The sequence below is a fragment of the Paenarthrobacter sp. 10L420 genome, assembly GCF_056395385.1.
In genome coordinates this window covers 1-90,690 of the sequence record NZ_JBFTJK010000018.1, presented here as the reverse complement: position 1 = coordinate 90,690, position 90,690 = coordinate 1, and the positions used below count along the sequence as shown (strand labels likewise).

93 protein-coding genes are annotated in these 90,690 nt (G+C 61.4%); 53 read left to right on the top strand and 40 right to left on the bottom strand.

The features are described from left to right. Positions 1–539: 539 nt before the first annotated feature. Positions 540–1,463: a hypothetical protein gene (locus tag AC1DD5_RS21090; RefSeq protein WP_477522686.1), complete on the bottom strand. Its 924-nt coding sequence runs from the start codon at positions 1,461–1,463 to the stop codon at positions 540–542. 435 nt (positions 1,464–1,898) lie between these two features. Between AC1DD5_RS21090 and AC1DD5_RS21085 the strand changes: the two genes are divergently transcribed. The 18 genes from AC1DD5_RS21085 to AC1DD5_RS21000 all read left to right on the top strand — a co-directional run bounded on the left by AC1DD5_RS21085 (position 1,899) and on the right by AC1DD5_RS21000 (position 16,048). Next, positions 1,899–2,087 (top strand): hypothetical protein, encoded by a 189-nt coding sequence (locus AC1DD5_RS21085; RefSeq protein WP_477522685.1) that lies wholly within the window; start codon positions 1,899–1,901, stop codon positions 2,085–2,087. Next, positions 2,024–2,680 carry a zeta toxin family protein gene (locus AC1DD5_RS21080; RefSeq protein WP_477522687.1) on the top strand — a complete coding sequence of 219 codons (657 nt, stop codon included), beginning with the start codon at positions 2,024–2,026 and terminating at the stop codon, positions 2,678–2,680. Before AC1DD5_RS21085 ends, AC1DD5_RS21080 begins: the two co-directional genes overlap by 64 nt. Continuing rightward, positions 2,670–3,839 (top strand): hypothetical protein, encoded by a 1,170-nt coding sequence (locus AC1DD5_RS21075; protein ID WP_477522684.1) that lies wholly within the window; start codon positions 2,670–2,672, stop codon positions 3,837–3,839. The genes AC1DD5_RS21080 and AC1DD5_RS21075 overlap by 11 nt, the downstream gene beginning before the upstream one ends. Positions 3,840–4,368: 529 nt before the next feature. Then, the gene (locus AC1DD5_RS21070) at positions 4,369–4,644 is read left to right on the top strand and encodes a hypothetical protein (RefSeq protein ID WP_477522683.1); all 276 of its coding nucleotides are present in this window, start codon (positions 4,369–4,371) and stop codon (positions 4,642–4,644) included. 630 nt (positions 4,645–5,274) lie between these two features. Next, positions 5,275–6,279 (top strand): daptide biosynthesis RiPP recognition protein, encoded by a 1,005-nt coding sequence (gene mpaB, locus AC1DD5_RS21065; RefSeq protein WP_477522682.1) that lies wholly within the window; start codon positions 5,275–5,277, stop codon positions 6,277–6,279. Next, complete coding sequence (gene mpaD, locus AC1DD5_RS21060; protein ID WP_477522681.1) at positions 6,276–7,556, top strand: daptide-type RiPP biosynthesis aminotransferase; 1,281 nt, start codon at positions 6,276–6,278, stop codon at positions 7,554–7,556. The genes mpaB and mpaD overlap by 4 nt, the downstream gene beginning before the upstream one ends. After that, entirely contained in the window at positions 7,553–8,767 is a 1,215-nt protein-coding gene (gene mpaC, locus AC1DD5_RS21055; protein WP_477522680.1) for a daptide-type RiPP biosynthesis dehydogenase, read from the top strand. Before mpaD ends, mpaC begins: the two co-directional genes overlap by 4 nt. A 4-nt stretch (positions 8,768–8,771) precedes the next feature. After that, the gene (locus AC1DD5_RS21050) at positions 8,772–8,915 is read left to right on the top strand and encodes a daptide-type RiPP (RefSeq protein ID WP_477522679.1); all 144 of its coding nucleotides are present in this window, start codon (positions 8,772–8,774) and stop codon (positions 8,913–8,915) included. A gap of 48 nt (positions 8,916–8,963) precedes the next feature. Further along, positions 8,964–9,089, top strand: coding sequence for a daptide-type RiPP (locus tag AC1DD5_RS21045; RefSeq protein WP_263422335.1), 126 nt, complete (start codon positions 8,964–8,966; stop codon positions 9,087–9,089). Positions 9,090–9,148: 59 nt separating this feature from the next. Continuing rightward, positions 9,149–9,286 carry a daptide-type RiPP gene (locus AC1DD5_RS21040; RefSeq protein ID WP_477522678.1) on the top strand — a complete coding sequence of 46 codons (138 nt, stop codon included), beginning with the start codon at positions 9,149–9,151 and terminating at the stop codon, positions 9,284–9,286. A gap of 82 nt (positions 9,287–9,368) precedes the next feature. Beyond that, positions 9,369–10,187 (top strand): daptide-type RiPP biosynthesis methyltransferase, encoded by an 819-nt coding sequence (gene mpaM / locus AC1DD5_RS21035; RefSeq protein ID WP_477522677.1) that lies wholly within the window; start codon positions 9,369–9,371, stop codon positions 10,185–10,187. Next, positions 10,184–11,416, top strand: a complete 1,233-nt coding sequence (locus AC1DD5_RS21030; RefSeq protein ID WP_477522676.1) for a YcaO-like family protein — start codon at positions 10,184–10,186, stop codon at positions 11,414–11,416. Before mpaM ends, AC1DD5_RS21030 begins: the two co-directional genes overlap by 4 nt. 11 nt (positions 11,417–11,427) lie before the next feature. Further along, complete coding sequence (gene mpaP, locus AC1DD5_RS21025) at positions 11,428–13,095, top strand: daptide biosynthesis intramembrane metalloprotease (RefSeq protein ID WP_477522675.1); 1,668 nt, start codon at positions 11,428–11,430, stop codon at positions 13,093–13,095. Further along, the gene (locus AC1DD5_RS21020) at positions 13,092–13,802 is read left to right on the top strand and encodes an ATP-binding cassette domain-containing protein (RefSeq protein WP_477522674.1); all 711 of its coding nucleotides are present in this window, start codon (positions 13,092–13,094) and stop codon (positions 13,800–13,802) included. Before mpaP ends, AC1DD5_RS21020 begins: the two co-directional genes overlap by 4 nt. Further along, on the top strand, positions 13,799–14,548 hold the full coding sequence (locus AC1DD5_RS21015) for a hypothetical protein (protein WP_477522673.1): 750 nt from the start codon (positions 13,799–13,801) through the stop codon (positions 14,546–14,548). Before AC1DD5_RS21020 ends, AC1DD5_RS21015 begins: the two co-directional genes overlap by 4 nt. Next, positions 14,549–15,238 carry a hypothetical protein gene (locus AC1DD5_RS21010; protein WP_442003239.1) on the top strand — a complete coding sequence of 230 codons (690 nt, stop codon included), beginning with the start codon at positions 14,549–14,551 and terminating at the stop codon, positions 15,236–15,238. Between the two features lie 28 nt (positions 15,239–15,266). Continuing rightward, positions 15,267–15,452, top strand: a complete 186-nt coding sequence (locus AC1DD5_RS21005) for a hypothetical protein (protein WP_442003238.1) — start codon at positions 15,267–15,269, stop codon at positions 15,450–15,452. Beyond that, positions 15,449–16,048, top strand: a complete 600-nt coding sequence (locus tag AC1DD5_RS21000; RefSeq protein ID WP_442003237.1) for an NUDIX hydrolase — start codon at positions 15,449–15,451, stop codon at positions 16,046–16,048. Before AC1DD5_RS21005 ends, AC1DD5_RS21000 begins: the two co-directional genes overlap by 4 nt. Positions 16,049–16,056: 8 nt before the next feature. On the opposite strand, the gene ggt is transcribed toward AC1DD5_RS21000, so the two are convergent. Together ggt and AC1DD5_RS20990 are read right to left on the bottom strand one after the other, a co-directional pair. Then, a complete protein-coding gene (ggt, locus tag AC1DD5_RS20995) occupies positions 16,057–17,898 on the bottom strand; it encodes a gamma-glutamyltransferase (protein ID WP_477522672.1) in 1,842 nt (613 codons plus the stop codon). A 138-nt stretch (positions 17,899–18,036) separates the two neighbouring features. Further along, the gene (locus AC1DD5_RS20990; RefSeq protein ID WP_477522671.1) at positions 18,037–19,029 is read right to left on the bottom strand and encodes a LacI family DNA-binding transcriptional regulator; all 993 of its coding nucleotides are present in this window, start codon (positions 19,027–19,029) and stop codon (positions 18,037–18,039) included. 169 nt (positions 19,030–19,198) lie between these two features. On the opposite strand from AC1DD5_RS20990, the gene AC1DD5_RS20985 reads away from it, so the two are divergent. From AC1DD5_RS20985 to AC1DD5_RS20965, 5 genes are all read left to right on the top strand, one after another. Continuing rightward, on the top strand, positions 19,199–20,500 hold the full coding sequence (locus AC1DD5_RS20985) for a sugar ABC transporter substrate-binding protein (protein ID WP_477522670.1): 1,302 nt from the start codon (positions 19,199–19,201) through the stop codon (positions 20,498–20,500). A 53-nt stretch (positions 20,501–20,553) separates the two neighbouring features. After that, complete coding sequence (locus AC1DD5_RS20980; RefSeq protein WP_442003233.1) at positions 20,554–21,447, top strand: carbohydrate ABC transporter permease; 894 nt, start codon at positions 20,554–20,556, stop codon at positions 21,445–21,447. Then, positions 21,444–22,304 (top strand): carbohydrate ABC transporter permease, encoded by an 861-nt coding sequence (locus AC1DD5_RS20975; RefSeq protein WP_477522669.1) that lies wholly within the window; start codon positions 21,444–21,446, stop codon positions 22,302–22,304. Before AC1DD5_RS20980 ends, AC1DD5_RS20975 begins: the two co-directional genes overlap by 4 nt. A 63-nt stretch (positions 22,305–22,367) precedes the next feature. Beyond that, positions 22,368–23,276 carry a nucleoside hydrolase gene (locus AC1DD5_RS20970; protein WP_477522668.1) on the top strand — a complete coding sequence of 303 codons (909 nt, stop codon included), beginning with the start codon at positions 22,368–22,370 and terminating at the stop codon, positions 23,274–23,276. Positions 23,277–23,611: 335 nt separating this feature from the next. Further along, positions 23,612–24,115, top strand: coding sequence for a hypothetical protein (locus AC1DD5_RS20965; protein WP_477522667.1), 504 nt, complete (start codon positions 23,612–23,614; stop codon positions 24,113–24,115). Positions 24,116–24,166: 51 nt separating this feature from the next. Here the strand turns inward: AC1DD5_RS20965 and AC1DD5_RS20960 are convergent, their stop codons facing one another. The 6 genes from AC1DD5_RS20960 to AC1DD5_RS20935 all read right to left on the bottom strand — a co-directional run bounded on the left by AC1DD5_RS20960 (position 24,167) and on the right by AC1DD5_RS20935 (position 31,006). Then, the gene (locus AC1DD5_RS20960; RefSeq protein WP_477522666.1) at positions 24,167–25,321 is read right to left on the bottom strand and encodes a glycerate kinase; all 1,155 of its coding nucleotides are present in this window, start codon (positions 25,319–25,321) and stop codon (positions 24,167–24,169) included. Between the two features lies 1 nt (position 25,322). Then, the gene (dctA, locus tag AC1DD5_RS20955) at positions 25,323–26,777 is read right to left on the bottom strand and encodes a C4-dicarboxylate transporter DctA (RefSeq protein WP_477522665.1); all 1,455 of its coding nucleotides are present in this window, start codon (positions 26,775–26,777) and stop codon (positions 25,323–25,325) included. A 93-nt stretch (positions 26,778–26,870) separates the two neighbouring features. After that, a complete protein-coding gene (locus AC1DD5_RS20950; protein WP_477522664.1) occupies positions 26,871–27,968 on the bottom strand; it encodes a tartrate dehydrogenase in 1,098 nt (365 codons plus the stop codon). 132 nt (positions 27,969–28,100) lie between these two features. Beyond that, the gene (locus AC1DD5_RS20945; RefSeq protein WP_477518933.1) at positions 28,101–28,991 is read right to left on the bottom strand and encodes a LysR family transcriptional regulator; all 891 of its coding nucleotides are present in this window, start codon (positions 28,989–28,991) and stop codon (positions 28,101–28,103) included. Positions 28,992–29,071: 80 nt separating this feature from the next. Next, the gene (locus AC1DD5_RS20940; RefSeq protein WP_442016127.1) at positions 29,072–29,974 is read right to left on the bottom strand and encodes a diacylglycerol kinase catalytic domain-containing protein; all 903 of its coding nucleotides are present in this window, start codon (positions 29,972–29,974) and stop codon (positions 29,072–29,074) included. Between the two features lie 9 nt (positions 29,975–29,983). Then, on the bottom strand, positions 29,984–31,006 hold the full coding sequence (locus AC1DD5_RS20935) for an SPFH domain-containing protein (RefSeq protein WP_442016128.1): 1,023 nt from the start codon (positions 31,004–31,006) through the stop codon (positions 29,984–29,986). Positions 31,007–31,111: 105 nt separating this feature from the next. Between AC1DD5_RS20935 and AC1DD5_RS20930 the strand changes: the two genes are divergently transcribed. Beyond that, on the top strand, positions 31,112–31,846 hold the full coding sequence (locus AC1DD5_RS20930) for an NUDIX hydrolase (protein ID WP_442003223.1): 735 nt from the start codon (positions 31,112–31,114) through the stop codon (positions 31,844–31,846). Positions 31,847–31,930: 84 nt separating this feature from the next. On the opposite strand, the gene AC1DD5_RS20925 is transcribed toward AC1DD5_RS20930, so the two are convergent. The 4 genes from AC1DD5_RS20925 to AC1DD5_RS20910 form a co-directional block, all read right to left on the bottom strand. Next, positions 31,931–32,512 carry an AAA family ATPase gene (locus AC1DD5_RS20925; protein ID WP_442003222.1) on the bottom strand — a complete coding sequence of 194 codons (582 nt, stop codon included), beginning with the start codon at positions 32,510–32,512 and terminating at the stop codon, positions 31,931–31,933. Between the two features lie 87 nt (positions 32,513–32,599). Further along, a complete protein-coding gene (locus AC1DD5_RS20920) occupies positions 32,600–33,472 on the bottom strand; it encodes an enoyl-CoA hydratase/isomerase family protein (protein WP_442003221.1) in 873 nt (290 codons plus the stop codon). After that, a complete protein-coding gene (locus AC1DD5_RS20915) occupies positions 33,469–34,698 on the bottom strand; it encodes a CaiB/BaiF CoA transferase family protein (protein WP_442003220.1) in 1,230 nt (409 codons plus the stop codon). The genes AC1DD5_RS20920 and AC1DD5_RS20915 overlap by 4 nt, the downstream gene beginning before the upstream one ends. A 57-nt stretch (positions 34,699–34,755) precedes the next feature. After that, positions 34,756–36,135, bottom strand: a complete 1,380-nt coding sequence (locus tag AC1DD5_RS20910; protein ID WP_477522663.1) for an SLC13 family permease — start codon at positions 36,133–36,135, stop codon at positions 34,756–34,758. A gap of 111 nt (positions 36,136–36,246) precedes the next feature. On the opposite strand from AC1DD5_RS20910, the gene AC1DD5_RS20905 reads away from it, so the two are divergent. From AC1DD5_RS20905 to AC1DD5_RS20865, 9 genes are all read left to right on the top strand, one after another. Then, on the top strand, positions 36,247–37,011 hold the full coding sequence (locus tag AC1DD5_RS20905) for an IclR family transcriptional regulator (RefSeq protein WP_477522662.1): 765 nt from the start codon (positions 36,247–36,249) through the stop codon (positions 37,009–37,011). Positions 37,012–37,240: 229 nt separating this feature from the next. Further along, positions 37,241–37,399: a hypothetical protein gene (locus AC1DD5_RS20900; RefSeq protein WP_216926527.1), complete on the top strand. Its 159-nt coding sequence runs from the start codon at positions 37,241–37,243 to the stop codon at positions 37,397–37,399. 569 nt (positions 37,400–37,968) lie between these two features. Beyond that, on the top strand, positions 37,969–38,454 hold the full coding sequence (locus tag AC1DD5_RS20895) for a hypothetical protein (protein WP_477522661.1): 486 nt from the start codon (positions 37,969–37,971) through the stop codon (positions 38,452–38,454). Further along, positions 38,451–39,680, top strand: coding sequence for an Nramp family divalent metal transporter (locus AC1DD5_RS20890; RefSeq protein WP_477522660.1), 1,230 nt, complete (start codon positions 38,451–38,453; stop codon positions 39,678–39,680). Before AC1DD5_RS20895 ends, AC1DD5_RS20890 begins: the two co-directional genes overlap by 4 nt. Then, on the top strand, positions 39,677–40,105 hold the full coding sequence (locus tag AC1DD5_RS20885; RefSeq protein ID WP_477522659.1) for a hypothetical protein: 429 nt from the start codon (positions 39,677–39,679) through the stop codon (positions 40,103–40,105). Before AC1DD5_RS20890 ends, AC1DD5_RS20885 begins: the two co-directional genes overlap by 4 nt. Continuing rightward, on the top strand, positions 40,092–40,427 hold the full coding sequence (locus AC1DD5_RS20880; protein ID WP_477522658.1) for a PRC-barrel domain-containing protein: 336 nt from the start codon (positions 40,092–40,094) through the stop codon (positions 40,425–40,427). Before AC1DD5_RS20885 ends, AC1DD5_RS20880 begins: the two co-directional genes overlap by 14 nt. A 126-nt stretch (positions 40,428–40,553) precedes the next feature. Beyond that, entirely contained in the window at positions 40,554–40,925 is a 372-nt protein-coding gene (locus AC1DD5_RS20875) for a hypothetical protein (protein ID WP_477522657.1), read from the top strand. Between the two features lie 130 nt (positions 40,926–41,055). Beyond that, a complete protein-coding gene (locus AC1DD5_RS20870) occupies positions 41,056–41,541 on the top strand; it encodes an SRPBCC family protein (protein WP_477522656.1) in 486 nt (161 codons plus the stop codon). Between the two features lie 95 nt (positions 41,542–41,636). Further along, complete coding sequence (locus AC1DD5_RS20865) at positions 41,637–43,166, top strand: CYTH and CHAD domain-containing protein (RefSeq protein ID WP_477522655.1); 1,530 nt, start codon at positions 41,637–41,639, stop codon at positions 43,164–43,166. Positions 43,167–43,172: 6 nt separating this feature from the next. Here AC1DD5_RS20865 and AC1DD5_RS20860 read toward each other — a convergent pair whose 3' ends face one another. Then, positions 43,173–44,009: an alpha/beta fold hydrolase gene (locus AC1DD5_RS20860; protein ID WP_477522654.1), complete on the bottom strand. Its 837-nt coding sequence runs from the start codon at positions 44,007–44,009 to the stop codon at positions 43,173–43,175. 180 nt (positions 44,010–44,189) lie between these two features. On the opposite strand from AC1DD5_RS20860, the gene AC1DD5_RS20855 reads away from it, so the two are divergent. From AC1DD5_RS20855 to AC1DD5_RS20840, 4 genes are all read left to right on the top strand, one after another. Continuing rightward, on the top strand, positions 44,190–45,242 hold the full coding sequence (locus tag AC1DD5_RS20855) for an AvrD family protein (RefSeq protein ID WP_477522653.1): 1,053 nt from the start codon (positions 44,190–44,192) through the stop codon (positions 45,240–45,242). Next, a complete protein-coding gene (locus AC1DD5_RS20850) occupies positions 45,239–46,213 on the top strand; it encodes a beta-ketoacyl-ACP synthase III (RefSeq protein WP_477522652.1) in 975 nt (324 codons plus the stop codon). The genes AC1DD5_RS20855 and AC1DD5_RS20850 overlap by 4 nt, the downstream gene beginning before the upstream one ends. A gap of 89 nt (positions 46,214–46,302) precedes the next feature. Then, complete coding sequence (locus tag AC1DD5_RS20845) at positions 46,303–46,569, top strand: acyl carrier protein (protein ID WP_477522651.1); 267 nt, start codon at positions 46,303–46,305, stop codon at positions 46,567–46,569. Positions 46,570–46,577: 8 nt separating this feature from the next. After that, a complete protein-coding gene (locus AC1DD5_RS20840; RefSeq protein WP_442003205.1) occupies positions 46,578–47,189 on the top strand; it encodes a flavodoxin family protein in 612 nt (203 codons plus the stop codon). A gap of 92 nt (positions 47,190–47,281) precedes the next feature. Here AC1DD5_RS20840 and AC1DD5_RS20835 read toward each other — a convergent pair whose 3' ends face one another. The 3 genes from AC1DD5_RS20835 to AC1DD5_RS20825 all read right to left on the bottom strand — a co-directional run bounded on the left by AC1DD5_RS20835 (position 47,282) and on the right by AC1DD5_RS20825 (position 49,156). Next, positions 47,282–47,998: a thioesterase II family protein gene (locus AC1DD5_RS20835; RefSeq protein WP_477522650.1), complete on the bottom strand. Its 717-nt coding sequence runs from the start codon at positions 47,996–47,998 to the stop codon at positions 47,282–47,284. A 15-nt stretch (positions 47,999–48,013) separates the two neighbouring features. After that, the gene (locus AC1DD5_RS20830; protein WP_431116661.1) at positions 48,014–48,421 is read right to left on the bottom strand and encodes a winged helix-turn-helix transcriptional regulator; all 408 of its coding nucleotides are present in this window, start codon (positions 48,419–48,421) and stop codon (positions 48,014–48,016) included. 84 nt (positions 48,422–48,505) lie between these two features. Beyond that, a complete protein-coding gene (locus AC1DD5_RS20825; RefSeq protein WP_477522649.1) occupies positions 48,506–49,156 on the bottom strand; it encodes an HAD family hydrolase in 651 nt (216 codons plus the stop codon). Positions 49,157–49,293: 137 nt separating this feature from the next. Here AC1DD5_RS20825 and AC1DD5_RS20820 point away from each other — a divergent pair, with 137 nt between their 5' ends. The 5 genes from AC1DD5_RS20820 to AC1DD5_RS20800 all read left to right on the top strand — a co-directional run bounded on the left by AC1DD5_RS20820 (position 49,294) and on the right by AC1DD5_RS20800 (position 55,470). After that, complete coding sequence (locus tag AC1DD5_RS20820) at positions 49,294–49,971, top strand: FMN-dependent NADH-azoreductase (RefSeq protein ID WP_477513829.1); 678 nt, start codon at positions 49,294–49,296, stop codon at positions 49,969–49,971. A 9-nt stretch (positions 49,972–49,980) separates the two neighbouring features. Next, entirely contained in the window at positions 49,981–50,685 is a 705-nt protein-coding gene (locus tag AC1DD5_RS20815; RefSeq protein WP_431116658.1) for an AAA family ATPase, read from the top strand. Positions 50,686–50,791: 106 nt separating this feature from the next. Further along, positions 50,792–51,694 (top strand): helix-turn-helix transcriptional regulator, encoded by a 903-nt coding sequence (locus tag AC1DD5_RS20810; RefSeq protein ID WP_477522648.1) that lies wholly within the window; start codon positions 50,792–50,794, stop codon positions 51,692–51,694. Positions 51,695–51,766: 72 nt separating this feature from the next. After that, positions 51,767–53,500, top strand: a complete 1,734-nt coding sequence (locus AC1DD5_RS20805; protein WP_477522647.1) for an ABC transporter ATP-binding protein — start codon at positions 51,767–51,769, stop codon at positions 53,498–53,500. Then, positions 53,497–55,470: an ABC transporter ATP-binding protein gene (locus AC1DD5_RS20800; RefSeq protein WP_477522646.1), complete on the top strand. Its 1,974-nt coding sequence runs from the start codon at positions 53,497–53,499 to the stop codon at positions 55,468–55,470. The genes AC1DD5_RS20805 and AC1DD5_RS20800 overlap by 4 nt, the downstream gene beginning before the upstream one ends. Before the next feature lie 28 nt (positions 55,471–55,498). Here AC1DD5_RS20800 and AC1DD5_RS20795 read toward each other — a convergent pair whose 3' ends face one another. Together AC1DD5_RS20795 and AC1DD5_RS20790 are read right to left on the bottom strand one after the other, a co-directional pair. Then, complete coding sequence (locus AC1DD5_RS20795) at positions 55,499–56,071, bottom strand: MOSC domain-containing protein (RefSeq protein WP_477522645.1); 573 nt, start codon at positions 56,069–56,071, stop codon at positions 55,499–55,501. Between the two features lie 56 nt (positions 56,072–56,127). Next, positions 56,128–56,607, bottom strand: coding sequence for an NUDIX hydrolase (locus AC1DD5_RS20790; protein ID WP_477518991.1), 480 nt, complete (start codon positions 56,605–56,607; stop codon positions 56,128–56,130). A 367-nt stretch (positions 56,608–56,974) separates the two neighbouring features. Between AC1DD5_RS20790 and AC1DD5_RS20785 the strand changes: the two genes are divergently transcribed. Next, on the top strand, positions 56,975–58,219 hold the full coding sequence (locus AC1DD5_RS20785; RefSeq protein ID WP_477522644.1) for a hypothetical protein: 1,245 nt from the start codon (positions 56,975–56,977) through the stop codon (positions 58,217–58,219). A gap of 84 nt (positions 58,220–58,303) precedes the next feature. Here the strand turns inward: AC1DD5_RS20785 and AC1DD5_RS20780 are convergent, their stop codons facing one another. The 6 genes from AC1DD5_RS20780 to AC1DD5_RS20755 all read right to left on the bottom strand — a co-directional run bounded on the left by AC1DD5_RS20780 (position 58,304) and on the right by AC1DD5_RS20755 (position 64,600). After that, complete coding sequence (locus AC1DD5_RS20780) at positions 58,304–58,480, bottom strand: hypothetical protein (protein WP_442003195.1); 177 nt, start codon at positions 58,478–58,480, stop codon at positions 58,304–58,306. A 7-nt stretch (positions 58,481–58,487) separates the two neighbouring features. Next, on the bottom strand, positions 58,488–59,603 hold the full coding sequence (locus tag AC1DD5_RS20775; RefSeq protein ID WP_477522643.1) for a glycosyltransferase family 2 protein: 1,116 nt from the start codon (positions 59,601–59,603) through the stop codon (positions 58,488–58,490). Between the two features lie 196 nt (positions 59,604–59,799). Then, positions 59,800–59,970, bottom strand: coding sequence for a hypothetical protein (locus AC1DD5_RS20770; protein WP_216926503.1), 171 nt, complete (start codon positions 59,968–59,970; stop codon positions 59,800–59,802). 180 nt (positions 59,971–60,150) lie between these two features. After that, entirely contained in the window at positions 60,151–60,981 is an 831-nt protein-coding gene (locus AC1DD5_RS20765; RefSeq protein ID WP_477522642.1) for an oxidoreductase, read from the bottom strand. 91 nt (positions 60,982–61,072) lie between these two features. Then, positions 61,073–61,804: an SRPBCC family protein gene (locus AC1DD5_RS20760; RefSeq protein ID WP_477522641.1), complete on the bottom strand. Its 732-nt coding sequence runs from the start codon at positions 61,802–61,804 to the stop codon at positions 61,073–61,075. A gap of 123 nt (positions 61,805–61,927) precedes the next feature. Next, positions 61,928–64,600 (bottom strand): exo-rhamnogalacturonan lyase family protein, encoded by a 2,673-nt coding sequence (locus tag AC1DD5_RS20755; RefSeq protein WP_477522640.1) that lies wholly within the window; start codon positions 64,598–64,600, stop codon positions 61,928–61,930. A 148-nt stretch (positions 64,601–64,748) separates the two neighbouring features. Between AC1DD5_RS20755 and AC1DD5_RS20750 the strand changes: the two genes are divergently transcribed. The 3 genes from AC1DD5_RS20750 (at position 64,749) to AC1DD5_RS20740 (ending at position 66,297) form a co-directional block, all read left to right on the top strand. Beyond that, entirely contained in the window at positions 64,749–65,096 is a 348-nt protein-coding gene (locus AC1DD5_RS20750) for an ArsR/SmtB family transcription factor (RefSeq protein WP_477522639.1), read from the top strand. Positions 65,097–65,109: 13 nt separating this feature from the next. Continuing rightward, positions 65,110–65,607, top strand: coding sequence for an SRPBCC family protein (locus tag AC1DD5_RS20745; protein WP_477522638.1), 498 nt, complete (start codon positions 65,110–65,112; stop codon positions 65,605–65,607). Positions 65,608–65,709: 102 nt separating this feature from the next. Continuing rightward, the gene (locus AC1DD5_RS20740; protein WP_442016159.1) at positions 65,710–66,297 is read left to right on the top strand and encodes an adenylate kinase; all 588 of its coding nucleotides are present in this window, start codon (positions 65,710–65,712) and stop codon (positions 66,295–66,297) included. Between the two features lie 39 nt (positions 66,298–66,336). Here the strand turns inward: AC1DD5_RS20740 and AC1DD5_RS20735 are convergent, their stop codons facing one another. Further along, positions 66,337–67,398: a glutathione S-transferase family protein gene (locus AC1DD5_RS20735; RefSeq protein ID WP_477522637.1), complete on the bottom strand. Its 1,062-nt coding sequence runs from the start codon at positions 67,396–67,398 to the stop codon at positions 66,337–66,339. 186 nt (positions 67,399–67,584) lie between these two features. Between AC1DD5_RS20735 and AC1DD5_RS20730 the strand changes: the two genes are divergently transcribed. After that, positions 67,585–69,882, top strand: a complete 2,298-nt coding sequence (locus AC1DD5_RS20730; protein ID WP_477513811.1) for a SulP family inorganic anion transporter — start codon at positions 67,585–67,587, stop codon at positions 69,880–69,882. 164 nt (positions 69,883–70,046) lie between these two features. Here AC1DD5_RS20730 and AC1DD5_RS20725 read toward each other — a convergent pair whose 3' ends face one another. Beyond that, positions 70,047–70,397 (bottom strand): VOC family protein, encoded by a 351-nt coding sequence (locus tag AC1DD5_RS20725; protein ID WP_477513810.1) that lies wholly within the window; start codon positions 70,395–70,397, stop codon positions 70,047–70,049. 137 nt (positions 70,398–70,534) lie between these two features. On the opposite strand from AC1DD5_RS20725, the gene AC1DD5_RS20720 reads away from it, so the two are divergent. Next, positions 70,535–71,131 (top strand): DnaJ family domain-containing protein, encoded by a 597-nt coding sequence (locus AC1DD5_RS20720; protein ID WP_477513809.1) that lies wholly within the window; start codon positions 70,535–70,537, stop codon positions 71,129–71,131. Positions 71,132–71,215: 84 nt separating this feature from the next. Here AC1DD5_RS20720 and AC1DD5_RS20715 read toward each other — a convergent pair whose 3' ends face one another. The 7 genes from AC1DD5_RS20715 to AC1DD5_RS20685 form a co-directional block, all read right to left on the bottom strand. Next, positions 71,216–72,538 carry an ammonium transporter gene (locus AC1DD5_RS20715; protein WP_477513808.1) on the bottom strand — a complete coding sequence of 441 codons (1,323 nt, stop codon included), beginning with the start codon at positions 72,536–72,538 and terminating at the stop codon, positions 71,216–71,218. Positions 72,539–72,712: 174 nt separating this feature from the next. After that, complete coding sequence (locus AC1DD5_RS20710; RefSeq protein WP_477522636.1) at positions 72,713–73,987, bottom strand: MFS transporter; 1,275 nt, start codon at positions 73,985–73,987, stop codon at positions 72,713–72,715. Positions 73,988–74,120: 133 nt separating this feature from the next. Beyond that, positions 74,121–74,852 (bottom strand): glutamine amidotransferase, encoded by a 732-nt coding sequence (locus tag AC1DD5_RS20705; protein WP_477522635.1) that lies wholly within the window; start codon positions 74,850–74,852, stop codon positions 74,121–74,123. A gap of 99 nt (positions 74,853–74,951) precedes the next feature. Continuing rightward, positions 74,952–77,132, bottom strand: coding sequence for a transglycosylase domain-containing protein (locus AC1DD5_RS20700; RefSeq protein WP_477522634.1), 2,181 nt, complete (start codon positions 77,130–77,132; stop codon positions 74,952–74,954). A 105-nt stretch (positions 77,133–77,237) separates the two neighbouring features. Continuing rightward, a complete protein-coding gene (locus AC1DD5_RS20695) occupies positions 77,238–77,711 on the bottom strand; it encodes a sensor histidine kinase (protein WP_477522633.1) in 474 nt (157 codons plus the stop codon). Between the two features lie 373 nt (positions 77,712–78,084). Then, the gene (locus AC1DD5_RS20690) at positions 78,085–78,669 is read right to left on the bottom strand and encodes a DinB family protein (protein WP_477522632.1); all 585 of its coding nucleotides are present in this window, start codon (positions 78,667–78,669) and stop codon (positions 78,085–78,087) included. 121 nt (positions 78,670–78,790) lie between these two features. After that, positions 78,791–79,150, bottom strand: coding sequence for a VOC family protein (locus AC1DD5_RS20685; protein WP_477522631.1), 360 nt, complete (start codon positions 79,148–79,150; stop codon positions 78,791–78,793). Between the two features lie 70 nt (positions 79,151–79,220). On the opposite strand from AC1DD5_RS20685, the gene AC1DD5_RS20680 reads away from it, so the two are divergent. After that, positions 79,221–79,541, top strand: coding sequence for an MmcQ/YjbR family DNA-binding protein (locus AC1DD5_RS20680; RefSeq protein ID WP_477518976.1), 321 nt, complete (start codon positions 79,221–79,223; stop codon positions 79,539–79,541). 85 nt (positions 79,542–79,626) lie between these two features. After that, positions 79,627–79,923, top strand: coding sequence for a hypothetical protein (locus AC1DD5_RS20675; RefSeq protein ID WP_477522630.1), 297 nt, complete (start codon positions 79,627–79,629; stop codon positions 79,921–79,923). Between the two features lie 93 nt (positions 79,924–80,016). Here AC1DD5_RS20675 and AC1DD5_RS20670 read toward each other — a convergent pair whose 3' ends face one another. Genes AC1DD5_RS20670 through AC1DD5_RS20655 form a run of 4 tightly spaced genes read right to left on the bottom strand, consistent with a single transcriptional unit; the run spans position 80,017 to position 85,138 of the window. Then, the gene (locus AC1DD5_RS20670) at positions 80,017–80,829 is read right to left on the bottom strand and encodes a bifunctional allantoicase/(S)-ureidoglycine aminohydrolase (protein WP_224088899.1); all 813 of its coding nucleotides are present in this window, start codon (positions 80,827–80,829) and stop codon (positions 80,017–80,019) included. A 14-nt stretch (positions 80,830–80,843) separates the two neighbouring features. Beyond that, on the bottom strand, positions 80,844–82,106 hold the full coding sequence (locus AC1DD5_RS20665; protein ID WP_477522629.1) for a DUF6986 family protein: 1,263 nt from the start codon (positions 82,104–82,106) through the stop codon (positions 80,844–80,846). A 1-nt stretch (position 82,107) separates the two neighbouring features. After that, entirely contained in the window at positions 82,108–83,721 is a 1,614-nt protein-coding gene (gene aceB, locus AC1DD5_RS20660) for a malate synthase A (RefSeq protein ID WP_477518979.1), read from the bottom strand. Between the two features lie 16 nt (positions 83,722–83,737). Next, the gene (locus tag AC1DD5_RS20655) at positions 83,738–85,138 is read right to left on the bottom strand and encodes an NAD-dependent malic enzyme (RefSeq protein ID WP_442016173.1); all 1,401 of its coding nucleotides are present in this window, start codon (positions 85,136–85,138) and stop codon (positions 83,738–83,740) included. Between the two features lie 221 nt (positions 85,139–85,359). On the opposite strand from AC1DD5_RS20655, the gene AC1DD5_RS20650 reads away from it, so the two are divergent. Next, positions 85,360–86,115, top strand: coding sequence for an IclR family transcriptional regulator (locus AC1DD5_RS20650; RefSeq protein ID WP_224088895.1), 756 nt, complete (start codon positions 85,360–85,362; stop codon positions 86,113–86,115). 160 nt (positions 86,116–86,275) lie between these two features. Here AC1DD5_RS20650 and AC1DD5_RS20645 read toward each other — a convergent pair whose 3' ends face one another. Together AC1DD5_RS20645 and pucL are read right to left on the bottom strand one after the other, a co-directional pair. After that, on the bottom strand, positions 86,276–87,784 hold the full coding sequence (locus AC1DD5_RS20645; RefSeq protein ID WP_477522628.1) for a nucleobase:cation symporter-2 family protein: 1,509 nt from the start codon (positions 87,782–87,784) through the stop codon (positions 86,276–86,278). Positions 87,785–87,957: 173 nt separating this feature from the next. Then, on the bottom strand, positions 87,958–88,872 hold the full coding sequence (pucL, locus tag AC1DD5_RS20640) for a factor-independent urate hydroxylase (protein ID WP_477522627.1): 915 nt from the start codon (positions 88,870–88,872) through the stop codon (positions 87,958–87,960). Between the two features lie 370 nt (positions 88,873–89,242). Here pucL and AC1DD5_RS20635 point away from each other — a divergent pair, with 370 nt between their 5' ends. Continuing rightward, the gene (locus tag AC1DD5_RS20635) at positions 89,243–89,419 is read left to right on the top strand and encodes a hypothetical protein (protein WP_014922716.1); all 177 of its coding nucleotides are present in this window, start codon (positions 89,243–89,245) and stop codon (positions 89,417–89,419) included. 164 nt (positions 89,420–89,583) lie between these two features. After that, positions 89,584–90,513 (top strand): type IV toxin-antitoxin system AbiEi family antitoxin domain-containing protein, encoded by a 930-nt coding sequence (locus tag AC1DD5_RS20630; protein WP_477522626.1) that lies wholly within the window; start codon positions 89,584–89,586, stop codon positions 90,511–90,513. The last annotated feature ends 177 nt before the right edge of the window (positions 90,514–90,690 follow it).

Genomic DNA, 90,690 nt, shown 5'->3' with positions numbered 1-90,690 from the left:
TGGCAGCGTCAGCTGCGACCCCGGTAGGCTCGTTCAAGGCTCGTGGTCCTGTTCCAGGTTGAATGCTTAGACACACTCATCCCAGCAGGGCCACGGGCCCTCTTGTCTTCAACGACACGAACTCACTTCCCCACCAACCACGAAGAGCCTGTTCGATGCCAACAGGCGCCAGCGTTCCACAGACCGGCGCCCGGTCGCGCAGCCGAGCCGGCAGAGACCCCAGGATGGTAGCCTCTTGCCCACATGGGTACAACAGAAGCTTTATCCTTCGGGCTTTTCCTGCACATATGATGGACGACAGGAATCAGCTGACCGCCTGCACACACTAACCAGGTCAGGTCATCAGGCGGGCGAACCTCACCCAACACAACCCGCGGATGTGTGCAGGCTCCTGAGACGTCCTTACGCCTCTGGCAGTCTCGCTGTACGCGCAGTCACGTTTAACGCGCAGAGTCGCGCATAGTCTTTGGTTTTATTGGACAAGAACAAGAACGGCGATGTACTCGTCTCAGCCGAGCAAACTGGCCCCAAGGGAAGAGTCATTTTTGCCTTTTCCAGATCCATGATACTTCCCCGCCTTCGACGTATTCCTTTTCTTCAATTGCCATAAGCTCGTCTTCCGTCCAAGTCCCCCTTCGTTTAATCCATTTCAGCGGAAAAGCAGCGTTGGAAAGTCTGTGCAGCGTGTGCACACGTGGGAAACTGACGAATCCAGACTTTTCGTGAATTGCATCAACTATTTCAAGTTCATATGGCTCGGGTACCTCATTGACATGAGAAGCCTCGTTGACCCAGTAAATTCCGTCATATTCTTTCCAGTATTCAATGGCCGCCACAGGAACATTTATCTTCAGAACGTTCCGATGAGGAGCCGGGCTCTTCTGCCGCCGCTTTCGGATACCCAGCTGCCGCTTGTAGTCGACAACCAAATAATCAATATAGGCGAGATAGAGGACGGCGCGGTTGCGCTGGAACTTCCTGACATGCGCCAACGGCTGCGAAGCACCAGCGTCGTCGTAACTAACTTCAGTCGTGAGCTCGTGCCCCGACTTCGTGCTACTAGAAACCTGAAAAGACTCACTAAAAGAGGTCTTCATGGTTTCTTTGAGCTGGGTGATAAGTCCGGATGAGAGCTTTCCCACTGGATTGGCAGAAGCTTCGCCCCGGATCTCGGCGGACAGTGAACGCAGCATCTCGTTGTCTTGAGCTGTCTGCTCGATAGTGGTCTCCAGATCGAGTATCTCCAACGTGCGCTTGTACGTGAATTTTGCGCCAGAGCCTGCTGGCGCATCTAGGCCGGCAAGCCGTTCTCCGTGTTTTGGCTTCTCATTCAGCTGCCGCTCCTTGAGAACGAAATGCCATCGCACGACGCTAAATTTGTTCTTGCGTTCATCGCTTTGAACCCAATTTTTTTCGGTAGTGAGGTCCGCCCAAAACGGGACGGTTATGTATGCTGGCTGCACTGTTCCTCCGAAAGTTCACCGCCAAGAACACCCTCTTTGGCCCGATCTTAGACCCCCCATCGACAATCGTCCTGTACGCAAGCGTGTCGAAAAGACCGGCGATTAGCGCGAGGACACCGGGCGGCCGTCTCCTTAACCGCTCCTGGCAAGGTTCTTTTAGGCTTTGGACCCCTCCGAGGTGGTCTCAGTATGTAGCCGACGAGGCCTGAAAGACCCGGACCATGTTCGTAACCTTGCCCTTGGCCTATTCTGTAAAGGGTGACGACCGAAGACCGGACAGCGGCCCACCGCGCCAGCTTAGAGCGCCTGGGCGCAGACGGGGGGCTACTAAGTGCCCAGAGCAAGACAGCCGCGCAGAATCCCGATTGGTTCAATATCTGCCGAGGCGAACCACGCCTGGACCGCCGGCGGCTGCACAACGAGATCCTGGCATGCTTGATTGAGTCACGCCCCGAGGTTCGCCGCGACAGGAGGGCGATTGTCCTTGCCAGCACTCCGGGCGCCCGCAAGTCCACCGCACAGGCCGCCCTCATCCCGGCGACTCGGACGCAGCTCGATCACTGGCTACCGATCCACGCGGACGACTTCAAGGACCAGCTGCTGCAACAGGGCCGCGAGGACTGAAGCTACGACAGTTACTTGGTACGGGACGCGGTGCGAGCTCTCGAAGCGGCGGGGAGAAGTTCTACTCGCGCGAACGGGCCGCCCTGGTCCACAGGGAGTTATCCATCCTCGCCAAGAAGGCCCGCAACGAGACGCTGGAGTCAGGGATGAACGTCATCATCGACGGCACCCTAGGCAGCGGGAAGCAGGCCCGGATTCTGTTGGACCGCCTCCAGACGGCTGTCTACGACGTCCTGGTTGCCGACGTCGAGACAACGCAGAAAGTGAGAGAAACCCGCACACTGGGACGGTGGGAAAGCGGCTACCTCGCCGAAAACGGAATGGCCACCAGCACCGACACTGCGCTGGGTGGGCGCTGGGTCCCACAGTCCTTCCCGGCATCACTGTTCAACGGGCCGAACGACATCGAATCCGTTTGCGCAGTCCGATGCGTTAGCGACTACCAAGTCGACCGTGTAGCCGACAAGGACCGTGCCAAGCCTGGCGGTCCACTAGTTGATCATGAGACTCTGGAAGCCGTCCGTGCTACCACCACGACGTGGACTACGCACCGTAGAAGCAGTCAACAAGGGAACAAGGGTTTTGGGCGATAACAACACGGGCCAAAGGGTCGGAGAGGGCGAGTCACACCAGAGTAAGCCGCATCTGGGGTGGGTAATCGGGATCGGCGTCGCAGGAGTTGCCCTGACGGCCTTTCCCTTGGCTACAGCGGGAGAGGCCGTGGCGAGCGTCTGGCAGTCCATCGGAGTCAACGTGGGTACGGCCCTGTTGCTGGCGGCACTCCTGGTCTACATCGAGCCCCGCTTCAAGACTCGCATCGCAAAGGCAGCGGCCGAAAGCGCAGATGCGAAGTATGAAACCCGTGTTGAAGCGCTAACAGAACGCGTGGACGATTTGCAGGCAAACACGAGAGAACTTTTTGAACGATACAGCGCAATGGAGGATGAAGCCGTAAACGATATGGTTGCGCGACCAAGCTTTCATACGGTTTCGTCAGCTTTGGTTGAAGCGAACAAATCTCATGCGATCGACCGAGTTCTGGGTGTGGCCATCCCGGCATCGGGAGGCATTCCTGAAGTCCTCATTGGGTTCCGATACATGAGGCCTACGGTAGCCCGCCCCGGCGATCACTCGCGCGACTTCCTCGACGTTACACCTGCAGTGTTGGTGGAGCCCCCAAATGGGCACTTCTGGCCATTCGAGGAACACTGGAGGGCGACCGAGAGCGCAGATCAAGTTGGTGCCCGTCTCATGAAAGAACTTCAGGCTGCCGGGTTGAAGGATGTTGAGACGAAGGTGGAGTGGAAAAGCACAATTGATAGGTTGGGCGTGGCATTGGACGTGGCCTTCGATTCCAAGCGAAGCAACGGTAAGTTGATCGGCCACATCATTGAGATGGGCCCGGGAGAGTGGTTCCTCACGAGTTCTGGTATCGAGCATCGAGAGCAAGGCCTTGTCGTGGACGTGAAACAGTTCCCTCCAATGTGGGATGGGGTTCTGAGCGTGGCCGGCGCTGCTTTGTCCGGCAGCTCCGCAGAGGATATCCAGGCGCACCTTAAGGGACTGGACGAATCGCCTGAGTGGGCAGACAACGATGAATGGAAATACATCTTGGGCCGAGCGCGCACGGTCTTCCCAAGGTTCAACAGGAAAGATGCAAGACTTCCCCCAGCCTGGGCTTCCACGGTTCCCCCAGCACAGCCCGAAGCTAAGCGGCCAGCACCACCAGCTCCACCTGTAATCGGGCGATGAGTATTTTTGATGTCGGTTGTCCCAAGACGGCATAACCGCGCTTTCGGTAGGTAACTCTCGATTAAGGAAGTACCCGTGATGCTGCGCTATCCGGTCTCTTCCAATGCTTTCGGCGTCGGGGTGCTCCCACGTGTGGCGCGCTTGTGGAACGCAGCTTCTTCTCCGGCTCGCTGAGGCCAGCTGAGCGCAATTCATCGGCGGTCCAGCCCGACGCAAGCGCCGCGTGCTAGCGGCGTGTGTCTTCGTCTTCGGCAAAGGACATCGCGCGCGTCGGCCACCTTCTGCCTCGATTTGACCAGTTCACGCACGGAGTCCATGCGGTTACTGAGCCGCTGCTGCAACTCGTGTTCAATCTTCTCCGGAGAGGAAGACGCCCAGGCGAGTCCCAGTGTTGCGCCGGCAGTGGTTACGGTTGCGGCCAGCCAACGGGGGCGGCGCGGTGTCCATGGCGTAGGCGCCGATTGCACTGGAGGCCAGCCCGGCGGCAAGTCCCTGGGAGGGCCCCGCCAATCAGGAGCGGCAGAAAGCTGTGAACCACAAGCACGGTAAGGCAACCGGCGATGGCCAGCGGGAGCGCGGCGATCGAGACTGGGCGGCACCCGTGGTGGTTGGAAAGACTGCCCAAGACGAGCGGGGCGAAGTAGGCGACCGCGACCAAGGAGAACTGATCGTCGGTCAGAGCGTCGGCATTCCGGTAAGTGTCGTAAAGGGGAACTGCTGCGGCGCCGCCGGCGAACACGGGTACAACGAGTCGGTGGCCGCGACAGAGGCGCGCACTTTTCCCCTTTGCCGTGGCGATACGTGAGCGCGTGTTCGTCATGTTTTCCTGCATCTCACCGATCCAGGCGGACGCCGGGAGTGAACGGGTGGTCGCCGTTTTCAAGCGTGGCTATGTGTGGCGGGGAAGTCAGGATCGCGGGCGGTTGTCCATTCCAACAACACTACGACGGCAGTCACTTCGGAAGGAGTCTCTGTCAGTACCAACTACTGGCAGGGCCTCCCGCAGAAGTAAAAACCAAGTTCGGCTTGTGTGATGACCATTTGGAACCCGGCCTGATGAGTTACGGAACATTGCCTCCACTGACGACTTCCACAACTCACCATTCCGGGCGAGCGGAATCACGTACGGTACGCGGACGTAGATCTGTTCCGTCGTGGTAGACGGAGCTAACAAGACCCACGCCGCAACTGTGCGTGTGGAACCAATTGAGAGGATGACACCATGCGCGACAAGCCGACTGGCTGGACCGGTGGCCAGCACATGATCGGGCATTGATTCCACCACCTAGACCACCTCTCCCCACCACCTAGATAGCGCCACGCAGCACCTATCTTTGGGGCTTTCCACCACCTAGTTTCAAATTCCTCCACCATGGCACCCACTCCGGCCCATAGCTTCGTCTCAAGAACGAAGGAACTATTGGGGGTTGGGGAATTGACGTTTAGTCAGCAGCAGACGATTGCCGCAGCAGTGGATCAGTGGATTACCGGCATGCCAGGGCGCATCGCAGGCCGCGTTATTTTCGTGGAGAATCCTGAGCACATCGACTACGCGAAGACGCTCATTACTGAGGGCTCGGTCATCCTTGCTCTCAACGGGGACAAAGACGACGAAGCCATCACAACAGTTTCCGGCTCGTTCGACGCCGCCGGGGAAGAACTCCTGGTCGACGGCACACTCAGCCTGGAAATCCAGGACTACGTGGCCATTCCTTTCGTCAATCTGGTGGGCGTAACAGTGGTCAGGATGGCCACGAGCGAGGACTGGCAGGCCTTCTTCGACGATGTCGAAGAAGCCCGGCGTTCGGGACATTTCGTCCGGCAGCTGACTGAAGTGAATGCTGTTCTGTCCGAGCGGGCGTTGCTCGCAGGGATCGAACACAAGGACATCTCACTGGCAAGGCTTCACATCATGTCGGATGGAAGAATACTCAGCGGCCCATATGGAGCAGAGATTGGCCGGGTCGGCAATGCGATTGAAGACCTGCGCGCAAAGGCACTGGACCCCGGATCAGCCATGGCCAACTGCAGCGTTGACATAGAGGCCCTCACAGCCAACCCCTGGATTCCGCGCTACCTTGCCGCCTTGGATGCATGGAAGTTCATCCCGCGCGAAGCCCGTGAGACCACCAGCTTTGTGGGTTTCGGAGCCAGCCTTTTCAGTGCAGCATCGGGAGTCCCTTCGGCTTCCGCTCCTTTTATCGTCCAAAGAGCAGGGGAGTACACGCTGCTGGACACCAAGTCGGGTCGCGTCTTCAAGATTGGGGTTGATGCCGCCACCATCATCGAAGCCGTCTCCAACTTCCGGGATGTGAGCGCTGCTGCCACGGCCATAGCGCCAGCCCTCAACGTCTCAGACGCCGTAGCCACAGGATCTGTGACGGCAGTCCTGAATCAGTTCGAGCAGCTCGGCATTGACCTCATCGGCACAAACCGATGACTGCACCCCTAAAACCTCGGACGCAGCTCCCGCTCTGGGTCCCGCTGGTAAACCAGCATGATTTCGAAACAGCAAGCTACACAGCGGTGAGTGCCGAAGGCGTCCACGTCACCTTCGAAGACGGACGACGGCGGCTCTGCGCGAAGAGCGGCCTATGGAACGCGAACCTCGGCTACGGCAACGCACGGATTGCCGAGTCAATAGCCAAAGAACTCGAAACAGCGTCCTACCTCCCGCTCTTCCGGACCGCGCACAGTAGGGCTATCGAGGCCACGAAAGCCCTCCTTGAATTGCCCCGTCATCAATTCGAGCGAGTCCTCTTCTCCACTTCCGGAGGTGCCGCCAACGACGCCGTCATGAAGCTCGCCCGCCACTACTTCGTCCTGGACAAACAACCCGAACGCAAACTCGTCGTCGGGTTAATCGGGAGCTACCACGGGCTCACGTACGGAAGCCAGGCACTCAGCGGCGACGAGCTCGGCCAAGCCGTCTATGGCGTGGACAGGCGCAACATCCGGCATGTCCGGTTCGACGACGGCGGCGCCGAGCTGGCTCATCTAATGCAACGGGAGGGGCATCGCATCGCGGCGGTCATCGTAGAGCCCGTCCTTGGTTCGGGGGCCGAAGCCGTACCGGTCGCTTTCGTGACCGCACTCCTCAAGCACCGGGAGGAGCATGGGTTCCTTGTTGTGGCTGACGAAGTCGCCACCGGATTCGGCCGTATTAAAGGGTGGTTTGCTTCAGATGAGTGGCGGGAAGCCCCGGACGTCATTGTTACTTCCAAGGGACTGACCAACGGCACCAGCGCATGCGCCGCCCTTCTTATCGGCCAGCGCGTAACCCAGCTTTTCGATAAGAACGAGGCCGTCTTTGTCCACGGCGAAACCCAGGCCGGAACACCAGCAACCTGCGCTGCCATTCTCAGCACGATCTCCGAGATGACGAGGCTGGATCACACCACCCTGACCCAGCGGGTCTCAGAGGGCGTCAACAAGCTCATTGCCAAACTCCAGGGCGTTCCAGGGGTCGGCGAGTCCTCAGGACGCAGCTGTATGAGGGGCATCCTGCTGCGAGCCAAAAGTGGATCACTCCTTTCTCCGAACGGTGTCCTCGCCATCGTGCGGCGGATCCATCAGGCCGGAGCCATCGTGCAGCCTGGGCCAGGCCGGATCCAACTCCTGCCAGCACTGACTTATACCCAGGAGGACTTCGAGGAACTGCACGCGGCCATCGTCCACGGGCTGGCAAAAGCAGAACGCGACGGAGTTTTCGCATGATCGCGGATCGCACGTGGAACACGCGTTGCGTCGTCCTCGATCCAGGGATGGCACCCAGATACATTGGCGGGCTTACCCGCGGCCGAACCGGACTCGTGCTGGACAACAACCTCGTTACACAGAGAGACGCCCTCTTGGCCGGAGACCTAAAGGGCGCGCCAACGATAAACCTAAAAGCTGGCCCCGTCACCGTCGAGACCCTGAGGCTTGTGGGCAGCTTCATTCGCAAGCACGGACTTCAGAGCGTTGTGGGCCTTGGCGGCGGTTCGGTGATGGACGCCGTAAAGCTGGCGGCGCTGTTCACCGCGGACCCGAGCCTCACGATTTTCGTCGAACGTCATGCCAAGCGCTCGGGTCTCGTCGTTCTACCTCCGGTCGCTTATCCAAATGAGCGTCCCCGAACCGTCCTCCTGCCGTCAACCGTGGGGACCGGTGCTGAAGTCAGCGCTGTAGCGTGCCTGGACACCGCCGTCGGGCGCCGTTTGATCGCCTCACGTCACCTGCCAGGCGACGTGGCAGTACTCGACGCTGGCAACCTCGCCACCCTGCCGCGGCAGCTGCTTTTCGAAGGGCTGCTGGAGGCGTTCCTCCGGGTGGCCGGCACCATGACTGGCAGCGGCTCCAACATTTTCGACGACGACAGTTACTCACTTTTGGCGCGGATCGTCAGGCTGGGGAACCGAGTGACCCGTGAAGACGGGCCCGAGCTGAGACTGAAGGCGGCCCACCTCAGCATGGAGACACACACCGGCTGGGCCCTGGTAGCTCGGGACCCTTACGGAGCGAAGCACTGGTATCTCGCCAACGAACTTGCCTATGTCACTGGAGTCCGAAAGATGACCGCCACAGCGTCGGTGATCGGTCCCATCTGGGAGGAGATCGCCAATGGAACCGCAGCCTGGGGTGACCGTAGTCGCCTGCTGAAGCTCTGGTCCGTGGTTATGGACGCGGATCCTTCACTGGACCCCAACCCCGCCAAGGGCATCAACCAATTGATGTGGCGGTGGGGCATCGCACGCCTGGACGCCATTAGCGAGAAGGCGTTGATGAAGACGACCGCCGCCGCTCTCCGGAACTGGGGTGGCGGGTTGCCGATGCTGCGGAGCCTTGATGGCGTGCAGCTCCAGTACGTCCTCTCCAAGGCAGCGCTGGAACAACAAATCTTGCCAGGCCCAGTGGGCGAGCTACGAGCGGTAAGGGAAAGGGGGTGAGTACATGAGCAGCACTCTTGCACCCAGGACTTTGGACCTCCACGTCCAGGAACTGGATAGCATCGACGTCCCTGACGACTGGAGCGAACGCATCCACGGCATCACCGTTGGCCTCGCATTGATCGGGATCGCCGTCAGCATCACCTGAGGGGCTCGCGCAGGCCTTCCAACTTGCAACGAAGGGAGGTGAACGCAAATGCAGAAACAGCTCAACATCTCCATCCAGGAGATCGAATCGCTGGACACCCCGGACTTCAACAACTGGTTCATCGGAGTATCCCAGGGAGTTGCCATCGGCATTATCGCCGTCAGCATCACCTAACCCGTCCGGGAACGGACAGGCCGAACAACAGCACGAACTACAAGAGAAAGGAGAACGCAATGATCGCACACTCGAACCTTCAGCTGACCATCGAAGAACTGGAGAACCTCGACACCCCGGACGATACCCCGTGGTACATGCGCGTTGGTGACGTCATCATCATCGCCGGCATCGTCATCGGAATCGCCGCCACCTAGCTGGTGCACGCGGGTGGCGCGACGCTTCGCCGCCGCCCGCGTGGATCCCCGACTCCTACCAACTCCCGGAGAACACGAGCTGATGAATATCCCGCCCGACAAATCTGCCGATGCCATCCTGCGCGTCCTTGGCTACTTGGATCCTCCCGAGGATCTGTACAGCGTTGCAGGCTCCCGTCTTTACGATCAGATCACCGCTGATGACCTCACCGAACTGCCCGAGATCCTGGCTGCAGCACGCAAAACCACCGGGCCCATTCTTGAATTGGCTGCGGGATCAGGGCGGATCACCCGGCCACTCCTTGCCCTGGGACGTCCGCTGACCGCCGTCGACTCCTCGCCGGAAATGCTCGCGATGCTCGCGGAAAGGATCGACACCAAAGCCTTTAATCCCCGCGAAGTGCCGGTGGAGTTGCTCGAGGCGGACATGTCCCGATTTGACATCGATGGCGGCTTCGGTTGCGTCGTTCTCGGCGCCAGTTCCATCACGCTCCTGGACCCCCAAGACAGGAGGGAGTTGTTCCGCCGCGTCCGTGACTGCTTGATGCCCGACGGACGCTTCTTGTTGACGGTACTGAACGCCGACAGTCACCAGGCATCGGAAGGACACGACGGCGGAACGACAGTTTCGGCGCTGGGCGAGGACGCATTCCTCATCACCGTGGAAAGCCGTGATCCGGTCAACGGGGCCCGGCACGTAACTATGATCCACGTTGGCTTCGATGAAGGCGGTACGTACCGATCCTCCGCGTATTCAAGCGACATCGCGTTCGTCAGTAACAGCCTCATCGAGGAAGAAGTGCTGGCAGAAGGCCTAACCATCCTCGAGCGTCGGCCGGTCCGCATCGCCACGCAGGTGCCTGGCCTGAATGACGTCGAGCTGTGGGTGTGTGGCAGATGAGCATCGATCCTGTACTTACCCTTGATCCGTCGCTGGGTCTGGTGTCCTCCGCGACGGTCTATCTGCCCAACGATGTAGGGCTCTGGCGAACCGTTGCGTCCCTCGCAAATGGGCGGCCCGACGGGAAGGGGTTCGCGACCGCCGTCGGAGCTTTTGACGTGAAGAAGAGATCCTCCATGACGCGGGGCGCAGGCGAGGCCGTAGAGCGTTTCGCGTTGGCGCCCATGGCAGCGGACGCTGAACACCTTCTTGCTGCGAGGGACGCAATCGACAAACGCATCGATTTTGTTAGCGCGGGCTTGGGACGCGCCTCCGCCCTCGCCTTCAACTTCCCGTGGTACCGGGCAACGGACTTGCTGACGGGCCAGGAATCACACGTACCGGCTCCTGTGCTGGACTACGCCGCTGGTGGATCCACGCATCCGGATCCATGGAACGGGTTCTTTGATCCATCGCCGAATGGCGCAGCGTCCGGTCCGTCAGAACACTTCGCGCGAGCATCCGGCATCGGTGAAGTCATAGAACGGGATGCCTTCCTTTCTGCCTGGCGCCAAAGGGTTCCCCTCCACGAGTTCGTGGCTGGGTCGATGCCGGCAGATGTGCTCCACGCCCCAGGCACACGGGGTTTGCTTCTGCTTCTGGAGGCTGCACGCAAAGCTGACATCGCCCCAACGCTGGCCTTCATCCCACAGGGTAAAAGTCCCTTGCATATTGCGGTCTGCATCATCGCTGGCGACACCGGGCACGGCCACTTCGGTGCTGTTGGACTCAAGGCGGCCGCCGACCCCGTCGCCGCTCTGAAGGGAGCCCTGCAGGAAGGCCTGCAGATTCGCGAACTCTTCTTGTCACGGACGCCATCGGCAGTTCAATTACCGGAGGTGGTAGACGACGAATCCCGCGCGGACTTCTGGACCACCGGGCAAGCCCTGGCTGAATTACTTTTGTGGGTTCGAACCTTCAGGCCTGCCCACTTTCCGCAGGTCAAATCCATTCCGAACGTCGACGTCCTGGTGAAGTTTTTGGCGGGGCGAGACATTCGATCACACTGGGTCAGCCTCACCCACCGCCTCCCAGCGGCAATTCAGGAACTCGGGTGGGTAGCGGGCAAGGCGATTTGTCCCGGTGCTGTTCCGCTGACGATGGATGAAACCAAAGGACTGGTCCAGATGCCGTCCGGTTCGGTCTGTGACCCCTCCGGTATGTCCCTAACACCGCACCCGCTGATATGAGAAAGCTCGCCATGCTCGGATCGTCCAAGACCCCGACACCCGTTCAGTGGCCGGTTCAGCTGGCGCCAGCGGCCTCCATTGATCAACCGTTAGCGGACGGCGGCCCCTGGATTGTTGCCACAAACAGTGTTCCAAAAGCCCGGGTTTCAGCAGATGTGGCCGCCGTCCTCAGAGCAGTTGATGGTGAGAGAAACCCCGCCCAGATTGCCCATCTTTTGGGGTTGCCGTGGACGGCTGCCGACGTCATGGGGATCGTTCGGCAGTTGGCGCACACTGGCATTTTCGACGGCGGCACGAACCAGCAGAGGGACCGGCGGGTTCAATTCCGGCCACCCTTGACGGTGCAGTTCACCTTGTTCAATCCGGCGCCGCTGCTACTGCGATTCCGACCTTTGGTCGCTGCCTTTGCGCGGCCGATAGCCGCACTGCCCCTTGCCCTGGTTCTCATAGGCAGCATGGTGGGCGCCCTGACGGCTGGCCCAAGTATGTGGCGGGTCTTGGCGACGCCGCTGCCACTTGAGGTATATCTGTACGTTGCTCTTGCGATGTTTGCCTCCACGTTGCTTCATGAATTCGGCCACGGAATGGCTCTCAGCTACTTTGGCGGCACCCCTCGGCGAATCGGCATCATGCTGTTCTACCTGTCCCCTGCCTTCTTCTGCGACGTAACCGATGGCTGGCGGCTGAGCTCACGAAAACAGCGGGTGGTGATCGCCCTCGCCGGGCCCCTGGTCCATCTTGGTCTGGGGAGCATCGCGCTGGCGGTGCAGACTTTACTTCCGGCGTCCTCGGTGAAGGACGCGGCCCTGCTCTACGGCATCATTTGTTGGGCTGTCGCCATTTTGAATCTCTTCCCGTTCATCAAGCTGGACGGCTACGTTGCCTTGATGTCGGCTGTGGACGTCCCCCACCTCCGCCAGAAATCCCTTAGGGCGCTGGCCGACGTCGTTGGCTCCCGGGTTCTAGGGGCGCGGGCCACTTTTCGCGGTAATGGCTTGCTCCCGTGGTTCGGACTGGCGAGCTTCATCGCAGGCGTCGGGTTCATGATTATTGGCTTTCAACGCATTGTGCCGATCTTCCTGCAGCTCGGATACATAGGGCACATGGTGGTGTTCGCCATCCTCTGCTTGCTCATGGTGGTGGCTGGCAGGAGTGTGGTTCGGTTTTTCCGCGGGGCTGCGGAAAACGGCAGCCCACTGTGGAGGCGTGCCCTCGCCACGCTCGTGGGCGCTCTTGCCACTGGAGCGCTTCTCACTGTGATCCCCGTGAGTCCCGTGACCGTAGCGGGCTACACCTATATGAATGGCCAGTTGCTCATCGTGACGCCCGACGGTTCCAGCGATGGCGCGCTGAAACCGGGCGACAGCGTCACCTTGCAGTCACAGGGAATGGTCATCCACGAAAACCTGGGCCACGCCACGATTGGGGAGCACCCGCCGTCGTCATCCACTGCATCTGTAGACACCATCGTTCCCTTAGCGCTCGCAGGCACCACCCTGCCCGTGTTGGCCTACGTAGGTCAGGTGGAAGACAGCACATCGCTCCCTGCTTCGGGGCGGGCGGAAGTAACCAGCCGAAGCCAAACAACTTTGTGGGAGTGGCTCTGGCAAGCCGTTTCACATTCCCCGTTATGGCCCGGACCACCCGAAGGCGACGACTCCACGAGGGGGCACTCATGACAATCCACGCCAGCTTCGAGGGATTCACCAAGAGAAGGGGCAAACGATTGACCGTCGAGGATCTGACGTTCGATGTGCCTGCAGGGCGGGTTGTGGGACTCATTGGACCCAACGGTGCTGGAAAGAGTACGGCACTCGGAGGGCTGACAGGTTTGGTGGAGGCGACGTCGGGCCGGGCAACCGTGTTCGGAACCGCCTACCGCTCCCTAAAGAGGCCTGCCGCTCACGTTGGAGTGAACTTGGACGGGATGGAGGTGGAACCCGGATTGACAGGGCGACGTCACCTTCAGATCTGCCAGTTGGCAGCACGCGTGGATCGGGAAAATGTTGAACGGGTCCTGGAAATCGTGGACCTTGCGGCCCACGCGGACAGAAAAGTTCGGGACTACTCGCTGGGGATGAAACAACGGCTAGGTATTGCATCTGCCATCATCGGAAACCCTCGGCTACTTGTCCTGGACGAGCCCGCGAACGGTCTGGACCCGGAGGGGATCCAGTGGCTTCGCGCTTTTCTCCGCAGGTTCGCTGAGTCCGGCGGGAGTGCCCTGGTCTCAAGCCACCAGTTGATGGAGCTCGAACAAATTGCGCACGACGTCGTCATCCTGAAACAACGGACATTGTTCCAAGGGACCCTCGAGGAAGCGAAGGCCCTTGGTGGTGGAAGCCTTGAATCCGCCTATTTCAAGATCCTCGCGGATGCCCAATGATGGGGCATTCGAACGCCAACTGGGCCGGTGGACTACGAGCAGAGCTACTCAGGTACTTCAGCGGATATTCCGTTCTGGGCATCGTGGCCTTCAGTGCCTTGGTGCCCTGGTTCGTGGCGAACTTCCTGGGCTGGCCAGACAATGCGGATCAGCTTTCCGCGGCGGGCAACATTCAAGCGTTTTGGGCTTTGACCGCCACTATTGCGATCGTGGCTACCTTTGCCGGGAGCTACCTGGTCACCCGTGAGTCGTACTACGGGACGCTCCGACGCAGCCTAGTGATGTCGGGACTAATACACCTTGTGGCAGCCAAATACGCGGCGGCGCTCGTGGTCGGCCTGATCACTCTGGCGGCCGGGATCGTGGCTTGGGGAGCCAGTGCCGCCTTCTCGTTGACACCGGAAGTGCGCGGGGAGCTCCTCAGCCCCGAGTCTTGGCGAGCCCTGCCCGGCGTCGTGGTTGCGTCCGCTGTTGGTTCCCTGTGGGGTTGCTCGCTCGGCTGGATCATTCAGCACTACTACGCGACGACGATCGTCACCATGCTTATTCCGCTCGCCGTTGAACTGCCCATCTTGGCAAACGATCCGGAAATAGGGCGTTGGCTGCCCTCCGGTGCGTTGGCAGGCATTGCTTCTCTTCCATTTGAGGGCCTTCTTGAACCATGCCCAGCGTTCCTGGTCTCGCTGGCGTGGCTCCTCGCAGCGAGTGCCGGCGCGGTTGCTGTGCTCAAGAGAAAGGAGTTCTAAATGGTGTCCGCACTTCTTGCGGATCTTCGCCGCCCATGGCTGTGGAAGGGTTCAGGGATAGCCTCCCTGCTGGTGATCGGGCTCCTGGCTGCGCTCCTGGTGACCGCCAGCCTCGAATCCACCGCGGCACTTCCAGGTCTTGAAGGAGTTCTTCGAGGGGCAGGCTTATCGCTCATGCTCACGAGTGCGGGTGTGATGGGCTCTTGTTCCTTCACCGCGGACTTCCGGGCTGGGTGTCTTACACGCAGGGTTCTGTTGTTTCAAAGGAACCCGGCGTTCATTGCAAGAGCACTGACAACAGCTCTGGCGGCAATCCTGGGCGGCGTGACGGTAGGCATCTGCTTCGGTCTTGCCGGGGGAATAGTCGCTGAAGGATGGCAGCTCAGCCCACAGGTAGTGCTAGCTTTCGCTGGAATGGCAGCGATGGGGTCACTCTGGGGATTCGCCATTGGTTCCCTCCTTCGCAATCACCTTGTGAGCCTCTTCGCGGTTCCCCTCAGTTTGGTTGCGCCGCAGATCCTGTCCCTGGGCAATGCCGAGACGTACCTATTCCCATTCCAAGCTGCCGACTGGGCGAATCAAGCGGCAGTCCACATACCGGCGTCGGAGTCTTTCTTCGGGGCCGTTGCTTGGCTGTTAATCGTCTTGGGGGCAGCCTGCGCCGTGTTCTCCAAGCGTGACTTGGCCTGACAACTACCACTCAATCAAGGAACTCATTGTGAATCGTAAACCGATGGTATGGCTGCTTCTCGCCCTCGTCATGGCCGCCTACGCCACCTACATTTTCCTCTCAAGCGGCAGCGAATCTGTCTGGTCCCTCATTTCCGGAATCATCATCGCAGCAGCTTCGTTGGTGATGGTGTGGAGATTCTGCCGGGAACTCAAGACCAACCGCCAAGAGTGAACAATTCCGACGAATTGTGGCGAAAGCTCTGGACTACGCGTGCTTACAAAGGCTTTGTCACCATCAATCAAGACACGTACTTGGAAGCTGACGGCTCAGTCTCAACCTGGGACGTTATCGCAACCCCGGACTCGGCGGCGGTTCTCGCCTTCACAGAGGGCGGAACCGATGTGGTGCTGTTTGAGCAGTTCCGCGTCGGGCCGGGAAAGACCTTGCTGGAACTGCCCGGGGGATACCTGAATGAGAACGAAACTCCGGTAGATGGCGCCCAACGGGAGTTGGCCGAGGAAACAGGCTATAGATCGTCATCCGTCTACTACGCAGGATCCGAATGGTGGTCCGCCAACTCATCCCGTCGGAAGCATTTAGTCATTGCAGCAGAAGCCCGCCTCGACAGCGACCCATCGTGGGACGCTTCCGAGGCGGGCTTCGTGCGATTACTGCCCAGCGATGAACTGATGGACTTCCTGCTGAGCGGTGAGCTGACAGACGCGGGACTCGCCTGCCGCGGACTCATGAAGTTCGCTGCCAGCACCCAAGAGAGCCAACCGTTGGAGAAATTGCAGCAAACAGTCCGAGGCCTGTTTCCGGGCTAATACATCAATCACGGCCCGCTACTTGGTTTCAAAACCATGGCCGATCCACCTCCACGACGAGTCGGCTCAGCTGCAGCCGTGAGCTTTCCGCCTTCGCCGATCTCAATTGCCGTAGCCGCACCTATTTCGGCTGCCGAGGTGAAAGCATCACCAGCCGGGACCAGATCATGGCCGAACGATTCCAGCGCGGGACCGTAAGCATCAATGAACGCTGGCTCGGAACTTACGGTGGGCCCGTTTCGAGGGGCAGCACGCGGAGCGGCGATAGCCTCGGAGATATCCATCCCCAGGTCAACGCGGTTGAGGATGGTCTGCAACACGGTGGTGATGATGGTGGATCCGCCCGGGGAGCCGAGGGCCAGGAACGGGTTGCCGTCTTGCAGGATGATGGTGGGCGACATCGAAGAACGGGGACGCTTGCCTGGCTGGATCCTGTTGGGATCAGTCGCCTTATATTCGGCGCTGAAGTCAGTCAACTCATTGTTCAACAGGAAGCCGCGGCCTGGGACGACGATCCCGGATCCACCCGTCTGCTCAATGGTCAAGGTGTACTCCACCACGTTTCCCCACTTGTCGGCGACCGTCAGGTTGGTGGTGGAAATGTTCTCGGTGTCCGTCTCGTCGGCGAGCGATGCGGCCCCGGCCGGGCACGCGCCGTCGTACGTTGTTATGTCACCTGGGGCGACCGGCTTGGTAGCCGCCACGGTGGGATCAATCTCGCAAGCGCGTTCCTTGCCGAAAACCTCATCGGTGAGGACATCGGTGGGAACGTCAACGAATTTCGGGTCACCCACATACGCGCCACGGTCGGCGAATGCCAACGAGCTGGCCTCGAAGTAGTGGTGCAGTGCGTCCACCGGCTGCATGTCCTTCAGATCGAAGTTTTCAAGAATGTTCAGCGACTCGCCAACCGTGGTGCCGCCGCTACTGGATGGCGCCATTCCGTAGACGTCGTAACCGCGGTAGTTCACGTGTGTCGGTTCCTGGTCAACTGCTTCGTACGCAGCCAGATCGGCAGTGGTCATGAACCCTGATGGAACGGGCAGATCAGTCTCGCCCGATTTCGGCGGCGCTTTTACTGCGGAGACAATTTCCTCTGCCAGCGGACCCGTGTAGAAAGCGCTGGTGCCTTGCTTCGCCAGCAGGCGGTAGGTCTCGGCCAGCTCGGGGTTCTTGAAGATACTCCCGACGGCGGGAGCGTCACCGCCGGGGAGGAACAGGTCCTGAGTGGAAGTGAAGGTGTTGAAACGGAACTTGTTATCGAGGGTCTGGTTTCGGAAAGTATCGTCCACCACGAAACCGCGGTTGGCTACCTTGATGGCGGGCTTAAGTGCCTCGCCCAAGTCCAAAGTCCCCCAGCGCTCAAGTGCGCGTTCCCAAGTTGCCGGGGTGCCGGGGACGCCGACAGAGACGCCGCTCGTTGGCAGCTCGGGCCGCTTCGTCGTAAAGAGATAGGGCTTGCCTGTGGCGGGATCGATGAACGCATCGTTCGGCATGGTTGCCGGCGCCGTTTCGCGGCCATCGATGGTGCTGACTTTCTTGGTCTTGGCGTCGTAGAACACGAAGTAGCCGCCGCCTCCAATGCCGGCGCTATACGGTTCTGTGACACCCAGAGTGGCAGCGGCGGCGACAGCTGCGTCGGCCGCGTTACCACCTTTGCGGAGTACTTCGATGGCGGCTGCTGAAGCTTCCGGATCGACTGTGCTCACGGCGCCGCCGTACCCGGTGGCAGTAGGGTTTTTGTCGGTTTCGCGAGGGTCGGCGAAGGCAGGATTCGCCACGGCTCCGCTTGTCACGCTCAGGGCCAGGGCTGCGGTGACCGCAGCCAATTGGCGTCTCACATGTGTCATGGTTCTCCCAGATTTTTCCCAGACGATGATGTGGTTGGACGGTCCGGCCACCCTACTTCGGGACATTGGGGAGATTCAACGGGTTGTTTTCGCCGCCAAAAGCTGGCATGGGGCTCAGCCTCTGAACGGCTCAGTTTGTCAGGCGCGGGACGATTTGCGAACGATAAGCTCGAAGTCAAAGAGTTCGTTGACGATTGTCTTGTCCCCGTCGGCGTCGTCGTTCCCGTCGACCAGGATCTCAACGGCGCGGTTCGCTATGGACTGCGTTGGCTGCCGAATGGAGGATAGAGGAGGCACGGAGAATTCGGAGGCGGCAGTCCCATCGACGCCGATCACGGCAAGTTCGTTCGGAACATTGAGACCAAGTGTGTAGGCAGCGAACAAAACACCGTGGGCTTGTTCATCCGTTGTCGCGTAAATGGACCGTGGGGCATCGGAAGTTCTGAGCCACTCCAAGGCAACCTCGGCTGCTCCAGCCCTGGAGATCGGTGACGCCCGTCGGGAAACAGTCACTGATGTGCCGGAAACGGCTCGCTCGAAACCAGAGGCATGCTGCCTGGTGCCCACGGAGTCGACTGGCCCGTTCAGCAGACCGATGCTCTGGTAGCCCTCTTCAAGCAAATGACGCGTGGCCACATAGGCGGCTTGCTCGTAGTCGATGGTCAGGGATGATGCATGTTGTCCAGCCGACAGTGGGTGGAGTGCAACAACAGGTAGACCCGCAGCGTTTATCGGTTTTAGATCAGGCTCGTCCAGTAGCGAAACAAGGATGATGGAGTCCACCTTCCTTTCGATGAACGACTCCATGAGACGGCGTTCCTGCTCCTCCACCGTTGCGGAATCCCCAATCAACAGCAGGTGGCCGCGGTCTGCGGCAGCAACTTCTACTGCCCTCGCCAGTTCGGCAAAGAATGGGTTGGCGATGTCCGGGACGATGAGGCCAATGGACCTGGTCTTGCCTGCGCTCAATGCACGGGCCAAAGCGTTTGGCTTGTAGTCCAGTTCCTTGGCAGCCTTGAGCACGCGTTCACGGGCAGCCGCGGAAACTGCGCGGGGGCCGTTGTTGAACACGTAACTGACAACAGCGTTTGACGTTCCTGCCAGTTTTGCCACGTCTCTGGCTGTCGGCATGGGCTTCTCCTGATGTGCTAACGGTCTAACCGGGTAGATCTGTTGATCATAACTGCTGGGGCTGATGATTCAATACTTCGGAAATCTCTTGTCAAAGCTATTTCCTCCGCGTAGTCTAACCGGTTAGATGCTCGTTTCGCATCCGACTCAATCTCCAGAAAGGCTTCCCGTGAAGCACAATCTCCTTGCAGCCACGTCGCTGCTTGCGGCCGGAGCAATCTTCCTGTCCGGCTGCTCCACGAGCTCCCAGAACTCGCCTTCTGCACTAGGAAGTGAAGGCTCCGGAACTGGCACAGTAAATCTTCTTGGTCCTGAAGATCCGGCCACTTTCGCCCCGGTCATTGCCGCTTTCCAAGCTAAGAATCCGGACATTTCCATCAAGTATTCGCAGGTGCCGTTCGACCAACTCAACCCAACGCTCCAGCAGCGGCTTGGAGCCAAGGACGACACAGTAGATGTCTATACAGTCGATCAGCCGAGGCTGTCACAGTTGGCTGCTCAAGGTTTCCTTGAGGACCTGAGCAGCCTGAAAGAGCCCGCCAAAGCCGCTGCTCCGGACGCACAGTTCAGTGTGAACCTTTACGATGACAAGCTTTGGGCGCTGCCCATCTGGAACTCCACCCAAATGCTGTTCTTCAATAAGAAGGCGCTGGACTCCGCAGGGGTAAAGCACCCGTCGGTTGATCCCTCCCAGCGAATGACGTGGGAACAGATTGTTGCCGACGCCAAGAAGGTCCAGGCGGCGGGAACGCAATACGGCCTGCTCCTTGAACAAGTGGAGGCGTACTATCAGCTGCAGCCTCTGGCGGAGTCCGCTGGCGGAGGTTCAGGCATCACTGGCGACAAGATGTTGACCACGGACATCGAAAACGCGGGCTGGGAAAAGGCCATGCAGTGGTATGCGGATACGTTCGCGTCGGGACTCTCTCCCCGGGGCGTTGGCGGTTTCCAGACCAGCCCGGTCTTCACGTCCGGCAATGTGGCGTACTTTGTTGGGGGCCCTTGGGATGTTGGCGGGTTCGCCAAGACGGACATCGATTGGGGAGTGGCGCCCATGCCGTACTTCGAGGGCGGAAGTCAGGTAACGCCAACAGGCTCGTGGTCATGGGGCATCAATCCAGCATCCAAGAACAAGGCGGCCGCAAAGAAGTTCCTGGAGTTTGCATCCCTGGACCCGGCAGGAAACCTGGCCACCACCGAAGCGACCACCATCATCCCGGCCAACAGCGCTGCAACGGCCCAGTATCTGCCCAAGCTCGAAGCGTTGGGCGGTGACCACAGCAAGGGGCTGGCCAAGTTGATCGAACACGAAAACACTCAGACGGCAAAACCGCGCCCGGTCAGCGTGGGCTATATCCAGTTCGAAGAAATCATGGGCAAGGCCTTCGCTGATATCCGAAACGGGACTCCAGTCAACGAGCGACTGAAGCAGGCATCCCAGCAGATCACCGACGCTTGGAAGCGGCTCTAGCCATGTCCCCCTCGCAAACAACCAATCGTCCACCTGCAACGCAGCATCGAACCGTGGCGGTGCCTCCGGTTCGTCGCAGGAGGCGTGCATCATTGGTGGCAGTGGCGGCGGCGTTCCTCGCTCCTGCTTTGATCAGCCTGATAGTGCTTCGTCTTGCACCCGCGGCTGTGGCCCTGTGGGAGAGCCTGTTCCGTGAAAGCTTCCTGCGTGGTGGAACAGTGTTTGTGGGCTTTGAGAACTACGGGGACCTCTTTGGCAATGCAGACTTCAACAACGCCCTGCTGGTGACGCTGGTCTTTTCGGCAATCGTGAACCCTCTCCAGATTGCTGTGTCGTTCCTGCTTGCTGTTCTCTATACCCGGAAGGCTGCCGGCGCGAAGGTTTGGCGCTCCCTGGTGGTCCTTCCCATAGCAGTCCCGCCTGCAGTTTCGGCGGTCGTATGGAGCGTCATCTATCGGCCCGACGGCCTGGGTAATTCATTCCTTGACCTTCTGGGACTTCCGGCGCAGCCGTTCCTGACCTCGCCGCAGCAGTCGCTCGCTTCCATCATGGTGCTCCTGAGCTGGATCGGCGTCGGCTATTGGATGCTGTTCCTGATCGCCGGTATCAACGATGTCCCCAACGAGCTCTACGAGGCCGCGTCCATCGATGGAGCCTCGGCCTGGCGGAAGCTCTGGTCCGTCACGTTTCCCTTGGTCCGTCGACCTCTTGCCTTCGTCCTGGTTGCCGACACCGTTTCCAACTTCCTGATCTTCGCGCCCGTCCAAATACTCACCAAAGGCGGTCCGTCAGGTTCCAGCAACCTGCTCATGTATGACATCTACACCCGGGCTTACACCCTCGGGGACCTAAGTAAAGCCCAAGCGGAAGTGATCATTCTCGTGATACTGACCCTCGCCGTCGTTGCCTTGCAATTCCGGCTGCTTCGGAGCTCTGATGCGGCATGAGTACGGTCGCCGCGGCCAAAGCATCAGGACGCCGGACCCTGGGCTACATCGCGCTGAGTGTCCTGGGCGCCTGTGTTGGACTGTTGTTCCTGATCCCGCTCTGGTGGACGTTCGTTAATTCGCTGCGACCCGGTGGCGATACCTTCCGGTTCCTGAACCCGTTGCAATGGGAAACGTTCTTCACCGTGACGCCGAGCCTGGACAACTATGCCGAGCTGCTACGGAGCAACCTGGGGCTGGCCATGCTGAACTCGATATTCGTCAGCGCGGCCACCGTGGTGATCGGCCTCGTGATTTGTTCCATGGCAGCTTTCGCCCTTGCCGCCATCCCGTTTCGTGGAAGCGGCGCCGCCTTCGTGGTGGTGGTTGTGAGCTTCCTGATCCCGTTCGACGCGATCGCCATCCCCTTGGCGGACCTCTTTCGTGACTGGAACCTGCAGAATACATATGCCGGGCTGATCCTTCCCGGTTTGGGAAACGGCATGGCGATATTCCTGTTACGCACGTTCTTCCTGGCCATCCCCAAGGACCTCGTGGAGGCAGGCCGCCTGGACGGTTTGGGTTGGTGGGGGATCTTCCGGCGGATCTATCTGCCGCTGTCCGTTCCGTCCCTCATTGGCGCTGGACTGACGCTCTTCCTGTTCCAATGGCAGTCCTACGTTTGGCCGTTGCTCAATGGCACGGACGAGCAGCACATTCTCGGTCCCATCGCCCTGTCCAATCTCCAAGGCCAATTCAACGTGGACTACGGCGTGATGTTCGCTGGATCCATAGTCCTTACGGTGATTCCGCTCGCCATCATCATTGGGTTCCAGCGCTATTTCATCCAGTCCGTGACAACCACCGGGCTCAAGTAACTCCCCATCAACCACCTCGGCACGGCACACCCCTGTCCGAAGCAAACTGCAGAAGGAACAACCATGGGTGCTCAGCACCGCATCATTCTTGACACTGACATTGGATCCGACGTCGACGACGCACTGGCTTTGGCCCTGATCTTTGGCTCACCCGAGGCTGAACTCCTTGGCGTTACCACGGTGTACGGGGACACTCTGCTGCGGGCTCGGCTCGCAAAGCGGTTCGGCAAACTGTCGGGCCGTGATATCGCCGTGTATCAGGGAATTGCCAGCCCGAAGTCAGGCCGTGAAGTGTGGTGGCCCGGTCACGAAGGTTCCTTGCATGACGGACTCCCGCGGGAAAGCATCGAGTCCGAGGACGCCGTGGCGTATTTGGTGCGGGAAGTCGCCAACAATCCGGGACAGATCGACCTCATAGCGATTGGACCCCTGACGAACATCGCAGCGGCCCTTGAAACTGATCCAACGTTCGAGCGCAATGTTCGGCATTTGTGGATCATGGGCGGAGCGTTCGGCACGGGCCAAACCGAGCACAATTTCCGCAGTGATGACCAAGCAGCGCGGACCGTTTTCGCTTCCGCCCTCAACATCACCGTCACCGGCCTTGAAGTAACGCGCCAAGTGGAGATGCGCCGGGACCAGCTCGAACTGATCGCTGCGGCCGGCCCGCTAGGGGAAGCGCTCGACGCCGATATCCGGCAGTGGTGGGCATTCTGGAACGAGGAATGGAATGTTCCCCACGACCCCATCACGGTCCTGACGCTGCTTCGACCGGAACTTTTCGAAGTGTCCGGACCCGGTACGGTCTCGATCACGTGCGACGGCGACTCGACTGGCCTGAGCACGTTCACCCCGGATTCCGAGGGCCGGGTTCGGCGCGTTACCAGCATCGACGCCCAAGCAGTCGCGAACGAAATCAGCACCAGGATCGTCAAAGCAGGCAGGCTGCTGCATAACGTGGAAACTCCCTGAGCCTGACCATGCCGTCACTGCTGGGCGGGGCGCGTGCTTCCTTCAGCAGTGACGGGGATTGGCCGGTAGCCGGGGCTAGACTGCTGTCACCACGATCAGCCCGCTCGCCTCACGGCTCGGGCTGATTTTCTTCAGAAGGCCGCAACGTGTGGTTTTTCTATTCGATGGAGAGTAATCTCTCGCCCGATGCCCCTTTTCGCTGGCATCGGCCAGGCGGTCTCGGGGAATGGCCGCTGTTAGGGACTTGTCCCGTGAGCGCAGGCACTTGGTCTCCTTCCACAACCCATGGATGGTGCCGCGGAATACACTCGCTCCGCTCGAAATCGAGGAACCCCATGAAAATCAAAAACGCGCTCAGGCTTGCGCCGGTTGCAGTTCTGGTCGCTGCCATGCTTTACCCCACCGTGCCGGCGGCAGCCGCCTTGCAATTACCCATATCCCTTTCAGCAGGGGAGGGTTGTTCGTTTGCGCTGCTGCTTGAAGGATCTGGCGGCATCATCCAAACAAGAGAATTCAAGGACGAAGAAGGCAACGTGGTGCGACTCCTCGAAGCCGGCAAGGGCGTCCTCCTGACTTACACCAACCTGGATACCGGGAAGTCTGTCACGATCCGGACTGACGGTTCGGTAGCCAGCACGCGGGTCAATGCCGATGGGACGCTCACGGTCACGGCAACTGGCCATAACGGGCTGATTTTGTTTCAGACGGACATTCCTGCGGGGCCTACGACAACGCATTACATCGGAAAATTGGTCTACGACATCGATCCTGTTACGGGCGTTTTCACTCTTGTGAGTAGTTCAGGCCAGCAGCGGGACATCTGCGAAGAACTGGCGTAGCGGCGGAATGGCTGGCCCGGTTTCCGGGCCAGCTGCGGCGCACGCGGGCCTCTAAGCGCCAACAGCCTCCAGCACATTTTCGCCAATCTCCCTGCCGATCTGTTGAAGCAACTCCGCTGAAAGCAAAGGGTCTTTCGAGGAGTCCAGCGAGGTGTACTCAGCCAGTGCATAAACGCGGGACAAGGACATCTCGGCCCAGCGCTCCTGCGGCAGCAGCGAGCGGCCGGCGACAGCGATGATGGGCCGGGTGCCGGAACGGCGGGCGACGGCGGCTGGCAGCTTCCCGGCCAGGGTCTGCTCGTCGATGCTGCCCTCGCCGGTGATCACAAGATCGCAGTTCTCCTTGCGGGTGTCGAAGTCCAGAAGGTCCAGGAAGTAGTCGGCGCCTGAAACCTGGCGGGCACCCAGCATGAGGCAGGCGAAGCCGATACCGCCGGCGCTGCCCGCGCCTGGCGATTCAGCTAAGCCGGTGTCCGCAAACCCCGCGTCGGCGAGCACCGAGACGAAGTGCGTCAGACCGGCGTCGAGCGTTGAAACATCGGCGGGGGAGCAGCCTTTCTGCGGCCCGAAAACCGCGGGCGCGCCGTCGGCACCGCACAGCGGGTTGTGGACGTCGCTCGCGAGGATGAGTTCCACATTCGCCAGTTCCGGCACCAACGAGCCGGACACCGAGTGCACCTGAGAGAGCGAGCGCCCGTTGCCTGGCAGCGAGAGACCGGACACATCCAGGAACCGGAGGCCCAACGCGGTGAGCATCCCCATTCCACCATCGGTGCTGGAACTGCCGCCGAGCGCCAGCACCAAACGCACCGGCCGGAGGCCCAAAGCAAACAGCACAGCTTCGCCGAAACCGCGGCTTGAGGACTCCATCGGCGCCAAGTCACCTTGAGGCAGGACGGCCAATCCGCACGTGTTCGCGACCTCCACAACTGCCGTGGCGCCGTCGAACGCTATGTCTGCCTGGACGGGATGGCCCGTGGGACCGGTGACGGTGCAGTTGTAGCGGCCGAAGCCGGAGGCGACGGCGGCATCGACGCTGCCGTCACCTCCGTCCGCGAGTGGAAGGAGTTCGCAGCCAAGCGCCCCGACAGGACTGGCGGCACGGAGTCCGGCAGCCAGGGCTTCCGCAACCTCGCCGGCGGTGAGACTGCCTTTGAATTTGTCGGGGGCGATGAGCACCGTCTTCGGGGCGATGGAGTTGTGCATGTCAGAGGGATTTCGAGTAGACGGGGCGCCGGTCGACGGAGGCAGCTGGTCCAGAAGGCACGACGGCGGCTGAATCCTTGGGTGCCTCGGCCGGCTCTGTCTCCTCCTCCACAGGGGCGACGATCGCATTATCCACGGGCATCGGTTCCACGGTCTCGCCGGCAAAGACGCGGCGGACTCGGTCGGTGTCCAGTGTGCGGTCCCAGCGGGCGATGACCAGAGTGGCCACGGCGTTGCCGGTGAAGTTCACCAGGGCGCGGCACTCCGACATGAACTTGTCGATGCCGAAGATCAGCATGATTCCGGCCGCGGGGATGGTACCGAGCGTAGTGAGCGTGGCAGTGAGGGCAATGAAACCGCCACCGGCAACGCCTGCTGCACCCTTTGACGTCAGGAGCATCACCGCGAGCAGGCCGAGCTGCTGGCCAATGGTCAGCTCAGTGTTGGTTGCCTGTGCGATGTACAGGGCAGCGAGCGAAAGGTAGATAGCGGCGCCGTCCAGGTTGAAGCTGTAACCGGTAGGCACCACCAGGCCAACGGTCTCCTTTTTCACGCCGGCATGTTCCAGCTTGCGCATCAGGCCAGGCAGGGCAGGCTCAGCCGTGGAGGTGCCCAGAATGAGCATGTATTCCTCCTTAAGGTGCCGGATCATGGTGAAGATGTTCAGCCGCAGCATGGCCATGATGGAGCCGAGCACCACAATCACGAACAGGATGGAGGTGCCGTAGAAGAGGGCAATCAATCCGCCCATGCTGGTCAGCGACGAAACACCGTACTTGCCAACAGCGAAGGCCATGGCACCGAAAGCACCCAGCGGAGCGGCCTTCATGATGAAGCCGAGGATCTTGAACATCACGCCGGTCAGCCGTTGGACGCCGTCCAGCACCGGTGCGCCAACTTTGCCCATGGCGTTCAGGGCGATGCCGAACACCACAGCAATGAAGATGATTTGCAGGATGTCGCCCTCAACGAACGGGCCCGCGATGCTGTTGGGAATGATGTGGGTTATGAACTGCCACCACTCCTGGTGCTGCCCGGCGTCGATCAGTTTCGCGGCGGACTCGGAGGTCTTGATGCTGCTGGCATCCGCATTGACGCCGTCTCCTAGCCGGAAAACATTGATGGCCACCAAGCCGAACACCATGGCGCAGATGGTGCCGATCTGGAAGTAGGTGAGGGCCTTCAGGCCAGTCATTCCCACCTTCTTGAGATCGGCCACGCTGGCGATACCACCCACGATGGTTAGGAACACGATGGGGCCGATGAGCATCTTCATTGCGTTCACGAACGTGGTGCCGATGGGTTCCATGGCGATGCCCGCGGTCGGAGCGAGCCAGCCCAGGAGGATGCCGACCAAGATCGCGGTGAGCACCCAAAAGTACAACTGCCGATACCAGCGGGTCTTGCGTGGCATGTTCTTATCTGCTGGCGATGCGCCGGCGGTGATGTGTTCCATGATTCCTACCTCGTTGTGGAATGTCTCTGGAGAAGCTGAAGGGGAGGTTCGACGGCGGCCGGCTGACCGCCGTCGAACGTTTACTCTGTTGGGTTAGACTGCCGCGAGAGTGTGGGTGAGGGCAGAGATGATGGCCTCGGTGACGTCGTCCGTGGTGGCCTCGCCGCCAACGTCCCGGGTCAGGTGGCCGGAACCGGTTGCCTGCTCGATCGCTGCTTCGACGCGGCGGGCCTCCTCGTGGAGGCCGAATTGGTCCAGCATGAGTGCCGCGCTGGCGATCGCACCAATCGGGTTGCTGATGCCTTGACCGGCGATATCCGGTGCGGAACCGTGAACCGGCTCGAACATGGACGGGAAGCGGCGCTCCGGGTTCAGATTTGCGCTCGCGGCCAGGCCGAGGCTGCCGGCCAGCGCGGAGCCGAGGTCCGAGAGGATGTCGGCGTTCAGGTTGGAGGCAACTACCACGGACAGGTCCTCGGGCTTGAGAATGAACTTGGCGCTCATGGCGTCAACCAACACGCTCTCTGTCTGCACGTCAGGGTAGTCCAAGGCGACGCGCTGGAAGGTTTCGTCCCAGAGGACCATGCCATACTGCTGGGCGTTGGACTTGGTGACGGAGGAAACCTTCTTGACCGTGCGGGTCCGGGCCAGGTCGAACGCGAAACGCATGATGCGCTCGCAGCCCTTTTCCGTGAAAAGCGCGGTCTGCAAAGCGACTTCGTTGCCGGGACCGCGGCCGCTCAGGTTGCGGCCGCCAAGACCGGCGTATTCGCCTTCGCTGTTTTCGCGGACAACGATCCAGTCGAGTTCGATGTTGTCCGCTTTGCGAAGCGGGGACTGGATGCCTGGAAGGAACTTGACCGGGCGGATGTTGGCCCACTGGTCGAAGTTCTGCGTGATGTTCAGGCGCAGGCCCCAGAGGCTGATGTGGTCCGGGACGTTCTCCCAGCCGACGGCTCCGAAGTAGATGGCGTCGAAATCCTTGAGGGCGTCCAGGCCTTTGGGGTCCATCATCTGCCCCGTCTCCTTGTAGTAGCCGCAACCCCAAGGGAACTCGGTCCATTCGAAGGCGAACTTGCCGTTGGAGTTCTCAGCCAAAGCATCCAACACGCGGCGTCCGGCGGAAACGACTTCCTTGCCCACACCATCTGCGGGAATCGATGCGATGCTGAATTTCTGGGTGGCGCTCATGCGGACCTCCTCGTTGAGTTATTAGCAGTGGGCCTGTTAGCAGGGTCACACTGTTCTTCCTCTTCAAGTAGACGGTTCAGCGCCTATTGGCGTCCAAGACTTAGTTTCGATACGGCTGATAGGTAGTGCCTATCAGTTTCCGCCGTAACTGCTTGCCACGTCCAAGAACGCTCTGGCAGCAGGCGTGAGATTTTCCTTCCGGCTCAGCACAGCGACATCCAGATAATTGACTGGCTCGATCAACAGCGTCCTCAGGCCCGCCTTATGCGCCGTGGGTGCCCATGACGACGGCATCACAGCGTGACCGACCCCTGCCAGAACCAACGGAAGGATGGACGTCCTGTGGGCGACTTCCACCACGATCTCCACTTCCACGCCGTGCGCCAAAGCGTCGTCCACCATCCAGCGCATGAGTGACCCACGCTGGCTGACGATGAGGCGATGATTGCCGAGGTCCTCGCGTTGGATGGCTGTGTCCTTCGGCGCGAACGTGTCCGCTTGTGGGTTGACGATCAAGATCAGGGGTTGGCGCTCAAGCTCCAGGACTTCGACGCCAGGCACCTTGATTTTGGTAGGCGAGCCCGCCAAGCCGATCTCGCTGCTGCCGCTGCGGACGGACTCGATCACTTCTTCCGGCGTGAAAGCGGCGCCCACGTTGAGTCGGACCCACGGATGGAGCTTGGTGAAAGCGGCGATCATGGAGGTTAAAGGTTCGATGCCGGGAGAGGGCATCGTGATGATGTCCAGTCGGCCGCTGCGCATTCCCCTCAAAGACTGGACGGCAGATTGGGCCGCATCGAGATCCCTCATCACCAGGCGAGCCGGGCCCACGAGTTCCTTGCCGGCTTCGCTCAGGACTGCGCGCCTGCCAATCCGATGGAACAGGGGAACGCCGAGCTCTTTCTCAAGGCTCGCAATGGTTTGGGACAGTGACGGTTGGGCGATCAGAAGATGCTCGGCCGCGCGGTTGAAACCGTCGTGATCCACGACGGCGAGGAAGTACTTGAGCTTTCGCGTGTCCACGGTGTGGGGTCCTTTGGGTATAGGGAGGTTTCAGAGGCATCGATAGTTTATGCCTATCAATTCCCTTGTCAGCCGGAGATTCAGGCAACCAGCCGCAAGGGTCGCTGCCCCAGTTGAACGATGATTTCCTGCCCCCACGAGGCGGTCAGCCGATCATCCTCCATGCCATCGCCGAACACCACCAGCTGGTCCGAGGCCACTGTGATCCGAAGGACCTCGCCGGCTTCGAGCAGACCTTCAGTCAAGGAGGCTCCGGTGACGGGGGAGGGCCATGCCTCGCGAACGAACCAGGCCAGCCGGGGGTCTGTGGGTGCGGGCAGTGCCCGTCCGCCCCGTTCCAAGGCGATCGAGGCGCACCATCCGGTAGCGCCGGTGCCTGTGGAAACGATAAGGCCCGACGACGAGTGCCGCTCGGTTTGCCCGACCGCATTCGTGAAGCTCGGCGCAGTGATTGAGTACTTCGCTGATTGGTGCGAAGCGTGCCCGATGAAAACTTCATTCAGCGCAGAAAGCTGCTGGCCGTCGTCGAGCGTTGCTGTCACGGTGGTGAGGTTCTGGCAGTGAAGCCGTGCAATATCTCCCGAACCCAGCAACGTAGCTGCGGCCGACGGTGTGTGCCGGACAAGGATGCCGGGATTGGCGCCGGGCTCAGGATCGATTCCGATGACCGGTTGCCCTTTCAGGTACTTGGCTACGTTCGCCACCAGACCGTCCTGCCCCACCACGGCAATGATGTCCTCGCTTGTGAGCAGGAATCGGCTCAGGTCAGCTCGTTCCACTTCGGCCTGCCGCCATTCGGCAGGGACTGCTGCCCGGACCGTCGCGAGGGCGGCGGTGAGGCGATCGTGCCGGTCCTGAACATCCTGGATGGTCCGGCCGCGGGTGCGAAGGAAGAATTCGGCTTGGCCGCGGGTGGCGTGCCGGTCCAGGAGCTCCTGGAGTTCGGTCCGTCGGTGGACGAAAACGACGCGTGGGGTTGCCATGACCTGTCCCTACTTGGCTTCCGGCGTGACGATCGCGGTCGGTTCCTTGAACAGGCCGGCAAGCGCTCCACTCAGCAGGTCCGGAGTGATGGTCAGGTTCCCGATGTTTGGAAGGGATCCAGCTGCGTCCTTGAGTGCCAGGGCCAGCAGGGTAGCCTGCTCCATTCCGCGGTAAACCTCCATGGTGGCAGCTTCGCGGGCTGCGGCTGCTTCACCTACCAGTCGGATCTGGTTGGCTTCGGCGGCCGCGCCGATTCCCTTTCGTTCCGCGGATCCTTGGGCCTCGATGAGTCCGGCGGCCGCCTTCTCTTCGGCACTGCGACGTGCGTTGGCTCCTTCCTGTGCCACCAGGTTTTCACGCCGCACTGCGAGTTCGATCTGACTCGCCATCTCGTTCTCGGAAATCGTACGTTCACGCTCGACGGCGACTGCCCGCCTCTCGTACACGGCCCGGTCCGCTTCGGCCTGGAGCCGTTCACGCACTGGGGTCTGCAACGCGCGTTCGACGTCGGACTCGGGCCGCACCGCGAGGACCTGGACACCGAGGATTTCGATACCCGTGGACTGGAGCCTGGCGTCGGCCCGCAGGGCATCGGTAAGGACCATCCGTAGTTGGCTGACTCCGCGTTCGAGTGCTTCGGCGAGCGTGGTGGCGGCGATTTGGTCGATCGCGTGGCTCTGGCAGAGCTGGCCGATGATCGTGGACACCTGCTCCCGGCCCGTTGCCGGTGCGGATCCGGCTGTTTGCAGGCCGAAGTCGAGGCGCGTGGAAACGGCGACAGGATCGATGAAGCGGTAGGTCACATTGGCCTGCACGCTCACGTCTTGGTGGTCGCGGGTGATGGCGTGGAACAGCGTGGGCAGTTCCTGATCGTCAACGGGAACTTCGCTCAGTACGGAGTTCGCGGGCCGGAACCAGAATGCCTGCCCCACTCCTTGGTGCTTCACCGTGCCCTTCTGCAGGTGAACGACGTAGCCAGTGGGGCTCCCAAGGAAGTGGTTGATCCAGGGGTAGCGCTTGATGGTGGCCATGATGCTCTCCTTTTCGTTTCTTTATCGTCAATTTGACGATATTAAAACAGTACGGCTGGCCTGGGATTATTGTCAAGGTGACGATTAAGTCTCTACGATTGCTTCATGCCTGAATCCCATGCGGCGCCCGTGCGCTTTCCGGTGACCGTCGACGTCGTCGCCCTAACCGTTCGCGACGGCGGGCTGAACGTCCTGCTCATTACCCGCCTGATCGAGCCGTTTCAGGGCAAGCTCGCCCTGCCGGGCGGTTTCGTACTCGCCGGCGAAGAACTGCTCGAGGCGGCGAGCCGGGAGCTCGCGGAGGAGACCGGCGTCGAGCATCTCCCCGGACACCTGGAGCAATTGGGGAGTTACGGCCCGAAGGGGCGCGACCCCCGGGGCGACGTCCTCACCGTTGCCCACCTGTTGCTGGCGCCGGACTTTCCGGTTCTCGCGGCCGGCAGCGATGCGGAGCAGGCTGGCTGGTACCCGGTGAAACAGGTTCTGGACGGCAGCGTCCAGCTGGCGTTCGACCACGCGAGAATCCTCGACGACGCCTTGGAACGCGCCAAGTCCAAGCTTGAATACTCACCCTTGGCCGCAGCCTTCTGCGGCGAGGAATTCACTATCGCCCATCTCCGGGCCGTGTACGAAGCCGTGTGGGGAACCCGCCTGGACCCGCGCAACTTCCACCGAAAAGCTACAGGGACTCCTGGCTTCCTTGAGGACACTGGCCGCATGACAACGGGCGACGCCGGCCGCCCGGCCGCGCTGTTCCGTCTCGCCCCGGAAGCGCGCCAGACGCCGGGCCACCCCACCAAGGCCGTCCTGAACCCGCCCCTGATGCGCCCACGCGACTAATCGCCGGCCCGAGATTCAAAAGTAGCTGGCAGTAGTGGTTGCTCCCAGCGTTCAGAACAACCACTACTGCCAGCCAGTTGGGGTTTAAACGCGGACCGGTTCCTTCGCGGCGAGCACCCGGTTCAGCTTGGCGAACACGTCGTCGGGCGTTCCGTTGGCGTCAACCCCGAGGAAGTCGGCGAACTCCGGGAGCGAGCGGTACGCAGCCCGGAAAGCTTCCAGATCCGCTAGCTCTTCGTGGTCCGTGCCCCGCGCCATGACCCGTTCATGAGCACGGCGTGGGTCAACGTCCAAGTGGACTATGAGGTCCGGACCGGGGAGCTTTTCCATCAGCCAGGGGAGCAGCCGGCCCCGGCCCAAACCAGCAGCGCGGCGCAGTGCGAGTTGGCAGTACAGATGCCTGTCCATGACCACCAGACCGCTGAAGTTCCGGGCTCGTGCATGTGAAACAAGGACGTTGCCCAGGCGGATGCACGTCTCAATAAAATCGGCACCGCGTGTCGGTAACTTCCACCCGAACCGCTCCGAAAGGAGCGACATCCTTCGGCGTGCGGCGTGATTGCTGAGGAGCAGCGCGTTCCGCCCCTCAGCGCGAGCCGAATCCACCAAGGCGCGGGCCGCGGTCGTCTTTCCTGAACCGTCTATTCCTGTCAGAACAATGAGCATGGGGCCTCCCGTCGTCTCTATTCCAACGGAGGAAAGGCCGGTCTTGTCCCTGATCGAGGCATAGATCACGTCCCGGGCAAGCCCTGCTCACCCAAGAGGCCGCCACTTAAACCGGGGTTGCTCACGGTTCAGGAAGGCGCTGATGCCGATCTCCATGTCAGGACTGTCAGGCATCGCGGACCAGGCGGCAGCCCACTCCTGATCAATGTCAGGCTGTCCCGAGTCCGAAGCATCCGCAGCCTCCAGGTCCACCAGCCGCTTCATGGAATGCACCGAGAAACGCGAGCGGCTCCGCAGGGAACCAAGAAGCGCCTCGCACTGTTGCTCAAAGGATTCGGAAGGAACGACGTCGGCCACCAAACCCAGCGCTTGGGCTTGCGTTGCGCTAAATGTTTGCCCAGTAAGGAGGATGTATTTGGCGTTGGCGTGCCCCACCAAGCGGACCAGCCGTTCAATGCCCGGGCGGGGGTAGATGATGCCGATTTTGGCCGGGGTCAGTCCGAAGACGGCGAGCTCGCTGGCAATGATGAAGTCGCAGGCCGAGGCGATTTGCCACCCTCCGCCCATGCAGGCTCCGTCAACCAAGGCTACGGTCGGTTTGGAAAGCGATGCAATGGCGTGATCGGCCAGGCTGAGGTGGTCAACCACCGAACCGTCCGCCTGGGGATCCAACAGCACGGACGAGAGTTCGCTGATGGAAGCCCCTGCGCAGAAGGTGTCGCCCGCACCGCGCAGAGCCACCACAGCGATTTCGGGATCGGCTTCGAGCCGGGGCATCAGCTCCTGGATTTCCAGGCACATGGCCTTGGTGAGGGCATTGCGTTGCGCAGGGTTGCAGATTTCCACGGTCGCTATGCCACCAGCCACCGAAACCGCCATGCGGCCCACAAGGCCCACAACGCCCACAACGCCCTCATGCGAAACAGGGGAAACAGACGAAGCCTGGGAAACTGTGCTCATCGCAGGACTCCAATCTGTGCCGAAACCGACGCCGGCCCGCAGAGAACGCGACCCTCCCGCCCAAGCCGGGTGACGTCGTCGTGCGTCATTCCCAGTTCCATGAGTACTTCGGTGGTGTGTTCGCCGAGCAGCGGCGGGGGCGACACGATCTCGCTGGCCTCGCCGTCCAAGCTCAGTGGCCCGCGCAGGAGTGGAAGCTCAGAGCCATCCCGCCGCTGGGTGTGCTGGACAAGACCCAGAGCGGCAACCTGCTCGGAAGCCAGCGCCTGTACGTAGTCGTAGATGGGACCGCAGGGGATACCCGCCTGGCTGATCAAGGACACCCATTCGGCAGCTGGTTTGCCCGCCAAGGCAGCTTCGATGAGTTCGGTAAGCAGCTGCCTGTTGGCTGATCGGTCTGCACCAGTGATGAAGCGGGGATCCTCTACAGCCAAGGGAATGCCTAACAAGCCACAGAATTCCTTCCACTGTTTGTCGCTGCCCACTGCGATGTTGATGGGTTCGGTGGCGGTGGCGAACTTGCCGTAAGGGGCGATGACTGGGTGGTTGTTCCCTTGTGGCGTGGGCGCTTCGCCGAGGCTGAGCGCCTTCTGTCCTTGAAAAGCAGACAGGTTCAACGCGGTTTCCAAAAGTGAAGTGGACACCCTGCTGGCGTTCACACCATTGCGGGCCCCGAGCAGCGCTGCGAGGATCCCAAACGCGCACACCATTCCGGAGGTGATATCCACGATCGGTATCCCAACCCGGTATGTTTCGCCGGCACCGGACCCCGTGACCGACATCAGTCCGGACATTCCCTGGATGACCTGATCCAGTCCGGCGTCGTCCTTAAGAGGCCCAGTGTTGCCGAACCCGGTGACGGATCCGACGACGAGCCCGGGATTGAGTTCGTCCAATCGTGAAGAGGCGAACCCCATTTTCTCAAGGGTGCCGGGTTTGAAGTTCTCCACCAGGACGTCGGCCTCGGCGATCAGCGTGGAGAGGATGTCGCGTCCCTCGGCTGAGTAGAAATCGACGCATACAGAGGATTTGTTCCGGTTCACAGAATCGAAGTAGAGGCTGTGGCCATCTTGGAACGGGGGCCATTGGCGGGCGGTATCGCCCCCATTGATGCTTTCTACCTTGATGATCCGGGCACCCATATCGGCCAGGAGTGCGGTGCAGTAGGGTCCCGCGAGGGCTCGGCTAAGATCGACCACGGTGATTCCGCGGAGTGGTTTGAGCATGGTGGGCACCTTTCGTGCATAGGAGACTTGAGTGCATAGAAGAGTGTGAAAAGGAAGCTAGAGGCTGGACGGAACCACCAGCGCACCGACCAGCAGCAGGGGCCCGACCACCACCATGGACAGCCCCCAACGGGTGAGGAGCCTGGTGATGCGGGGCCGCTCATCTGCATCGACCGTGGCCACGAAGGTGGCGCCGACGGTCGAGAACGGCGAGACGTCAACGATCGAGGAACACACACCCAGCGCAGCGATGACAGCCCACCCAGCGATGTCTCCGGAAGCCACGAGTGGCAGTGCCAGGGGAACCAATGCAGCCAGCATTCCGGTGGTGGAAGCGAACGCGGAGATGAGTCCGCCGATCCCGCAGATCACCAGCGCGGCCAGCAGGGGAGTCCCGACGGCGCCCGCTGCTTCGCCGAGCATTGCGACCGCTCCCATGGTCTGAAGGACTCCGACGAACGTGATGATCCCGCCCACCAGCAACACTGTGGACCAGTCGATCTTCGATACAGCCGATTTCCCGGACTGCGGATCGCAGAGGGTGAGGACTGAGGCGAACGCGAAGCAGAGAACGCCGATGTCCGGATTTGAGCCCAGGACCGACATGAGGATGACGGTGACAACCAGCCCGGCCATGCACAGCACAGTGATGGCCTGGTTGCGGTTGAGCTTTGAGGCCGACGCCGGTACTTCCGCCGCCACCGCCGGGTCAAGGACCTGGACGGCTGTTTGCTTGCCCCGCGCAATGTTGCCTTCGCGCTCAAAGGGGTGCGACGGCGTCGGGCGGTTAGCGCTGAAGGATGGCAGCTGGGTGCCGAAACCGTCAGCAGTACGCGTGTTGAGTAGCTTGAACCCGCCGAACATGACATAAGCGGCTGCCAGCAACAGGAGATTGGTTCCCAAGGCGACGCTGAAGAGGACCAGGGGATCAAGGTCGATTCCCGCTGCCCGGGCTGTGCCGTACGTGACAATGCCGTACAGGCTGGTTGGCGCGAAGCCACCTGCGCTCAGGCCGGAGCCAATGGCGATCCCCATCAGCATGCGGTCAATGCCATAACGCTTGGCAAGTGGCATGCCAATGGGGGCCATCACCAAGCCTGCCAAGGGGGAGCCCATGGCCGAGATGCCGATAGTGAGCGCGAAAAATGCGATGGGCAGAAAGAAGGCTCGGTCACCCACTTTGGTGATGGCCATCTCGATGATGCGGTCGATGGTTCCGTTGGCCTGGGCGATCGAGAAGAAATACGTGACACCTACCAGCAGGACGAGGATCCCGATGGGGAAGCCCGCCACCACTTTGTCGATGGTCATCCCTGCCATCCAAACGCCAACGCCGGCAGCCGCTGCAAACATGAGCACGCCAATGTGCACTTTGCGCAGGGTGGCCAGGACGAAGACGCCCACAAAGATGGCGAGGGCAGTTATTTGTTGTTCCAAGACCGTTCTCCAATCAAACATCGTCGGTTCACTGGATGAACCAATGGTTCATTCTGGGAAATCGCCTGTACCGTAGGGCATAAGAAAGTGAGTGGTCAAGGGGGAGTGCGAATGAGTACCCAGAGTGTGGTCACGGCAATACGGGTTCTAGAAGCCGTGTCGGACAACCAGCCGGCAGGGCTATCGGAGCTGAGCCGTGAGGTGGACGTCCCGAAGGCTACGGTCCTTCGCATGCTGAGGACCCTGGCGGAATTGGGATGGGTGGCACAGTCTGAAGCCCAGGCGGGAAAGTGGGTCCTGACCAACCATGCCTTTGCTGTGGCCAGCCGTGGCAGCAGCGGATCCGTCATCCGCGACGCCGCCATGGGCCCTCTGAACGCATTGCAGTTGGACACCACGGAGACTGTCCACCTCGCAGTCCCGGACCGAGGGTACATGCTGATCATCGAACGCCTCGACACGCCGCATGTCCTCAGGGCTTTCCTTCCCCTGGGGTCCCGGCTGCCGATGCACGCGTCCTCCACCGGGATTGCCTACTTGTCCGCCGCTGAGGACGAAATCGTCGATGAATATCTGGCCACACCCCTTGAAGCCCTAACACCGCAAACCGTCGTTGACCCGGCGCAACTCCGGGCCATGATCGGGGAAACCCGCGTGCGCGGATACTCCATTAATGAACAGGGCCTCAGTACGGGAATCACCTCAATCGGGGTTCCTTTGCTGGGACCAGGCGGCGTGGCCGCAGGATCAATCTCCATCTCCGGGCCTTCAAGCAGGATCGTGCCTGCCAAGTATCAGGAGTACGGCGAGGCCGCTGCGGGTACTGCGCGGGAGATCAGCCAGGCACTCGGAGCCTTTTCGGCGAAGAGGTACTAAGTTTCCTGTCGAAATACTTCGCCGGGACAGAGCGCGCGCCTATCATGATGCTGTGCACGTGCTTCGGAGGGCAGCGGTTCTGTTTGAACTGTTGTCATTTGGGGTAAGTACGGAATAAGGAGATCATTTCTCCGTTCGGTGCCCGTTGCTTTGGGGTGGAGCTCCAATTGGAGTCCCAGCGGACGCCTTCCTAACTGGACAAATTTGTTTGAAGGGATGCGTAGCTTAGATGAACACACTATTGGTGATTGCCGGCGTCATTGCGATCGTGCTGCTGCTTGTTGGCGGTTTTAACCAGGCCCTGAGTTTCCTGCTGTGGGTAGGAATTATCTTGCTGGTCTTGGCCCTTATTGGCTGGGTTCTTGGCCGGGGCCGGTCGCGCGTATGACAACTGATCCAACCGAAGTTGCCGGCTTCAGCCAGGTACACGATGGGATCACGACACCAGGTCATCCGATCCCCCGTGATCTTGGGGCACCCGCCTCCAACGATCAGGTACCTGTTGGCGACGCATCCGGGGAAGGTTCGGAAGATGCCGCCGATGCTGGAGGGAATGAATCAGCGAATCCACCCGGGCCGGCAGAAGAAAAGGATGAGCGGACCGCAGATGATCGCGGTTTGACTACCGAAACCAATCCTTCGGATTGACATGGGTTTTGCGGTCGCGGGCAGGGTAGGAATCCCCGCCCCGACCGCGCCCTTGGCCACCCAGAAAGTAGTAATACCTGGGTTTCCCGTTTTATCGATTGGGGAAGAAATGCGAATCGGTTCAATTATTGGGCTGTTCGTAGTTGTGTGGCTCGTCATTGGAGCAATAGCGGCCGGTCAACGCGGCTATTACAACGCCCCACCCGCGCAGTGTTCGCAGTTTGCGACCATCGCCCTGAATATTGTGGCCGGGCCCCTTAATTACACGGGGATGGATCCACAAGCCGGCTGCCAGATTCCGCAGCCATCGTGAGCTCGAATGGCAGGCGCCTTGCGTCGATTCTCCTGACTCTGGCGGTACTCGCCGGGGTGCTGACCGCGTGCTCGCAGCGGCCTTCCCCCGACGCGCTTAAGGGACCAGCGAAGGACGTGTTTTCCGCCGTCCAAGCCGCCACCCTGGCTGTGGACCTCAGGATCAAGGACAGCACGACGGCGGCTGCCGGGTCCACTGCGGCAGATGACATGCTGGGCGAGGTCCAGTCGGCTGCCGATGAAGTTGAAGGTTTCACAGCCCCCACTGAGGAGGAAAAGTCGCTTCGGGATGACATGCTGGCCTCCTTCGCCACGATTTCGCGCGCGTTGCTCCATGCCCGTGATGCGTTGACTGCCCCGAGCGGCGGCCCTGAACAGGGGCAATCGGGATCAGGCGCGCACGGCCTGCCAGAAGTCCTGGGTGAGTTGCGCAGTGCCACCGATCAGCTCAAAGCCCTCATGACCAAGGCCGGCATCCAGTGAAGCGGCTCCTCGGTGTTGCCCTGGGCATCCTGACGGCGATCGGGGGCTTTGTTGACATCGGGGATTTGGTGACCAATGCCGTAGTAGGTTCACGCTTTGGGCTTTCCCTGGCGTGGGTGGTGGTGGTCGGCGTCGTCGGAATCTGCCTCTTTGCCAACATGTCAGGACGAGTGGCAGCCGTCTCAGGCAGGGCAACCTTCGAGGTCATTCGTGAGCGCATGGGGCCGCGTGCCGGGCTGGCCAACCTTGCCGCTTCCTTCCTGATCAACCTGATGACGGTCACCGCCGAGATCGGCGGCATCGCCTTGTCCCTGCAGTTGGCCAGCGGCGTGGCTTACCTGCTTTGGGTCCCCGTTGCGTTGCTGGCCGTGTGGCTGGTGATTTGGCGCGTGAAGTTCAAGATCATGGAAAACGTTGCCGGGCTCGTGGGACTTTCCTTGGTCGTCTTTGCTGTGGCGCTTTTCCTGCTCAAGCCCGATTGGGGTGTCCTGGCCAGCCAGGCGTTCGCACCGTCGGTCCCACAGGAGGAGGGCTCAGGGGTCTATTGGTACTTCGCCATCGCACTGTTCGGGGCTGCCATGACACCCTATGAGGTCTTCTTCTTCTCCTCGGGCGCTGTGGAGGAAAGGTGGAAGGTCAAGGATCTGCTCCAAGCCCGGATGAATGTCCTGCTTGGTTTCCCACTGGGCGGGTTCCTTTCCGTGGCAATCGCCGCTTGCGCCGCCGTCGTCCTCCTGCCTGCGGGGATCAGCGTCACTACGCTTTCGCAAGTGGCGTTGCCCGTCGCTCAGGGGGGAGGCCAGTTAGCGCTGGCTGTGCTGATCTTGGGCGTTGTGGCCGCTACATTCGGGGCGGCTCTGGAAACGACGCTTTCAAGCGGCTACACGTTGGCGCAGTTCTTTGGTTGGTCGTGGGGAAAGTTCCGCCGCCCGGCTCAGGCAGCCAGGTTCCATATCTCCATGATCGTGGTCCTTCTGGCAGGTGCCGCAGTCCTCGCCACTGGTGTAGATCCCATCCTGGTGACGGAGTATTCGGTGGTGTTCTCCGCGATCGCCCTTCCGCTCACCTATCTACCGATCCTGATTGTCGCGAACGATCCCCAATATATGGGCGAGCACGTTAACAACAGGGCAGTGAATATTGCCGGAATGGTGTATTTGGTGATCATCCTGGCTGCATCCTTGGCGGCCATTCCGCTCATGATTGTTACAGGAGCAGGCGCATGAGTGCCGCCAAGCGCAAGAGGATCCAGCCGAGGGAAATCAGGCCTGCGCCGCGCCCGGCCGGGTTGGTCCTGGACGCCCAGCTCCACCTGCTGGACCGGCAGGTGTTGGACGTCGACGGCGTACCTGTCACCACCGTGGACGACCTCGAGTTGAGCGGTCCCGCGGCGGACGAGCCCATCCCGGAAGGCGCAGAACCGCCCACTATTACTGCACTGCTAACAGGCGCAATACTGGGCACGCGGATCTTCGGCGGCAGGCCGCCGTCGAACAGGTTGATTCGTATTCCATGGGATGCGGTTTCCGGCGTGGACACTGTTATTACGGTTGGAGTGCGTTCTGACTCGCTCGAAGCATCATGGGTGGAGCGGTGGCTTCGGGACCGTGTCATCGGCCGGATTCCGGGAGGTAGACATGATCCTGAATGACGTGTTGGGAACGAGGGTAGTGGACAGCAACGGTGAGCTGCTGGGGCAAATCTCGGACGCCCGCTTCGCACTGGACGCGACGCCAACCCAGCTACTGAGCCGAGCCCGTTTGGTGGGCATCATCATCAGTCCGCGCACCGCGACATCATTCCTTGGATTTGAGCGGCAAGGGATGACGCAGCCCTGGCCGGTGGCGCAGTTCATGCGTTGGTGGCACAGGGGATCGTTCCTGGTGTTGTGGGAGGACATAGCGATGATGGGTTCACAGGAGGTGGTGTTGCGTCCGGACTTCGTGGCTTACGAATCCGGGCTGCCACGATAGCGCCTCGAGCACCAAATTGCTAAGTTTGCTGACTAATTTCTTCAAAGCATGGACACGTCGCCAACCGTCCTTATAGGTTCGAAGTGTTCCATTAACACGTTCCACCGCATGGAAAGGACAGGTCACATGGACAAGCAGAACGCCACGCCTGAAGAGGAAGCGGGGGGCTACGGCACCCCTACAGCAGAGCAGGAAGCGGGGGGATCGCAAGCGCAGCCTCGCGTGGAAGAGGATCTCAGCGAAGCCGGCTTGAGCGAGGACAGCCCTAATGGCGAAACATACGTAACCGGTGCCCCAAATCTCAGCCACCTGGATCCTGAGGACTCAGACAGCGCCGGCGAACCGGGGGCAGGCCGCTTTGGCGGCATCGACGAACAGTCCCAGGCCGAGCAGAATCTGGACCAGCCTGCTGACTCACTGGCCGATGGCAGTGGCAATGATCTGCCACGGGACCAGTCACCCAAGGACGACGACGAAGAGGATTTCGACGCAGGTTAGGCCGTAACCCCGGCGCGCCCCATAAGACAGGCGCGCCAACGGTTATGCAGCCAGCCGGCTGGCGCGCCGCCGGCATTACCCAACTCAAAAGAGTCCGTACAAGAAGAGAACATTGAAGGAGCGACAACCCATGGCTACCGTCAATAAATCAATTGAAGTAGATGTACCCGTGTCCGTGGCCTACAACCAGTGGACGCAGTTCGAGACTTTTCCCGAGTTCATGAACGGGGTGGAGTCCGTGCAGCAGATCGATGATACGGCGCTCCACTTCGCAACGAACGTGGGTGGCGTGAAGCGCGAATACAACGCCCAAATCATTGAGCAGGTGCCTGATTCCCTGGTCAGCTGGGCGAGCGTGGACGGCCCGCGCAATGCGGGAACGGTGACCTTTGAACCGTTGGATGCCGGGCATACCCGCGTCAACGTGGAGATCGACTGGGAGCCGGACACCCTCGCCGAAAAGGCCGGCTCGGCAGTGGGAGTGGACAGTTTGCGCGTGGGCGCAGATCTGGACAAGTTTAAGAAGTTCATCGAGGCCCAAGGGCACGAAACCGGAGCCTGGCGCGGCACAGTAACCGGTGGCGATGTGGACGAAGGCGGAGGAGCATTGGTTTAACGGCTTCCGGTTAAGCCTCTTACCCTGGAGGTCGGCCAGCGAACGGGCCGGCCTCCACGGGTGCCACGAAGAAAAAGCTCCAGCAAGGAGAAGTGATGGCCACGTCCAGCAACGTAGAGGAAGAACGGAAGTTCGACGTCGATCCTTCCACGCCGCTTCCCACACTTGAAAAGATCGACGGCGTGGCCCGGGTGGGAGAGCCAGCCACCCATAGCCTGGAAGCGGTCTACTTCGACACCAGCAATCTCGCGCTCGCGGCCCGCGGAATCACGTTGCGGCGGCGCACCGGAGGTCCCGACGCCGGCTGGCACCTCAAGCTTCCCCACAGCCCAGGACGTCGCACCGAGATCCACGCGCCCCTGGGCCAAGCCGATACCGTGCCGGTGGAACTGATGGATCGGGTGCTTGCGTACACGCGCGGACACGCGGTCATTGCAGTTGCCACCCTCAACACCGAGCGCACCAGCTACCCCCTCTACCAGGACGACGGCGGCCGGGTGGCGGAATTCGTGGACGACCACGTGCGGGCACATGTTTCACTGGGTGATCCCAATGAACAACAGTGGCGCGAATGGGAAGTGGAACTCAACGGTAGTGGGCACACGGACGATGCTGACGACATCCTGGATGCCGTCGCAGCCCGGCTCACCGAGGCCGGGGCGAGCCTCAGCGAACGCACCTCCAAACTGGCAACAGCTTTGGGAGATTCCTGGCCGCGTGCCAAGGGGACCGGCCGCGAGGTCCCCAGCCGAAAGGGTCCGGCCGTTGTGCCTGTGCTGAACTACCTCGACGCCCAGGTGGCCAAGTTGCTCCTGCAGGACGCGCATGTGCGAATGAACCGTAACGATTCCGTCCATGAGATGCGCTCGTTGACCCGGCGGATCCGCTCGGTACTCCATAGTTACCGAAAGCTTTTCAAGGGTTCCCCGGTTCAGGAACTTGAGCTCGAGCTGAAATCGTTGGCCAAGACGCTTGGACGCTACCGGGACGTGGAGGTCCTCCATGAGCGGCTCCGAAAGGATGCGGAGGAACTGCCGATGAAGCTGGTTTTGGGTTCTCTTCACGCTGAGCTGGATGAGCGGATGAAGGTTCGGGCGGACACGGCGATGGCAGCCATCAGGACACGGCTCAACAGCCCCCGCTATTTCAGGCTCCTGGATGGGCTCGAAGCCTTCCTGGACTCTCCCGCCATTGCGCCGAAAGGAACCGGGCCTGCACGCAAGACCACAGTGAAACTCGTCAACAAAACGGCCAAACGCCTCGCCAAGCGCCACGACGCAGCGGTGGGTGCCGCCGTCGGGCCTTCACGTGACACGGCGTTTCACAATGTGCGCAAGACGGCCAAGAAGCTGCGCTTCGCTGCAGCCACCGCTGAAAGTGTCCACGGGAAGCGCGCCGCAAAGCTCGCTGACGCTGCCCATGATGTCCAGACCATTTTGGGTGAACATCAGGACAGCGCCATGGCCCGTGCCGAGCTTTTGAAGCTGGGGTCTGCCTCCGGTGCCGGTAGCAGCGCTTTCACCTACGGCCTGCTCCATGCCGCAGAACGCGCAAAGGCCGACGCCGCGCAGCGGGAGTACCTGCGCAGTAGCCGGAAAGCCCGGAAGCTCCGCCTCAAAAAGTAGGGAGCGCTACTTCTTGAGGAAGGTCAGCAAGGCTTCGTTGACCTCGGCGCCGTGCGTCCACAACAGACCGTGGGGTGCGCCCTCGATCTCCTGGTACTCGGCACTGGGCAGTGCATTCTTGAAGCGGCGCGCCGTGACGTCGATGGGGAGGATGTTGTCCGCGGTGCCGTGAACAATCAAAGCGGGAACATCGATCTTGGGGATGTCTGCACGGAAGTCGGTCAGCCAAGTGGGCTGCGCGGCTGCGGAAGCAAAGGCACCCGACTGGCTGGCAAGGTTCCAGCTGGCGTCCAGGGATTCCTGGCTGAGGCGCTCTGTCCCCAGGAAGGTTTCGGTGTTGTAGAAGTTCTTGAAGAACTCGGTAAAGAAGGCGTAGCGGTCGGCCTTGGCAGCCTCATACAACCCACTGAAGACGTCCTGCGGAAGGCCGTCCGGGTTGTCGTCGGTTTTCAGCATGAACGGCTCCAACGAACCGAGGAAGACGGCCTTCGCCACCCGGGCCGAACCGTAGGTGCTGACGTAGCGTGCAACCTCTCCCGTTCCCATGGAGAAGCCAACCAGCACGGCATCGTTCAGGTCCAGCGTTTCCAGGAGGGTCCTCAGGTCTGCGGCGAAGGTGTCGTAGTCATAGCCCACCGTGGGTTTGCTGGACTTGCCGAAGCCTCGGCGGTCGTAGGTAATGACGCGGTAGCCGGCGTCCAGGAGGGCAGCAGTTTGCTTCTCCCAGGATGAACCGTCCAGCGGATACCCGTGGATAAGGACCACTGGCTGGCCCGTCCCGTGGTCCTCATAATAAAGCTCAATCTCGGTGCTGTTTTCGTTTCCGACGGTGATGTAAGCCAAAACTGAAGTCCCTTCTTAGCGGTTCTGGGTGGAACAGGTCCAGCCTACTGTCCAGACATACAGAGACACGCCCACAGCGGTGAGGGTGGTGTTCCCACCACCACCATCCACGGACACTGGTTGCCGGCGGCTGCGCGATGGATTCTGGGATCACCGCCGATGACGATCCTAGGAATACCCATGCCACTTGCCCTACGCTCCAGCACCCGGAGTTACGCCTCCATCGACGAACTCCTGGGCGATGGTCGCGGTCGGTTCTTCAGCCACGGCTACAAGACCACCAATCCGAGGCTGCGGGAACTCCGCGTGAACCATACGGTCTCCGAATCCGCGCTCACGGCCCGCGCCGCTCTTGGCGTTGAAGGTACGTGGTCCCTCAAGGGGAACTCCGAGCAAACCCCGCACCTTGGCACTACGGATGTCCTTGTTTTGGCTGCCAGGATGGCAGAGGCTTTGCTGGCCAGCCGCTATTCACCCGAACTGTTGCCTGCTGCCTACCTGGCGTTGGTGACCATCTCGGGTGGCAGTGAGCCTGTGGAAGGTACGCTGGGCGATCTCGAATGCCGGGCGACGCTGCAGGACCTGGGACACGCTTCGGTCCTTCGCTGCTCAGTTGCGTCCATGACCGCCGTGCTGGAAGTAGCCCATGAGCACGCCGAGCTCGGGCTCGCGTCCGTCCAATCGCCGTCCGAGGAAGCTTTGGTGGGTGACGCCGGCACGCGCCTCTACGGTGGGCTGTGGGCAGAACGGCAGGTTTCGCTGCTGGATGTCGTCCTGGAACCGAGTGAAGGAGACGCCGGTGAAGGAACGGCCCGCGCCCAGCTCTCATTCCGCCAGCAGTCCTCACTGTCCCGACGCTTGGATGACCGCCGCGGGCTGGAGGCCGCCTACCCGCAGGCGCTGTCCGCCGTCGAGTACTTCGTTGCCTCGCTGCAGCTGGGACAGGTTCTCCTGTACCGGCTCGATTCCATGAAGCGCGCGGACAGCAACACCTTGTGGATGCGCAAAACCCGCATCACACTCAACGGCTCCTGCCCGAAGAATGGGGGCGGGCAGGGGACCGGCCTTGCCGTGGGGCTCCACAAGAGCCGGTTGATCGAAAAGGACGGCGGATGGTGGCGCTGCGCCGACGTCGTAGGAACGTTCGACGGCGGCGAAGTAGTTTGCAGCGTTGCCCACCAACTGCCGTCCCAGGTTGCGGCAGCAAGTGCTTCCGTGGGGGATGAGAGATGAGTGCAGCATCTGCCGTAGTCCGGGGATTGGGCGGAGCACTGCCCAGGAAGGTGGTCACCAACGAGGACCTGTCTGCTGTCATGGACACCTCGGACGAATGGATCAGGCGCAGGACAGGCATCGCCGAACGCCGCCACTCTGACGAAACGGAAAGCACCAGCGTCCTGGCCACCACGGCCGGGCGGCGCGCCTTGGCCAGTGCCGGCGTCGATTCGGCTGGGCTCTTGATTGTGGCGACCTCGACGCCGGACAAGGTCTGCCCGGCCACTGCACCCAAGGTGGCGGCGAACCTGGGGTTGAAGGGCATCGCTGCATTCGATGTGTCCGCGGTTTGCTCCGGATTTGTCTACGCCTTGACTACCGCCACGTGGGCCATCTGTTCAGGATCCGTGGACTCGGCACTGGTCATCGGGGCGGACACCTTCACCCGCCTGCTCGATCCGACGGACCGGACCACGTCGGTGATCTTCGGGGACGGAGCGGGCGCGGCTTATCTGTCGGCTGGAACAGCAGACGAACCTGGGGCCATCAAGGCTTCAACGCTGCACTCCGATGGCAAGGGCGAAACCCTTATCCATGTGCCGGAAAGTCCGGGTTCATTCTTTGAGATGCAGGGCAAAGAGGTTTTCACGCAGGCAGTCGCGGCGATGTCCGGTTCTGTGGAAACAGTGCTCGCAAGCGCTGATTGGGTTGCCGACGACGTGGATTCCTTGATTGCACACCAAGCGAACCTTCGGATTCTGAACGCCGTTGCTTCGGTGACCGGCATTCCGGAATCCAGGGCCGAGGTCCACCTGGACAGGGTGGGCAATACCTCAGCCGCATCCATCCCGTTGGCCATGACCGACGCCGGAACCAAAGGCCACAGGAGCCCCGGGGACAAGGTGGTCCTGACTGCCTTTGGCGGAGGAACCACCTGGGGAGCCATTGCCATGACCTGGCCATCGATCTCGGTTGTCGACCCGCACTAGGGTCGGACACCGATTCCTGCAGGCCGGGGTGCCATGCAGGACCACTGTGGCGCCGGCTAACCCGGGCCACCTGTAAAAGGGGGAAACAAATGGAAATTACAGCTATGGACGTCGTAGGGGCGATAGGGTCCACCATGGACGAGCTCGGCCACATGGGACCGGACGACTCGTTCGCTGACCTTGACATCGATTCACTGTCACTTGTTGAAGCCGCCGTGATCCTTAGCAACAAGTTCGGTGTTCGCGTGGATGAATTCGAGCTGGCAGCGCCCGCGCCGCAGCCAGCATGCTCACGGAAAAGCTGGCCATGCAGCCCGCCATCTAGCCACACCACCACAAGAAGACGCAAACAGTAAGGACACCCATGCCCACTCCGGCGATTGCAGTTGTTTATTATTCAGGCTCGGGCCACACCAAGGTCCTGGCAGACGCAGTGGTTTCCGCTGCCGCCGCCACCGGAGCCACAACGGCCCTCCTGCGCGTGGATGAGCTGACCCAGGAATCCTGGGACTTCATCGACCAGGCAGACGCCATAATTTTCGGCGCCCCCACCTACATGGGCACCGCACCATCGGCCTTCCATGCGTTCGCCGAGAAGACCGCAGGCCGCTGGGCCGTGCAGAAATGGCACAACAAGTTGGGTGCCGGCTTTACCAATGCCGCCTGCAAAGCCGGTGACAAGAATTCCACCCTGGACTACTTCTCCACTTTCGCAGCCCAGCACGGTATGAACTGGATCAACCTGGGCCTGCTCCCGGGATGGAAGAGCACCAAGGGCACAGAAAACGATCTCAACCGCTTTGGCTACTTCAACGGTGCCGCCGCCCAGACATTCTCGGACGTTGGTGTCGAAGGCGTTCACCCTGCAGACATCGCTACTGCAGGGCACTTGGGGCGGCGGGTTGCGGAGATGGCCGCTATCTTCGCCGCTGGCAAGGAAGCGCTGGACCGCGAACTCGTGAGCGCGGGAGTTTAGGGCCTCCTGGTTTCAGGGCCACGGAAAAAGCCTGGCGACGCCCATATCCGGGCGTCGCCAGGCTTTTTCCATGTCGCCGAATAGTTTGTGCGTCACAACGCGGCATGCGTGTCACAAGCGGCCTCGGCGGACAGGGTGGCTGCCACGATCGCCCGGACCTTCGGGTTGCCTACATGGAACAGATGGCCCCCGGCCGCGACATCGATCAATCGTGGCTTCTGCGCGCACCAGTCCGCCCAGCGCAGTGACTCTGAAGCCGTAACCACGGGATCATCAGAGCTGTAGAGGACCGTGGCTGGCACCTCTAACTGGCGCGCGGGCAGCCTGCCGGGATAGCTCTCCAACAATGCCAGATCCTCAAGCAGTACCTCCCGGGCCCGCTCGGACAGGGCGGTCGTGCTGAGCACGAGCTCGGCCAGGGCCGCCACGGACTGTGCCCGTCCGGACGGCGAAGTCCCGGACTGTCCTGTCCCGGACCGGGAGCCGGAAGCGGCTGCCGCGGCAGCACCGGCGTCGTACCTTCCCGACGGCGGACGCGCGGCTGCGAGGAACACGTGCACCACCCGCCCGGTTTCCTGAAGCCTAAGGGCAGCCTCGAAGGCGAGCACGGCGCCCATGCTGTGGCCATAGAGCGCCAACTGCCCGGACTGTGAGCTTGCGATTCTTTCGGCGATAGCGGCCGCGGCACCGCCAACGGAACGGAAATTCCTGCCGCGGTATCCGAGCTTGGTGACGTGCATGCCGTCAAAACGCCAGCCCGCAAAACTGGCTGTGGTTCCGCCGGCGTGGTGCAGGCAAAACAGGTGCATGCCGGCGTCCTGGCGCTAGTTGAAAGCGAGTCGGTGGCGGTCGTGTTCCATGCGGGACGCGGCGACGTCGTCCATGTGTTCCTCGGCCCACTCCTTCATCTCGAAGATGATCCGCAGGAGGGAATGTCCGCGCGGAGTGAGCTCGTAGTCAGTTCGCACGGGGACGGAGACGGTCACATGCCGTAAGACCAACCCGTCCCGTTCAAGCGAGCGGAGGGTAGAGGTCAACATTTTCTGGCTTGCGCCGGGTATCCGTTTGCGGAGGTCGCTGTGCCGCTGCTGCCCGTCCTCCAGTGCCAGCATCACCAAGGTGACCCACTTGCTGCTGATGGCCTCAAGCAGTTGGCGTGCCGGGCAGAGATCCAAGGAAGCGTTGTAGTGCTTCTGGGCGTTCATGCGTTTCTGTTCAGCCGTGAGAGTCATTTCCCCAATACTTTCCTCATCAAATGGACTGCTCGCCACAGTTTACTTGGGGGTTGTTACAGGTGGGGAAACGGCGACTCAACCCTAAACTGCCGCCGGGGTGACCAGCAGCGATTCTCCGGCCAATGCCATGAAAGGAAGATCCGAACTGTGATCCCCATAGGCGAAGCTGCCTGACAGGTCCACCGAGAATTGGGCGGCGTGCGCTGCCACGGCCCGGGCCTTGGCGTCGGCCACCAGGGCTTCCTCGATGTCGCCGGTGTAGATGCCATTCGAAGTAGCAGGGAACGTGCACAGCAGCTCGAGGTGGGACCACCGCCGTCGAACACGTACCAAAGCAGGCTCGAACGACGCCGTGACGGCCACAATGCGCCGCCCCGCCGCGGTGTGCTTGTCCAGGAGGGTGGTCACGGGTTCCAGGAAGGACCAGCCGTCCGGTGATGCGGCTTGGAAATCTGCCCAGCGCTCGCCGAGTTCCTGGACTTCGCTCACGCTGCGGCCCCGCCACCAGCTGAAGTACCGGGAGTTCGTCACGGATCTTGGTACGCGGTTCCTGGCTGCCGCAGTCAGGCCCCCAAGGAAGTGCTCCGCTTCGGCTTTGCGGGAGTGGCCGGCGTCGAAGCGAAGGAACTCGAAGATGGTGTTGTACGCGGTGACCGTCGATGTCGGTGTAGGCGGCCTGCAAGGGGTTTCCGGATTCTTCCACAGGAAGAATCCTAGGGACCGCTCCGGCAAGTGGAAGCCTTCCAGGGGAGGGCACTTTGAGGTGCCCTAGGCACAAAAAAGTGCGTTCTTACGCGCTGACGCGATGTCCGTGAGGATCGAATACGGGGCACAAAACGTCCCCGCAGCAAAGCCTCGAAAGGAAGCCCATGCCTACCATCCTTCACATCAACGCCTCTCCGCGCTACGCCAACAGCGACTCCCTGCGGTTGGCCCGGCACTTCATCGACTCCGTCCAGGCTGCCGGTCCGGAGAGCTTTGAGCTGGAGACCCTGAACTTGTTCGACGACGGTGCGTTGCCCGTTTTCGGTCGGATCGCGGCTGCGGCCAAGATGGCTGTCTTCACCGGACAGGACCAGACGCCGGAGCAGGTTGCCGCTTGGGAATCCGCCCGCGCTGTCTTCGATCAGTTCGCTGCAGCCGACGCATACGTCTTCAACATCCCCATGTGGAACTCGGGCGTCCCCTACGTGCTGAAGCAGTGGATCGACATCATCACCCAGCCCGGCTGGAGCTTCGGCTTTGACCCGGAGCAGGGCTACCGCGGCCTCATGGAAGGCAAGCAGGCCCTCGCGATCCACACCAGCGGTGTCTACGCGCCGGGTGTTCCGGCCGCTTTCGGCTCCGACTTCAGCAGCACCTTCTTCGCTGACTGGCTGAACTTTGTGGGCATCGAGGATGCAACTCACGTCCGCTTCGCCCCCACCGTCCTCAATGGCGACGTCGATGGCACCCGCAAGGTTGCAGAAGCGGACTTGAGCGACGCCGCAATCGAGTTCGCCGGCAAGCTCAGCGCGGCGGGTACCCTCCAGCTCGTCAACGACTAGGAGCTCCCTGTGCGCATCGGCATTTCGGGTACCTATTCCTCGGGCAAGACGTTTACGTCCATGGCCTTGTCCCACTACACCGGGTTGCCCCGCACCAAGGCCAGGACCATGCGGGAGATCCTGCCCGAGGCCGCCCCTGGCAAGACCCTCGAGGAATGCACTGCCGCGGAGCTCATCCAGATGATCGTGACCCGCCATGTGGAGCGTGCCGTGTATGAGGACAAGCTCTCGGCCGGTTTCATTTCGGACGGTTCATCGCTGCAGGAATGGATCTACGGGTCCGTGCGGGTTTCCCTCGGGCTGAACCCCAGCGCCTCAGCACATCTGGCGGCGGGGGAAAGCGTGGAGAAGACTCCGGAACTCGCATTCTTCGAAGAGGTGATGACCAGCCTGGGCAACAGCTTCAAGAGGCACGTCAAGAACTCCTTCGATGTGTTCGTGCACCTGAAGAACGAGCTTCCGCTCTCTGCTGATGGACACCGTCCGGTCAACGATCAGTTCCGGAACATGTCCGATGAGATCCTGCAGCACACCATGGACGAGTTGGGCATCCCCTTCCATGTTGTGTCCGGTTCCGTGGAGGAGCGTCTGGTCCGGATTGCTTCCCTGTTCAACCTGGAGCCGCGCATGAGTCCCCAGGACGCCACACGCCTGGCAGCCGAGGAATACGCGCAGCTGGACGTGCGCTCCGAACGGGAGCGGGTCCTGCAGTAACCAGGAAACATCCGTTTGGATCCTGCTCACCGGTTCGTCCGGCCATCCGCTGTGCCGTAGCTGCCCAGCGGGTGGCCGGACGCTCGTCTTTTTACTGGAGACCCCCTTGCCTAACGACCAGCCTGTTTCCCATCAAGCCCGCTCCAACCACGCCCGCCTTGGCGAGTTCTTCCGCACCCGCCGTGAGCAGACCCGTCCTCAGGATGTCGGGTTACCAGTCAGCCCGCGACGCCGGACTCCCGGACTCAGGCGCGAAGAGGTGGCTGTCCTGGCCAATGTTGGGGTCTCCTGGTACACGTGGTTGGAACAGGGACGGGCCATTGGTGCCTCGGAGGAAATCCTCGATGCCATTTCGAACGCACTGCGGCTTAGCCCTGAGGACCGGACATATGTCCGGCGGCTTGCGTCCGGGCGCCGTTCAGGTCCGTCCGGCAATACGGTCAGCACGGCTGGCGGTCAGACTTTGGGACAGGCCGCCGGTCACAACTTCGACGTCGACGACTCCCAGCTCGCTCTGCTGCAGCAACTGGTGGATGCCATGGCGAATCCCAGCTACATCGCTGACCCTTTCTGGACCGTAGTGGCCATGAATTCCGCGGCCGCAGAAACGTTCGATACCCGTCTGGGTGAAAGCTGCCTCCAACGCTTCTTCACGGATCCGGAGCTCGCCAGGCCCCACGTGCACAAGGAGATGATGGCCCGCTCCATGGTGGCGCAGTTCCGGGCGCAATCAGCCAACTTCCCGGACGATCACCGTTTCGATGCCATGGCACGCGGCCTATGCCAGGTTTCGGAAGCCTTCCGGGAATTATGGCAGCGGCAAGTGGTTGGCGATTCGTACCACGTGGATGTTGTTTATGATCACCCCGAGGTAGGCCGCCTCAGCTTCGCTCCCATCGTGCTGGGTGTCCCGCAGTTCCGGGCCCTCCGTCTTTTCACTTACCTACCCAAAAGCGGAACCGGAACGCAGGCTGCCCTGCAAGGTTTGAACAGGAAAGCAGTGGTCTGAGAATCCCTCTAGTTGCCCACAGCAACCAGACGTAAACTAGCCTTCGGTTCACTACGTTGGTTCGGAGTCCCCATGCTTTGGAAGGTTCTTGTTCGGTTCCTGAAGCCGCACCAGCGGTTGCTGATTGCCGTCGTCGTATTTCAATTGGCGCAGTCCATCGCGTCGCTTTACCTGCCTACACTCAACGCCGACATCATCGATAACGGCGTTGCTACCGGCGATACCGATTACATCCTGCGCATGGGTGGTCTCATGTTGCTGATCACGCTGTTGCAGATCGCGTGTGCGGTGGTGGCCGTGTACTTTGGCGCGAAGGCAGCCATGGGAATGGGCCGCGACCTGCGGGACGCCGTCTTTGCAAGGGTGGGGGAGTTCTCGGAGCAGGAAGTCACCAAGTTCGGGGCGCCGTCCTTGATCACGCGGTCCACCAACGATGTCCAGCAGGTTCAGCAACTGGTCCTCATGTCCTGCACGCTTATGGTTGCCGCGCCCATGCTGAGCATTGGCGGCGTGATCATGGCAGTTCGACAGGACGCTCAACTGTCCTGGCTGATTGCGGTGTGCGTGCCTGTATTGCTGGTGGCCGTTGGGTTGATCGTGACCCGGATGGTGCCGCTGTTCCGCAAAATGCAGGTTCGGATCGACGCCGTCAACCGCGTTCTCCGCGAGCAACTCACCGGCATCCGCGTGGTCCGCGCTTTCGTGCGGGAAGACATGGAGACCTCCCGGTTTGGCAAGGCGAACGACGACGTCACTGACGTCGCGCTGCGGGCCGGCCGTTTGATGGCGCTCATGTTCCCTGTGGTCATGTTGGTGATGAACATTTCCAGTGTGGCGGTGATCTGGTTCGGCTCGTTCCGGATCGAAGACGGTTCCATGCAGGTAGGCACGCTGATCGCCTTCCTCAGCTACCTCATGCAGATCCTCATGTCCGTCATGATGGCCACTTTCATGGCCGTGATGATCCCGCGCGCGTCCGTTTCTGCGGACAGGATCGGGCAGGTGCTGGAGACCGCCTCAAGTGTCCAGCCGCCGTCGAACCCTGTTACTGGCGGTATCCGCCGCGGCGAACTGGAAATGCGCGACGTCGGATTCGCCTACCCGGGTGCCGAGCAGCCGGTACTCAGCGGTGTCACCTTCACCGCCCTGGCCGGCCAGACCACGGCAATCATTGGCAGCACGGGCGCCGGGAAGACCACGTTGGTGAACCTGATGCCGCGGCTGTTCGACGCCACTGCGGGAGCAGTCCGGATGGACGGCGTGGACATTCGGGATCTGCATCCGGACCTGTTGTGGGGGCACATCGGCCTGGTGCCGCAACGGCCGTATCTCTTCTCGGGCACCGTCCGCAGCAACCTCCAATACGGCAAACCCGACGCCAGCGACGACGAACTGTGGCAGGCCCTTTCAGTGGCCCAGGCGCGGGACTTTGTTGAAGAGATGGAAGGTGGACTGGATGCGCCCATCTCGCAGGGCGGCACCAACGTTTCCGGCGGGCAACGGCAACGCCTGGCCATTGCCCGCGCACTCGTGAAACAGCCGGAGCTCTACATTTTCGACGACTCGTTCTCCTCGCTGGATACCGCCACGGACGCCCGCCTCCGGCAGGCCCTCAAACACCACACCAATGGCGCCACGCTGGTGATCATCGCCCAGCGCGTGTCCAGCATTGCGGACGCGGACCAGATATTAGTGCTCGACGACGGCAGGATCGTTGGGCAGGGAACCCACGATGAGCTGTTGGAGACGTCCGAAACGTACAGGGAAATCGTGTCTTCCCAGCTGGCAGCGGAGGAGGCGGCATGAGCGCCATGACAGCAGGTCAACGGGGGCCACAGCGGCCACCCATGGGGCCCCGAGGTGGCGGTCCGTTCGGTGGCATGAACATTCCGGCGGAGAAAGCTTCCAACTTTGGTGCCTCGGCCCGGCGGCTGCTGGGCACTTTGCGGCCTGAGCGGTTCTGGCTGACGCTGGTCCTGGTATTCGCTGTGATCAGCGTCACCTTGTCCGTCATCGGGCCCAGGCTGCTGGGCGAAGGAACCAACCTCATCTTCGCCGGCGTGGTGTCCAAACAACTGCCCGCAGGGGTTTCCAAAGCCCAAGTGATCGCAGGCCTTCGCGCCTCCGGCGAGAACAACAAAGCCGACATGCTGAACGCCATGAACCTGACACCCGGCATCGGAATCGACTTCGGTGCGCTGTCATCCGTGCTGCTCTGGGTGCTGGCGCTGTACGTCCTGGCCTCAGCGTTCGGTTGGATGCAGGCGTACGTGCTCAACGGCGTCGTGCAGCGGACCGTGTATCGGCTCCGCGAGCGGATCGAAGCGAAAATCCATCGGCTTCCGCTTCGCTATTTCGACTCCATTCAGCGTGGTGAGCTACTCAGCCGGGTAACCAACGACGTCGACAACATCTCCCAAAGCCTGCAGCAATCCATCAGCCAGGTCGTGTCCTCGCTGCTGACCGTACTGGGCGTGCTGGTGATGATGTTCCTGCTCTCGCCGCTGCTCGCCATCATCGCGTTGGTGACCATCCCGCTTACCCTGGGGACCACGGTGGTGATTGCCAAGCGCTCGCAGAAACTGTTCGTCGCGCAATGGAAAAACACCGGAGAGCTCAACGGGCAGATTGAGGAAACGTACACCGGTCACGCACTCGTGAAGGTGTTCGGCCGGCAAAACGAAGTCCAGGCGAAGTTCCGCGCCAAGAACAGCGAGCTGTACCAAGCAAGCTTCGGGGCACAATTCGTGAGTGGCCTGATCATGCCGGCCATGACGTTCATCGGAAACCTGGTGTACGTGGGCATCGCCGTGGTGGGCGGCCTGCAAGTGGCCTCTGGTGCAATGCAGTTGGGTGACGTGCAGGCCTTCATTCAATACTCACGGCAATTCACCATGCCGTTGGCGCAGCTGGGATCCATGGCCAATATGTTGCAGTCGGGCGTTGCCTCGGCGGAACGGGTGTTCGACCTGCTGGATGAGGAAGAAGAATCGGCCGAACCTGCTCCTGTTCCGCGGTCCGGTCCATCGCGTGGGCGGCTCGTGTTCGAGAATGTGTCCTTCCGGTACCTGCCCGACAAGCCACTCATCACGGACCTCAGCCTGGTGGCCGAACCAGGTCAGAGCATAGCCATTGTTGGGCCGACAGGGGCCGGCAAGACAACGCTGGTGAACCTCATGATGCGCTTCTACGAACTGGATGCTGGGCGCATAACCCTCGACGGCGTGGACATCGCCTCCATGTCCCGGCAGGAACTGCGCTCGCGGATGGGGATGGTTCTCCAGGATACGTGGCTGTTCGGCGGCACTATCCGTGACAACATCGCCTATGGTCGGCCCACGGCTTCCGAGCCGGAGATCCTTGAGGCTGCGCAGGCCACCTACGTGGACAGGTTCGTTCGCTCCCTTCCCGAGGGCTACGACACAGTGCTCGACGACGAAGGCGGCAACGTCTCCGCAGGCGAGAAGCAGCTGCTCACCATTGCCCGCGCCTTCTTGTCCCGTCCATCGGTCCTGATCCTCGATGAAGCCACCAGCTCGGTGGATACGCGTACCGAGGTTCTGGTGCAGAAAGCCATGAACGCACTGCGCTCGGACCGCACCAGCTTCGTCATCGCGCACAGACTCTCCACCATCCGCGACGCCGATCTCATCCTGGTCATGGAATCCGGGCAGATCGTGGAACAGGGGACACACGCTGAGCTGCTTGCTTCGGGCGGGGCGTACTCACGGCTCTATGAGGCGCAGTTTGCGGCGCCAGCGGCTGAAGAGGTGTGAGCCTTCGGTGGTCAGGAAGCCACGGGGATTAAGGAAGCCGCGAGGGCCGCAGCGCCGTTGCCTCGCCGGCCCTGGCTGGATCCAAGGGCACAGGACTCACCAACACAGCCGGACCTCTGTGGAGTAGTCCCCCAGAGATCACCTGGCAGCGAACCCCACCCCTGCCGCGCATCGCCTTGTGGGCGCCCGGTGCCAGCATCTGGTCCATCCACGCGCAAGGGTGTGCGGGCCTTCCTGCCTTCAGCCGCACGAAGTCGCTGCCAGATTCCAGAATGAACTCATGGCCCAGCAAGGGAGCCAGTTCGGCTCCGCGAAGCACAACGTTTCGCCGCGTTACCAACGGATCGAAGGGCCCGGCGCCCAGTTCGGAGGCAATCGACTCGAGGGATTCCACCGCGAACACGGTCACTGCGGCGTCCATGTGGGCGGCCTTGCCGAAGAACCTGTCACCCACAATGCCCTTGCCCGCCACGAGCTCGGCCTCCTCAGCGTCCGTCGTCGGAACATCCGCGGCGCCTTCGCGGGCGCGGCCAAAATAGGCGTGCGCCGGCGACACCAAAAGGTGAAGCAGCTCGACGTCGTACCTGTACTCAACGGTCATCATTCAACGCTAACGCTTCGGGGCTTCGAAGGGCAGCGCCCTAAGGGCGAGAGGCTCTAGAGGCCTTTCGCGACAAGGTGCCGGGCCAGAGCGTCCACAATTGGCAGTTGCCCTTTGACGAGCTTGGTCCTGGCTGTTGCTTCTCCAAACCACCGTGCGTCGTCTATTTCCGGAAATTCCTTGATGGAGCCCGATCCCTTAGGCCATTCCATAGGAAAGGTGTTGCTGACGATCTCATCGGGCTGGAAGGAGTCTGCTTCTGCTGCGAAGGCGGTGATGAGTTTGCCGGAGGGCTGTTTGAAAACCCCCAACAACTCGTAGTCAGCCGGTGGCGGCGGAGTCCCAATTTCCTCGATAAATTCGCGTCGGGCGGCAACCAAAGGGTCTTCGTCCTCAAGGAATTCGCCCTTGGGAATTGACCAGGCGTGTTCGTCCTTGTGCGCCCAGAAAGGTCCACCCATGTGGGCAATCCAAAGTTCCAGCTCTCCCGTGGAACCGTGCCGGTAGAGCAGGATTCCCGCGCTGCGAATCGTGATGTGACCTCCCGGCGTCATGAATTGAATGCGAAATGAACGGGCTAAGCCAAGATTACTCCCGGCCAGGCGGCCGTTATCCAATTGATGGCATATCCCGGATTTTGGTTCTTCAATTCGCTTCCTAAGGACCCATGTCTACTTGATAATCGAGGAACTGCACGTTCCTGGTGGGGGTGGAATGTTGTTGCGGTCTCCGGTTTTTGCCGGGGACGAGTCTGGGCGCATCAATGGAGGCATGGCTATGGCATGGTCAGTAGGGCTCATTCCGCATGGGCGAAGAAAAGCAGCAGGTTTGGCCGTCGTGCTGGCGGTGGGTTTATCAATGCTCACTGGAACAGGCCCATCACACGCAGCCGATACAACCCCCATGGCTGAGAACCCTGGCCCTGTGGGCAGCTTTGCCTGGAAGGGTTTCAACTGGCAGAAGCGTTTCTGGGGTGGGGCCCCGATGTACAACGCCAGCTGGGACGCAAACAACGTCAGCAACCCCGACGTCAACGGGTACGTCAAACTGTCCATCACCAACCCGACCGGCTCGGCTCCCAAGGGCGCGGAGTTCCAATCCACACGGGAGGGTTTCGGCTACGGAACGTACAGCACCACCGTGGAAAAGGACGTTAGCGCGCTCCAGAAGGAAGTGGTCTGGGGTTGCCTCTTCACCTATGACCCCGCGGCCGAACCTGGGTACACGGAGATCGACCTCTGTGAGGCGTCCGCTTGGGGAGGCGGGGCTGCTTATGGCCAGAACTGGCCTGTTACTCAGGGCCACGGCTATTGGTTTGATGCCACACTGCCTCCTGGGCAGGGCAACAATACGGTCACCTTCGATGTCACCAATGCTCCGATCCTGACCCACAGGATGGTCTGGGAGCCAGGCAAGCTCACCTTCGAGACGTTTGCCGGGGAGGGCTACGGAGGAACGCTGCTGAAGCGGACGGTCCTGCAAGGCTCCACAGTTCCAGTTCCGGCCAACGAGCAGATCCACTTCAACCTGTGGGTTACCGGGGGCGGTGGGGGTGATGCAGCCCATGTTGCACCTGAATCCGTCACCATTCGTGATTTCTCGTTTGTTCCGGGCATCCCGTTGACAGCCCCAATACCTACTATCTCCGGAACGGCGGCAGTTGGATCAACGCTGACTGCCAATCCAGGCCCCTGGACCGCCGGAACTGCATTGACTTATCAGTGGTACAGGAACGGAACGGCAATCGCTGGCGCAACAACCGCCACCCGGGCCCCTGCGGCTGCGGATCAGGGCGCCACGTTGACCGTGCGGGTTACGGGCACCAAGGCCGGTTATGCCACGACTACCAAGGAATCGGTGCCCACGGCTGCCGTGGTGGCCGGTACACTGCTTGCACCCACTCCCACCGTCACGGGGACGCTCACCGTTGGCTCCACGCTGACGGCCAATCCGGGGACGTGGACCTCAGGAACTACGCTGACGTACCAGTGGTACCGCTCCGGTGTGGCGATCGCGGGGGCAACAGCCAAGACCTATGTCCTGGTGGGCGCGGACCAAGCAGACACCATGCGAGTTCGGGTTACCGGAACGAAGGCCGGGTACAGCACCGTATCCAAGTATTCGGCTGATACGGCGCTTGTTAGTTAACGAACGGCGGGGTTAAAACAACAAACCCGCGGTTGTGTCGCGCTGGGGGCGTGATCCGACACAACTGCGGGTTTGCTGGGCTTGCTAGTTTTTCTGCGCGCGGACCGGGACGATCCTCTTGATGGCCAGGCCAAGGGCCAGCATGGCGAAGGCGGCCAGTGCGAACCAGAAGAGGTCCCCGGCGCCGGTCATGGCAAGAGTGCCGGAGCCGGCTCCTCCTGCAATTGCTGCGCCTACGGATCCTGCTGGGTTGTTGTACATGAGTCGTTTACCAAACTTTCTTTCTGTTGAGTGCGGCGTCCAGGTAGGCCTTGGCGTGGACTGCCTGGAGGAAAACGTCGATGACGGTTTCGTACATGGTTGCGGCAAGCAACATGTACCTCCAGCCCCGGAAACGCAGAGTTACTATGCGTTCCAGGACGAAGATGCAGGTGACGGCGAGCCAGAATGGGTGGAGGTTCAGTCCCATTCCGCTGGTCAGGGCAAAGACGATGGATCCGAGGTAGGCCAGGGTTACCAGGACGCCAAGCATGGAGAGGAACTGCCGTCCCCAATAGGCCCTGGTCACTTTGGTCCACCCGTACTGCACGCAGTTCTCCACGGCTCCGCGCTTCCACCGGAGCCGCTGCGCCCAAAGTTCCCGCCACGTCGGCATGACTTCGGTGACCAGCGTGCAGTTTGACGGTGAAGCTATGCGGTATCCGAGGGTGAGGAGAGCAAAGGACAATTCGTTGTCTTCGGTCAGCACCGAGGTATCGTAGACGCCGCCCTCGCCGTTTCCAGGAGGAAGCGTGCCGTTCAACCGTGCTGCGACGACGTCCCCGAGGGTCTTAATGCGGAATAACGCGGCAGTCCCGGTGACTACCAGGCACCTGCCGTGGAGGCGCTTTACATCCCGGGCGTACCGGGCATACTCATTTCGCTGCAGGTGTCCGACGAACCCGCCTCCCGGCCCACCGCTGAACACTCCACCCACCGCCCCCAACAGTTCGTCCTTGAGGAGGTTGTTCGTGGCATTCTCGATGAAGTCCGGGGCAAGCTGCGAATCGGCGTCCTGGACCAGAACCAGGTCTTCGGGATCGGCTCCGGGAAGAAGCTGCCCCAGAGCGAAGTTCAGGGCGCCGGCCTTCTTATCCCTGTTGCCAACAGTGCGGAGGACTTCGACGCCCTGGGCCAGGGCGAGTTCTTCAGTATCGTCGGTGCAGTTATCGGCCACCACGATCACACGATCCGGGCGTTTGGTCTGGTTGTTCAGGGAGATGAGGGTTTCGGTAATGCCGGCGGATTCGTTGTGTGCCGGGACCAGAACCGTGACCACACCACCAGGGGCACGGTGGGATCCCCGTGGTGCAGCAGTTGTCTCTGAAATGACGGCCCGATGCATCGGGGATTCCTCCGTTCGAACTCGAAGTGGTGTTTCACTTAGAGTTTCAACGGAAACGCAAGAAACCTGTCCACAAAGCATCAAGGAAGTCTCAAGGTTTGATCAGGAGTTCCCTGATGGCGTCACGATTCAGAAAACGTGAGAGGACGACGCCGGGAGGTTCCGGCGTCGTCCTCTTGTGGTGAGTTTGAGCTGCTTAGCGGCTCAGGCTAACGGTGAAGGTTTTCGGTCCGCTGAGCGTTACTGCAATGCCGCAGTTTTCGGCAGCGGCACGTGGGGAAAGATCCCGGATGGCCGCGTCGATGGTGTGGTCGATCGCCGACTTGTCCCAGATTTTCAGCGTGATGGAGTCAGTATGTGTCGTCATTGTCAGTACTTTCACTCAGGCCGTTAACAGCCCCAAGCTTCTTCGCAGGGGCCGCATCCTCGTCGGTGAGGATTGCTGATTCAGCTTGTATGGGAAGCGAGTTCCCTCATTCATGGTTCATGCTGCCCACCGCGATTGACAAGCTCATCCGGTCAAGTGTGACCGATTACACGTTGGAAGTTACTCCGTGTAACCCGTGCTGAGGCTCTGCTCGCGCCAACGATCCACTTCGGCTCGCTGGGCCTCTTCCACCGCACCGTAGGCGTAGACGGCGTCGGCACCCAACAGCAGGAATGCGGGTGTCTCGGCTGCTTCGACGGCGGCGATGATCACATCTGCTGCTTTGTCCGGGTCGCCCTGCTGCGTGCCGTGGACCGTGTCGTGTTCCTTGCGGCGCTTGCCAGCCGTCTCGGCGTAATCCTTAATTGCCTGAGCCGATTGGGTGAGCGAACGCCCTGCAAAGTCGGTCCGGAACCCACCCGGTTCCACCACTGTCACCGAGATTCCCAGAGGCTTCAGTTCCTTCTGCAGCGAGCCGGACAGGCCCTCAAGTGCAGCCTTCGACGCTGAGTAATAGCCGGAACCGGGCGGGCAGATCCGGGCGCCGATGGAGGAAATATTCACTATTGCACCTGATCGGCGGGAGCGCATTCCAGGCAGGACGGCCTTGATCATGGCGACCGGGCCAAAAACGTTGGTGTCGAACAGCGCCCGGACGTCGCCGTCATCGCCTTCTTCAATGGCTGCGCGGTAACCGTAACCGGCATTGTTGACCAGCACGTCCACCGCGCCAAACCGGTCCTCGGCCTGTTGCACGGCGGCTTCTACCTGAGACTGTTCGGTGACATCCAGCGCCACGGCCAGGGCCGTCGTCGGGAACTCGGTGGTCAGCTCCTGCAGTTTGGAGACATCGCGGGCGGTGACGACGGCGTTATCGCCTCGTGCAAGCACGGCTTGGGCCAGCGCGCGGCCGAGTCCGGTGGAGCAGCCTGTGATGAGCCAGGTAGTCATGACGTTCCTTTCATAGGTGGACCACTCAGGCGTGCCGCCCGGATCGTGGTGATCCGGGCGGCACTTGGTTGTTTGTTTCGTGCGGTGGCTGCTACCGCTGGCCGGGCAGCCCACCCATCGGTGGGATGTAGCCCGGGCCGAAACCCTCGTCGTCCTTCCGTTCCGCGGCGCTGCGTGTATCGCTGTCCGCTGTCTCGTCGGAATCGCCATCCAGATCTGCCAGGCCGTTGGTCTGATCGAAGGCGTGCGTAATGGGGTCTACGATCGGGACGTCGCCGGGCTTATCAGTGCCGGCCTCGGTTGCGGCCGCTGTTGTGCCCCCGGTTGCTGCGCTGGTGCTGGCGGCTGCGCCGGTTGTCGTAGTGTCCGTCGTCCCCGTGGTGCCCATATCAGCATCCCGTTGGGGTGTCTTCTTCTCGATGTACTCCTTGAACTTCTTCAAGTCCGACTCTGCCTGCCTTTCAACCACATGCAGTTTGTCGCCGAGGAATTCAAGGACGCCGTGAGGCTCGTATTCGAGTGACAGATGCAAGGACGTCTGGCTCGGGCCAGCTTCCTTGAAGTCCACCCACCCGGCATTCTTGGCACCTTCCACCGCGGCCCATGCCACGGCCCGGTCCATGTCCTGCTGAACGATCTTCGCTTCCCAGCGGCGATGGACGCCAGCGATTTCGGCCACCCATTCCAGACGGTCATCGCTCAGCCGCGTCACGCGTTCCACTCCGCCCATGAAACGGGGGAATTCCTCGAACCGCGTCCACTGTCTGTAGGCCGTACTTACCGGAACGTTGACCATGATGGTTTTGTCGACTTTCGTGGTCATAATGTCCTCCTCCTCTGACTCGCTACCATATTTGTCAGCATACTTACAATATCGAGCTTTGAGCGGAGTAACCAGAGGTTCCCGATACCTGCTGGAAGTGGTGGCGTCAGGAGCCAACGGGACTCACGACGCCGGGCCCTCCTCCCCGGACAGCGCACCTCCGACGAGGGCCAGGTTTTGGATGACGGCCAGGCCGAACTGGGCGGTGTCGTTGGTGGAAACAGTGGGGGCTTCGTCGACTGGTTGAAGGACATGTGGCGGCAGGATCTTCTTCAAGGTGAAGGCTTCGGCATGGTTCAGGTTCTCCCCGCCCTGGGCAAAGCTCTCCCATGCCAGCTCCGCCAAATCAGGAGACCCGAGTCGAGCCGCGGCGTAGGCAGTGAGTCGGCTGTGCGCCTGAGTCAGGTAGATGCCTGCAAGGGGCTGCCCCACTTCGGCGGCTTGCTCCTCCGGCGAAGCCAGGAACAGCCTGCAGTATTGCAGCCACGCCTTCTCAAAGGACGCGTCCAGCACCAGGCTGATCAGTTCGCTGCAGATTTCCACCAAACCGAACACGGCACTCAGGTGCGAAACGCTGATGGCTTCCCTGCGGGCGTCGAACCTTCCCTGGTCGAGGTCGTAGAGCGCCTCGCCGGTGAGGAAGCCGTACTTCAGGGCGCCTATATCGGCCATGGTTCCCAAGAGGCGGTCGCGTGAGCGGGGGTTTCCGGTGCGTTCCCAATCCGTGAGCCAGGTGGCTGCGAGCGAACCCCAGTCTGTCCCAAGCCCGACGCCCAAGGCGCCGCGGTCCGGACGGTAGGTATCGGCGTCGGGACGTACTTTCCGGACCGGATCAAGGCCAAGGAAGTTTTGGTCGCTGTCCACGAGTTCGGTGAGGAGATCGCCGGTGCGCTCATCCGCGGTCAGGTAATAGTAGAAGCGTCGGTAGGCCGGGGTGCTGATTCGGAGTTGCTTGGCGCTGCAACCCCAGTGCTGCACGTTGTGCCGCGAGCCCAGGCCGCGCCAAGGGCCAAGGTGGTACACGTCCACTTCACCGGTGTGCCGGGTCATGGCCTCGGCGAAGCGGAAAACATCGGCGCGACCGGAGCGGAGGTACATGTACCAAAGCCAGAGATCGGGCGAAAGTTCCGAGTTGTCCCAGGCGTAACCGCCGACGTCGTACCGCCAGACGTGCCGGTCCGAGTCGTAGGTGTGCATGACGTCGCCGTAGTTCCAGAACCCGTACCAGCGGCGCTGTTCCGTTTGGGCCCGATAGAAGTCGAACAAGAAATCCAGCTTGTCTTCCAGCTCTGCACGGGCAGGAGTTCTGCGGTCCACGGGGGACCAGTCGCCGAAGACTCCGGCGGCGTGCAGGTACTCCGGGGACGGCTGCAGAAGCGGGGGAGTGGACGCTGATTGGGCGTCGGCGGCGAGGCTTTCAGTAGGGGGTGTTGCGTCGTAGGCGAACAACGTCAACTCATGCGTGCGGGCGATTCCGGAGGGATTGCCAAAGCCGGGCTCGTAATCCTCGTACGTGATCTCCAAGCCCTCGAGTTGTTCCTCAAAAGTGTCCTGGCCGAGGCCATCGTGGTAGAAGCGGAGGTCCATGGGCTGGGCTTCAGGGGAGTAGAGCCAAGCCGTCATCGTGGCCTCGGACGTTGCGGCGCCGCGGATGTCCAGCTGGCCCGGATGCGACTGCCAGAAATCCCTGACGCCAATCCCGAATCCACCCCTCAGGTCACTGAGCGAACAGAAACCGGACGAGCGCGTGCCGCCGGAAATGCCCACCCAGCCGCGGCCGGGAGCGGTACGTTTCCGCAGCTCAAAGCCGTCGGCGCTCAACTGAGTCAGCGTGTAGTCGTTCCACGACGGGATGAGATGCAGCCGTTCGGAAACCAGCGGGCTCCATTCGTTGAGTGGCGGTGTGGGTTCTCCGGCAATTTGGGCTTGGCGGACGGGCTCGCCCGGATCCCGTCGCAGGCCCGTCAACCCGCGGACCGCTTCCACGAGGAATCCGCCGTCCGCGCCGGCGATCCGGACGTGACGATCGTGCAATTCGCTTTCGAGCGGGACGCTGAACTGGACGCCCAGCCCGGCGAGGAAGTCCTTGTCAGCCTCGCCGTCCCAAATGAACGAATGCATCATCCGGATGCTCCGCGCGCCGGCATAGAAGTAGAAGCGGACGGTGAACGGAAGCCATTCCCTTTCGCTCCGGTCCGCCTGATGACGGCCTTCCAGTCGCACGACTGCCCGAACCGGCCCACGCTGTTCCACTGTCACGGAGGTGATCTGGCCCGTGAAACCCTGACGTGTTGTGCTGCCGGCTCCCTCGCTCAGCCCGGTCTGGAGAAGGCTCACGAGTCTGCCGTCCTTCGCCACCACCGAACCGTCGCGGGTCAGGGTGCTGAACAAAGTGGATCCTGACCGGGGGAGCACTATTTCCAAGGTCCCGGTGGAGACCGTTACGGACTCTTCCGTTTCGGTGACGGTCACGTCAGGTGAGCGCTCGACGGCGGCTGCCGGACCGCCGTCGGGCTCTTCCGGTGGGTGCGCGCCACTGTCGGTGCTGACGTTATAGGCGGCCGAGGGCTTTTCGCTCGCGCCGACCGCTACGCCCGCCCACTTGAGCGATCCGTCTGGCCAGGTAGCGAGCGGCCAGGTTTGGGCTTTGACGGCCTCGCCGGTGGCATCGAAAACGGCCAGCTCTTCCGCGCCGCGTACGGTACCCCGCGGAAAGGGCATCCCCCACGTTGTCCCACTGCTAAGTCCCGCGGGCGGTTCGTCGTCGAGCCACGTGATCTGGGCGTGCTGAGCCATGTTCGATGCCACCTAAGGTTTCGGAAAGCGCTTTCTTTGGTACGTTTCAAAAACTTACCTTTCGATGTTGCGCGCCGCAAGGGGTGGCTGCAGGATGATCCCGAATAAGCGTTGACACGTAGCCATTGCGGCGATATCGTACAACCAAATGGTTGTAGATGAGTTCAGTTCAGTACCCTCCAGCGATGTCGAACTCGACCGCTTGTTCCAAGCCTTGGCAGACGCCACTCGGCGCGACATTGTGGCCAGGGTGACATCCGGGGAGTATTCGGTGTCCGGGTTGGCTGCGCTCTACGCCATGAGTTTCGCGGCCGTGCAGAAGCATGTAGCCGTTCTGGAACGGGCTTCCCTGGTGACCAAGGAGAAACGTGGGAGGGAGCAGATCGTGCGGGGAAATCGTGATGGACTGCAAAAAGCCCGGCGTCTGTTGGATCAATACGAAATGATCTGGCGGCAACGTGCCGACCGGATCGCCGAAATTCTCGCTGAAGATTAGGAAGGGATCTGTCATGACTGTTGTCAGCGTGGACAAAAATGCCGAGGCCCTGAGCCTCACGGTCGTTGCCGAGTTCGACGCCGACGTCAAGCGCGTTTGGAAAATCTGGGAGGATCCGCGCCAGCTCGAACGGTGGTGGGGACCGCCTACCGTGCCGGCCACGTTCGAAACCCATGATTTCACCCCCGGAGGCAAGGCGGGCTATTACATGACGGTCCCCGACGGCACAAAGGCCCGCGGCTGGTGGCAGTTCACCACCGTAAACGCGCCGGACCACCTCGAATTCGACTACGGATTTGCCGACGAACAGGGCGTCCCGGTGTACGAGCACGGAGCCGCTCACGCCACCGTCAGGCTCGAGCCTCTTGGTGACCGCACCCGGATGACCATGTCCACGCGCTTTGACTCTGAAGAACAGCTTCAGAAGATGTCGGACATGGGCATGGAGGAAGGCCTGCGGGAAGCGATCGGCCAGATCGACTCGCTGCTGGCCGAGCCAGCCAACGCCTGACGCCGGTAGCGGTCGGCAAGAAAAACCGGAGACGGCGGGAGTGTCGCGCCGTCGTCGGCGTATCGTTTAAGTCCCGGCCGCCTCTTGAAACGGACTTGTGTCATGGCGCGATTGATCATCATGGGCCCTCCAGGTTCCGGCAAAGGCACGCAGGCGGAAGTGATCGCCAGGCATTTCTCGATCCCCGCGATCTCTACGGGAGACCTCTTCCGCGCACATGTTCGGGACAAGACAGAACTCGGTGCAGAAGCCGGCGAGTACATGAACCGGGGCGAGTTTGTTCCGGACCACGTCACCACGGCCATGCTCCGTCAGCGACTGGAGGACGCCGATACAGGGAATGGTTTCCTATTGGACGGCTACCCGCGGACTGTCATCCAAATTGGCGCCCTGGATGAGATTCTGGCCGCAAAACAACAGACGCTTGAAGTTGTTCTTGTGCTGACAGTGGAGGATGCCGAGCTCGTTGCCCGCATGCTTCAAAGGGCCCAGGAACAGGGCCGCAGCGACGACACTGAACCTGTGATTCAGCGCCGGCTGGAGCTGTACCGGGATGAGACGCAGCCTGTGGTGACTGCGTACACGCAACGCGGAATTCTGTTGATGGTGGACGGCTCCGGCGAGCGGGATTCGATCACGGCTGCTGCGATCGCTGCGGTGGAGGCGGCGCTGGCGGGCCTTCGTCAGTGACAGGTCGGGAGGCCGCCGAGCAAAATAGGCTGCTGCCGGTTAGACGGCCCCGTGACCAGCAGCCACTTCCTCGCCTGCCTTGACCGGCCCTGGTGGAGTCCCGTCCCCGAACGGACGCCCGCCAGGCGATTCCCTTCCGTGCCGGCTCAGCCAACCTGACAGGTCCGGTCCCATGGGGACGATGCGTGTGGGATTAATGTCCTCGTGCACTATGTAGTAGTGCTGCTTGATCTGGACGAAGTCGGTCGTGTCGCCGAAACCCGGCGTTTGGAACAGATCCCTGGCATACGCCCACAGCACCGGCATTTCGCTGAGCTTGTTTCGATTGCATTTGAAATGCCCGTGGTAGACCGCATCAAAGCGAGCCAGTGTGGTGAACAACCTGACATCCGCCTCGGTGATGGTGTCACCCACGAGGTATCTCTGGTTTGCCAGCCGTTCCTCGAGCCAGTCCAAGGCGCTCCACAGGCGGACATAGGCAGCTTCGTAAGCCTCCTGGGACCCTGCGAAGCCGCACTTATAGACCCCATTGTTGACCTCGGTGAAGACGCGCTTGTTCACCGTGTCGATTTCCTCGCGCAGGTGCTCCGGATAGAGCTGTGGTGCGCCCGGACGGTGGAACTCTGCCCATTCTGTGGAGAAGTCGAGCGTGATTTGGGGGTAGTTGTTGGTCACGACGGCCCCGCTGGGGATGTCCACGATTGCCGGAACCGTGATGCCGCGGGGATAGCCCGGAAAGCGGTGGAAGTACGCCTCCTGTAGCCGCTCGATTCCCAGTACTGGATCTTTTCCGTCAGGATCCAAATCAAAGGTCCAGGACCTGGCGTCGTGGGTAGGGCCCGGCTGTCCGAGGCTGATGACGTGCTCCAGGCCCAGAAGCCTGCGGACGATGACCGAACGGTTGGCCCACGGACAGGCCCGGGCTGCTATCAGTCTGTATCTACCTGGCTCTACCGGCCAGCCGGGTTCATCGTTCGGGCCGGGAGTGCCCTCGCGGGTGATCCGGTCCTCGATGTAGTTGGTGTCCCGATTGAACTCGCTGCCGGTGACGTAGGAGCCTCGTGTGCTGTGTTCGTCCATTGTGCGGGTTTCTTCATCCATTTCTTCAGACTATGTCCACGCACATGGAGTCCTCAACGATCCCTCTCCCTGCAGAAGTTCCCATTGGTCGCCACATGACGCTGCCTGTTCACAAGTTTTGTCACAAGAATCACATCATCTTGTCATTGCACGTGACAATATTCCTACGCTGGAGAAGTCAGTGTTCCCGAGCCTTAGGAAATTCCAGTGCCGCAAACAAACGACTCCGCTTCCATCTCCACGGACTCCCACAGCCCGCCCGGAAGCCGGGGCAAGGCACCCAAGCCGAGCTTCCTCAGCAACCTTGGAGCCGACCTCCCCGCATCCCTCGTCGTCTTCCTTGTTGCCCTTCCGCTCTCGCTCGGTATCGCCGCCGCCTCCGGAGCACCCGTCATGGCCGGGCTTATTGCGGCAGCCATCGGAGGAATCGTCGCTGGCAGCCTCGGCGGCTCCCCATTGCAGGTGAGCGGCCCCGCCGCTGGACTGACCGTCGTCGTGGCCGGGTTGGTTAACGAGTTCGGTTGGCAGGTGACGTGCGCCATTACCGCAGCCGCCGGCGTCGTGCAGCTGTTGCTGGGTATCAGCCGCGTAGGCCGGGCCGCGCTGGCAGTTTCGCCCGTAGTGGTCAAAGCGATGCTGGCTGGCATCGGCATCACGATCATCCTGCAGCAGTTGCATGTGCTGCTCGGTGGGAAGGCGGCTGGGTCCGCCGTCGAAAACCTGACCGCACTTCCAGCGGCCATCACCAATGTCGAGCTGCACTCCGCCCTTCTCGGCCTGGCAGTTGTTTCCATCCTCCTTGCCTGGAAATATCTGCCCACTGCAGTGCAGAAGATTCCCGGCCCGCTGGCGGCGGTGGTCGCTGTCACCGCTTTGTCTGCAGCAGTTGCGCCCAGCGTCGAGCGCATCAGCTTCAGCGGTTCGCTTTTCGACGCCTTTGCCCTGCCCAGCTTGCCCGACGGCAACTGGCGCGCAGCCGCCATGGCAGTCATCACGGTAGCCCTGATCGCAAGCATTGAATCGCTGCTGTCCGCGGTCGCGGTGGACAAGATGCACGCAGGCGCGCGCACCAACCTCAACCGCGAACTCGTCGGACAAGGCTCCGCCAACATGGTCTCGGGAATGCTCGGAGGCCTCCCGGTGACAGGCGTGATCGTCCGCAGCGCCACCAACGTCGAGGCCGGCGCCGCGAGCCGGGCGTCCGCCATCCTGCACGGCGTGTGGGTCCTGGTGTTCTCGGCACTGTTCGCCGGCCTCATCCAGCTGATTCCCTTGTCAGTGCTCGCCGGCCTATTGCTCGTCATCGGCGCCAAGCTCATCAAGGTCGCCGACATCAAAACCAGCCTCCGCACCGGCGACCTCCTGGTCTACGTGGTCACGCTCGCGTGCGTTGTTGTGCTGAACCTGCTCGAAGGCGTCATTATCGGCCTCGCCCTCGCGGCCCTCTGCGTGTTGTGGCGGGTACTCCGTGCCCAGATCCACGCCCATGCCCCGGCCGGGGAGCAGCTGCCGTGGCGCGTCACGATCGCCGGGTCCTGCAGCTTCTTCGCGCTGCCCCGACTGAACCGCGTCCTGCACTCCGTTCCCGAGGGCCAGGACGCAGTTGTTGAACTCAACTCCGATTACCTCGATCACGCTTTCCGCGAGGCGCTGGTTGCCTGGCAGGCACAACACCGCTCCAGCGGCGCCTCGGTGGTGCTGGAGGAACACGGAACCACCGCTTTCACCGACGCCGCGGACAACACTCCACAGCGCCAGGATCCACGTGAATTCCCGCTTCCGCCCAGGACTTCCTGGCAGCCGTCGCCTGTGGACGGTGCCCAGCAGGAAGCGCACGACGACGGCGGGCAGCTTCCGCTGCGGTCAATCCTCCTTGGCATCGACAAATACCATCGGCGGTACGCAGACAAGGTTCGACCGCTGGTTCAGGATCTTACGGAGGGGCAGAACCCGGACACACTGTTTGTTGCCTGCGTCGACTCCCGGGTCAATCCGAACCTCATCACCAGCAGCGGCCCCGGAGACCTTCTGACACTGCGGAATATTGGCAACGTTGTGTGCTCCGACGGCCGGGATGCCTCGATCGACTCGGCACTGGCATTCGCCGTGAAGGGGTTGTCCGTGGACTCGATCGTGATCTGCGGCCACTCCAACTGTGGCGCGATGAAGGCCGTCATAGCCGACGCCGAGGGTGCATCCGCAGCGTTGGGCACGGGCTTCGATGCCTGGTTGGAGCACGCCCGGCCGAGCTACACCGCGCTGTTGGATGGCCATCCTGTCGCCCTCGCTGCCGAAGCTGAAGGTTACAGCCGCCTCGACCAGCTAAGCATGGTGAACGTCGCCGTCCAGCTCCAGAAACTCGAAGAGCATCCGGTCACCAGGCCGGCCTTGGCATCCGGGCAAGTGCAAGCCACAGGCTTGTTCTACGACATCTGCACGGCCCGGGTGGTCCTTGTTACTCCTGAGGGCATCGAGCAACTGGATCCGAGCATGGCCGTTCACTAGCCTGCCAGCTAGCCTGCGTTGCTCCATCACCTGCTTTGAGCTGACAGTGGCCCCGACACGCCGCTAATCCCGGCGTGTCGGGGGCCGCTCGGCGATCAAAGGGGGTGGTGAAGCAACAGCGCTGCGGCGCTGGTGGAACGAGGGAGCCTCCTGAACCAGCGAGCCTAGCGGTCCGTGAGCAGCAGGACATTCCCGTCGGGGTCCCGGACCGTGAAGAACAAGCAGGTGTCCGGATCGCCCTCCACCACAGACACGCCATGTCCGTTCCGGAGCAAACGATCCCGCATGCCCGTGAGGTCATACACCAGGAAACCGCAGGTGGACCATGCCAGCCCGGGCTCAGCCGCGATTCCGCTAAGCGGACCCATCAGCGTAACTGTGGCACCGCCGTCGCCCGTTAGAACTGCCGTCCACTCCGAAACGGTGACAGTCCGAAGCATCAGGTGTTCCGAATACCACTTGGCTGCCTGGCCCGGATCCGAGACCGGAATGAATGCATTGGAAACAGTAGTCACGCGCGGCCCTTCCTGTGGAGGTATTTGGATCGAGAGTAGCCCTCAGCCCTCCCCGTGGCCCAGCAAAATGCGGAATACTGGAGCCGGAACCACGATTTCCGGCAGGAGAGGACTGCCGTGCGAGGAGGTGGCGAAACGTGAACGCCGAGAACAATGCCTTCAGGCGGAAGCTCGAGCGGGGCGCGGAATTGCGGGCAGTCCGCTCGTGGGGCGGTAATGCGGAGGAAGATTCAGAGCTCGAGGCGGCCGAGGCGGAAGAGCGGGAGAAACGCCGGAAGGTGGACGACGCCGCGCGGGTGGAATATTTGATCCGGGACGCCATGAACCAGGGCAAGTTCGACAACCTCAAATACGCTGGCAAGCCGATCCCGGGTCTGGGCGAGCACTATGATCCGGACTGGTGGGTCAAAGGTCTGATCCAGCGTGAGCGACTCAGCGGGATCGGCCCGCCAGCAATTCTGCTACGGATCGAGGACGCTGAACTCGACGCGAAGCTGGATCAGCAGTACACCGCGAAGCAGGTCCGCGACATCCTTGAGGACTTCAACAAGCGAGTGGTTGAGGCCCGTCGCCAGCTTCAGGGTGGGCCGCCAGTGACCACCAAGCTGCGGGATGTTGACGCCGAGCTGGAACGATGGCGCGAGCGGCGGGCTGCGGCAGCTCCACCTGAGCCGGAGCCGGAGGAACCAATCAAGCGAACGTGGTGGCAGCGGCTCTGGAACGGCTTCGGCTAACCCAACCAACTGTGAGACGCACAAACAGCAGCCGACGGCGGGACCTGGGTTCCGCCGTCGGCTGCTGTTCTGAATGTGGGGCCGCTAGGCGAAGCTGTCTTCCTTCGCCGGCTCGGACTCTTTGCGTCCACCCTTGATCAGCGACGACAGGTGGGCCTGCTGCTGGCGGAAGTGTCCATGGGCTGTGAGGCCGAACTCGTAGGCCGATTCTGCGTGCTGGGTGAGGTCCACTCCTGCAACTTCGTGTTCGTGGGCCACGCGGAAGCCGATGGTCTTGTGAATAGCGCGACCGATCAGCAGGGTGCCCAGGCCGGAGAGGGCGATCGTGAGCAGTACAGCAACGGTCTGCGCCACGAGTTGCTGCACTCCGCCGCCGTAAAGGAGGCCACCGGCCGTGCCTTCCGTGGGGAAGGCGACGAAGCCGAGGGAAAGCGTGCCGATCACGCCGGCGCCGAAGTGCACGCCCACGACGTCGAGGGAATCGTCGAAACCGAACTTGTACTTCAGGTCCACAAAGACTGCGCAGGCGGCACCAGCAACGAGTCCCAGTCCAAGGGCCGCGAGCGGGGTGATGTTGGCGCAGGAAGGGGTGATGGCGACCAAGCCGGCAACAACGCCGGAGGCCGCGCCCAGTGATGTCGGGTGTCCGTGGCGGATCTTTTCCGTGACCAACCAGCTCAGCATCGCCGCGGCCGGAGCCACCAGGGTGTTGACCCAGATCAGGCCTGCCTGCTCAACAGTGGTTGCAGCACCGCCGTTGAAGCCAAACCAACCGAACCAGAGGATTGCTGCGCCGATCATGATGAACGGGACGTTGTGAGGGCGGTGGTTGGGGTCTTTGGCGAATCCGTGACGCTTTCCCACGATCAATGCGAGGACGAAAGCGGCGGTACCTGAACTGACCTCAACTACGGCACCGCCGGCGAAGTCGATCACCTGGCCGAAGATCTGCGTGACGGCTCCACCTGCGCTCATCAAGCCGCCGCCCCAGACCATGTAAGCCAGCGGGCAGTAGACCACGGTGACCCAGATCGGGACGAAGAGCGCCCATGCGCTGAACTTGGCGCGGTCGGCGATGGCGCCGCTGATGAGTGCCACGGTGATGATGGCGAAGGTAGCGGCGAAGACCGCCTTGAGGAGGTCGGGCGAACCTATGAGGTCCTGAAGGCCGAAGTGCGCGAACGGGTTGCCGAACAGGCCGAGGAAACCGTCGCCGGTGGTCATCGAGTATCCCCACAGGACCCACACGACGCCCACAATGCCTGCAGAGATAAAGCTCATCATGATCATGTTGAGTGCTGCCTTGGCGCGGGTCATGCCGCCATAGAACAGGCCGAGGCCCGGAGTCATGAAAAGCACCATTGCCGATGACAACATCAGCCAGACGTGTTGCGCAGAGATCTCCACCTGCGTTCCCTTCTGATCAAGCCTGTCCGAAACGGGCCCGTTGATGCACGGCCCTCACTACCCCCCGATCAATATTCGGTGAGCTATGTTTCCGACTCGGAAGAGCTAAGTTGCAGGTAAGTTACAGAAACCCCACCTTCATGAAGATCACGTGACTGGCATGTTTCGGGAATGTTACCGGCGCTTCTCGCGGCGTCTTTTTTCGCGCGGCCCTGCCGGGTATCCGCCGCGCTTGCTGGAAATCATGATCGCCAAGGCAATTGCCGTTGGCAGCGCAGCGGCCAGCGGCACCAACCGAGCCCCAACAGTGGTCAGCGCCAAAGCACCGTACCCGGCACCCACGGCGATCCCCAGTTGGATAGTCACTACCGTGAGTCCGTTGGCCGCATCCTTGTGCTCTCCGCCAGCGCGAAGGATTGCCGCCTGGTTGTAGATGCCGATCGCGCCGAAGGAAACGCCCCAAGCAACCATCAGCGCGAAAACCCCCACCCAGGTGCCGCCCAGAACCGGCAGCAACGCGAAGGCAAGCAAAAGAAGCCCGACGGCGGTAATCACCGAACGCCGTGGATGGGAATCGGCAGTCAGGCCAGCGATCCAGATTCCGACCAATCCAGAGATCCCGACCACAGACAGTGAAATGCCAGTGAGGGCTTCGGGCAATCCGGAGGCGAGCAGGAAAGGGGCAACGTACGTAAAGAGAGTGAAGTGTGCCAGCAACAAGAGTGGCCAAGCGGTGGCCACGGCGATCACGCCCGGTAGCTTGAGCGCTGCCCGGATCGAGGGTGTCTTGTGGGTGCCGGGATCGTGCGCAGCAGGCAGGAGCCAGAACGCCAAGACTGCCAACAGGACGCCCACCCCGGCCAGGACCACGAAGGAAACCCGCCAGGTCATGAGCGTGCCCATGAGTGTGCCAATCGGAGCCCCGACAGCCAACGCGATGCTGGTACCACTGAAGACCACCGCCATGGACTTGCCCACCGAGTGGGCAGGAACGATGCGTGCCACATACGGTGCCACGCTCGACCACAACATGCCATGGGCAATTCCGCCCAGAAGCCTTGCGACGATGGCCACTTCAAGATTCGGGCTCAAGGCCAGCAGGACGTTGCTAAGTGCAAAGGCAAGCACTGTCCCCATCAACAGGGTCTTCCGCGGGACCCGCCCGCCCAGGAGCCGGGACAAGGGGAGAGCGGTGAAAACGATGATGGCTGCATACGCTGCGGTCAGGGAACCTACAGCGGATTCCTCCACGCCCAGATCCCGGCTGATCTGCGGAAGCAGCCCGGACGGAAGCAGCTCTGTGGTGACAGCCGTGAAGCCCGCGGCAGCAAGCAGCAAAAGGCCACCCCAAGGGATCTTGGTGGCTGCTCGCATTTTCGCTGGCTTGGTCTTTCCTTCATCTGGTGCTGCGTGTACCTGGGCTTCGACCGCCAAAGGGTCCTGCTTCAAAGATTGCTCCTCATGGATGAATCATGTTTCGGGGCATGGGTGAGTACTCACAACGCTACCCAGCCAACGCAGCGCGAGGGAGGCTCTGATAGAAACCCCTTTCTTGGGGCGCAGAGCGGGCCGCGCAAGATCCCTAGCGAGCGTAGACTTCCGTGAAATTCCTCAGGACCCGCATGGGTTCAGTCACCGAGGCATGCTTGGCGGTCTCGATGAGCTCGTCGGCAGCATCCGGCGGAAAATAGCCCGCGTCCTTGTAGATGTTAATCCGGGTGATGAGGCCATCGACATCCAATTCCGGATGGAACTGTGTGGCGTAGAGATTCTTCTTTATGCGGAACATGTGCACAGGGCAGGCTGCGGAACTTGCGAGCAACACGGCGTTTTCCGGCAGTTGGCTGCAGGCTTCCTTATGCCCAACGAACGCCTCGAAAGTGTGTGGCATGCCTTTGAGCAGGGGGTCGCGCTCCCCGTCTGCGGTCAGTTTGATCTCCGTAGCCCCGACCGGTTCTCCGTAGCGACGGTCAATGATGGCTCCTTGGTGAACCCCCAAGGTTCCAACGCCATAGCAGGCACCCAGGAAGGGGAAGTCCTCGGCCACGATGCGATCCAGGAGTGCTGAGAGTTCAGCTTCGACGCGAAGCTGGGCCTGACTCTTCTCCTCCAAAGGGTCGCTGGAGGTGTAAGGACTGCCGCCCACAATCACGCCTGAGTAATCGGCCAACTCAATGTCCGGCAGTGGTGCCGCCTCCAGCCGGATGCGGAACAATTCCTCAGCCCGGAGCCCGCAGTACCGGAGGTAGGCCTGGTACTCGTCATCCGCTGCTGCGTCTTCAGCGCGGGTGGCCAACAAAAGGAAGGGCTTCACAGGCCAAGTCTGCGGGAGGAATGACTGGCTTTCAAAGTCTTTCTGCCGGCTCGGCTGCCGGGAACACCGCGCAGACAGGGCCCCACAACGCAGGCCCACTCAGCGAGGTGCTGCGGGTGACGTGCTTGGTCCAGGCGACGGCGGGGGAGGCGGTGGGTTGAAGGCGCCGCTGGGGTAGAGGGCGGTGGCCTGCATCATGTAGTTGGCCCATTGCGGGCCGGCAATCATGTAGCCGTCCAGTGACTTGTAGAACTTGCCGTTGATGGTGACGTTTTGTCCTGCTCGCTGTTGTCCCGCCGTCGTGTCCCCAAAGAAGGAGGCTGTGGCGAGCCGGGTAGTGTATCCGGCCACCCAGGTTGCGCCGTTGTTGTTCGAGGTGCCTGTCTTGGCCGCAACGGGGACCTGGTTCTGGACCTTGGGTTCGATGTAGACGCCGGATCCGAGCTTGAGCACGTCCTGCAGCACCGATGTGACTCCACGGGCCACGGCCGGTTTCACGGTCTCCTTGCATTCAGGGGTCTGCGCTGGGTACTTCCTGCCTTGTGAGTCGCTGATATCGGTGATGGCGATGGGCTTGCAATAGGTGCCATCGTTGGCGAATGTTGCGAAGGCGCTCGCCAGGATGACGGGAGCGACGCCGATGGAGCCAAGGAGGTTACCGATCTGGTGCATGTTGATCTGGGCGTTGTCCAGGCCGCTGTGCAGACCAACCGCGTCCACCATTTTCTGGATGCCGCAGAAATCCAACTGCGCTGCAGTAGCGAATGTGGCGGTGTTGATCGAGTTGTAGAGGCCGTAGTTGATGGGCATGGGCCGGTAGTAGCCCTCGTCGTTGTTCTGCAGGTCATCATCAGCGCCCAGGTTTTGCGCCTTCTGCGCGGTGCTGTAGCCACCCAGCACTTTGCCGCAGCTCGAGCGCCAAGGGAAGCCAACCGGGTAGACCCGCCGGGAAGCATCCACCACGGCAGTGGGCGACTTGCCCTCGTTGAGCCACTCCGCGAAGATGAAGGGCTTCATGGTGGAACCGGGTTGGAATCCGCCTGCACCATTGAGGTCGTTGCCGTTTTCGTCCTTGGCATCCACGCTGAAGTTCAGCTGGGTATCGAACTTTCCGTCCTGCGGAACGAACACCGTGTTTTGGGCCATGGACAGGATCTTGCCTGTGCCTGGCTGCACGGTGGTCATGGCAGCGCCCCACTTGTCCGGGTTTGCGCCGGCTGACGCATCCACTTGTACTTGGGCCGCTGCCTGCAACCGGCTGTCCAGCGTGGTGGTGATGGTGAGCCCGCCCCGGTAGAGGAGCCGTTCGCGGTCATCGATGGTTGCACCGTAGGCCTCGTTGTTCATGATCAGGTGGGACACGTAGTCGCAGAAGTAGATGGCGATGGAGGCCCCGGCGCAGCCCTGATGGGACGGGGTGATTTTCAGCTCCACGGTGGCGGCAACTGCCGCATCATGGTCTGCTTGAGTGATCTTTCCCTGCTCGAGCATCCTGTCCAGCACAATGTTTCGCCGACTGAACGCTGCTTCAGGCGCGGTTGTTGGGTCATAGACGCTCGGCCCGTTCACCAGCCCGGCCAACAGCGCTGCCTGTGGCAAAGTGAGATCCTTGGCTGAGGTGCTGAAGAAGTACCGCGAAGCGGCTTCGATGCCATACGCGTTCCGGTTAAAGAACACGATGTTCAGGTACCCCTCAAGGATTTGGTCTTTGCTGAAGCGTTTCTCAAGCTCCAGGGCCAGCTTGATCTCCCGGAGCTTGTCACCGATGCTCTTGTCCCCACTGAGCACCACATCCTCGGGTCGGCCCTTCGAGAGGCGGGACTCGTTCAGCACGTTGGTGACGTATTGCTGGGTCAGGGTCGACGCGCCCTGTCGGGTCCCCTTGGTCACGTTGGATGTCAGCGCACGGATGATGCCCTGCGTATCCACTCCGGGATGCTCATAAAAGCGACTGTCTTCGATTGCCACGATCGCTTGCCGAATGAAGGGTGACATCTGGTCCAGGGGTACCTTCACCCGGTTCTCTGCATAGAACGTGGCGATGTGCTGGCCGTCAGCAGTGACTACATTGCTGGAAAGGGATGGCGAATCAACGTCGAGTTGGCTGGGCAGGCTTTCGTAAAAGCCGATGGAACCGCCCATGGTAGTGCTGGTGAACTGAACCACCGGCACCATGAAGCCGCAGATCAGCACCCCGCAGAGGGCGCTCACGAAGAAAAACCCGAAGATCCTCAGAAGGACCTTGCCAAGACCTAACCGGGGACCCTTGTTCCGCGCCATTTCGTGCCATTCCGTCGAGATGTCAGGCTGAAAAGTAGCTACAGAATACGTCCGGGGACGCCGCCAATCCATGGTTTGGGAGCCGAAAAAGGTCCCAAATTGGACTCAATCCAGTGGCAGTGTGACCCTCACACTGGTGCCCCGCCCAGCCCCGGAGTCGATCTCAACGGACCCTCCGGCGTCGTGCACTGCAATGGACATCAGCAGCAGGCCGAAGCCGTGGCGGCGGCCGCTGGGGGCGGCGTGGATTTCGAAACCTTTGCCGTTGTCCATAATCGTCATTTGGATTCCGTGGTAGACGGCATTGAGACGGATGGTCAGTTCGCTGGCGTCGGCGTAGTTCAGGGTGTTGCTGAAGGTCTCCTGGGCTACGTGGTACAGCAGTGCGGCTGATGCGGAGGAGATCTCGATGCCGTGGTGGGGTGTGTGCCAGTGGACGGTCACGCCGGAGCGTCGAAGCGGCGCAGCAAGTCTGTCGATGCATCCTGCGACACCCAGTGCCTGGAAATCCACGGGGTGTTGGTCCTGGATGATGCCCTTGATGGCGATCACCTCTGTTAGCGCTGCTGCCTGTTCCATTGGGTCCCCCACATCATTGTGATTCTCGTTGGTTATTCGTCGCCGAAACCTTGATGGATTGATGTAATGAGGCTTCGTCTGCTTCCAGCGTGGCGCGGCAAAATCAAGGACTCTGTTTGTTTGGCTCAATTTCGCATCAAGTTTGCGGGTCGGCCTTGCGGAGGGGGGGCACCTCATGCGGTGGTTGGCCCAACTGTTTGTGGGGTCTAACTTTGCTGTGGCAGCTCCGCGAGCAGCAGCCGGCAGGCGCTGGGGATCGGTTGGATGCCACAGGCCAACACCCGGCCAACCTCACCGCACTGAAAACGACAGAGCACATCCCGGCGGCTAGGTAGTATGCCATCGGGGCGTGCTGAGTGGTGCTTGGGGGTCTTCAGTGCCGGAGGTCTGCCTCCAAGGCTGCTTCTTCGATGCGGAACCTGTGTGCTGCCCATTCTTCGGAGTTGCGGCCAGGCATGTTGGGATCCCCAGGCCTTTGGCCAGCGGATCCGTCGATCAGTTCGCGGATGATGTCAGCGTGCCCGGCGTGCCGTGCGGTTTCCACACACATGTGGACGAGGATCTGATGAAGCGTCACATTCCGCTTCTCTCCGGACCACCAAGGCACAACGCCGGGAGCATCCAACGGGAGGGCCTGGATGGTGGCATCACTGTGCGCTGCCGAGAAGTGGTGCAGTTCCAGGATTTCCGCACGGCTCTCCGAGGCCGGGACCCACATATCGGAATCCGGTTCTGCGTCTTGCTCCAGCCACGGCAATTCGCGCCCACTCGGACGCCCGAAAGTCTCCCCGAAATACCCCAACTCCACGCTCGCCACGTGTTTCACGAGCCCTAACAGATTGGTACCCGTCGGTGTCAGGGGCCTTCGGGCATCGTATTCACCCAAGCCATCAAGCTTCCCGAGCAGGTCCGCCCGGCGAAGGCGCAAATAGCCGAGCAATGTCGCTTTGTCGTCCATGGCTTGCACTCTACCCAAGGGCCCCGACAGAACTGGCAGCGCCCAAGTAAGTCGCAGTAGTGGTTGTTTTCAGCCCTCAAAACCACCACTACTGCCAGTCAGTTGGGGCTCGACGGCGGCGCTACCGCGGACTTTTGTCGATAACGCAGAAGCGGTTGCCGTCAGGGTCGGCGAGGACCACGAAATCCGGATTCTCCGGATACAGGTCCCAGTCAACGCGTTGAGCGCCGAGGGAGATCAGCCGCTCCACTTCGGCAGCTTGGTCATCCGCATAGAGGTCCAGATGAGTACGTGGATGCTCCTGGACAGGCGTTTCGCTCAGCATCAACGCGAGTTGGGGGCCTGGACCGGCGGACGGAACGAGGATCACCCAGGTGTCATCGCCGGGCTCACGTGGAACATAGCCGAGCGCGGCGTGCCAGAACCCAGTGGCCCGGGTGATGTCATTGACGCCGAGGACGGTGCTGCCGATGGTCAACATGTGCTTAGCCTAGTCTGCGAGAGTCCACGCGTTCCTTGCCGGAGCCCGCATGCCGGTGTCACAGTGAACCATGGCCACCGAAGAGGACGTCAGGCGTATCTGCCTTGGCATGCCCGGCGTCACCGAGCGCCCAAGTTGGGGCCAGCCTGCCTGGTTTGGCAAGTCCCTCATGGCTCGGATCTGGGAAGAGGGGGTTGTTACGGTCAAAACGGATGAGCGCGAAGCTCTGGCAGCAATGGAGCCGGATACCTATTTCTGGACCCCTCATCACGAACGGTCACCAAAGTTGCTGCTGGTCCGGCTGGAGAACATCGACGTAGAGGAGCTCGACGAGTTGCTGCAGGAGTCGTACAGGATCGCCGGCGCCCCCGCTCCAAACGCACCCAAGTAGGTCGCAGCAGAGCGCGTTTAGAGAGGGCAAAACGCGCTTAACTGCGACCTACTTGGGTGCGTGAGCTCAGGCTAGACTCGCCCGCATGGGGGAGCACAGCAAACTTGGGGAACGCAACACACCGCAGCCTGCGCGCAGAGTCCTTGCCGCCGTCGTGCCTTTGCTTGGCGTGATCGCGGTGATCGTGGGGATTATCGTCGCGTGGAACAACCTCGAAGCGAACATTGGGTGGTTTGCCTATGCGCCCCTGAGCAATGAGGTGTTCGTGGGGGACAACGGCTCATTTATTAGCAAAGGGACGCAGCTTGGCTTGGCAGTCTCCGGGGTCGGGCTGCTGGTCCTTGCGTTCTGGTCGGGCTTCGCCATCGGCCAGCGTCGCTGAGTCCACAGAGCCCGCGCCGAAACCGCCGGAAACGCACGAAATCGCCGGAAAGCTCCCAGCGAACTGGCAGCTTTCCGGCGATCTCGGCGGAGATCAGGTGAGTTTCACCTGCCGGTTCATGTCCTTGTACAGCAGGTAACGGAACTCGCCCGGACCGCCGGCGTAGCAGGCCTGCGGGCAGAATGCGCGGAGCCACATGAAGTCGCCGGCCTCCACCTCAACCCAGTCATTGTTAAGCAGGTACATGGCCTTGCCTTCCAGGACGTACAGGCCGTGCTCCATGACGTGGGTCTCCGGGAAGGGGATCACGCCGCCCGGCTGGAAGGTGACGATGTTGACCTGCATGTCATGGGCGAGGTCGCTGGAATCCGTGAAGCGGGTGGTCTTCCAGACGTCGTTCGTGTCCGGCATGGAGGTAGGCTCCACGTCCTTCTCGTTGGTCACGAAGGACTTGGCCTCGAAGCCTTCAAGGCGTTCGTAGGCCTTGCGGATCCAGTGGAAGGAGACGATGTCGTCGGACACGTTCTCCAAGCCCCACTCTGCGCCGGCGGCAAGGTAGGCGTAGCCGCCCTCCTCGAGGTGGTGCAGTTCGCCGTCAAGGGTCAGGTTGACTTGGCCCTTCGTGACAAAGATGACGCCTTCAACGCCTGCTTCGAACTCGGCCTTGGGAGCCCCGCCGCCCGGAGCGATCTCAACGATCAACTGCGAGAACGTGGTGGCGAAGCCGGAAATCGGCCGCGCAATAATCCAGGAGCGCGTATTGGAGAATCCAGGCAGGTTGCTGGTGACGATGTCCGTCATGACGCCCTTGGGGATCACGGTGTAAGCCTCCGTGACGATCGCCCGCTCCGTGGTCAGGTGGGTCTGCGGCGGCAGGCCGCCCTGCGGGTAGTAGTACTTGCCCATGCGAAATGCTCCTATCAGTGGGACGTTGGTTGGGCGAGCCGAGGGTGCGCCAGTGCGGTCAGCTGTGAAAGTTCGACGCCGGCAAGCGCCTTGACCTCATCGGGCCCCACTGCGCCACACTGGACGCCGCGAAGGACGAAACCCGCGAGTGCACGGGCGGTGGCGGGCTCATCCATGACGCCGCCTTCGGTGCGCTCCACGTAGTTCCGGAGGCGCAAGGCCGCGGCGGGCAGCCCTTCGCGGTAGAAAGCGTACGACGCCGAGAAACGGCTGGGTAGCTGGGCTGCGTGCAGATCCCAACCCTGGTAGTAGCCGTTTTCCAGGGAGCGACGGACCAGGCGGCCGTGCAGTTTCCAGGCATCTTCCACGCCGTCGCCCACGGGGATGATGTTCGTGGAACCGTCGGACAGACGGATGCCCGTGCCGGCAACGGCGAGCTGCATGACTTCCTTGGCGAAGTCAGCCACAGGGTGCTCCATGGACTGGTATTCAGCCGAGATGCCCAAAGAAGCACTGTAGTCATACGTGCCGTAGTGCAGAGCGCTGATGCGGCCCGGAACAACGTGGGGGAGCTGCGCTACGGGGGACGTTCCGTCGGCACCCAGAATGAGCTGCGGCGTTTCCACCTGCACCTCGAACCGGAGCCTCCCCGCGGGAAGCCCGTGGACTTCCTCGAGGCGCGAGACCGCGAAGTCCATGGCCTGCACCTGGGCCACCGTGGTGACTTTCGGCAGGGTCAGGATCAGGCCCGCAGGCAGCTCGCCCGCTGCAGCAAGCGTGGACACAAACAAGTCCAGCGTCTTCAGTCCGCGGGCACGGGTGGCTGCTTCGAAGCACTTGAAGCGGATGCCGAGGAACGGCGGAGCAATTCCGGCCGAAACTGCCTCTGCAACCTTCTTGGCGGCAGCAACGGCGTCGGCGTCTTCAGCCTCATCGCCGCGGTCCCCGTACCCGTCCTCGAAGTCCAGGCGCAGGTCCTCGATCGGCTCGGAGGAGAGCTTCGCCGCCACACGGGAGGCAACGGCGGCAGCCAAATGAGGCTCCTGGCCCAACAGCTGGCCGAGCTTTTCCAAGCCACCGTGAGCTTCCGCCGTCGTGAGCGCCTGGGCGCCCCACTCTGCCGCGAGGGAAGGCGTGAAGCGGTCCGCCGGGATGTAGACGGTGTGGATGGGCTGGCGTGAGCCGTCGTCGCCGGGGTAGTTACGGTCCAGGAGCTGGTCCGTCGCCTCAAGCTGGGACTCGATGTGAGCCAGATCAGAGGAAGAGAATGAGCCCATCTCAGCCCACCAGCTCATAAGCGGGTGTTGTCAGAAAGTCGGTGTAATCGTCGGACAGGCAGATGTCCTCGATCAGCTTGGACGCGGGCTCGTAGTACTTGGCGAAGTTCTCGTCGCCGAACTCGATCCGCAGGCGCTCGGTTTCCTCGCCCAGGATGCGGCTGACGAGCTCGCGTGTCACGGTGTTGCCCGTGTCCGCGAGGACGGACTTGTTGCGAATCTGCTGCCACACCTGGGAGCGGGAGATCTCCGCGGTCGCGGCATCTTCCATGAGGTTGTGGATGGCAACAGCGCCGCTGCCGGAGATCCAGACACCCGTGTAGGCGACGGCGACATAGAGGTTCAGCCGAAGGCCGGCTTCCGTGACGGTGCCGCCGGCAGAGGCGACGTCGATCAGCTGCTCAGCGGTGACGTTCACCTCGGGGCGCTGCTTGTCCAGTTGGTTCGGCTTTCCACCGTTGGCGGGGTCACCGAGGACCGAATCGAACACCTCGCGGCACGTGGAAACGAGGTCCGGGTGTGCAACCCAGGATCCGTCGAAGCCATCATTTGCCTCACGCGTCTTGTCGGCACGGACCTTGTCGAAGGCCGCAGCGGTGACGTCGGGCTGCTTCCGGTTCGGGATGACGGCGGCCATGCCACCCATGGCGAAGGCGCCGCGCTTGTGGCAGGTCTTGACCAGGAGTTCGGTGTAGGCGCGCATGAACGGAGCCGTCATGGCAACGGTCGCGCGGTCCGGCAGGACGAACTCTTCGCCGGCATCACGGAAGTACTTGATGATGCTGAAGAGGTAGTCCCAACGTCCGGCGTTCAAACCTGAAGCATGATCGCGCAGCTCGTAGAGGATCTCGTCCATTTCAAACGCTGCAGGGATGGTCTCGATGAGGACCGTGGCGCGGATGCTGCCCTGCGGGATGCCGAGGAAGTCCTGGGCGAAGACGAAGACGTCGTTCCAGAGGCGGGCCTCAAGGTGGCTCTCCATCTTGGGCAGGTAGTAGTACGGGCCGTGGCCGTTCAGGAGCAGCTGCTTGGCGATGTGGAAGAAGTGCAAACCAAAGTCCACCAGCGCGCCCACTGCAGGTTCGCCGTCGATCAGCAGGTGGTTCTCTTCCATGTGCCAGCCGCGGGGGCGGGCAACAACAACAGCCAAGGGAGCATCGGTGCGGAGACGATATTCCTTGCCTTCCGGGGAGGTGTAGCTCAGGGTGCCCTGTGCTGCGTCGCGGAGGTTGAGGATGGCGTCGATGACGTTGGGCCAGGTGGGTGTGCTGGCATCTTCGAGGTCCGCGAGCCAGACCTTTGCGCCGGAGTTCAGTGCGTTGATGGCCATCTTGGCCGGGGTTGCGGGACCCGTCATCTCTACGCGGCGGTCCTGCAAAGCTGCCGGGGCCTCGGCAACCTTCCAGTCGCCGTCGCGGATTTCCTGGGTTTCCGGGAGGAAGTCCAGGCGGCTGGTGTCCGCAACCTTCTGGCGCTTGGCTTTGCGCGCCTCCAGCAGCTCGGCACGGGTGCCGGCGAAACGCTTGTGCAGTTCCTCGATGAAGCCCAGTGCCTTGGGGGTGAGGATCTCCTCGGCGCGATCGATCGGCCGGGGATCAGTGACTGTAATAGCCATGGGGCGGTGTCCTTTTCTAGAGAGCGCTGGCGGCGTTTGCGTGCGCAGCATTGGCTACGGCGGTCGCTACATCGGCGGCTACATGCGGATCGAAGACGCTGGGGATAATGTAACTCGCGTTCAGCTCGTCGTCAGCCACCCGGTTGGCAATTGCCTCGGCGGCGGCCACCAGCATGTTCGGCGTGATGTCCGATGCTCCGGCGTCCAGCAGTCCGCGGAAGAAGCCAGGGAAGGCCAGCACGTTGTTGATCTGGTTCGGGAAGTCGCTGCGACCCGTGGCGACGACGGCTGCGTGCTTGGAGGCGATGACGGGGTCGATTTCCGGCGTCGGGTTGGCCATGGCGAAGACGATTGCGTTCTCAGCCATGGAAGCCACCTGCTCCTCGCCGATCACATGCGGGGCGCTGACGCCGATAAACACGTCTGCTCCCTTCAGGGCGTCATGCAGGGTTCCGGAGAAGCCTTCTTCGTTGGTGTTCTCGGCAATCCAGCTGCGGTGCTCGTCGTCGTACTTCTCGCCGGAGTGGATGGCTCCGGAGCGGCCGGCGGCGATGATGTGCTGCGCGCCCTGGGCCTTGAGAAGTTGGATGATGGCAGAACCGGCAGCGCCGACACCGGAAACGACGATCTTGACCTCGGACAGCTTCTTGTCCACTACGCGGAGGGCGTTGACCAAGGCGGCGAGGGTGACGATCGCGGTGCCGTGCTGGTCGTCGTGGAAGACCGGGATGTCCAGTTCTTCGCGGAGGCGGTTTTCGATCTCGAAGCAACGCGGTGCGGCGATGTCTTCGAGGTTGATGCCGCCGTAAACGGGGGCCATGGCCTTGGCGATCATGATGATCTCTTCGGTGTCCTGCGTATCCAGGCAGACCGGCCAGGCGTCCACGTTGGCGAACTGCTTAAACAGCGCGGCCTTGCCTTCCATGACGGGCAGCGCGGCGGCCGGGCCGATGTTGCCCAGCCCCAGCACGGCCGAACCGTCGGTGAGGACGGCGATGGTGTTGCGCTTAACCGTCAGGTTGCGGGCAGCGGCCGGGTCTTCTGCAATGGCCAGGCAAACGCGGGCGACGCCGGGAGTGTAGGCGCGTGACAGATCGTCACGGTTGCGCAGGGCTACTTTGGGGACGACCTCGAGCTTGCCGCCAAGGTGCATAAGGAAGGTGCGGTCCGAGACGTGCTGGACGGTGACGCCGTCGAGCGCGTTCAGGGCGTCTTTGACGCGTGCTGCGTGGTCGTCATCAGTGGTGTTGCAGGTGACGTCCACGACGATGGTCTCGTGGTGGGATTCCGTGACGTCCAGAGCGGTGATCGCGGCACCGGCTGCGCCGACGGCTGCTGCCAGTTCGCTCGTAGCGGTGAAGCTGGACGGTGCGGCGACGCGCAGGGTGATCGAGTTTCCGGGGCTCGGATTCGCCATTGAAATTCCTCCTGTTAGGCCCGTTCCCGGGCCGCCGTTCCAAACTAAATGTTTTCGTATTATGGATATTATTATCTACCAAGTGGAAACACAACCCCTTGCCCGGTCATTTTGCGTCTCGTCGCGCAGGTGCCCGCTGTGCTGTATCTTGGGTGTTCTAAGCAATTCTTTTCACGATGCGGATAAGAGTTGTCGGAATCTGAGTCATTGGAGACAAGGGAATGGCTGAAAAAGCCTCCGGAGGCGTGCAGTCCGTTGAGCGCGTCTTTGAACTGCTGGAACTGATCACGGATGCGGGTGGCGACGTCACTCTGAGCGAGCTGTCGTCATCCACTGACCTGCCCTTGCCCACCATCCACCGCCTGCTGCGCACCCTGGTGTCCCTCGGCTACATCCGCCAGCTGCCCAACCGCCGTTATGCCCTTGGCCCGCGGCTCATCCGGCTGGGCGAAGGCGCCAGCAAGCAGCTCGGCGCCGTGGCGCGTCCGCAATTGAAGACCCTCGTGGAACGCCTTGGCGAGACTTCCAACATGGCCGTCCTGGATTCGGACATGGTCATCTACGTGGCCCAGGTCCCGTCCATGCACTCCATGCGTATGTTCACTGAGGTTGGCCGCCGGGCCCACACGCACGATACCGGCGTTGGTAAAGCGATCCTGGCGCAGCTCGACGACGAGCAGGTCCGCGGCATTGTTGCCCGAACCGGCATGCCCACTCCGACGGCCAAGAGCATCGGCGACATCGACTCCCTGCTCGCGGACCTGAAGCTGATCCGCGAACGCGGCTACTCCATTGACGAGGAAGAGCAGGAACTCGGGGTCCGGTGCTTCGCGATGGCCGTGCCCAACGCTCCCACCCCCACGGCTATCTCCGTTTCCGGCCCCATCACCCGCGTGGACCAGAGCTTCGCCGACCGCGCTGTGCCAATGCTGCGCGAGGCCGCCCTGGCGATTTCCGCGGAGCTCAACCAGAACTAGGCTTCTCCTTCTCCACACCACCCGCCGAGTTGGCACTTGACGCCCATGTTTTCCACAAACATGGGCGTTATTTGTCATCTCGGCGCTTCCCTCGGCAGCACAAATGACGGCAGCGTCCCCCAAGGAAACGCTGCCGCCATCTGCCATTTTTGGGCGGGAGCTAGTGCTCGGACGCGCTGGACGTCTTGAGCGGGACTTCCTTGCCCTCGGCGTCGATCAGCTTGCCGTTCTCGAACCGGTCGCCTTCACTGAGGCACTTGATGTCCTCTTCGCTGACGATCCTGTCGGTGCCCGCGACGAACACTGACTGGTTGTCCGAGTTGCCTGCCTTGAAGTGGTTGAACAGGATGTTCAGCAGGATCGCCATGACTGCGGCTGAGCTGATGCCGGAGTGGAAGATCGTGGAGAACCAGGACGGGAATTGGTCGTAGAACTTCGGGGCGGCGATGGGGATCATGCCGAACCCGATCGACGCGGCCACGATGATCAGGTTCATGTTGTTCTTGTACTCAACCTTGGCCAGGGTGCGGATACCGCTGGCTGCCACTGTGCCGAAAAGCACGACGCCGGCACCGCCCAGGACGGGCGTGGGAACCGCTGCAACCACTCGGCCAAGGACCGGCAGGAGGCCGAGGACAACCAGAATGAGGCCGCCGGCGCTGACAACAAAGCGGCTCTTGATGCCAGTGATGGCCACCAAGCCAACGTTCTGGGCGAAGGCGCTCTGCGTGAAGGAGTTGAACAGGGGCGAGATGGCGCTGGAGAGCATGTCTGCGCGGAGACCGTCGCCGATGCGGCGGGAGTCAACCTTGGTATCGACGATCTCGCCCACAGCAATGATGTCCGCGGAAGTCTCGGTCAGCGTTACCAGGATGACGATGAGCATGGAGACGATTGCTGCGATCTCGAAGGTGGGAGCACCGAAAGCGAAGGGCGTGGGGAAAGCGACGATGTCGCCCTGGCCGACCTTGGAGAAGTCTGCCATTCCTGCAACGAACGCGATGATGGTGCCGATGACCATGGCCAGCAGGATGGAGAGCCGGGAAATGGCGGCGTTGCCAACCTTGCTCAGGAGCAGGACGATGCCCATGGTTGCTGCTGCAAGGCCGATGTTGGCCATGCTGCCGTAGTTATCGGCCTTGGCGTTTCCACCCATGGCCCAGTTGGCTGCGACCGGCATGAGCGTCAGGCCAATGGTGGTGATGACCGTGCCCGTGACCACTGGCGGGAAGAACTTGATGATCTTGGAGAACAGGGGAGTGATGGCCAAGCCGATCAGGGACGCCACAATGACCGAACCGAAGACCGCCTGGATGCCCCCGCCACCTTGGACAATCGCAACCATCGTTGAGACGCCCGCGAAAGAGACGCCCTGAACCAGGGGTAGCTGTGAGCCGAAGAACGGGATGCCCACCGTCTGGAGGATAGTGGCCAGCCCGCCAACGAACAGGCAGGCTGCGATGAGGAGGCCAATATCCTGCGACGACATGCCTGCCGCGGCCCCGATGATCAGCGGCGGGGCAATGATTCCGCCGTACATGGTGAGGACATGCTGGAAGCCGTATGCGAAGGTGCTTCCGATCGAGAGGCGCTTGTCCTCGGGACGTTCTGGCTGATGCTTCTGCGAAGTGGTGGTATTCGCAGGGCGGGTTTTCTTCTTCATGTTCATGGCAGACTTTCTGGGTTCATGGCAGACGTCTTCGTCTGGCTAACTGTGTCTGGCTAACAAAATCTGGGGGTTTCTTTTGGGGCCGGGGGTTTGTGTGCAGGTCCGGCCTTGACGGGGCGCCGTTGGGGGACCTGCACACAAACCCCTGGATGGTGCGTTGTTAAGGGTGGTGCTTAGCAGAAGCCGGCGATGCCGCTCCATGCAACGGGCGCGGCAGTGGTGTTGTCGCGCTGGACGGTTGCTTCGATGAGGCCGTATGGGCGGTCCGCGGCGAAGAAGACCTCGTTGGGGTTGTCCAGGCCGAACGGGCTCAGGTCAACCAGGAAGTGGTGCTTGTTGGGCATGGAGAACTTGATCTCATCCACTTCGCTGTGTGCTTCCAGGACCTTCTTGCCCATGTCGAACAGCGTCTGCTGCAACGCGTGCGAGTAGTTCTCGGTGAAGCCTTCCAGCAGGAGGGCCTTGATGTCCTCGTAGCTCTTGTTGAAGTCCGTGCCAGCCAAGTCCAGGTTGGTGTTGTAGCGCCAGCGGGCGGAAACATCGGTGGCCAGGATGCGGTCCGTGGTTTCCGGCAGGGTTGTGTACTTGTCGCGCGGGTAGCCGACGAACCCTGACTCCGTGGTCTTGAGGACGGTCAGGTCCTTGAGGCCGGAAATCACGTGGGTGGTTGCGCCATCACGGACGACGACGGCGGTACGCACCTCTTGTCCGTTGCGGACGAAGCTGTGATCGTGTCCCGCGCCGTGTGCCTGGATGCGATCCCAGCTGTAGGCCTCGGCTTCCCAGCGGCCACCGGTTACCCATTCGAACTCGCCGGTGAAGTGATTGGCAAGGCGCAGCAGGAAGGACTCCGGGGAGCCGATGCCGTCACGGGCAAAAGCGTAGACAGTGTTCTTCTGGGTATCGGTGGCAACGACGTGGCCGTTGTCGCCTTCGAGGTGCGCAGCCTGGAAATCGCCGCGCAGCTGCGAGGTGACATTCAGGTCTTCGATGTGGTGGCGGTCAGTATCCCGAGTGACCTTGACGACGCGGACTTCCGCTTTGCCGTACTGGTTTTCGCCGAGGACGATGTTGTTGCTCATGGTCATATCCCAACTTCTGTGAGGTGGAACCTACGTTCCATCAATGAAATTAAGCGCGTGTTTCCACCGCGTTTCTGGTGGAGCCGACCCAACAAAAAAGAGCCGGCATCCATTGATGCCAGCTCATTACGACCCTGCCTGCTGCTCTCAGGTTACGTGACGTACGCCACGAACTCATTCGAGAGTAGCGCATGATTTCGGCTTGTGTATATGGGTTTTGGAGATCGTTATGAAGCAGCCAAATGTGACCGGAGCATCTCTCCGGCCCTCCTGGACGTCTCTTGACGCCTGCTTTACGCACTGCTTACACTTTTCATATAGCAATAAACATTTTCCGAATTACGGAAAAGTGCTGCACTGGAAAGAGGAGGAACAGATGGACTCGAAGGATACGAACAACGTCGTGGAATTCCCGGCGCCGGGTCAGGAGCTGTACCTGCCCTTCGGTGCAACAGATCCGGACTTCTACATCCCGGCCGACTGTGACCGCAAGGCCGGCGGGTTCTCCCGTTGGCTGCGCGCGCTCCCGGTGTTCGGCCGCCAGCGCCCCTAGCACTCCCTGGGCCGACCGCCCCCCTGCTCCCGCCCGTTTAGACGGCTCGCTGCAGGCAAGACGGTAGGAGTGGTCTTGTCTGCAGCGAGCCATCGAAACGGGCTTTTCCACATACGCCCTGGGTCCCCTGTCGCAAGTTCTTAAGCCTCGACAATGCTTGTGCCATGGCGAAAATGGCTGATCTCCCCGCGGGCATGGATCTGTGGAGGACCTCCGAACTCAATGAAGCCGGATTCAATGACCGGAGTATAGCCACCCTGGTGCGGTCGGGTGAACTGGTAAGGCTCCGACGAGGTTGCTACATCCGTGGCAGCACCTGGTCCGCCCAGAAGCCGTGGGTACGCAGCCGCCAACTCATCGCCGCCCACGCTCATGGGACACTGCTGAGCTCGACAGGTGGCTTGGTCTACAGCCACACCTCTGCAGCGCGCCTCCACCGATTATTCCTGTGGGACGTTGACGACCGTGTGCACATTACACAGAAGAAGACGCCGTCGCCGATTTCGCATGGCCGCGACGTAGTCGCTCATTCCAAGGTGCTACTGGAAGGCGATGTAGTCCTCGTGGACGGACTACCCTGTACATCGCTGGAGCGGACGGTGGCGGACTGTTGCTTGATGTTGGACTACCGGCGGAGCCTTGTGCTGATGGATCATGCCCTCCGCAGGGGTGCAGATGCTGAGAGGCTGGCGCAAATTTGCTTAGCTCTGTCGGGGAGAAATGGAGTGCTTTCGTTGCGCCGGGCCTTGGAAAATGCCGATGCGCGCTCGGAGTCTCCCGGCGAGACTCTCAGCCGGGAACTTCTGCAGCGACTCCGCATTGAGCCACCAGACCTTCAGGTAGGAGTTCGAACAACGGAAGGCCGACATCGCTTGGACTTCGCGTGGCGCGAAAAGAAGGTGGCTTTGGAGTTCGACGGCAGGGTGAAGTACTTCGACTACGAGCCAACAGATGAAGTGATCTTCAAGGAAAGGCAGCGCGAGAAGGCCCTGATGGAGCTGGGCTGGAAGTTCATCCGCATCACATGGAGGGATCTGTTCCGGGAGCAGGAATTCAAGCTCCGTGTCCTGCGAGCCCTCCGCGCGGCCGACTAGACGACTCCCTGCGCGCTAGACGACTCCTCCGTGTGTGTCAGGCTGTTGTGTGACAGGTTTGCTGTTCCCACCAGGTGATACACGCGGCAGGGAAAGGTCCGTCATGGATTTTATTGTTCCTCCCCGTCGTTCGAAGCGGAGCCACTTCACTCTCGATCAAAAGCACGCGATTCTGGA

What these genes read in the sequence shown, in the direction of transcription:
- mpaD (WP_477522681.1), top strand. Translation starts at nt 6,276, where the DNA reads ATGACTGCACCCCTAAAACCTCGGACGCAGCTCCCGCTCTGGGTCCCG.
- mpaC (WP_477522680.1), top strand. Translation starts at nt 7,553, where the DNA reads ATGATCGCGGATCGCACGTGGAACACGCGTTGCGTCGTCCTCGATCCA.
- AC1DD5_RS21050 (WP_477522679.1), top strand. Translation starts at nt 8,772, where the DNA reads ATGAGCAGCACTCTTGCACCCAGGACTTTGGACCTCCACGTCCAGGAA.
- AC1DD5_RS21045 (WP_263422335.1), top strand. Translation starts at nt 8,964, where the DNA reads ATGCAGAAACAGCTCAACATCTCCATCCAGGAGATCGAATCGCTGGAC.
- AC1DD5_RS21040 (WP_477522678.1), top strand. Translation starts at nt 9,149, where the DNA reads ATGATCGCACACTCGAACCTTCAGCTGACCATCGAAGAACTGGAGAAC.
- mpaM (WP_477522677.1), top strand. Translation starts at nt 9,369, where the DNA reads ATGAATATCCCGCCCGACAAATCTGCCGATGCCATCCTGCGCGTCCTT.
- AC1DD5_RS21030 (WP_477522676.1), top strand. Translation starts at nt 10,184, where the DNA reads ATGAGCATCGATCCTGTACTTACCCTTGATCCGTCGCTGGGTCTGGTG.
- mpaP (WP_477522675.1), top strand. Translation starts at nt 11,428, where the DNA reads ATGCTCGGATCGTCCAAGACCCCGACACCCGTTCAGTGGCCGGTTCAG.
- AC1DD5_RS21020 (WP_477522674.1), top strand. Translation starts at nt 13,092, where the DNA reads ATGACAATCCACGCCAGCTTCGAGGGATTCACCAAGAGAAGGGGCAAA.
- AC1DD5_RS21015 (WP_477522673.1), top strand. Translation starts at nt 13,799, where the DNA reads ATGATGGGGCATTCGAACGCCAACTGGGCCGGTGGACTACGAGCAGAG.
- AC1DD5_RS21010 (WP_442003239.1), top strand. Translation starts at nt 14,549, where the DNA reads ATGGTGTCCGCACTTCTTGCGGATCTTCGCCGCCCATGGCTGTGGAAG.
- ggt (WP_477522672.1), bottom strand. Translation starts at nt 17,898, where the DNA reads ATGACACATGTGAGACGCCAATTGGCTGCGGTCACCGCAGCCCTGGCC.
- AC1DD5_RS20990 (WP_477522671.1), bottom strand. Translation starts at nt 19,029, where the DNA reads ATGCCGACAGCCAGAGACGTGGCAAAACTGGCAGGAACGTCAAACGCT.
- AC1DD5_RS20975 (WP_477522669.1), top strand. Translation starts at nt 21,444, where the DNA reads ATGAGTACGGTCGCCGCGGCCAAAGCATCAGGACGCCGGACCCTGGGC.
- AC1DD5_RS20970 (WP_477522668.1), top strand. Translation starts at nt 22,368, where the DNA reads ATGGGTGCTCAGCACCGCATCATTCTTGACACTGACATTGGATCCGAC.
- AC1DD5_RS20965 (WP_477522667.1), top strand. Translation starts at nt 23,612, where the DNA reads ATGAAAATCAAAAACGCGCTCAGGCTTGCGCCGGTTGCAGTTCTGGTC.
- AC1DD5_RS20960 (WP_477522666.1), bottom strand. Translation starts at nt 25,321, where the DNA reads ATGCACAACTCCATCGCCCCGAAGACGGTGCTCATCGCCCCCGACAAA.
- dctA (WP_477522665.1), bottom strand. Translation starts at nt 26,777, where the DNA reads ATGGAACACATCACCGCCGGCGCATCGCCAGCAGATAAGAACATGCCA.
- AC1DD5_RS20950 (WP_477522664.1), bottom strand. Translation starts at nt 27,968, where the DNA reads ATGAGCGCCACCCAGAAATTCAGCATCGCATCGATTCCCGCAGATGGT.
- AC1DD5_RS20940 (WP_442016127.1), bottom strand. Translation starts at nt 29,974, where the DNA reads ATGGCAACCCCACGCGTCGTTTTCGTCCACCGACGGACCGAACTCCAG.
- AC1DD5_RS20935 (WP_442016128.1), bottom strand. Translation starts at nt 31,006, where the DNA reads ATGGCCACCATCAAGCGCTACCCCTGGATCAACCACTTCCTTGGGAGC.
- AC1DD5_RS20930 (WP_442003223.1), top strand. Translation starts at nt 31,112, where the DNA reads ATGCCTGAATCCCATGCGGCGCCCGTGCGCTTTCCGGTGACCGTCGAC.
- AC1DD5_RS20925 (WP_442003222.1), bottom strand. Translation starts at nt 32,512, where the DNA reads ATGCTCATTGTTCTGACAGGAATAGACGGTTCAGGAAAGACGACCGCG.
- AC1DD5_RS20920 (WP_442003221.1), bottom strand. Translation starts at nt 33,472, where the DNA reads ATGAGCACAGTTTCCCAGGCTTCGTCTGTTTCCCCTGTTTCGCATGAG.
- AC1DD5_RS20915 (WP_442003220.1), bottom strand. Translation starts at nt 34,698, where the DNA reads ATGCTCAAACCACTCCGCGGAATCACCGTGGTCGATCTTAGCCGAGCC.
- AC1DD5_RS20905 (WP_477522662.1), top strand. Translation starts at nt 36,247, where the DNA reads ATGAGTACCCAGAGTGTGGTCACGGCAATACGGGTTCTAGAAGCCGTG.
- AC1DD5_RS20900 (WP_216926527.1), top strand. Translation starts at nt 37,241, where the DNA reads ATGAACACACTATTGGTGATTGCCGGCGTCATTGCGATCGTGCTGCTG.
- AC1DD5_RS20885 (WP_477522659.1), top strand. Translation starts at nt 39,677, where the DNA reads ATGAGTGCCGCCAAGCGCAAGAGGATCCAGCCGAGGGAAATCAGGCCT.
- AC1DD5_RS20880 (WP_477522658.1), top strand. Translation starts at nt 40,092, where the DNA reads ATGATCCTGAATGACGTGTTGGGAACGAGGGTAGTGGACAGCAACGGT.
- AC1DD5_RS20875 (WP_477522657.1), top strand. Translation starts at nt 40,554, where the DNA reads ATGGACAAGCAGAACGCCACGCCTGAAGAGGAAGCGGGGGGCTACGGC.
- AC1DD5_RS20870 (WP_477522656.1), top strand. Translation starts at nt 41,056, where the DNA reads ATGGCTACCGTCAATAAATCAATTGAAGTAGATGTACCCGTGTCCGTG.
- AC1DD5_RS20865 (WP_477522655.1), top strand. Translation starts at nt 41,637, where the DNA reads ATGGCCACGTCCAGCAACGTAGAGGAAGAACGGAAGTTCGACGTCGAT.
- AC1DD5_RS20855 (WP_477522653.1), top strand. Translation starts at nt 44,190, where the DNA reads ATGCCACTTGCCCTACGCTCCAGCACCCGGAGTTACGCCTCCATCGAC.
- AC1DD5_RS20850 (WP_477522652.1), top strand. Translation starts at nt 45,239, where the DNA reads ATGAGTGCAGCATCTGCCGTAGTCCGGGGATTGGGCGGAGCACTGCCC.
- AC1DD5_RS20845 (WP_477522651.1), top strand. Translation starts at nt 46,303, where the DNA reads ATGGAAATTACAGCTATGGACGTCGTAGGGGCGATAGGGTCCACCATG.
- AC1DD5_RS20840 (WP_442003205.1), top strand. Translation starts at nt 46,578, where the DNA reads ATGCCCACTCCGGCGATTGCAGTTGTTTATTATTCAGGCTCGGGCCAC.
- AC1DD5_RS20835 (WP_477522650.1), bottom strand. Translation starts at nt 47,998, where the DNA reads ATGCACCTGTTTTGCCTGCACCACGCCGGCGGAACCACAGCCAGTTTT.
- AC1DD5_RS20830 (WP_431116661.1), bottom strand. Translation starts at nt 48,421, where the DNA reads ATGACTCTCACGGCTGAACAGAAACGCATGAACGCCCAGAAGCACTAC.
- AC1DD5_RS20820 (WP_477513829.1), top strand. Translation starts at nt 49,294, where the DNA reads ATGCCTACCATCCTTCACATCAACGCCTCTCCGCGCTACGCCAACAGC.
- AC1DD5_RS20805 (WP_477522647.1), top strand. Translation starts at nt 51,767, where the DNA reads ATGCTTTGGAAGGTTCTTGTTCGGTTCCTGAAGCCGCACCAGCGGTTG.
- AC1DD5_RS20800 (WP_477522646.1), top strand. Translation starts at nt 53,497, where the DNA reads ATGAGCGCCATGACAGCAGGTCAACGGGGGCCACAGCGGCCACCCATG.
- AC1DD5_RS20795 (WP_477522645.1), bottom strand. Translation starts at nt 56,071, where the DNA reads ATGACCGTTGAGTACAGGTACGACGTCGAGCTGCTTCACCTTTTGGTG.
- AC1DD5_RS20785 (WP_477522644.1), top strand. Translation starts at nt 56,975, where the DNA reads ATGGCTGAGAACCCTGGCCCTGTGGGCAGCTTTGCCTGGAAGGGTTTC.
- AC1DD5_RS20780 (WP_442003195.1), bottom strand. Translation starts at nt 58,480, where the DNA reads ATGTACAACAACCCAGCAGGATCCGTAGGCGCAGCAATTGCAGGAGGA.
- AC1DD5_RS20775 (WP_477522643.1), bottom strand. Translation starts at nt 59,603, where the DNA reads ATGCATCGGGCCGTCATTTCAGAGACAACTGCTGCACCACGGGGATCC.
- AC1DD5_RS20770 (WP_216926503.1), bottom strand. Translation starts at nt 59,970, where the DNA reads ATGACGACACATACTGACTCCATCACGCTGAAAATCTGGGACAAGTCG.
- AC1DD5_RS20765 (WP_477522642.1), bottom strand. Translation starts at nt 60,981, where the DNA reads ATGACTACCTGGCTCATCACAGGCTGCTCCACCGGACTCGGCCGCGCG.
- AC1DD5_RS20760 (WP_477522641.1), bottom strand. Translation starts at nt 61,804, where the DNA reads ATGACCACGAAAGTCGACAAAACCATCATGGTCAACGTTCCGGTAAGT.
- AC1DD5_RS20755 (WP_477522640.1), bottom strand. Translation starts at nt 64,600, where the DNA reads ATGGCTCAGCACGCCCAGATCACGTGGCTCGACGACGAACCGCCCGCG.
- AC1DD5_RS20750 (WP_477522639.1), top strand. Translation starts at nt 64,749, where the DNA reads ATGGTTGTAGATGAGTTCAGTTCAGTACCCTCCAGCGATGTCGAACTC.
- AC1DD5_RS20745 (WP_477522638.1), top strand. Translation starts at nt 65,110, where the DNA reads ATGACTGTTGTCAGCGTGGACAAAAATGCCGAGGCCCTGAGCCTCACG.
- AC1DD5_RS20740 (WP_442016159.1), top strand. Translation starts at nt 65,710, where the DNA reads ATGGCGCGATTGATCATCATGGGCCCTCCAGGTTCCGGCAAAGGCACG.
- AC1DD5_RS20735 (WP_477522637.1), bottom strand. Translation starts at nt 67,398, where the DNA reads ATGGATGAAGAAACCCGCACAATGGACGAACACAGCACACGAGGCTCC.
- AC1DD5_RS20700 (WP_477522634.1), bottom strand. Translation starts at nt 77,132, where the DNA reads ATGGCGCGGAACAAGGGTCCCCGGTTAGGTCTTGGCAAGGTCCTTCTG.
- AC1DD5_RS20695 (WP_477522633.1), bottom strand. Translation starts at nt 77,711, where the DNA reads ATGGAACAGGCAGCAGCGCTAACAGAGGTGATCGCCATCAAGGGCATC.
- AC1DD5_RS20690 (WP_477522632.1), bottom strand. Translation starts at nt 78,669, where the DNA reads ATGGACGACAAAGCGACATTGCTCGGCTATTTGCGCCTTCGCCGGGCG.
- AC1DD5_RS20685 (WP_477522631.1), bottom strand. Translation starts at nt 79,150, where the DNA reads ATGTTGACCATCGGCAGCACCGTCCTCGGCGTCAATGACATCACCCGG.
- AC1DD5_RS20680 (WP_477518976.1), top strand. Translation starts at nt 79,221, where the DNA reads ATGGCCACCGAAGAGGACGTCAGGCGTATCTGCCTTGGCATGCCCGGC.
- AC1DD5_RS20675 (WP_477522630.1), top strand. Translation starts at nt 79,627, where the DNA reads ATGGGGGAGCACAGCAAACTTGGGGAACGCAACACACCGCAGCCTGCG.
- AC1DD5_RS20670 (WP_224088899.1), bottom strand. Translation starts at nt 80,829, where the DNA reads ATGGGCAAGTACTACTACCCGCAGGGCGGCCTGCCGCCGCAGACCCAC.
- AC1DD5_RS20665 (WP_477522629.1), bottom strand. Translation starts at nt 82,106, where the DNA reads ATGGGCTCATTCTCTTCCTCTGATCTGGCTCACATCGAGTCCCAGCTT.
- aceB (WP_477518979.1), bottom strand. Translation starts at nt 83,721, where the DNA reads ATGGCTATTACAGTCACTGATCCCCGGCCGATCGATCGCGCCGAGGAG.
- AC1DD5_RS20655 (WP_442016173.1), bottom strand. Translation starts at nt 85,138, where the DNA reads ATGGCGAATCCGAGCCCCGGAAACTCGATCACCCTGCGCGTCGCCGCA.
- AC1DD5_RS20650 (WP_224088895.1), top strand. Translation starts at nt 85,360, where the DNA reads ATGGCTGAAAAAGCCTCCGGAGGCGTGCAGTCCGTTGAGCGCGTCTTT.
- AC1DD5_RS20645 (WP_477522628.1), bottom strand. Translation starts at nt 87,784, where the DNA reads ATGAACATGAAGAAGAAAACCCGCCCTGCGAATACCACCACTTCGCAG.
- pucL (WP_477522627.1), bottom strand. Translation starts at nt 88,872, where the DNA reads ATGACCATGAGCAACAACATCGTCCTCGGCGAAAACCAGTACGGCAAA.
- AC1DD5_RS20635 (WP_014922716.1), top strand. Translation starts at nt 89,243, where the DNA reads ATGGACTCGAAGGATACGAACAACGTCGTGGAATTCCCGGCGCCGGGT.
- AC1DD5_RS20630 (WP_477522626.1), top strand. Translation starts at nt 89,584, where the DNA reads ATGGCGAAAATGGCTGATCTCCCCGCGGGCATGGATCTGTGGAGGACC.